This window comes from Bradyrhizobium sp. T-1 (genome assembly GCF_053592855.1).
The window spans coordinates 5,629,608-5,743,078 of record NZ_CM132115.1 but is presented as its reverse complement, the minus strand read 5'-3'; the positions used below and the strand labels follow the sequence as shown (position 1 = coordinate 5,743,078).

The following is a 113,471-nucleotide window of genomic DNA, read 5'->3' as shown; positions in this document are numbered from 1 at the left end:
TCGCCAGCGTCGAGCTCGGGCCCGACGAGCGGCGCGGGATCGCGGAGCTGAACGGTGAGGGCGAGGTCGCAAGTGGCATCGTGCTGCAGCGCTTCGGCGTCAACGCCCTCGACGTCATCGAGAACGTCAAGAAGCGCTTCAAGGAGATCGCGAGTAGCTTGCCGAAGTCGGTCGAGATCGTCCCGGTCTACGATCGTTCCAACCTGATCTATGCGGCGATCGATACGCTCAAGCACACCCTGTTCGAGGAGAGCGTCGTCGTCGCACTCGTCTGCATCGTGTTCCTGCTGCACGTCCGCAGCGCGCTCGTTGCGATCCTGATGCTGCCGGTGGGCGTGCTGATGGCGTTCGGCGCCATGAAGCTGCTCGGGCTCGGTTCCAACATCATGAGCCTCGGCGGCATCGCGATTGCGATCGGCGCCATGGTCGACGCCGCCATCGTCATGATCGAGAACGCCCACAAGCACCTCGAGCGGGCAAAGCCCGATCAGTCGCGCGTCCAGATCCTGGTCGATGCCGCATCCGAGGTTGGCCCTGCGCTGTTCTTCAGCCTGCTGATCATCACGGTGTCGTTCATGCCGATCTTCACGCTGGAATCCCAGGAAGGGAGGCTGTTCAGCCCGCTCGCGTTCACGAAGACTTTTTCGATGGCCGCCGCCGCGCTTCTGTCCGTGACGCTGGTGCCGGCGCTGATGGTGATCTTCGTCCGTGGCAGGATCGTCCCGGAGAGCAAGAACGTCGTCAATCGCGCCCTGATCTGGGTTTACCGTCCCGTGATCAGGGCCGTGCTGCGGGCCAAGACGCTGGTGATCCTGGCCGCGATCGTCATTCTTGCCGTGACGATCTGGCCTGCGCGCCAGCTGGGCACCGAGTTCATGCCGGCTCTGAACGAGGGAACGCTGCTTTACATGCCGACGACGTTGCCTGGGATCTCGGTGACCAAGGCCGCCGAGCTGATGCAGACTCAGGACCGGATCATCAAATCGTTTCCGGAAGTCGCTTCGGTCTATGGCAAGGCGGGCCGAGCTGCTACGGCGACCGACCCGGCGCCGACCGAGATGTTCGAAACGATCGTCAATTTGAAACCGAAGGAGCAATGGCGCCCCGGCGTCACCGTCGACAGCCTGATTGCGGAGATGGACAAGGCGCTCCAGTTCCCGGGCGTCTCGAACGCTTGGACCATGCCGATCAAGGCGCGCATCGACATGCTCTCCACCGGTATCCGCACCCCGGTCGGCGTCAAGGTCATGGGCACGGATCTCGTCGAGATCGACCGGCTGGCGAAGCAGATCGAGCGCGTCATCAAGGCCGTTCCGGGCACCTCGTCGGCCTACGCCGAGCGCGGCATCGGCGGCTACTATCTCGAGATCGTGCCGGATCGCGAGGCGCTCGCCCGCTACGGCATCTTGATCCAGGACGTCCAGGACACCATCGCAGCCGCGCTTGGCGGGCAGACGGTGACGACGACCGTGGAAGGCCGGCAGCGCTTCACCGTGAACATGCGTTATCCGCGCGACCTCAGGGACAATCCCAAGGCCATTGCCAGCGACGTCCTGGTGCCGATGCCGTCGGGCGGGGCCGTGCCGCTCGGCGAAGTGGCGAAGATCGAGCTGGCGCGCGGGCCGACTTCGATCCGGACCGAGAATGGCCAGCTTGCGACCTACATCTACGTCGACATCCGGGATCGCGACATCGGCAGCTACGTCGTCGACGCGCAGCGCGCGGTGACGGAGGGCATCCAGTTCCCGCCCGGATACTACGTGGTCTGGAGCGGCCAGTACGAATATCTGCAGCGCGCTGCCGCCCGCCTGAAGATCGTTGTCCCCGTGACGCTCACGATCATCTTCCTGCTGCTGTACTTGAACTTCCGCGCCATGACCGAGACCCTGATCGTGATGCTGTCGCTGCCGTTCGCGCTGGTTGGCGGCATCTGGATGATGTGGTGGCTCGGCTTCAACCTGTCGGTTGCCGTCGCCGTAGGCTTCATTGCATTAGCCGGCGTCGCCGCCGAGACCGGCGTCGTGATGCTGATCTACCTCGATCATGCGCTGGCAGAGGTGAAAGCCGGACGCCGCGACGAGGGAAGGCCGCTCACACGACGGGATCTTCACGATGCCATCATGGTGGGCGCGGTCGAGCGTGTGCGGCCCAAGATGATGACGGTGGTCGCTATCATGGCCGGTCTCCTGCCGATCATGTGGAGCACGGGGGCAGGATCGGAAATCATGCAGCGGATTGCAGTGCCGATGATCGGCGGCATGATGTCGTCGACATTGCTGACGCTTGTCGTGATCCCCGCCATTTTCGGCCTGGTGAAGGGGTGGGGGCTGCCTGCGGGCGACGAGGAAGCCGGTGAAATAGCGAGCCGCGCTTCGCCGGACATGCCCGAGGCGGCCTGAATGGGCCGGTGATGGAGCTGCAGCGATGAGCGGGCGTCAGGCACTGCTTCAGCCCAAGCAGCCAGTCTTGATGTGTATCAAACAGTCGGGGGGCGAAGCGGCTAGTAGTAGGGTTCCGCCAGCCAGCGTCGGAGCGCGACATGGTAAGATGTGCTGCAAAATATCTGATGATTGCCGGTCTTGCCGCTGGTTTCGCCGCTACGGCCCAGGCTGAAGACCTCGACATCGGCAAGTCGGAATTTCAGTCTTCGTGCGCGAGTTGTCACGGTGCGGATGCGCGGGGCAAAGGGCCGGTCAGCGACCAGCTTAAGAGGCCGCCTGCCGATTTGACGGTGTTGGCCAAGAACAACAACGGCGTGTTTCCCACGAACGCTGTCTATGAAACCATAGAGGGATCGAAAACAATTCCCGCTCACGGCACGCGTGAAATGCCGATTTGGGGAGAGCGATTCAACCCCATTGTCAACTTGCCCCACTATGTAGATCCGTCTTATTGGAAGCTGGCCGGGCCGGAGCAAAGCCCGGAAGTCGTCGTGCGCAAACGCATCCTCGCGGTTATCGATTATCTGAATCGTATTCAGCAAAAGTAGCAACCGACAAGCATTGAGATAACGAGCCTCTTCCCCTGAAGCCTCCTCCGGGGCGAAGGGCAAAGAGTTGCTCGCGCCATGGCCGGCTCAGCCTGCGTGCTGACGCGATCCTGCCTCACCGAAAGCCTCAGCTTGATGGAACAGGCGCTCAGGAGCCGCCCGTTTGCCTGCGTGATGCGCATCACAGTCTGAAAAAACCGTCTGAGATACTCCTGCGACCACTGGATGCGAGGGGATGGCACCCTCCTTCGACAGCGGGAGACACAAATGACTGAGCACAGCAATCGGAAGCGTAAAGAGCTGGACGATCGTGAACTGGACGCCGTCAACGGTGGCTTCATCAATGACGGCGGCTGCATCGGCCCGTGGATTGTGAATGGCAAGATCACGACCCATCAGCCCGCCGGCCCGAATCCCTGGCTGCCCGGTGGCATCTTCCACGGCTGAGCACCACACACCTGAACATTTCTGACTCACACAATCTGAACAGGAGCGACCACCATGCTGAACCCCGAAACTGCAAAACTGGAAATGATCGAACTCACTGATGCGGAGCTCGAAACGATCGTCGGCGGCAACTGGCTCGGCGACGCCTTCCGCGCCATCGGCGGCGCCATCAAGGACGCCGTCACGTGGGTCGGCGGCCTGATCTTTGGCGGCCTGCAGGGCCCGGGCAACCAGCGCGGCCCGTTCGGTCCGGGCTCGGGCCCCGGAACGCCGCCCTTCTGATCTCGTTCTTTCAAACTCGCTCGCGAAATGAGAGGCCGCCTCGATTGGCGGCCTCTTTCATGTTCCGGCCTGACCGCGACCTTCGGAGGCTCTGCGCTTTCTCTTGTTTGCGTTCCGCTCGGCCAGACACGATTTACGGCGTCGGAACGGCCGGTTCGCCAGCGCGTTGCCTCCAATATTGAAGGAGGACATCATGAGTGTTGAAGGCAAGATCAAGGAAGGCGCCGGCTACATCAAAGAAGAGATGAACGAGCACGGCAAGGATCCCGAGAGCCGGCGCAAGGCCCAGGAGGGCCGTGATCTTCGCAACGAGGGTCGTATGGAAGACGGCAAGCCGCCGAAGACCACCAAGCCAGGCACCGGTCACTAATCCGGCCTAACCTGGAAAACCGTCCTTGACCCACGTCGGGGGCGGTTTTGCATGAGGTCTGTCGAAGGCTTATCGGGGCGCAGAGACGTCCGTCGAATGCGCTCGCAAGAAGCCCTTGGCGAGGGCATGGTAGATGCCCTCCGGGCACAGGAGGCGCGACGTTGCTTGCGCGATTAACGCGGAAGCCATCAATGGCACCACCATGGCGTGGTTGTTGGTCATCTCGGTCACGATAACGAAGGCCGTGATGGGAGCCTGCACGACCCCGGCAAAGTAGGAGACCATTCCGAGCAACATGAATGCTCCGAGAGGGGCGCCCGAAAACAGATGTGCGATGTTCGTGCCGATACCGGCACCGACAGCAAGCGAAGGCGCGAAGATCCCGCCCGGAATGCCGCTGATCGCGGAAAGCGCGGTCGCAGCGAGCTTCAGCAAGCCGAAATCCCAAGGAAGCGGGATGTCGCTCTCCAGAGCCGCCTTCACCTGCGCGTACCCGGTGCCGTAGATCATGTCTCCGGAGGCTAAGCCGCAGAGGGCAACGCCGAGGCCGCATGTCGCGGCAAATGGGAGGGGATATTGCTTGGTTGCCGGTCCCAGCCGACCAGGCAGTCCGCGCGCGACCTCGATCAGCAGCCTGCTGAACGCTCCACCGGCCAATCCACCGGCGATACCGCACAACGGTACGGCAAGCCAGTCGGTGCCGCTCCGGAGCATGGTCGAGCTGGTTCCAAAATAATCGTAGTTTCCAACCAGGGCCAACGAGGTCAGGCCTGCCGCTATCACGGCGCCAATGACCAGGCTGCTTGTCCTGGTTTCATAGGCCCTGCTCATCTCCTCGATACCGAACACGATACCTGCCAGCGGCGTGTTGAATGCTGCTGCCACACCGGCTGCTGCCCCTGCCAGGATCAGGCCCGGCTGACGGCGTGGCGACATTCGGCCGAGGGCGAACATGACTGAAGCTCCGACCTGAACGGTCGGGCCCTCGCGGCCAGCCGAAGCACCGCAAAGCAGTCCGAGAAGCGTCAGCAACATCTTGCCGACCGCAATGCGGATCGAGACAAGCTTCTCGCGTGCGGTGTGTTCGGTGAGCTGGCGTGCCGCGATCGCTTGCGGGATGCCGCTTCCTTGCGAATTGGGAAAGAAGCGGTTGGTGAGGTAGACGGACAGCGCAAACCCGGCTGGCGTCGCCACCAGTGCAGCGTACCGCGATTCCGACAGCAGGTGGGCAAACGCGATTTGTGCCCAATCCGCCATCTTGGCCAGAGCCACGGCTGAGGCCCCTACGGCGATGCCGCCGATCAAGAAAATCAGTCGTCTCCGCCAGCGGACCGAAACAACCCGAATGAAGCGACGACGACGATCGGTCAGGAGCTTATTCATGCATCAGCTGAGATTTCGTAGCTCACGACGCAGCGTGAGCGGATCAATTTCTATAAGCTGCCCGGGCGGGTGGCGCCAAGAAAATTGAACCTCGACGGAGACCTTTGTCGTCTCGATCTCCTGGCCATCAGGAAATCTATCCGCGACCTGTCCATTGGGATCAACGCCGCTGCTTCGCCATGGAATTCACAACGTCAGTTGTCCACACCCACGACCCGCAGTATCGAATTGCGGATCCGACCTACCAGCAATCGATAATTTGCCAAGCGCGCCGGCGTGGTTTTGATGGCGGCATGAGCACCAAATCACGCGAGGTCATCTGGAGCGGCCGCATCATGGGGGCGGAGATTTCCGCCAAGCACGCCCGCGAAGAGGCGAAGAAGGCGGTGCGTGAGGCCGATCGGGCCGAGGCCGAAGCCTGGTCGGTACGCATGGAAGGCTACGGCGGTCCCTCGCAGCCGTCGCCGACAATCGCGCAATGTCTCAACGGCGGCCTCTCCTGGCTCGAGGTCGAGTGTATCAGGTGCAAGACACGCGCGAGCCTGCCGCTCGATGCGATCCGTCGCCCGCGCGATACGCCGATCTGGAAGCTGGAAGCGTCGCTGAAGTGCCGGTCATGCCGGAACGGACGGTCCGCGCCGCCGGTTCACATGATCAAGCTGACGGAAACGCGAAGCATCACGCCCTACAAATGGGTGCACCCGACCGAGGAGCGGTAGGTCTAAGGGGTGCCTATCGCGCTTCGATCACCTCTCCATCTTCCTTCACGAACCGGCCGACGGGATTGTCGAGGAGATCGACGACGGCTTCCGAGGGGCGGCACAAGCGCGTGCCCTTTGGCGTCACCACGATCGGACGGTTGATCAGAATCGGATGCGCGAGCATCTGATCGAGCAGCTCGTCATCGGACCATTTGGAATCGGCAAGGCCGAGCTCCTTGTAGGGCGTACCCTTCTCGCGTAGCAACGCGCGGACGGATATTCCCATCGCCGCAATCAGTTGCTTGAGCGTTTCGCGGGACGGCGGAGTCTTCAGGTACTCAATGACGTCGGGCTCGACGCCGCTCTGACGGATCATCGCCAGCGTGTTGCGCGAGGTGCCGCAGTCGGGATTGTGGTAGATCGTGACGCTCATGATCGGGGCTCCGCGACAATAGCCTGGCCGGACTCGTCGGCAAGGTCCTCATTGGCCGGTCTTCAGGGCCGTTGGGAGCTCGGCCGTGCCGCCTTCGTACCAGCCCCGGGTCGCCTTGACGATGCGGACGACGGACAGCATCACCGGCACCTCGACGAGGACACCGACCACAGTCGCCAGCGCGGCACCGGAGTCGAGGCCGAACAGGCTGATGGCGGCGGCGACCGCCAATTCGAAGAAGTTGCTTGCCCCGATAAGGGCGGCGGGGGCGGCGACGCACCAAGCCACGCCAAACCGTCGGCTCAGCCAGTACGCCAGGCCCGCATTGAAATAGACCTGGACGAGAATCGGCACGGCGAGGATGGCGATGACGCCGGGCTGTCGGACGATCTGCTCTCCCTGGAAGCCGAAGAGCAACACCAGGGTTGCAAGCAGAGCAATCAGCGAAAGCGGTTGCAGCACTCGCATGACGCGGCCGAAACCTTCCTTGCCTGTTCGCAAGAGCGCCTTGCGCCACAACTGTGCGACGATCACCGGCACCACGATGTAAAGCAGAACCGAGAGCAACAGGGTGCCCCATGGGACGCTGATCGAGGCAACCCCAAGCAGCAGTCCCACAAGAGGGGCGAACAGGAAAACCATGATCACGTCGTTCAGCGCGACCTGACTCAGGGTATAGTGAGGCTCCCCCTCGCACAGGTTGGACCACACGAACACCATCGCGGTGCAAGGCGCAGCCGCCAAGAGAATCAAGCCGGCAATGTAGGACGGAATCTGGCCAGCGGGTAACCACGGCGCGAACAGGTGACCGATGAAGAACGAGCCCAGCAACGCCATCGAGAATGGCTTTACCGCCCAGTTGATGAAAAGGGTAATGCCGACACCGCGCCAGTGCTGCCGCACCTCGCCCAACGAGCCGAAATCGATCTTCAGCAACATTGGCACAATCATCAGCCAGATCAGCATTGCGACCGGCAAGTTGACCTTGGCGATCTCAGCGGCTGCGACCGCACCGAAGAAACCGGGCATGACGTGCCCCAGGGCCACGCCGACGATGATGCAAAGCGCAACCCAAAGGGTCAGGTACCGTTCGAAGATGCCCATCGCTATGCCACGTCGTTTCTGTTGGACGTTGTCCCTTCGGAGCGGCCGATCTCGCGCAGCCTGGTGCCGAGCGAGAGCCTATCGATGCTTCTCAGCGGGAGATTCACAAAGGTATCGATCCGGTTCTTGAGGTAGCGGAACGCCGTGACGAACGCCGCCTGCCTCTCCAGGTCGCTTCCTTCGGCAGAGGCGGGGTCTTCGATGCCCCAATGTGCGGTCATCGGCTGTCCCGGCCAGATCGGGCAGGCCTCACCGGCCGCATTGTCACAAACGGTGAAGACGAAATCCATCACCGGTGCATCTGGCGCGGCGAACTCCAGCCAGCTCTTCGAGCGCATCCCGTCAGCGGGATAGTCCATGCGTTCCAGCGTGCGCAGAGCCAGTGGATGCACCGCGCCTTTCGGCGTGCTGCCGGCGGAGAAGGACTGGAAGCGGCCGGCACCATCCTTGCGAAGAATGGACTCGGCGAGGATCGAGCGCGCCGAATTGCCGGTGCATAGGAACAGCACGTTGTACATCTGATCAGGCACGGACTTTTCCCTTTCGCTTCGGAGAGCAGCAGGCTTGCAGACTGTCGACGACGGGCTCGCAGACCTCCGGCCGTCCGCCGCAGCAATCGCGCAGCAGGAAAACAGTGACATCGCGGAATTCCGCGAGGCTGGCGCGGTAGACGATTGATCGGCTGTGCCGCTCGGAGGTCACGAGGCGCGCGCGGCTCAGGATAGCCAGATGCGCCGATAGCGTGTTCTGAGGCACCTCCAACAGCCGGGCGAGATCACCGGCCGCGAGACCGTCGGGCTCGTGCCGAACAAGTGTCCGGAATGCTTCCAGACGGGTCGACTGCGACAGGGCGGCGAGCGCGAGGGTGGCTTCTTCGATTTCCATATATCCAGATTTACAGAATTATTGGCGGGGCGTCAATCCGGAAATCCGGAGAGCCGTTTCGCGTCGGAAGGACCTATTCGGCAGGATTGGCCCGAAGCGCCCTGGATCGGTCCGTGCGTCGTAAATTACCGCGTCAAATGAAAATCATGGCGGGCCGGCGCCAGCGGCGGCCATAGAAGTGCGCGGACGATCAGCGGAATACCAATGGCCAAGGGGATGAGCCAGTAAAAGAAGTGAGGCAGGTCTCGCCAAATCGGAAGCTGCTTTCCGTTGTCGACGTAGAAGGCAACCAGCATCAGCAGGTACGACAGGCCCATCCCGGCGATATGGAGCCTGACGCAGTAACGCCAGCGGCGCCGGAGCGCTGTGCGCCCGATCCATGCGCAAGCAAATGACAACGCGCCGAGAGCGAACAAATGATAATTTTCGGCCCAGCGCATCAGCGACAGCAACGTCGCAGACGCGAGGAGCGCCAGCAGGAACCAGAAATAGGTCGTTCCAAATCTCGAATGACGCCCGCGGCGCTTTCGACTCAACATCGCGATTGCGCCAATCGCAACGCACGCAAGGCCCAGGGGGATATGCACCCCGAGGACCACCGCTACAAAGAAGGGATCGGTCGAAGGAATTTCGATGCCCGCCACGATGGTCGTCTCTCCGCCGGTCATGGCGTCGCTCCCATCTCGCGATTCAGCGTCGGCCTAGCTAGCCGGCGAGGGCGATCGGTTGACGGCGAATGCCCCGACGCCGCTGACGGGATCGAAGAAAACCGAAACGGCGTGCTCTCGTCAATATGACGTTTCCGGTCTGGCCGCGTTTGCGCCGAATTGTTAGAATGGCCGTGTTTGGTGATCGCGGAAGCCGTCATGCAAGTGCAGTCCATCATTACCTGCCCAGCCTGCGGTCATGCGGCGGTCGAGACTATGCCGACTGACGCCTGCCAGTTCTTCTACGATTGCAAGGGATGTGGGACCCGGCTCAAGCCCAAGAGCGGCGATTGCTGCGTGTACTGCTCTTATGGATCTGTCCCTTGTCCTCCAATCCAGCAAAACGGAAAGTGCTGCCAAAGTGCCGCCAAGGCAAACTTGGGCTAGCTGGATATTTCGAACATTCTAGAAATAGCGTTGACAAGCCGGTCGGAACGGGCCCATGATGCGCGATCATGAAAATCGACGACGCAGCAGCGCGGCTTGAAGCGTTGGGTAACCGGACCCGGCTCCAGATTTACCGTGCCCTGGTTCGGGCCGGACACTCCGGCATGCCTGTCGGCCGCTTGCAGGACAAGCTGAAGATCCCGGCATCGACGCTGTCTCATCACATCAAGTCTCTGGTCGCGGTCGGGCTCGTCAGCCAGGTCCGCGAATCCACGACCCTCGTTTGTCACGCGAACTTCGACGCGATGCGGGGGCTGGTGGACTTCCTGGCGGCGGAATGCTGCGCGGACGAAGTCGGATGCAGGGGGGCTCAATCGGCGGCCTAATTTTTTTGCCGAATTATTCGATGATTCTAGAATGATGGGAGTAATGGAATGAGCGATGCGAAGTCGGTAGCCATCATCGGGGCAGGGCCTGTCGGCCTTGCAGCAGCTGCGCATGTGCTGGAGCGTGGCATGTCACCCATCGTTTTGGAGTCCGGGCCGGAGGCGGGACATGCGATCCGCCAGTGGCAGCACGTCCAGTTGTTCTCGCCATGGGAATACAATGTCGACAAGGCTGCCGCGCGTCTGCTCGCGCCGACCGGCTGGAATTCGCCGGACCCTCAGGCCTATCCGACCGGCGGTGAATTGCTCGAAGGATATCTCAAGCCGCTCGCGACGCGGACGCCGCTTCGCGAGGTGATCCGCACCGCCTGCCGTGTCTCGGCCATCAGCCGCGTCGGCTTCGACAAGGCGAAGACGCGGGGGCGAGAGAAGGCGCCTTTCGAAATCCGCTATCAGAACGGCAAGGGGCCCGAGGTTCTGCGCGCTGATGCCGTGATCGATACGTCAGGGACATGGTTCTCCCCCAATCCGGCCGGCAGTAACGGCCTGCCGGCAATCGGCGAGGCGGAGTGCGCCGACCGCGTCGCCTATGGCATGCCCGACGTGCGGGGTGCTCATCGTTCCAGATATGCCGGCAAGACCGTTGCTGTGCTCGGCTCCGGCCATTCCGCGGTCGGCACCTTGATCGATCTCGCGCGTCTGGCCGACGAGGTGCCGGGGACGCAGCCGGTCTGGCTTGTGCGCGGCGCTGATCCGGCAAAAGCTTTTGGCGGCGGCCGCAACGATAAGCTTGCGGCACGCGGCGAGCTTGGCAACGCCTTTGCCGCGCTCGTGACCTCCGGAAAAATCAGGGTCGAGACCGAGTTCGGCGTCACGCATCTTTCGGACTCCGAAGGCCGCCTGAAGGTCTCGGCCGGCGGCGGCGCGCGCAGCGTGGTCGTGGACGAGTTGATCGTGTCGACGGGCTTCCGTCCCGACTTTTCGTTTCTGTCCGAGCTGCGCCTGCGGCTCGATCCGGCCATCGAGGCGCCGGTCGCGCTGGCGCCGCTGATCGATCCCAACGAGCACAGCTGCGGCACCGTGCGCCCGCACGGCGCACGTGAGCTCTCCCATGATGAGCCGGGCTTCTATTTGGCCGGCATGAAGTCGTACGGCCGCGCGCCGACCTTCCTGATGATGACGGGCTACGAGCAGGTCCGCTCGATCGCAGCCGACATCGCAGGCGACAAGAAGGCTGCGGCGCGGGTCGAGCTCGTGCTGCCGGAAACCGGCGTCTGCACGCGCGGCGGTCTCGAGTCAGCCGCAGCGGGATGTTGTGGCGGTCAGGCAAAGGAAGACGCATCGGCCTGCTGTGCCGCCGACGAAACGGCGAAGAAGGCTGGCAGCGCGGGGTGTGGTTGTTCGTAAGCCCCGGCCTTTCGCGGAACTCATGCTCAGGAGGTGAAGCTATTCATAGCCTGAACAATCGGTCTCTGATTGCGGTGATGTGCATCGGGCAAGTCGGCAATTTGCTGCCGCATGTGACGTTGTCGGCAAATCTCGCGCAGCACCTGATGCCGGCATGGGGGCTTTCCGCCGCCGAAGGTGGATTGATGGCGAGCGGTTACGCATTCGGCTACATGCTCGCGGTGCCCTTGCTGACGACATTGACCGACCGCATCGATGCGCGGCTTGTGCTGCTCTGGGGCTCGATCGTCAGCGGACTTGCGACCGTGGCCTTTGGCATCTTCGCGCAAGGTTTCTGGTCGGCGACCGCGATCTGGTCCCTTGCAGGCCTCGGATTTGCCGGCGCCTACATGCCGGGATTGAAGGCGCTGACAGACCGGCTCCCGGCCGGCGACACCTCGCGGGCCGTCACGTTGTACACGTCGAGCTTTTCAGTGGGCGTCGGCCTCTCGTTCCTGGTGGCGCAGGTCATCGCCGATCGTTGGGGATGGCGAACTGCTTTCGTTGTGACCGGCTTCGGTCCCATCGCCATGGTCGTCGCGTGCCTCCTGATGCAGGCGCAGCGACCTGCGCCGAAAGCGGGGCGCCTTCTCAATTTCGCTCCGGTCTTCGCCAATCGCGAGGCGCTCGGTTACATCCTCGGCTACGGCGCGCATTGCTTCGAGCTCTATGGTATCCGCACCTGGCTGGTCGGCTTCTGGACGTTCGTCATCGTGCATCAGGGCGCGCCGTCCTGGCTCAGCCCCGTCGTGATGAGCTTCTGCTTCGCGGTGATCTCGATGCCTGCCAGCATCCTCGGCAACGAGGCCGCACTGAAGTTCGGCCGCCATCGCGCCATCACGGTCGTGATGATGGCGTCAGCCTGCGTTGCGATCGTCATAGGCCTCAACGCAACCGCGCCTGCGTGGGCGCTTGCGTTGTTGCTGATGCTCTATGGCCTGACGGTGCCGGCGGATTCCGGCGCGTTGACGGCCGGTATGTCCGCTGCGGCCGTCTCCGAGCATCGTGGCGCGACACTGGCCCTGCATTCCACCGTCGGCTTCGGACTCTCGGCCCTCGGTGCCTGGGGCACCGGCATCGCGCTCGACGCTGCCGGCGGCCCGCAAAGTGCGCGCGGCTGGCTGCTGGTCTTCATCGTTCTTGCGACCGGAATCCTGCTCGGACCATTGGCGCTGCTCTGGGCGCGGATGGCCCATTTGAAAAAGCGACCTTCGTGAGCGCAGTTGCGCACCGGCGTCCGTCTATCGCATCCGGCGGCGTCATCGATCTTTGACGATGTCCTGAAGAGTCACGAAGCTGCGCCGGCGACACGTCGCGCAGGGCTATTCAGCGTCTCGATTTTTGGATGATGGCCGTGCACCTGTTTTGCCCGACGTGTCAAAGGGACGTCGTAGAGCGCGCGATCATTCGCTTTAAGTCGCTCTGGGGCTAGTATAAGATCACGGAACTTGAAACGCGGGTCCGATATCCGGTTTCAGGAGTTACTGGCGGAATCGTAGACCTGACGGCGTCTGTCGATCGGCTCAGTTGGTGACGCACATGACGAAGGCGAGATACTTCGAGATCGGGGTGGACTGCCTCGAAATCGTCGCCGTGCTGCTTGCACTCCTTGTGGCGATATTCGTCTCTGTTTGGATGGGCCTTCTCCTGCTCGGTGTGCTCCTCCTGGGACTGGTCTCGCTGATCTGCAACTATGATGCCTGGGTCGTGCGACGGCTTTCGACGCGAGACGACCCGCTGATATTGCCGCTGTGCAAGACTGGCTTCGTTGGCAGGCACCGGCGAATGCTGAGGCTGCTGCCGTCGGACCCGCGATGCAGGTTCTGCATGGTGCCGTTCGGCGGCGCCGGCAAAATGTTCGGCATTAAACCGTCGGCGGCGAACCCAAACTACTGCCGGAGCTGCTTCGAGGCCATGCCGACAACAACTCATGAGCAGGAGGTTGGAGTGCTTTTCGCGGACCTGCGTGGGTTCACCTCGTGGTCCGAGGCCCACAGCTCGAGTGACGCAGCCGAGCTAGTAAGCCGATTCTATGCGAGTGCTAATCGGGTGCTGACTTCCGATGACGCCTTCGTTGATTTCATCGGGGACCAAGTGATGGCCATCTACCTCGTTGATATGCCCTCGCTCGGCGCGCGAACGGCGGACATCATGCTCGCAGCGACGAGACGGCTGGTCGATGCGGTGCGGCAGGACGCGAAGTCGCTGCCGGTCGGTGCCGGAATGCACCTGGGCAAGGCGCAAGTCGGCTCGCTGGCCACTGGAGGGTCGAAGAATTTTACTGCTATCGGGGACGTCGTGAACACGGCTGCGCGCCTGCAGAGTGCGGCTGGAGCCAACGAGATTTTGGTTTCGGAGACGGTTTACGGCGCGCTTTCCGGGAAGAAGCCGCAGGCGGATCGTACCGCCCTCGATCTGAAGGGAAAAGCCGAGCTACTGACCGCCTTCATCTTGCGCTAGCCATTTGGCACAGGCCTGGCTGGCCTCGCGTGCCTGCGGCAGACCTATAGGTCAGAAGCGCTGATCCAGGATCGTAGCAATGTGTCCGCTTCGCCAGCAATGGCGAACCTCAGCGAGCCGCCGAACAACGTCGGCCGACCGCCAGCAGCAAACGAGTGAGTCGGAAAGACTAATACGTTTATTCAATCACCTTATCCGCTCGGGCAAGCAACGTTGGTGGTATGACGATGTTCAAGGCATTAGCCGTCTTGACATTGATCACCAACTCGAACTTTGCCGGCTGTTGAATCGGAAGCTCGGCAGGTTTGACGCCCTTGATGATCTTATCGACGTACGATGCGCCTCTCTTGAAGAGATCGACGAGGTCGGGGCCGTAGCTCATCAGCGCTCCCATTTCGGCCGCATCACGATAACCAAAAATCGTCGCTAGTTGAGCCTCCCGCGCAGCATCAACGATATTATGCCGATACGTCCAGAGCAGCCCTTCTGGAAAAACAATGAGCCCCTCAACGTTTCCGCGTAGTGAACGGAATACAGTGTCGATCTCTTCCGCTCGGCGCACATCGTAAGCGTTGAGAGTAAGCTTTTGCGATTGTGCTGCTTGTTTCACCGCATCAAGATAGAAACGGCTGCCAGGGTTGCCAGAATTCCAAAGCGCGCCGATTCGAGCGAGTTTAGGCGCTGCTTCGTGCAGAAGCTCGAGCATTTTTGCGTTTGTTTCCGGCGTGACCTCCAAAGAGAAGCCAGTCAAGTTGCCGCCGGGATGTGAGATGCTGGCAGCTAGGCCTCCTCCTACGGGATTGACGACGGCAAGCGCCACGATTGGTATCTGTGTTGTAGCTTTCTTGATGGCAACAGCCGGCGGATGGCCAGCTGTGACAATCACATCCGGTTCACTCTGGGCCAACTCGCGCGCTACGTCGTCGTATTGGCTCTCATGCCCGGCCATCCAGCGGTACTGGATGGAAATGTCTCGCCCCTCACTATAACCCAACTCCTTCAATCCTTGCGTGAAGGACTCAGCAAGAGGGTTCGGACCAGCCGCAACTGAGAAGAAAACAACTCGCGATACTTTTTTTGATCTCTGCGCACTGACTGATCGCGACGCAAGTACCGTGATAATCCCGCTCGCAACGAGGCTTCGTCTATCAATCATGCGACGCTCCTCCTGAAGGTGCGTTAGGGCTTTGTAGCCGCAGGATACACGCGTGTGCCGACCGCGACCCACGAAACAGGGGCGCAGCGAGGAGAAGGTACCCGTGGTGTCTGCTCCGGGTCAAAACGCGAAGAACTGAACTTGAGCAAGCTGGTCCGCGCCTGCCATACTAAGCGGACCTCAATGAACCGCTGCACTACGCGGCTGATAGGCCAGAAGCGATCCGATCGGATATTAGGGCTTAGCCCATTCCGGATCCGTACCGGTAAGGCGGCACCCACGGACCCCCGAACTCGTTCTTCACGCACTTTGCGGACTAGAGTACCGACGCGCGTTGGTTCAGGCCCAGCACATCATCACAACCTCCGTGCGGGCATGAAAAAACCCGCGACGGAATTTTCCGTTGCGGGTGCGGCGAGCTTTTTGATGATGCTATCATGCCGGTGTTTTGCCCGACGTGTCAAATTGTCCGCTTCCGCGTCGCCGATCCACATGATCGAGCTGACCGCGACGCGCAGCACCACGCCGTGCAAATAGGTGCATCCGACCGCACAGCGTTAGCCTAATGATTTCAATGCCCCCGCTACTGTGCATGGGGTTGTTTTTCAGCTTTTGTTTTGAGGGCGTCCCAACGCCGCGCGTCAGCGCCGGCCGCGCGGCGCCTCGGATTTCGCCGGCGCTTCGGTCTGCGGCGCGCAACTCGCGGCTTGCAGCGTGGCCTGGGCCTGCGGCATCAGGCCGGGCTCGGCGGCCAGCGCCTTCATCACGATCAGGCCCGTCGTGCTCGGGGAATCGATGATGAGGCGGTCGGCCGCGGTGATCTCTTCGTCCTCGGGCAGGGCGTTGTGCTGCGCTTCCGTCATCAGGTCGAGCTCGATCACCTTCTTGCCGGCCGAGCGGTCGTTGATGGCGTAATAGGCGATCTCGTTGCGGGTGTAGAACGACACCGACGTATAGGCCTGGCTCACCGGCACCGTGAGCTTGATCGGGCCGCCCGCGAGGTCGTAGCGGCAGATCGCGAGTGCAAAGGCCGGATCCATGAACGGCATCGGCGAGGTCTGCGGATCGGCGAGCGGAAGCTGGGTCACGCCGTTGAGCTTGGTCATCGGCGTCAGCCGTGAATAGGCGTCCTGGGTCGCGATGCGTGGCAGCGCCAGCACGCTGACGAGATGGACCACGAGCCCCAGGACCACACCGGCGACGATGGTGAACAGCAGGCGGATCATGAGCAGCCCGCCGTCGAAATCGTCGGCATCGGCGCATCACGCTGGGTACGCGTCGCCACGCCGACGGGCGTGTCGTAGAGGCGGAACATCAGCGCATAGCGCTCGATGCCGCCGGTCGGCAGCCAGTTGCCGGCACGCGAGCGCGCGGCGATGTGGATCTCGAACGAGCCGTCGGACTGGCGCACGATCTCCTGGCTGGTGAAGCCGTAGCGCTGGAGCGCGTTGGCGACGAGGTGGCCCTTGCGGTCATACAGCGTCAGCGTCCAGAACCGCGCCGGTGGCGTCACGCCGGAGACGACGACGTCGCAGCGGCCGTCGAGCGCCTTCTTCTTGTCATCGCTGGTTGCGGTGAAGGCGACGCCGTCGCCGGTGCCGATCGGCAGCTCGCCGTTGCGCACGATGGTGGCGCGCGAATAGGGATCGACGTCGGCGGTGCCGGTGCGGGGGCGGGCGGTCCAGGCGCCGATGGTCAGCGCACCGATCTCGGTGCCGCGCGTCGTCGTCATCCAGGTGGCGCCGACGCCGACCACGGTCGCGAGCAGGAGGGTCGTCAATGTGATCAGGATCAGCCGCACGGGATCAGATCAGTTCTTGCGCGGAGTGGATGCGTTGGCGTTCTCCTCCGCCGCATAATTCTGCGGGAAGGCGAGCGCGCTCGTCGACGACGCCGGCTTGGCCGGCTGGCTGTCGTTGGCTGTCGATTTGGTCGCGGTCTTCGCTGCGTCGTCGAGCATCTTCTCGACGCGCACCAGGATATCGGCGCCGCGCTTGGTCAGCACCGGCGGCGGACCGGGCTTGGTCTCCAGCACTTTCGGCGCCGCATTGGCTTGCGCATTGGCAATCTGCTGTGGCGGCAGCTTCTGGCCCATGCCGATGCCGGGAATCTCCCGGACCTCGACGCCCTGATGTGCCGCGACCATGATGTCGTGCCAGGTCTGCGCCGGCAGCGAGCCGCCGGTCATGCGGTTGGTCGGCGAATAATCGTCATTGCCGTACCAGACCGCGCAGGTGAAATTGCCGGTGTAGCCCACGAACCAGGCATCGCGATACGCGTTCGTCGTGCCGGTCTTGCCGGCAGTCGGAATGCCGTCGAGCGCTGCACGGCGCGCGGTGCCTTCGCTGACGACGTGGCTCATCATGCCGGCCATGTCGGCGGCGATGTTCGGCGGAATCGCCTGCTTCGGCTTCGGACCGTCGCGGTCCCAGCGCCAGACCAGATCGCCGGCGCCGGTGCGCACTTCCAGCACCGAATGCGGCGTGACGGCCTTGCCCCGGTTCGGGAAGGTCGCATAGGCCACGGCGTGCTCGAGCACGGTGACTTCGTCGGAGCCGATCGGCAGCGACGGCGTGTCCGGCAGCGGCGCCTTGAGGCCGAAGCGGCGCGCGACCTCGACGATCTTGGCGCGGCCGATCTTGGCCGGGTTCGGCGCCTTCGGCTGCTCCTTCTGTCCGATCGCGATCGACAGCTTGACCGGCACGACGTTGATCGAGCGCGTGATCGCCTGCGTCAGCGTCACCGCGCCGGAATAGGAATGACCATAGTTCTGCGGACACCAATTGCCGATGCAGACCGGGCCGTCGACCACGATCGAGTTCGGCGTGAAGCCGTTCAGCAGCGCCGTGGTGTAGACGTAAGGCTTGAACGACGAGCCGGGCTGGCGATAGGCGTCGGTGGCGCGGTTGAACTGGCTTGCGCCGTAATCGCGGCCGCCGACCATGGCACGGATGCCGCCGTCGAGATCGGACACGACGGTCGCGGCTTGCGTGGCGTGATAGTCGCGGCCGAACTGACGCAGCTGGTTCTCGATCGCGTCTTCGGCAGCCTTCTGCACGTTGGTGTCGATGGCGAGGCGAACGACGAAGACGCGCTCGGTGTAGGATTTCGGGAAGGTGTCGACCAGCTTGCGCATCTCGTCGAAGGCGTAGTCGAGATAGTAGTTCGGCGAAGCCTCGTCGCGGCGGTCGACGGCGAAGGCGGGGTTGCGGCGGGCGCCGAACACCTGGCCTTCGGTCATGAAGCCGGCATCGACGAGGTTGTCGAGCACGACATTGGCGCGGGCACGCGCGGCCGGCAGGTTGATGTGGGGAGCGTATTTCGTCGGCGCCTTGAACAGGCCGGCGAGCATTGCGGCCTCGGCGAGCGTCACGTCGCGGGCAGACTTGTTGAAGTAGAAATGCGCGGCGCCGTCGACGCCGAACGTGCCGCCGCCCATATAGGCGCGGTCGAGATAGAGCTTGAGGATCTCGTTCTTGGTCAGGCGCCATTCCAGCCAGACCGCGAGGAACGCCTCGTTGATCTTGCGCTCGATGGTGCGCTCGTTGCTCAGGAACAGGTTCTTGGCGAGCTGCTGGGTGATCGAGGAGCCGCCCTGGCGCACGCCGCCGGCCTGGGCGTTGGTCACGAGCGCGCGCGCGGTACCGGCGATGTCGATGCCGAAATGCTCATAGAAGCGGCGGTCTTCGGTCGCGAGCGTCGCCTTGATCAGCACGTCAGGAAAATCTTCCAGCGGGATCGAGTCGTTGTGCTTGATGCCGCGGCTGCCGATCGGGTTGCCGTAGCGGTCGAGGAACGTCACCGCCAGGTCGGACTTCTTCAGCCAGTCCTCGTCCGCGGTCTCGCGGAAGGCGGGGATGGCGAGGATCAGCATCAGCACCATGCCGCCAAGGCCAAGGGTCGCGGCCTCCGACAGCGGCTCGATGAACACCCAGCGCTTCCACCGCCCGACATAGAAGCGGTCCATGAAGGTCGAGTAGCGCTCGTAAAGCTCGCGGATGCCCTTGGCCGAGGAGAACAGCGAGGAGTCGATGCGCGCATCGAGGTCCAGGAAGAAGTTCCTGATACGACTCTTCCAGTTGGATGGCGTGTTCTGGACCACCTAGAACCCTTGAGGCTCGCTTCGAAAGCGTTCAAGCACCCGGCCGGGGCGGCATCGAGACGTCTTGCGGGATTGTTGCGGCAAACCCAAGGCGCCCGTTTCGCGCACCTTAGGCGGACTTGCTGTTCTTCTAGCCGAGCGGGGCCTATAAACCAATGGTCAGGCTCGCAATTTTGAACAACAGGCCTAATTGAACCCCGGTTCATTACGGGCCTTGCGGGAGCATTGCTTGCAGCTTTGTGGCCGCACCCTCTAGATGGTGCCGGCCGCAGCTCTTTGGAGTCGTATCAAGCGCATGACCGCAGCTCCCAAACGCCCTTCAAGTCAGGATGGATTCTTCTGGAAAACCAAGAAGATGGAGGACATGTCGACGGCCGAATGGGAGAGCCTGTGTGACGGCTGCGGCCGCTGCTGCCTGAACAAGCTCGAAGACGAGGATACCGGCGAGATCTATTTCACCGATGTCAGCTGCAAGATGCTCGATTCCTGCACGGCCGGCTGCAAGGACTACACGAATCGCTTCGACTACGTTCCCGACTGCGTTGTCATGACCCCCGCGAGTGTCCGGGTCCTGAAATGGCTGCCGCCGAGCTGCGGCTACAAGCTGGTCGCGGAAGGGCGCGATCTCTATTGGTGGCACCCGCTGGTCTCCGGTGATCCCAATACGGTGCACGAGGCCGGCGTTTCCGTGCGTGACCGAGTCGCTGGCACGGAGGAGGAGATCCCCGACGACCAGCTCGAGCACTATTTGGTGCAATGGCCGGGGCAGGTGCCGAAGCGGGCGCGCCTGAAGCGACGTCCCAAAGACTGATCTCGGACTGATCTGCCGCCGTTTCAGATCACATATTCGGGATGGCCGCAGTGCGGGATGCACCCATGCGCCGCGGTGCCTGCCTGAGAAGAACTTTGCTGTCTAGATTGGCTTCATAGAACGAATCCTTCGCGGCTTTTGCGCCGCAACACGCTCGATCTGACAGCCCGAGATGAACCAGTTCGCACGGCAGAGCAGCCAATCTGCCGACATCCAAAGATTGCCCGACGATATCGCCGAGGAACTGACCCGTCTTCCGGGCGAGGTCATCAGCGTCAGCGATGCTCCCCCGATCTCGCCGCCTGCGCCGCTATCGTCGGATGAAGTGCGAACCATCGTCATCAGCCTGATGCTGACGATGTTTTTGGCCGCCCTCGACCAGACCATCGTTGCCACGGCGCTGCCGACCATCGGCCGCCAGTTCCAGGACGTTTCGAACCTGTCCTGGGTGATCACCGCCTATCTGCTCGCCTCGACCGCCGTTGCACCGGTGTTCGGGACGCTGAGCGATATCTATGGCCGCAAGGCCATGCTCATCGTTTCGCTCAGCCTGTTCATCGCCGGCTCGATCCTGTGCGCGATCGCGCCGAGCATGCCGATGCTGATTTTGGCGCGCGGCCTGCAGGGACTCGGCGGCGGCGGCATCATGCCGGTGGTGCAGACCGTGATCTCCGACGTGGTCTCCCCACGCGAGCGCGGGCAGTACCAGGCCTATTTCTCCAGCGTCTGGATGGTCGGCGGCATTCTCGGCCCCGTCATCGGCGGCGTGTTCGCCGAGCATCTGCACTGGTCGATGATCTTCTGGATCAACCTGCCGCTCGCCGCCGCCGCGCTCGCGCTGCTGCTGCCGAAGATGAAAAAGATCCCGGTGTTCCACCGCAAGCGCAAGGTCGACTGGCTCGGCGGCGTTTTGCTGATGGCTTCCGCCGTCGTCTTCATGCTGGTGCTGACGTGGGGCGGCACCCGCTATCTCTGGCTTTCGCCGACGGTGCTCTCGATGGTGGGCGGCGCCGTCGCGCTCGCGCTCACCTTCGTCTGGCACGCGCGCCGCGCCGACGAGCCGTTCCTGCCGCTGCCGCTGCTCTCGGGATCGGTCGCACCGTTCGCACTGACGGCCGGCGGCTGCGGGTTAGGAGCCATCACCGGCCTCACGGTCCAGCTCCCGCTCTATTACGAGTCGGTCTATCACCTCAGCGCCAGCGAGGCGGGGCTTGCGCTGATCCCGCTCGCGGCAGTCTCGACCTGTGGTGCGGCGATCGCCGGCCGCACCATGGCGCGCGCCAAGCATTACAAGCGTGTCGCCATCGTCGGCACCTCCTGGGCAGCGATCTGCGCCCTCGGCCTGACCGTCACCACGCTGCCGCTGTGGGGATTGCTGACGCTGATGGCCGCGTTTGCACTCGGCCTCGGCACGACGTTTCCGGTCTGCGTGGTCTCGCTGCAGAATTCGGTCGCCCGCCCGCAGGTCGGCACCATCACCGGCGCGATGAACTTCTTCCGTTCGCTGATGTCCTCGTTCACGGTCGCTGCGTTCGCCGCGATTTTGCTGATCGCGCTCGGCGCCGACATCCCGCTGGCAGGCGAGCATCACGCTGCAGGCAGCATCCCAGCGATCCCCGTTGAAGATATGCGGCACGCCTTCCGCTACGTCTTCGCGGCCGCGACCGTGCTGATGACCACCGCTTCGCTCTGCCTGATCATGATGGAGGAGCGGCCGCTGGCCGGTCCATCGACGCAACCCGTCGAGATGGCGGAGTAGGGAGCGCTAGCCGCTGTTCACGAAGCTGCTCTTGCGCGGCAGTAGGATCGTGAACTCGGTGAACTTGCCCGGCTCCGTCGCGACGTCGATGGTGCCGCCGTGCTGCTTCACCACGATGTCGTGGCTCATTGACAGCCCGAGGCCGGTGCCTTCGCCGGCCGGCTTGGTGGTGAAGAATGGATTGAACATCTTCGCCTTCACCTTGTCGGGAATGCCGGTGCCGTTGTCTCGGATGCGGATCTCGATGCGATCGCCGCGGTCGCGGGTGGTTGCTGTCACCACCGGCTCGTAACCGGCGCCGCCAGTGTCCGCCTTGCGCCTCGTCACCGCGTAAAATCCGTTCGAGACCAGGTTCAGCAGCACCCGCGTGATCTCCTGCGGAAACAATTCGGCTGAGCCTGCTGCCGGATCGAGCTCACGCTTCAGCGTCACGTCGAAATGCGGCTTCTCGGCGCGTGCGCCGTGATAGGCGAGGTTGAGGCTTTCCTCGACCAGCGCGTTGATGTCGCTTAAGCCATACTCGCCGCCGCCTTCACGCGAATGCAGCAGCATGTTCTTGACGATGGAATCGGCGCGCCGGCCGTGCTGCACGACCTTTTGCAGATTGTCCTTCAGCATTCCCGTCAGCGCGTCGACCTCGCTGCGGACATCGTTGCCGAGCGAGACGGGTGCAAGCACCTCGTTCAGTTCGTCCGTCAGCTCGGCGGACAGCGCGGCAAAATTGTTGACGAAGTTGAGCGGGTTCTTGATCTCGTGCGCGATGCCGGCGGTGAGCTGGCCGAGCGAGGCCAGCTTCTCGGTCTGGATCAGCCGGTCCTGCGCCGCGCGCAGGTCGTCGAGCGATTTCGCAAGCTCGATCGTGCGAGCCTGGACTTGGTTGAACAGGCTGACATTCTTGACCGCGATCACCGCCTGGTCGGCGAAGGTCTGCAACAGTCGCACATGATGCTCGGCGAACGCGCCGGTCGTGCGCCGCGTGGCGATGATGACGCCCTTGGCTTCGTCCTCGCTCATCAGCGGCGTGAACAGCATGCTGCGAAAGCCGCGGGCGCGCGCGATGTCGCGTGCGGCCGGCTCGAGCTCGGTATCGGGCAGCTGCGCCGATTCACCATTGGCCGTGAGCTGGTAAGCCGGAAACTGCGCGAACGACACCGGGAACGATGCCCGCAGCACGCGATCGCCCTCCGGGTCACCCGGCGTGAAGGCCGCCAGATGAGCCGCGCCGTCGATATAGCGCAGCACCGCCGTGGAGAAGCCGCCGATCAGCCGGTTGGCGTTGGCGGCGATGGCATCGAACACCGGCTGCACGTCGGAGGGCGAAGCTGCCATCACCCTCAAAATGTCCGCCGTCGCGGTCTGACGTTCCAGCGTCTCGCGCGTCGCGTTGAACAGCCGCGCATTTTCGATCGCAATCACGGCCTGGTCGGCAAAGGTCTGGAGCAGCTGCACCAGGTCGGGCGCGAACGCGCCGGTCTCGGTGCGGGTGACGCTGATCATGCCGACCGCCGTGCCGCGGTTCATCAACGGCATGAACAGCACACTGCGGAAGCCGCGCAGACGCGCCAGATTCCTGTTCAACTCGGGGACGTCCTCAGCTTCAGCGTCGGGAAACTGAATCGTCTCGCCGCCGCGAACGAGCGCAAACGTCGGAAAATCCTCGATCCGCCGCGGAAACGACGCCTTCAGCCCTTCGTCCGCCTCCGGGCTGGTCGGCGTAAACGCCACGAGATGCAATTCGTCGCCGATGAATTGAAGTACGGTGGCGGAAAAGCCGCCGAGCAGGCGCTTTGAGCTGGACGCGATTGCCGCGAAGACGGGCCGGGCGTCGGACGGGGAGGCCGCGATGATCCGCAAAATCTCGGCGGTGGCGTTTTGTCGATCGCGCAGCCTCGTATTCTCGGCTGCGGTCGCCTGCAATTGCCGTTCGATCTCGTTGGAAGGGGTGGTCATTTGCAATCCGGCCTGATGCCGCGACAGGCGCGGCACAGGGCCGGATTATCACATCTCCTGCGGCCGGAGCCAGCGTCCGCAGCCCGGCGGTCGCCTCAAGTACCGGGCCGTGACACCTCGGTCTCCTTGCTGGTGATGAATTCCAGCAGCACGGGCACGCCTTCCTTCGTCTTCTGGATGCCGCGCTTGATCGCGGGGATGATGTCCTCCGGCCGGGTCACCCGCTCGCCATAGCCGCCGAAGGCGCGCGCCATCGCGGCGTAGTCGCCGGAAATGTCGGTCGAGCGATATTTCTCGGTCGAGATCGGCATCACCTTCAACTCGATCGCCATCGAGAAATTGTTGAGCAGGATCGACATGATCGGGATGCGCTCGCGCACCGCGGTCTCGAAATCCATGCCAGTGAAACCGATCGCCGCATCACCCCAGACATTGATGCAGAGCTTGTCGGGCTTCGCGAGCTTGGCGCCCATGGCGAGCCCAAGGCCGTAGCCGAGCTGCGTCGTCTTGCCCCAGCCCAGATAGGAGAGGGGGGCGACCGCTTTCCAGAACGGCGAAAGCTGATCGCGCGGGCTGCCGGCATCATGGGTGATGATGGTGTTGTCGATGTCGACGGTGTGCTGGAGATCCCAGAGCACGCGGTAGGGGCTGAGCGGCGCATCATGGCTGGTGAGCTTCGGCATCCATTTCGCCAGCCACTCCTTGTGCGAGGCCGCAATCTCGGCCGCGACCGCCGAGGCATCGCGATCCGCAGAGACTGTCTTGCCGATCTCCTCCAGCAGTGCGTCGAGCACGAGACCGGCATCGCCGACGAGGCCAACTTTCGCTTCCACATCCTTGTTGAGATGGTTCGGATCAAGTGTGGAGTGGATGATCGTCTTGCCCTTGGGCATTGCGATGCCGAAACTGGTCTCGGTAAAGGAGCAGCCGATCCCGAAGATGACGTCGGCTTCGCCGAGGAATTTCGGCACCGCGCGCGGCACGGCGAGACCACCGGAGCCGAGCGAGAGCGGATGGGTTTCCGGGAATGACGATTTGCCGCCGAGGCTGGTGGTGACGGGAATGGCGAGCCGCTCCGCCAGCCGCTTCAATTGCGGCCACGCCCGCGCGTAATGCACGCCCTGGCCGGCATAGATCACCGGGCGCTTGGCATTGACGAGGAGGCTTGCTGCTTCCCTCACATGCACGGGATCGGCGCCGTAGCGGGTGCGCAGCACCGGCGTGTAGTTCAGCGGCTCCGGGACCTCCTCGTTCCACATGTCGGCGGGGATTTCGACGATCACCGGGCCGCCGCGCCCATTCTTCAATTTGGTAAAGGCGCGTCGAAAGATGTTGGTCACCTCGGCGGCGAGAATGATCGGCTCGGACGATTTCGCAAACGGCTTCATCGCCTCGCTGGAATTGAAGTTCGGCTCGATATGCGCAAGCCTGCGCTGATAACCCATCGGCAGCACCAGCACGGGCACGGATTCGCCAAAGCATTGCGCGACGCCGCCCATCGCGTTCTCCGCGCCGGGCCCATGCTGCATGCAGAACGCGCCGATCGTGCGTCCCGACGTCACGCGCGAGATCGCATCCGCCATGTGCACGCCGACGCGCTCCTGCCGAACCATCACGGGCCGGATCTCGGCCTTCGCCGCGTGCTCGATCAGATGATTGACGGGATAGCCGCAGAGGATCTCGATCCCCTCGCGCCGCATGATTTCCGCAATGGCGGTGCCGAGCTTCATGGCGTCTCTCTCCCTGAGGCAGGCCGGTTGATCCGGCCGATTGGGGAGAGAGGATCAGGAAAAGCAGGGAGCGTAAAGCGCAGGTGGCAAGCGCTGCGGTAGGTCAGCCATGCAGCGAGATGCCAGCCTTCCTATTTGCAGTTCCTGCAAATCGTCAGCTTGCGCTTCAACGCTTCGTCTTCCTGATCAATCGATGACTGTGCGTCGAGGCCATCCGCGTCCCGACTGGAGCCCTTCGCGGCGCGTGACCTGACAGGCGGCGTCACCTGGCTGGGTGCGTCGTTGTCGTCGGTGCCGGCACTGAAGCCGTCGTAATCGGCCGCTGGGTTCGGCAATGCCGCAGGCCCGCCGATGACAGGCGGCGCAGGCTCTCTACCGGACGTCGCTGGCGTGCGGCTATCGTTCGTCACCAAGCCCGGCTGCTTCCTGGGCTTGGCGTTTTTGGCGCCTGCATGCGCCGGCGATGCATTGGGCGGGGTGAGCGAAACGGGCGGCGCGGCCGAGTTCTGCCCTCTGGCGCCGTCCTGGGACCAGGTGCTGACCAAGATGAGGCCAAGAGCCAGGAGCATCGTGCGTCTCATTGGCATCCTTCAAATCGCCTCGGTTCAACCATTGACAGCATGGCTCATCGAGCCGCGCCGGGAAGAATATCAGCACTGACGTGGCCGTCAAAATTGACAGAAATGGGAGTGAGCCGGACGGGATGTCGCTTTGTCGCGTGGAAGGTTTGACCCACGTCAAGCCGACGGCAGGTTGCGGCATGGCATGATGGCGGCGGTGACGAGATGACGCGCTCTCATCGTGCAAGCACTCTTAGGGAACTCGATGAAGTCGTCGGCGATGCAGGGGCTGACCGCATCCGAAGCACAGGTCCGGCTGAAGGCCGAAGGCTTCAACGAGCTGCCCCACACGGGCCGCCGGACGATCGTGCGCCTCGTCATCGAGGTGCTGCGCGAGCCCATGCTGCTGTTGCTGCTAGCCGGCGGCCTGATCTATTTCGTTCTGGGTGATCTCGGCGAGGCGCTGCTTCTGCTGGCGTTCGCAACGATCTCTATCGTCATCACGATCGTGCAGGAAGCGCGCACCGAGCGCGTGCTGGACTCGCTGCGCGATCTGACCAGTCCGCGCGCGCTGGTGATCCGCGGCGGCGAGCGCATCCGCATTCCCGGTCGCGAGGTCGTGCGCGGCGACCTGATCGTACTCTCCGAGGGAGATCGCGTGGCCGCCGACGCCACGGTCCTACGTTCCATCGATCTGCTACTGGACGAGTCGTTGCTGACGGGGGAATCGGTTCCGGTCAGAAAACAGGCCCGGTCGTCGCTCGAAGAATCGATGGCGCCGCATGCCGGCGGCGAGGATCAACCATTCGTGTTCTCCGGCACGTTGGTGGTTCGCGGCAGTGGGCTGGCCGAAGTGACCTCGACCGGCGTCTTGAGCGAGATCGGCAAGATCGGACAGTCGCTGCATTCGCTGCCGACGGAGGCGCCCCGCCTGCAGCAGCAGACGACGCGACTGGTGGCCATATTCGCCGTCGTCAGTGCCTTCGTGATCGCGTTGACAGTTCTCCTGTATGGGCTCTATCGCGGCGGCTGGCTGGAGGGCGTGCTCGCCGGCATCGCGCTCGGCATGTCGATGCTTCCGGAGGAAATTCCGGTCGTTCTGACGGTGTTTCTCGCCATGGGCGCCTGGCGCATCTCACAGGCGCGCGTGTTGACGCGGCGCGCTTCGGCGATCGAATCGCTGGGCGCCGCGACCGTGCTATGCACGGACAAGACCGGCACGCTGACGGAAAACCGCATGACGGTTGCGCGCCTGATGCTGCCCGACGGCGCGCAATATACGCCGGCGGCCGCAGGCCGCGCTGAGCCTGCGTTCAACCCGTTGATCGAAACCGGCGTGCTGGCCTGTGCTCGGGAGCCGTTCGATCCCATGGAGAAGGCGCTGCACTCGCTCGCCTCCGACGCCGGCACGGGCCGGCAGCTCGTGCAGAGCTACGGCTTGCGTCCCGACCTCCTTGCCATGTCGAACGTGTGGCGCGGAAGCGGTGATGATTGCGTCGTGGCGGCGAAGGGTGCGCCTGAAACGATCGCGATGCTTTGCGGAGTGGGTGCGGCAGAGCTGGCTGAACTGCGGGCGCGGGTTGACGTGCTTGCACGCGAAGGGCTCCGTGTGCTCGGTGTGGCGCGAGCGAATTGGGCGGAGACGAATCTTCCCGAGACGCAACGCGGCTTTGCTTTCCGCTTTTGCGGCCTGATCGGCTTTGCCGACCCGCTGCGGCCTCAAGTCAAGGACGCCATTGCCGAATGCCGCTCCGCTGGCATTCACGTGGTCATGATCACGGGCGACTATCCCGCGACCGCATCGGCGATCGCGACGCAGGCCGGCCTCGATCCCGAACGCGTTCTGACAGGGACGGATGTCGAAGGCATGGCCGATGCCGAACTCGCCGGCGCGGCGCGGGGACAAACGGCCTTCGCGCGAATTGCGCCGGCCCAGAAGCTGCGCATCGTCAATGCGCTCAAGGGCGCGGGCGAGATCGTCGCCATGACGGGCGACGGCGTCAACGATTCACCCTCGCTGAAGGCCGCCCATATCGGCATCGCCATGGGCGGTCGCGGCACCGACGTGGCGCGCGAAGCTTCCTCGATCGTTCTGCTCGACGACGATTTCGGCTCGATCGTGAAGGCGATCCGGCTCGGCCGCCGGATCTACGACAATCTGCGCAAGGCGATGAGCTTCATCCTCGCGGTCCACGTTCCGATCGCCGGACTTGCGCTGTTGCCGCTGGTCACGGGGATGCCGCTGCTGTTCGGCCCGGTTCACATCGCGTTTCTCGAGATGATCATCGATCCCGTCTGTTCCCTGGTCTTCGAAGCCGAGACCGAGGAGAGCGACGTGATGCAGCGGCCGCCGCGTTCACCGGACGAGCCGCTGCTGCCGAGGTCCCTGCTGGTCTGGTCCGCGCTGCAGGGCGGCCTGGCGCTGGCCCTGACCGGTGGCGTGATGGTGACGGCGAACCGATACGGCATGCCGGCGAGCGAAGTCCGAGCGTTGACGTTCTTCTCGCTGGTGCTGGTGATCGTGAGCCTGATCTTCGTCAACCGCTCGTTCTCGACCTCGCTGGTCGAAGCCTTTACCCGGCCGAACCGCACGCTCGTCATCATTGTCATGTTCGTGACGTCAGTGCTTGCCCTGAGCCTGGTGTGGCCCGTGGCGGCGGACCTGTTTCGCTTTGGTCCCCTGCATGCGGATGATCTCGCCATCACGGTGGTGGTCGCGCTCGTCTCCCTGGTGTTGCTGGAGCTATCGAAAGTCCCGTTGCGTCGGCGCGTGCCGACTCCAGGGGCGGCTTGAGCCGCGCAACCGGGATGAGACCCGGGGCAATTCTGGGTCGCCAGGTCCGCCGGCGCTCCGCCGGATGTCACGGCACGATCTCTGTATTGCCCGGCAGGCAAAACACGCCAGCGCTGGGCGACCCCTCGGCGTTCGAAATATTCGTACTGACGGAATTTCTGTCTCAGTGCCGAGCTATCCGTCCAACTCGATCTACGCCTTCTCCAGCAACGCCCGTCGCAGCCTTCGGATGATGACCCCGCGGGCGCGGTCGTCGGCGGCGGCGCCAACCGTGTCATTGATGTCGAGGATCAGCTCCGACATCTCATTGTGCCAGTCGAGACGGGTCACGGCCTCGGGCGCGAGACGCCGACGATGATCGACGTCGATCAGACGCGGTTCGGCAGCCGCGAGTTCATAGATGTCGTCGAGCATCGGCTGGTAGACCTTGGCCGCGGGAATGATTCGTTCGGCGACGCGCTCGGCCAGCCCGGAGATGGCGCCTTCCTCGCCGTGGGCCAGGAACAGCCCGCGGGCGATGGGCCGGCGCGCCGCGATCCACCCGGCCATGCCGGCGCCGTCGGCGTGACCGGAATATTCGTCGATCATGCGGATCCGCGCCGCGACCCGGATTTCCTCGCCCTGGATCCGGACGGCCTTGGCACCGTTCTGCAGGAAACGGCCGAGCGTGCCGTTGGCCTGGAAGCCGGCGAGCAGCACGGTCGCACGCTCGTTCCAGAGCCAGCGTTTCAGATGATGGCGGATGCGGCCGGCATCGCACATGCCGCTGGCTGCGATGATGATGTGAAATCCGCTGAGACGCATGGTCGCCTTGCTCTCGTCAGCGGTCTCGGTGAACTTGAGATGCGGCGAGTTGAGCAGGCGTTCGGCGTCGACGGTCGGGTCGAGGCTCGCGGCGTGCCGGCGGAACACTTCGGTGGCGCGGATCGCCAGCGGGGAATCGAGGAAGATCGGCGCGTTCGGGATCTCGCCGCGCTCCATCAGCTCGACGAGATCGACGATCAGCTCCTGCGTGCGTTCGACCGCAAAGGCCGGCAGCAGCAGCGCGCCTCCCGCCGCCGCCGCATCGCGTACCTCGGCTGCGAGGTGCTGCCGGCGGAGAGCCGGCGTCGTCGCGGCGCGCACGCGGTCGCCATAGGTGGATTCGGAGATCACATAGTCGAGGTCGGATGGCGCCTCGGGATCGGGCTGGAGCAGCTTTGCCTCGGGGCCGACGTCGCCGGAGAGCAATACGCGGAGCGGACGGGGCGAACCTTGCTCGGCGATCTCGAGCTCGATCGAGGCAGAACCGAGCAGATGGCCGGCGTTCCAGTAGCGCGCGCGGACGCCCGGGATCACGTCGGTCCAGTGTTCATAATCGACCGCGCGAAACGATTGGAGCGATGCAACCGCGTCGGCCTGCGTGTAGATCGGCTGCACTTCCTTGCGGCCGCGGGCCTTGTTGCGCCGGTTGAGCTGCGCGACCTCGGACTCCTGGATGCTGCCTGCGTCCGGCAGCATGTAGGAGCAGAGGTCGATCGTGCCCCGCGTCGCCAGGACCGGGCCCGCAAATCCTTCGCGGACGAGTTTCGGCAGCAACCCGCTGTGGTCGATATGGGCGTGCGTGAGCAGGACCGCGCGGACGTGAGCGGGGCGGAACGGGAAGGCGCCGTAATTGAGCTCCTTGAGCGTCTTCGGCCCCTGGAACAGGCCGCAATCGACCAGGAAAGCGCCGGCGGCAGTCCGGAACAGATAGCTGGAGCCGGTCACGGTGCGGGCGGCCCCGCAAAAGCGAACGGTGATGCTCATCTTGGTGTCTCCAGCGAATGTGTCGCGCTGCGCTCGGACCACAAGGCAGCCGCGAGCGTCTCTTCGAGCGTGATCGCGTTGGTCGGATGCGGCACGCTGTCGGTCGAACGGATCGAACGAATGCCGGCGTCGATGAATGCGGCAACCATCGCGGCAGGAAACAGCGCGTGCGTCACGATTGCATCGACGGCCGTTGCGCCGATCGCCCGCAATGCCCTCGCCGCAACCATCAGCGTCGTCCCGGAGGATACGATGTCGTCGACCATCAACGCCGGCCGCCCCGAGAGCAGGGCAGGATCGGCAAAATCGATCTCCACGGAGCGATCGCCATGCCGTGTCTTGCGTGCGACGGTGTGCTGCAATCCCAATCGTGCCGCGAGGTCCCTGACCCAGGGCTCGGACTCTGCGTCGGGACCGATCACGACGGTGGCGGGATCGACGCCGCCCGCGGCAAGCGCATCCGCGATCGCCGGCATCGCGGACAGGTTCTCCGCCTCGATACCTGCAAACACGGACTTGATGTCGGGGGTGCGGTGCAAGTGAGCGTCCACCGTGATGACGCGGTCCACCAGCGTCGCAAGCAGGGTGCCCATGGCGCGCTGGCTGATGGCTTCGCCTGGACGAAACGCGATGTCCTGCCGCATGTAGCAGAGATAGGGGGCAACCAGCACCAACCGCCTGGCGCCGCCGCGCCGCAGCGCCTCCGCGGCGAAGAGCAGGGCGATCAGCTTGTCATTGGGTTGATCGAGCGGCGCATAGAGGATGGTGGTGTCGGCCGCCGGCGCGACAGTAACGCGCAGCTCGCCGTCCGGAAAGCGGTGCAGGGCGATCTCGTCACAGGCGAGTTCAAGCCGCGCCGCGAGGCGCTTCGCCGCGCCGGCGCCGGAAGGCAGGGTTTGAAGCGCGATCGTTTTCACGGTTGCGTCCTGTCCTGGAGTGCTTCGTGACCGTTGAGGACGTAACCCGTCGCCTGCTGGGCGGCAGACGCGGCCAGATCATGCTCGGGCCCGTCGAATGCGTAGACCCGGTAGAGCGGCTCGCCCTGGTCGACGCGATCGCCAATCTTCTTGAAAAGGCGGATGCCGGCGCCCTTGTCGAGCGGCGCGCCGGCGGTGCGGGCGAGGCGGTTGAGGCGCAGGCAGTCGATCGCGGACACCACGCCGTCATGTTCCGCCTTGACGTCGAAGCTGCTGGGTCCGAGATCGGTGCTGCATTTCGACGGGCCCTGGGCGTCGATGATCTTCTGCATCTGTTTCAGGGCGGCGCCGCTATCGAGCAGCTCACGCGCGCGCGCGTAGCCGGCTCCGCCGCGCAGCTTCGGATCATATTCCAGCAAATGGGCAGCGAGCCGCAGCGATTTCTCGCGCAGATCGCGCGGCGCATCCGCCTCGTTGCCGAGCACAGCCATCACGTCGTTGGCCTCGAGCACCGGCCCGATGCCGTTGCCGATCGGCTGACGGCCGTCGGTCGTGATCACCTCGACCGTGCGGCCGAACCGGTCGCCGACGAATTCGAACAGCTTTCGCAGCCGCATCGCCTCGATGGCGGTGGTGACTTTCGCGGTCGGTCCAACCGGAATGTCGATCAACAGGTGGGTCGATCCCGCGGCGATCTTCTTGGACATGATGGAGGCGACCATCTGCTCGCGTGTGTCGAGGCTGAGCGGGCGTTCGACCGAGATCAGCACGTCGTCGGCCGGCGACAGGTTCACATGCCCGCCCCAGATCAGGCATCCGTTGCAGGACGAGACGATCGACTTCATCTCCTCGACGCCGACATTCACCCGCGCCAGCACCTCCATCGTGTCGGCCGTTCCGGCCGGCGATGTAATGGCGCGCGACGAGGTCTTCGGGATCGGCAGGCCGTGAGCGGCGACAATCGGCACCACGACCATCGAGGTGCGGTTGCCGGGAATGCCGCCGATGCAGTGCTTGTCGACCACGATCGGGTCCGGCCACACCAGCTGCGTGCCGGCCTGCGCCATGGCGCCCGTGAGCGCCAAGAGCTCATCACTGGTGATGAAGCTCGCCGAGCCGATCAGGAACGCGGCGATCTCCATGTCGGAATAGCGAAAATGCGCGAGGTCGTTGATGATCGCGCCAATCTCCGCCTTATCGAGCGTTCGACCGCGAATCTTGGCGCGGACCGCTTCGAGGCTTTCCGGAGGCGCGGCCGGTGCGACCGTCACCAGCGTACCGACCGGTTTGGCGAAGCGCCGGAACGCAGGCTCGGAGAGGCCGATCTCGTCCTGGGCCGCCAATGCGTCATCATCGGTGATCAGGAGCGTCGCCAGCAGCGTCTTGTCGTCAAGGCGCAGCTCGACGCGACTGAAGCCGCGAAAGATGTCCGCACGCAGCGCCTTCGACCGCCTGGATACGACGACGACGTTCTCGCGGCCCGTATCGAGATGGACGCGGCGTATTTTGAGCTGGGAGCGTGAGAGGTCTGGGTGCATGGACGGACCGCAGAAAGCTGGATCCGTTATGCTTAGCCGCCGCCGTCCGGGCGGGCTTGACTCAGATCATGGTCCGCGGGATCGGCGTCGCAATGCCGTGACGGCGCTACTTCGTGGCCGCGCTGATCGAGTTGAACTTGTTGCTGAGGAGGACGCTGCCGGTGTTGGTCACAACGGTGATGATGGCGAGCGCGATGCCGGCGGCGATCAGGCCATACTCGATCGCGGTGGTGGCACTTTCATCGGCAAGAAAAGACCTGAGCAAAGTCATCGCCAACTCCTGTTCATCCGGTCCAATGTAGGCGCACGGCGTTATCAAACTGGTAAAGTGATCGACGAGGCGCTTGCGCGCATCAAAAAAGGCAGGCTCGGCCGATCCTGCCTGTCGTGTCTTAACGTAACAGCCGTTAAACGAAGGTTTCATTATCCGATTGAAATGAGCGGAAGCAGGCGTACCTCAACTGGTGGTGGTGCGTCCTGGGACACCCTTGCGCGGGCGTCCCAGCATGGCGGCGAGGCGTCCGACCAGATAGCTTACGACATGCCCCTGCGATCGCACCAACGCGTCGGCGATGCGCTCGTCCTCGGTCGCGTCGCTCACGAGGCCGATGTAGTTCTTTCTAGCGTTCTGCTGCGGCACGGTGGTGCGCACCCCGGTTCTTCGGTGGGGCGGACCATGGTGCGCGCAAGGGGAATCAACCGTTAATTTTGGTTACCGTACGAATACCCGGGTGCGGCAGGATGGCATCGTGGTGCCGAAAGTCACCGGGCCGCTTAAGGGATTGTTGAGGCTGTTCGTCAACCGATCGGCAAGCATGCCAAGCGTGGCTCATCGACGCCGGGGCTCCGCGTTCAATGCGCGCAGCATGCCGATGCGGGCGAACGTGAGCCAGCCGCCGCCGGTCTCCGCCGCGTTGATCAGCATCTCGATCGCGGTCTGCCAGCGCGGCTCCTGCTGCTCGGCCTCGGGCAGTTGCATGATGAAGTCGGCGGCTTCTTGCAACGTGCGCAGCTTGGCGCCGCCGCGCAAGCCGATTGGATCGTCGAACGGCGTCGACCAGGGCATGTCAGGCGGCCCGATCGGTGAGGGGAGACGTCACGACGCGATCGGCGATGCGATGCCGTCAGCCGGCCTTCTTCGCTCGCGTTGCCGCACGTACCGGCTTGTCGGCCTTCTTGGGCGCTGCTTCCTTGGCAGCAGCGTCCTTGCCGCCCTTGCCGGAGATCGGCAGCAGCATCTCGCGCTGGCCCTCGGCGCGCTTCTTCGGCTTCTTGGCCTTGACGGTCTCCTTGGCGACCTTCGCCGCGGGCGTGGCGTCCTTCTCGCTCGCAAGGCTCTTCTTCAGCGCGTCCATCAGATTGATGACGTTGCCGCCGCTCTTCGGCGTGGACTTGGCGGCGATCGGCGCGCCCGAGCGCTTCTTGTTGATGAGATCGATCAGCGCGGTCTCGTAGTGATCCTCGAACAGCTCGGGCTCGAATGCACCGGACTTCTTCTCGACGATGTGCTTGGCGAGGTCGAGCATGTCCTTCGTCAGCTTCACGTCCTGGATGTCGTCGAAATATTCGCTTTCGCTGCGCACCTCGTAGGGGTAGCGCAGCAGCGTGCCCATCAGGCCGCTCTCGAGCGGCTCCAGCGCGATGATGTGCTCGCGATTGGTCAGCACCACGCGGCCAATCGCGACCTTGTTCATGCTGCGGATGGTCTCGCGGATGACCGCATAGGCGTCATGGCCGACCTTGCCGTCGGGCACGAGATAATAGGGGCGGATCAGATAGCGGTTGTCGATGTCGGCCTTCGGCACGAACTCGTCGATCTCGATCGTGTGCGTGGAGTCGAGCGCAATGTCGTCGAGCTCGTCCTTGGTGACCTCGATGTAGGTGTCGGTGTCGACCTTGTAGCCCTTGACGATGTCCTCGGAGGTCACCTCGTCACCGGTCTCGGCGTCGACCTTTAGATACTTGATCCGGTGGCCGGTCTTGCGGTTGATCTGGTTGAACGAAACCTTCTCCGTATCCGAAGTGGCCGGATACAGCGCGACCGGGCAGGTCACGAGCGAAAGACGCAGAAAACCCTTCCAATTGGCGCGGGGGGCCATGGGCTACTCCAAACGCAACAGGGACAGACCTATGAGGATACCATCGGGGAACACCGAATCATACACAGGTTGGGTCGGAATCCTGCAATTGCGTTAACCAGTCGCTGACCGTGCGGGGTAGGCCCGATGTGGGGGCAAAAACCGGAACATCAAATCGGATCGGGCGTTGGCCCAGGACACGGGCTGCGAGGAGGTCGCAGCCTTTGGAGGCGACATCTAGAGATTGAGGCCACCATGGCAACCACGCGCGAGGACCATCAGATCGTCGAGACGGCAACCGAGGCGCGCCAGGGCGAGCCTGGGCCGTCGGTGGCAGCTCTCCTCGCCATCTCGACCGGACTTGCGATCCTGATCCTTGCCGTCATCTGGTTCGTGTTCTTCCGGACCTGACGGCCGAATCGACGGGAAGGACGGACCTTCCGACTCGCCGCGGTACGCGGCACGCTGCGCCCGCCATGCCGCCGGTTCCTCCGGGGGTGTGGCGGGTGCAGTCGCGTTGGCTGCGAACACGTCGTATATGACCAAAAAGTAACAAAGGCAGTTCCCCGCGTTCATATTCAGTTCACGCCGGAATTGCTCATCTGGTGCGGTGTTCATGCGGCCTATTTCTGGAGAGAAGCGTGCGCCTGCTCGTTGTTGAGGACGACCCCGATCTCAATCGCCAGCTCACCAAGGCGCTGACGGACGCCGGCTATGTCGTCGACCGCGCCTTCGACGGAGAGGAGGGGCACTATCTCGGCGACAACGAACCATATGACGCCGTGGTGCTCGACATCGGCCTGCCGAAGAAGGACGGCATCTCGGTGCTGGAGGCCTGGCGCCGCAACGGCCGCACCATGCCGGTGCTGATCCTCACTGCGCGCGACCGCTGGAGCGACAAGGTCCAGGGGTTTGACGCGGGTGCCGACGATTACGTCGCAAAGCCGTTCCATCTGGAGGAGGTGCTGGCGCGGATCCGCGCGCTGCTGCGTCGCTCCACCGGCCACGCCCAGAGCGAGCTGAGCTGCGGCCCCGTGACGCTCGACACGCGCACCGGCCGGGTCAGCGTGTCGGGCAATCCCGTGAAGATGACCTCGCACGAATATCGGCTTCTGGCCTACCTCATGCACCATTCCGGGCGCGTCGTGTCGCGCACCGAGCTGGTCGAGCACCTCTACGACCAGGATTTCGACCGCGACTCCAACACGATTGAAGTCTTCGTCGGCCGCATCCGCAAGAAGCTCGACGTCGACATCATCCAGACCGTCCGCGGCCTCGGTTATCTCCTGACCCCGCCGGCCGCCGGCGCCTGAGGGGTTTCTGCAAGGATCCAGGTTCTTGGCTTGACGGGCGGCCCGACACGGGCCTTGGTCCGGTCATGACCGCCGCCGCCATGCCACCACCTCGCGCCCCCGGGATCATTCCGATGCCCGCCAGCTCGCTTGCGAACCGCCTGTTCCTGTCGGCGACCGCCTGGCTCGTTGTCATCCTGGCCATCACCGGCGTGGTGCTGTCGTCGGTTTACAAGAACGCGACCGAGCGCGCCTTCGACCGCCGGCTCAACCTCTATCTCCGCACCCTGATCGCCGAGGTCGCTACCCCCGACGAGCCGCCGGACCGTCAGTTCCAGTCGCTCGGGGAGCCCCTGTTCGAGCTGCCGCTGTCCGGCTGGTACTGGCAGATCACGCGCACCGACACCGAGAAGCCGGAGGTGCGCTCCTCGCGCTCGCTCTGGGACAAGAAGCTGCCGAAGCTGGAGGACCAGGGCGCCGAGCTCACTGCCGCCGGCATCCGGCTGGCTTATGTCGACGGGCCGGAGGGCCAGAACCTGCGCATGGTCGAGCGTCCCGTCGATCTCGGCGCCGACGGCAAGTATCTCGTCAGCGTCGCCGGCGACGACACCGAAATTTTCGATGAGACGCGCAGCTTCGACTACTATCTCGGCGGCACCTTCACCGCGCTCGGCATCGTGCTGCTGCTGACGACCGTGTTCCAGGTCCGCTTCGGCCTCGCGCCGCTCAAGCGCATCTCGGAATCCATCGCTGATATCCGCTCCGGGCGGGCCGAGCGGCTCGAGGGCGAATTCCCGGTCGAGATCGCGCCCTTGGCGCGCGAGACCAACGCGCTGATCGATGCCAATCGCGAGATCGTCGAGCGCGCGCGCACCCATGTCGGCAATCTCGCCCATGCGATCAAGACGCCGCTCTCGGTGATCGTGAATGAGGCGGGTTCGCATGCGGCCGATCCGTTCGCGGCCAAGGTGATGGAGCAGGCGGACGTGATGCGTAACCAGCTCGCCCATCATCTGGAGCGCGCCCGCATCGCGGCCCGGGTCTCGATCGTCGGCACTGTAACGGAGGTTGCGCCGGCCATCGAAGCGTTGCGGAGGACCATGGAAAAGATCCACCGCGGCCGCGGCATCGCCGTCGAAGCCAAGGCCGATCCCTCGGCAAAATTCCGGGGCGAGCGACAGGACCTGGAGGAGATGGTCGGCAATCTCGTCGACAACGCCTGCAAATGGGCGGCCTCGCGGGTCTTCATCGAGGTCGTGGTCGAGGCCCCGCAGCAGGCCGGGGCAGGGCCCAAGCTGCGGCTGATCGTCGATGACGACGGCCGCGGTCTCTCGGAGGCCGAGCGCGCCCAGGTCTCCCGGCGCGGCCAGCGGCTCGACGAATCCAAGCCGGGCTCGGGGCTCGGGCTATCCATCGTGACCGATCTTGCCGCGCTTTATGGCGGCAGCCTCTCGCTCGGCCGCGCGCCGATCGGGGGGCTGCGGGCCGAGCTGGTGCTGCCGGGAATATAATCCTCTGATCCCAAACGATTATTTTGGCTTCCGGACGAAACCGGAGGTTTTCGGAGGGACTTCCTCAACGGCTTCTTAAGGCGCACCCACCTATGATCGGGGAGGACGCATCCCACGTCCGCCATTTTACCGTGCATTACCCGGGCGCATGAGCCAGACATCGATCGAGCGGCTGAGGGAATATCTCGCGCAGCTCCCGCCGCAGGCGCAGGCGCTGCTGATGCGGGAGTTCGAGCGCGCGCTCGAGCGCGGCCAGGACACGGCCGTGGCGACCCTCGTGCTCGAGCAGCTGCGCAAGATCGTCCGCAAGACCGAGTCCGAGGACGCCCCGCCGCCGCGAACCGACGATCTGTCGCGGTTGCTGTTCCAGGTGCTGGAACCGTTCCTGGTCGAGGCCGGCGCCCCAATCCGGGTCGGCCAGATCCGCCGCTCCTCGCTTAATCCGATCTGGCAATGGCTCGGCCGCGATGGTGCCCCGGACAAGGTCGCTGAATTCGAGGCCGCGCTGGCGCGCATGCCGGCTTCCGACAGCGCGGGGCAGGTCGAGGCGCTGGCGCTCAAGCTCCAGGCCGTGGCGGCGGACGCCATCTTCGCGCTGACGGGGCCGGGCGGCGGTGACAAGTCGCGCGCGCTGGCCCGGGTTGGCCCGCCCAATGTGATCGAGGACCTCTATTCGATCGGCGCGGTGCTCTCCGTTCGCGAGGCCCTCGGCACGCTCAATGAAAAGCTGCCGCGTTTCCTGCGCGCGTTCGGCGATCCCCAGATCGCCTCGGTGACCGCTGCGCTCAATATTCCCGTGCTCCAGACCCCGCAGATGCTGCCCTTTGCGTTGTCGGTGGTGATCCAGCGCATGACCGCGCCGTGGCAGATCATTCGCCTCGCGATCAAGATCGCCGCGTCCGATGATGAGATCCGCGTCGCGGCAACGCCTTATGGCGTTGCCGTCACGATCGCCCTGCACGATCTGTCCCGTGTCGCCGCCAATTTGCGCATGGACATCAAGCGCGGCCATTTCGACACCGTTGCCGACAATCTCAAGGCACTCCATGATGGCGTGCGCGGCCTGCGCACGGAACTCGATCTGCGCAACGATTCCGCCTGGGGCAAGCAGCTGACCTCGATCCGGGCCGACATCTCCAACGCGCTGCAATCGGAGATCGACAGCGTTCCCGGCCGCGTCCGCCGCATCCTGCGCCAGCGTCCCGAGAAGGATATTCCGCCCGGAGCGCGGATCGACAGTACCGAGGTCGAGGAAACCGTCGCCCTGATCGACTTCGTCGCGACATGCCGCAACTACGCCAGCGAGCTCGCGATCAACGAGGTGACGCTGCGCACCTATTCCGACCTCCAGCAATATGTCGAACGGTCGACCGAGCAGCTGGTGCAGTCGCTGCGCGCCGCCGATCACAAGGTCCGCACCTACCGGCAGCAGCAGGTGCAGGCTGCGATCCGCTTCTGCCAGGTGCTGTTCGGCGACGATTACGCCTCGCTGATGAGCCGGGCTGCGGAGAACGCGGCGACAGGCGAGCGCAAATCGACGCGTGCGAGCTGATTCAGGCGCATCTTTTCGTTATCACAATTTATAGTTGACCGCGCCGATTGTGGGCCTTACGGTCCCCGCGCAAGCTTTTGGAATTTCTATCTGTGGGCGCATGAAACCCGTTATCAGCTCCATTGAAATTGAAAACCGCATCATTGTTGCCAAATATCAAAGGCTGATGGTCGGTGCGAAGGTGGTGCTGGTTGAGAAGGCAAGCGGTCGACAGCTGCCTGAGACCGTCACCAGGGTTGCATCGCGTGTCCCCGTCGGGGCGTTGCGCATCAGATTGCCGACGTCATCGAGCCGGGAACCTACTTCTTGAGGGCTCTCAACGGGCACGGCGAGGACGCCGCTCAAAGCGTGGACTTCGAGATCGGCTAAGCCGTTGGTTCTTCACCATTTCGGACGGTGCGCGCTCGCGCCGAATTGACAATTGTCAATTGCCGCATCGTCCGGCCGTGGTGTAAAGCCACCTATGGGCGCGGCTCTCGCGCTGCCGGAAGCTTGCCAGATGACGCTATGGTTCGTGTTCGCGCTGATGACGGTCGCGGCGATATTCGCCGTGCTCTGGCCGCTCGGCCGTAACGGGCGCGATCAAAATCAAGGCAGCGAGGTCGTGGTCTACAAGGACCAATTGGCCGAGATCGAGCGTGATCTCGCTGCCGGACTGGTCGCGCGACCTGAAGCCGAGGCGGCGCGCGTCGAGATCAGCCGCAGGCTGCTCGCCGCAGCCGGCAGCGAAGCCGCGCTCATGCCGGCGCCCAGTCTCAAATGGCGCCGTGCGGCGGCGGTGCTGGCGCTGGTCGGCCTGCCTCTGGTCGCGGCTGCGATCTATGTTCCGCTCGGTTCGCCCGCGCTTCGCGACTTTCCGCTGGCGCAGCGGGAGCGCGAGTCGGGGTCCGGCATGGCGCAGTCGCTCGAGAACCTCGTCGCGCAAGTCCAGCAGCATCTGGAGAAAAATCCGACCGACGGCCGCGGCTGGAACGTGCTTGCTCCGGTGCTGGAGCGGCTCGGCCGCTTCGACGAGGCCGTGCGCGCCTACCGCAATTCGATCACCTATAATGGCGAGAGCGCGGAGCGCCGCTCCGATCTCGGCGAAGCGATCGCGGCTGCGGCCGGCGGCGTGGTGACGGCGGAAGCCAAGACCGAGTTCGAGCGTGCCCACGCCCTGAATGCCGACGATCCCAAGGCGAACTACTTCCTCGGGCTCGTCGCCGAGCAGGACGGCCGCAAGGATGACGCGGCCAACATCTGGCGCGCGCTGCTTGCGAAAGCGCCCTCGGATGCTCCGTGGCGGCCGCTGGTGCAGTCCTCACTCGCGCGGGTCGGCGGCGGCAGCTCGATGCCGGCGTTGTCGGACGAGACGATCGCGGCCTCCAAGGATATGAACGACGGCGATCGCAACGCGATGATCCGCAGCATGGTGGAGCGCCTCGCCACGCGCCTCAAGCAGAACGGCGACGACGTCGACGGGTGGCTGCGTCTGGTGCGCGCCTATCTGGTGATGGGCGACCGCGACAAGGCCCGTGGCGCCTCGACCGATGCCCGTCAGGCGGTCGCCAACGATTCCGAGCGGCTACGCCAGCTAAACCAAGGCCTCAAGACTCTCGGGCTCGACGGATGACAGTCGCAGCACGAGACGAGCGGAGAACGGACACGCCATGACGCGCAAGCAGCGACGTATGACCATCATCGGCGGCTCGCTCGCCGTGCTCGCGCTCGCGGCCGCGCTGGTGCTCAATGCCTTGCGCGACTCCATCGTGTTCTTCTCGACCCCGACCATGGTGGCCGAGAAGCACGTTCAGCCCGGCAAGCGCTTTCGCCTCGGTGGCCTGGTTCAGCCGGGCTCGCTCCAGCGCGGCGATAATCTCGCGGTGACGTTCGAGGTTGCCGACGGCAGCGCCAAGCTTCCCGTCGCCTACAAGGGCATTCTGCCGGATCTGTTCCGTGAAGGGCAGGGCGTCGTCGCCGAGGGTGCGCTCGATGCCAATGGCGTGTTCAAGGCCGACACGGTGCTTGCCAAGCACGACGAGACCTACATGCCCAAGGACGTTGCCGATGCCCTGAAGAAGCAGGGGCACTGGAAGGATGACTACGGCGCCCAAGCTTCCGGTGGCGCCAAGCCGGCCGCAACGACGGCGCAGGGTAATTCGCAGGGAGCGGTGCGGTGATCGCAGAAGCCGGACATTATGCGCTGGTGCTGGCGCTCGCGCTGGCGCTGATCCAGTCCTTCGTGCCGATGATCGGCGCACGCTTGCGCGATCCCGCGTTGATGAACGTGGCGCGCTCCACCGCGCTGGCGCAGCTCCTGTTCGTCGGCGCATCGTTCATTGCGCTCGTGACGTTGCACGTAAACTCGGATTTCTCCGTCGCCAATGTCTACGAGAATTCGCACTCCATGAAGCCGCTGATCTACAAGATCACCGGCGTGTGGGGAAACCATGAAGGATCGATGCTGCTGTGGGTGTCGATCCTGGCGCTGTTCGGTGGGCTGGTTGCGGCCTTCGGCAACAATCTGCCGCTGTCGCTGCGTGCTCATGTGCTGAGCGTGCAGGCCTGGATTGCGAGCGCCTTCTATCTCTTCATCCTGATCACCTCGAACCCGTTCCTGCGCATCGTCAATCCGCCGATCGAGGGGCGTGATCTCAATCCCGTGCTTCAGGACATCGGCCTCGCCGTGCACCCGCCGATGCTCTATCTCGGCTATGTCGGCTTCTCCATCTCGTTCTCCTTCGCGATCGCGGCGCTGATCGAGGGGCGGATCGACGCGGCCTGGGCGCGCTGGGTGCGGCCCTGGACGCTGGTCGCCTGGATATTCCTGACGCTCGGCATCGCGATGGGATCCTACTGGGCCTATTACGAGCTCGGCTGGGGCGGCTGGTGGTTTTGGGACCCGGTGGAGAACGCTTCGCTGATGCCGTGGCTCGCCGGCACCGCGCTGTTGCACTCGGCGCTGGTGATGGAGAAACGCAACGCACTGAAGGTCTGGACCATCCTTCTCTCGATCCTGACCTTCTCGCTGTCGCTGCTCGGCACCTTCCTGGTGCGTTCGGGCGTCATCACTTCGGTGCACGCTTTCGCCAATGATCCAACCCGTGGCGTGTTCATCCTCCTGATCCTCTGCCTGTTCATCGGCGGCAGCCTCTCGCTGTTCGCGGGGCGTGCGACCGCGTTGAAGCAGGGCGGGCTGTTCGCGCCGATCTCGCGCGAGGGCGCGCTGGTTCTGAACAATCTGCTGCTGACCGTCGCCTGTGCGGTCGTGCTGTTCGGAACGCTCTATCCGCTCGCGATGGAAGTGCTCGCCGACTTCAAGATGTCGGTCGGCGCTCCCTTCTACAATCTCACCTTCGTCCCGCTGTTCGCGCTGCTGCTGCTCGCGGTGCCGTTCGGGCCCATGCTGGCGTGGAAACGCGGCGACCTGCTCGGTGTCACGCAGCGCCTGCTTGCGGCCGGCGTCGCAGGCCTCGTCGTGATCGCCATCGTCTGGGCCTGGACGCGTGGCGGCAGCGCGCTGGCGCCGTTGGCCATCGGGCTTGGCGTTTTCGTCATTGCCGGCGCTGTGACCGATATCGCCGAACGAACCGGCCTGCTTCGTCTTCCGTTCGCGACCACGCTGCACCGCGCCAGGGGCCTGCCGCGTTCGGCCTGGGGGACGGCGTTCGCCCATGCCGGCCTCGGGGTCGCGCTGATCGGGATCGTCTGCGAGACCACCTGGAACAGCGAATATATCGCGACGATGAAGCCGAACGACGTCGCACAGGTCGCCGGATATGATTTGAAGCTCGACGGTCTGCTCGAGCGCCAGGGGCCGAACTACCGCGAGATGATTGCTCAGTTCAACGTCAGCCGGGGCGGCGACGCGCTCAGCGTCATGACGCCGTCGAAGCGCAGCTTCACCACGCGCGGCTCTTCGACCACCGAGGCCGCGCTGCTGACCCGCGGTGCCAGCCAGCTCTACATCTCGCTTGGCGACGTCACCGCCGAGGGCGCGATTGCCGTGCGCATCTATCACAAGCCGATGGTGCTGATGATCTGGTGGGGCCCGGTACTGATGGCGTTCGGCGGCGTGCTGTCGCTGACCGACCGGCGTCTGCGGGTCGGAGCGCCGAAGCCGGCGCGGGCCAAGCAGCGCCTGCAGCCGGCGGAGTGATCCGATGCGCCGGATGATGGCCGTGATCGTCGCGCTGATGCTGCTGGCTGTGCCTGCAGTGCACGCGGTGCAGCCCGACGAGATCATGTCGGATCCGGCGAAGGAAGCGCGCGCGCGCGAATTGTCGCGTGAGCTGCGCTGCATGGTCTGTCAGAACCAGTCGATCGACGATTCCGACGCGCCGCTCGCGCGTGATCTGCGGCTTCTGGTTCGCGAGCGTATCGCCGCCGGCGACAGCAATTCGCAGGTGCTCGACTTCCTGGTCGCGCGGTATGGCGAGTTCGTGCTTTTGAAGCCGCGCTTCGAGCGGCAGACCTTGCTGTTGTGGCTGCTCGCGCCGCTATTGCTGGCCGGTGGCGGCTTTGCGCTCTGGCGGCAAAATCGTCGGCGCTCCCGAAGTGGTGTAGATGTACCGGTGTCGCCGCTGACGCCGGACGAAGAGGCCCGGCTCGCCGCGTTGATGTCGGATGACGCCAAATCTTCCTGACCACTTCAAGTCTTCCTGGCCGCTTCAAGTCATTCCAGCCTACGTAATGATACGTAAGCTGCCGGCCGCGGCCGTCCATTTCATGCTATGTTGACCTTTGTCTGGAAGCTTGTCGCAAGATTTGATTCCAGCCTCTGAGCCTTTCATGTTCACGAACAGCAATCTGACGATCCGCTTTCTGGTCGGCGCCGTCGTCGCTGCATTATTGTTCCTGCTGGGTATCGGGGGCGGCACCGGTTTCGTTGCCGTGCTCTATCTCAACAACGAGATCACCAGCCTTTCGTCCGACTTCGCCGCGCTGAGCGGTCCCGCGCGCGACCACGCGATGCAGATCTACCAGCAGGCCCAGGCCGCGTTCTCCTATTTCCTGGTGGCCTGCGGCGTGATCGCGATCGTCGCCGTCGCAATCTGTCTCACCACCTGGTTCGCCGTGCGCAACGGCATCCTTCATCCCCTGGCGGCGATTGTGCATGCCATGCGCGAGGTCGCAGACCAGAAGTTCGAGACACCGGTCCCGGGCCTCGGCGGTACCAACGAGATCGGTCTGCTCGCCGGCGCGCTGGAAGTATTCAAGACCAGCGGGATCGAGCGCCGCCGTCTGACCGAGCGGCAGCTGCACGAAGCGCAGCACCAGGCCGAGCGGTCCAAATATCTCGATGCCCGGATCAGGGGGTTCAACGAGCTTGTCGCCAGCGTCGTCGACAGCGTGGCGTCGTCGGCCGTGCATCTGAAGCGCAACGCCGAGACGCTGTCGCAAACCGCCAACGATACCAGCACCAAGGCCAATGCCGTGGCGAGCGCCGCGAGCCAGGCCAGCGCCAGCGTGCAGACGGTCGCCGGCTCGGCTGAGGAGATGACGAATTCGATCGGCACGATCAGCCGCCGCGTCACGGACGCGACCCAGCGTGCCGAGGGTGCGGCGACGCAAGCCGAGAAGAGCCGCGACACCATCCACACGTTGTCGAATGCCGCTGACAAGATCGGCGAGGTCGTGCAGCTCGTGCAGGCGATCGCATCGCAGACCAACCTTCTGGCGCTCAACGCCACCATCGAAGCGGCGCGGGCTGGAGAGGCAGGCAAGGGTTTTGCGGTGGTCGCCTCCGAGGTGAAGAGCCTTGCGCATCAGACCAGCAAAGCGACGGAAGAAATCACCTCGCACGTCGCCAGCATTCAGGGCATCACCGCGGAGACGCGTGGAGCAATCGATGCCATCTCGAAGACGCTGTCGGAGATCTCGTCGATCATGTCGGGCATCGAGGTCGACACCGCTCAGCAGCGTAACGCGACGCAGGACATCAGCCGGAGCGTCCAGGACGCCGCGCGCGGCACGCTCGACGTTTCCAACCACATCGTCCAGATCACCTCGACCTCGGCCGAGACCGGCCGTATGGCGGCTGAAGCCCGGGATTCCGCCGTCGACCTGTCGCAGCAGGCCGAGACCCTGAAGCGCGAAGTCGACGAATTCATCGTCAGCGTCAGGGCAAGCTGAGAGCTTCGAAAGTGCACTTTGAAGCCGGTCGCCGGAACCCTCTTAAGTTCCTGTAAGACCGCGTCTTTTGGCCTGCGATAAACTGCCGCATCGCAGATCCTCCTTCATTACAAAAGTTTAACCCCGCAGCCAGCGCGCGGTAAGGCGGAAGCCCCCATCTTGAGGTCCGTAAGGTGCCGCTATCGGGCGCCAAATGGATTTCAAGGCCCTGGAGACCTCTGCATGACCGATCGTCCCGATCTCACGAACCTGCCGTCCTACCGCCAGCCCCGCCGTTCCCTGTTTTCCGCCCGCAGAATCGCGCTGATGGCCTCGGTCGCCGCCGGTCTCGGCATTGCGGTTCACGGCTTCAGCCCGTCGACGTCGCCTGCTGACCTGTTCTCCAGCCCGGCGCACGCGCAGGTCAACAATGAGGTCAAGAAGGTCGAGCGTCCGATCGGCTTTGCCGACATCGTCGAGCGGGTGAAGCCCTCAGTGATCTCGGTGAAGGTCAACATCAAGGAGAAGACCGCGAGCAACGACGACGGCGATGATTCCGCCTCGCCGTTCCAGCCGGGCTCGCCGATGGAGCGCTTCTTCCGCCGCTTCGGTGGTCCGGACGGCATTCCTGGTCTGAAGGGTGGTGGTCGTGGCCGCGTCGTGCAGGGCCAGGGCTCCGGCTTCTTCATCTCGGCTGACGGCTTTGCCGTGACCAACAACCACGTGGTCGACGGCGCCGACAAGGTCGAGGTCACCACCGACGACGGCAAGACCTACAGCGCCAAGGTGATCGGCACCGACCAGCGCACCGACCTCGCTCTGATCAAGGTCGAGGGCAGCTCGAACTTCCCCTTCGCCAAGCTCGCCGACAGCAAGCCGCGGATCGGCGACTGGGTGCTCGCGGTCGGCAACCCCTTCGGTCTCGGCGGCACCGTGACGGCCGGCATCGTGTCGGCCAGCGGCCGCGACATCGGCAACGGCCCCTATGACGATTTCATCCAGATCGACGCGCCCGTGAACAAGGGCAATTCCGGCGGCCCGGCGTTCGACACCAACGGCGAGGTGATGGGCGTCAACACCGCGATCTACTCGCCCTCCGGCGGCAGCGTCGGCATCGCGTTCTCGATTCCCGCCAACACCGTGAAGAGCGTGGTCGCCCAGCTCAAGGACAAGGGCTCGGTCAGCCGCGGCTGGATCGGCGTGCAGATCCAGCCTGTAACCTCCGACATCGCTGACAGCCTCGGCATGAAGAAGGCCGAAGGTGCGCTGGTGGCGGAGCCGCAGGCGAACGGTCCGGCTGCGAAAGCCGGCATCGAATCCGGCGACGTGATCACCTCGGTCAACGGCGATTCCGTCAAGGACGCGCGCGAGCTCGCCCGCACCATCGGCGGCATGGCCCCCGGCGCCACCGTGAAGCTCAACGTGCTGCACAAGGGGCAGGACAAGGTCGTGAACCTTACCCTGGGTCAGCTGCCGAACACGGTCGAGGCCAAGGCCGACACCGATAACGACAGCGGCAAGGGCGCGAGCAAGGGCACCGATGTGCCGAAGCTCGGCATGACCGTTGCGCCCGCCAACTCCGTGGCCGGCGCCGGCAAGGACGGCGTCGTCGTCACCGAAGTCGATCCGAAGAGCGCCGCGGCAGAGCGCGGTTTCAAGGAAGGCGATGTGATTCTCGAAGTCGGCGGCAAGAGCGTGAGCACCGCCGGCGACGTTCGCGATGCCATCAACACGGCGCGGACCGACAACAAGAACAGCGTTCTGATGCGCGTGAAGAGCGGCGGCCAGTCGCGCTTCGTCGCCGTGCCCATCGCCAAGGGCTGACAAGGCTACAGCCTCAGGCGGCTGACAAGATGAAGGGTGTCGCCGGCATCAGTCGCCCCCGCCGCCGGCACTCTTCCGGGGAGCAGCGCAACGCTCGCTCCCCACGCCTACCTTCCGGTGGAAATACGCCCCCCTCCGTCGGAAGGCCTAGGGCGGTGAGGTCCCCCCAGCTTCACCGCCCGCCTTTTTGCCTACCCGGGTCTCGTTCGCTTGGCTTGCATGCGATTGTCGCTCGCGCCATTGTTTAGAGAAGGTTGACCTCCTTGACCGCCGCTGAACGCACGATGCGCCTCCTCATCATCGAAGACGACCGCGAATCCGCCGACTATCTCGTGAAGGCGTTTCGCGAGGTCGGACACATTGCCGACCACGCCGGTGACGGTGAGGAGGGCCTCGCTATGGCCGAGAACGGCGAATACGACGTGCTGGTGGTCGATCGCATGCTGCCCAAGCGCGACGGGCTGTCGCTGATCGGCGCGCTGCGCGACAAGGGTGACACGACGCCGGTGCTGATTCTCTCCGCGCTCGGCCAGGTCGACGACCGCATCAAGGGTCTGCGTGCCGGCGGCGACGACTATCTGCCCAAACCTTATTCCTTCGCCGAGCTGCTGGCCCGGGTCGAGGTGTTGTCGCGCCGCCGCGGGGGACCTGCCGAGGACACCCTCTATCGCGTCGGCGATCTCGAGCTCGACCGGTTGTCCCATCGCGTGGCCCGCGGCAAGGACGAGCTCACGCTGCAGCCACGCGAATTCCGCCTGCTCGAATATCTCATGAAGCATGCCGGACAGGTGGTGACCCGCACCATGCTGCTCGAGAATGTCTGGGACTATCATTTCGATCCGCAGACCAACGTGATCGACGTGCACATTTCGCGGCTGCGCTCCAAGATCGACAAGGGTTTCGAGCGGCCGCTGCTGCACACGATCCGCGGCGCCGGGTACATGATCCGTGACGGCATTCGCTGATCGCCTATAAATATAGAGATTTTCCGCTAAAATGCTTCAAACAGACTACCGTTTTTCTACCAATCTGAGGAAAGCAAAATGGGCCAGTCATACGATGGGAAAACAATTAATTTGACGGTGGAGCCGCACAACGGCGGCTATGTTTGGGTTCTTGAACTCTCCGGCCAGAGCTCTGACGGGCAAGCAAAGCTCGGATACCGAGCGCAGGGTTCGGCGCACGATTTCGACCAAGAAAAATTCCTTATCCAAGTCCACGACAAGGATCGCGCGGTTTGGACGGCCATGCCATTGGATCATCGCAAGGACATTCGAAAAACGATGTCTCAGCTTGTACAGGCCGCATTACTGTCTTTAAGCGAACTCAAGCACGCGTAACTTCGAATTGAGACACCGCCCGCTCGACAGAGGGGGAAACGCGCCAAAAGAAAACCCCGCCGAAGCGGGGTTTTTGTCTTTACGGCCGAGCTTCTTGCCCTGTGATCGTCGGCAAGGTCTTGAGCCACGCCCTGAGTTCGTTGGGCAAGATGACGGTGCGCGTTCCATGCTTACGTGCGACCAAGTCGCCGCTCGCCGCCGCGCGACGGATTGAGGTCAGGCCGATGCCGGTGAGGGCGCTGGCCTCTTCGGGCGCCAGCGCAAACCGTTCTGTGAGCGGCACGACGCCCTTTTGTCCGAACTCTTTCATGTCAACGGGCTTCCGGCTGTTGCGTGCGCTGCTTGCGCGCGTTGCGCTCGCGCGCCTTACACTCGCGCCATTCCTTCATGCGCTGCTTGACTAGCTCCTGCGCTTCTGGCGTCACGAACCACGCGTCCCATTCCTCCGCATCCTTGAAAGTGATGCGGGGCTCGTCACCGACGTGAATTTCCTTCGGGCCAAGTCCGATCGCTTTCAGGATGCGATAGAAGCTCTCGCTCATGTTGTGATACGTCGGGCAGAACTGCGAGATGGTCATGCTTTTGGGCGGCAGGTTGGCCGCAGCAGCAGCGGCGGCGTTTTGAGCTTTGGTCTTACTGGCCATGGATTGAAATCTCCTCATCGAGCGGTGCTACGCAATTTGTGAAGCTGCATGCGGCGTCGGGAGCAGAGGTTTCTACAAGCGCGTGATCTTTACTAGGGGGGTCTATACCGGCACGTAAGGCTTTGGACTGGAAAATAAGGCGCAATGCTGCGGCGACGTAGCCAAACTATACGTTGCCGAGTGCGATATCGCCACGGTTGTAAAAACACCTTAGATGAATTGCGATCTAAATAGGGTCCGAGCGCAAGCGCGCCCCGCATTGAGCCGAGATCACAGTACCTTTAAGTTGCGTGCGATAATCGCTACTTGAGGTTCGTGTTTGCCTCTAGGCGCCCTCTGAGTGAGGTTTGCGCCTGTAACCCTGCACAAGCTCTGTCCCGACCTCCTGGAAGAAATGGACAAGCTGCGGATCTGCATTGGGAAATTGATTGGCATACATAACGGCCGTAGGGCCGAGCCGCAGGACCATTTCCTCCAGCCACGCGATCAGAAACTGTCCATCGATAAACGGCCCGAGCTCGGCGAATTGGCCTCGGCTCGTCAAGCGGAAGCCGCCGTAATTTGCATGAGACGCCAATTCAGAAAGCTTGTTATATTCCTCCGCCCGCTTCTTCGTTGCGTCGCCATCTCGCGAATCGAGCGCAATCCTGATCTTTACGGGATCGAATTTCTCCCTGCGTTCCTTCCGGTCTGCTTTCTTCCACACGCCTCGCTCGGCCGGTGACGTGCGGAAATAGTCCATCAGATAGCCGACCTCCAGGATGTCACGCGCCTGATGAAATGCCGTCTGGTAGTAGCCGGAGAGGGCAAGCTTGATACCGGATGAGGCCGCATTGAACAGCCGCACACCCAGCATCTGCATTGTATTCTCGTCTTCGGACTGAGATTTGTGGTCGATAGTGTAGACAAAAATCAGCGACATGAGCTTTTCTATCATTTCCAGTCGTCGCGCCATTTCTGGGGCCGCGCGCACCAAGGCCATACTCTCCTCGCGCAACCTTTCCTCGTGGCCGTGCGTCGTCTCAATGTCCTCGAATTGCCCCTTCGTCATCGACTTTCTCCGAAATGGCTGCTTCAAGCTTGCTTTGGCAAGCCGGAGTTTATCAGTAACCCACGCCCACATCATCAGACCACCTCATCCGTTGCCAGCTCCACCAACTCCGGCGGCCAAGCTATTGGGGCTTAGTCTTTGTTGTTGGCCTAGACCGGCGCGAGCGGGAAATGATGCGGCTGACGGGGGGCTCCGTCACGTGCTTTCACTTTTCAGGCGACGCACGATCGAAACCTCCGCCAAGTAACGGAGTTCGACGATGAATTCGCTCTCGTCCGGCGCGCCGCCAGCGTCAGGCACGCTGCACAGGATCGCCTTTGGGTCAGCCATCGTCTCAAAAACCACGCCGTCTCTACCACTCTCTGCGTGCTGGCGAGCAAAGATTTCGGCGATCTCCATGTTCGCGGTCCACGAGGTCACGCCGACACGACGGCGACGCCTTCGATGCGCCGTTCCCCTGTATAAGCGTACAGCAGGCCCGTGGTAAGGCGGCAAGAGAACGCGCGCTGCGGCATACATCGTCACATTATCGCGAACCAAGTTCGGCATGTTTTTGTGCCCGATCCAGACACCCAGGAAAGCCAAGCGCATGTCAGGACTGACCGATGACACTTCGCGCGCGACCTTGCGAATTGTCGTGCGCCAAGCCGTTGGACTGGCGCATTGACTAACCTTTTGGCCGGCCGCGAGTAGGTCGTGCGGGTCACCGCCATTGCAAACGTCGACGAATGCCGCCGCCGCTGCTAATTCCTCATGCCGGTCGGTTGCCAATCTAGATTTCTGCGAATTTTGGGGGATTGTCCACTACCTGTGGTTAGCACGCATGAATTTCTGCGGTAAAATCAGCGAAAATGGGGACCGTTCGGATGCATATAAGTCTCGCAGAAGGGATTTTGATCGTTATTGCGGTCGGTCAACTTTTGTATGCCGCGCTCACTTACCACCAAGATCAAGGTGCATCCAAGATTGAGAGCGGCTCGCGGAAACGACCGCTTCGGTTGATTGCATCAATGATGCTGCTGACATGGGCAGGTGTAGCCCTCGTCTTTTACACTAGGCCATCACTACCCGCTGCGGTTTTGGTCTATTACGGCGTCGCTCCTCCGAAGCAATTTCATGCTGTTGCCCAACTGACAAATTGGGAGGATTACAAGGGCAAGAAGGCTGTTCTGATTACTCGAACCAACTTTGCTGACCGAGATCGCTTGGCCGATGATTGGATAGCAAAGAGCATCCCGTACTCGATAGAGGGGCCAATCGTAACCACCGTCGCGATCACGGAAAACCAAATGCACTTCACCCCAGGAGTTTTGAATTTCATCGAGTACAATTTCGCTGTGCTGCCGCCGGGCATCGATCCCAGCCAGATTAGAACCCTGGGGGACGTTGAAAAATTGGGTGGCAAAATTCTTGCGACCGCGTCCCAAGGCATTCCGATGGATCATCCTGTGCCTACAACTCAACCTAAGTGATCTCTCGTGAGCCGTCGCCGAGCCGACCGGACCATTGCTGCTCGCCGCAGCGAGCACGCAGCGCCGTCCTGCCTGGGGTCTACCATCATGTGTTTATCTTCATTGGTTTCGACAGCCCCATCTGCTCCACCTTCGTTTCGACGATTTCGACCTGCTCCGCTCCACCCTGCTCCCTAACAAGGGGGAGCAGGTGGAGCAGATCAGTCGCACCAACCTTGTTCCACTCTGCTCCACTCAGGTGGAGCAGGTGGAGCAGACCAGTTGCGCCACCTGCTCCACCTGAGTGGAGCAGAGGTGGAGCAGTGGCGCACTGCGCTCAATCATGGTCGCTGGCGACCTCGATGAACTTCTTGACCTTGCGACTGACGTCGGTCTTCTCGACCTCCACCAGCGCGCCGCTCTTGATCCACACCTTGATCAGGCCGGCGACCTTCGCGCGCTCCGACTTCACGACGAGGTTGAGACCGAGCGCCCTGGCGACCGGCAAGCCAACCCAGTCTTTGGCCTGACTGTTGGCGCGCCATTGGCCCGCCTTGATCGCTGCTGCGGCGCGCTCGAAGTCGCCGCCAGTGATGCCGTCGAGCGGGTCGGGCCATTCCCAGGACGTTGCCACGCCGACACTGTCGCCACCAACTGCGCCCATTGGATTGTTGCCAAGGTCGACCGAAGCAAGTTTGATCCAGTCGCGCTTGTCGGCAGGCGGGGCCATGTTCGGCTTGTCGTCGAGCACGGAGAAATACGAACGCCGGTTCTCGACGCCGCAATTCTTGGCCTCCTGTTCGGTCATGCGATTGAGCACGCGGGCGGAGCGGACGGCATCGCCGAAAGCGCCGCCGCCGCGCGCGCTTTGCACGGTGACCTCCTGATCGCCTTTTCGGACGTGATGAATGAGATCGACGGCACAATCCGCGCGGTCGGCGATCCTCGCCCATTCCTTGACTACCATATCGATCGCGCCGTTCAGGTTCTCCGGGACCCTATGGCAGCTCACGAACGGATCGATGATCACAACATCGATGGCCTTCTCCTGGATTTCCTCGACCAGGGCTTCGACGATGGGCCAGCGGATTTCGGCTTCGCCATCTTCCATCTCGGCGATGACCAGCGGCTGATCTCGGCCACAAGTTAGGAAGAGCCGATCGCCGATATCGTCGGGCGTGAGGCCATAGTGCAGAGCCGTCGCCTGGATACGGCGCATGGTTTCTTCGGCCGGGTCCTCCAAATTGAAATACCAAATCCGCAACTGCTCGCTTTGGGTTCCGAGCAGCGGCTTGCCCGAGACCATCGCCAGCATCTCAGCGATGAGAAGCGAGGACTTGCCAAGCGCACCCGGCGCGATCGTGGCACTGACGAATTGCCTGATGAGGTGGCGACCATAGAGCCAATCGCGCATCGGGATGCTCGCCGGGTCGGTCCACAAATAGGGCATGGCCCGCATGTTGACGCCCAGCGACCCCATGCCGTGCCCAGGATCGGTGATCTTGAGCTTCTTGCGCGCAAGCTCGATCAGGTTCTTGAAATCGGGACTTAAGGATTGAGTGCCACAATACAGCCCGATGATGTGATCGGACTTGAATTCGGCGACAAGTTCCTCGATCACCTGCGACATCGAGGAGGCCCATTGCCCTGGAATTTTGCTTTTTTCCAGCAGCGTGCGACGCCGATCGATGACGGCGATCAGTTCTTCATTGCTCGGCGGTTTGATGATTTTCATGGTCATGCCCACTTCTTCAAACGCTCGATGTCGCGATAATTGATGCCGATGTAGGCGCTGACCGGCTGGAAGCCCTCGTCGGCGGGATAGCGCTCATCAAAAATCGGCACAACCGCGATGTTCATCTCGAACGCAGCAACGAGGACGGCGCCACGCGAGATATATCCACTGCGGGGCATCAGCCGCTCAACGTCATGCTTGAGACAGCCAATCGTCAGCCTATTGTCAGGCATCACCTTGGTGGTGTGCCGACACTGCGCAAAGATCGCCTTGACGGCTTCGACTTGGTCGCGCTGGACGGGGTTGCGCGGCTCGAAGTCGGCCGTGAAGCCGGCTGAGCAAATCAAGTATTCGCCAATCTGCGTCGGCCCTTCCACGTATTCAGTAGACACTTCGATATGTGTGGTAGTATCGATGTGCATCTCAGCTATCCTTTCATTTGCCTGCCGCCGGTTTGCCGACCGGACGGCGGGTTTTTTGGTGACCTCACGAGCCTTGTCTGAGCTTCGCCGAGCCTTGCCGAACCTCTCCAGGTCGTACTAACATATTGATATCATTACATAATTAGCCTTGACTTCGTACGGCGGATCGTCTCTCTCTGCAAGAGGCAACCACGTCTCCGCCGAAGCATTTGGGAACTCCGAGCCATGTTCTGCCTCACTCCGATCTCGCCCGCGTCCTTCGATCTGCTGATCGGCAAGAACGTGCATGTGCGCAAAGCCATGAAGAAACGCGGCCAGTTGCAGCCGCTCATCGTGCCGAGCCCGGAGCAGCGCGCCGATGGTTTGTGGCGCGAACAGATTTTCATCGCGGCCGATGCCGTGATCGTCAGCACGATCGATCTGCTCATCGAAGCTGGCGCCGCGCGCTCTGTGATCGATCACGTCATCAGCGATTTGCAGTTGGAGATCATTTCCCGCCTCAACGATCTCGACAACGGTCAGCCGGTGCATCTCGTCCTCGCTCACGATGGCCGGCGTTGGGTCATCATCAGCGCGACCACGGCGGGAGAAGCGCTCAAGGCGGTTGCCGAGCACTTCGCGATCGGTCACGGCCCCGAGCCGGCGAAAGTGGCCGTCTATGGCGTGCCGCTGCATGAAGCGCTGGCCATCGTGCGCGCCCGCGCCGAAGAGCACGGCATCGATTTTCCCGATTTCATCTGGTTGACGCCGGAAGAACTCGACAAGGGCGCCGATCTGTTTGCGGCTGCGATTGCGCCGCGCACGTCGCGGGTCATCGATCAATGGCAGGCGATGCGGATGCGCGAGGCATCGCCGGTTGTGAACGTGCAATGAGCATCATCACCCGCACGCGCGCAGCATTTCGCGCCTTCGCCAGAGCGTTCAGCGGCTTTGACGTGGCCGGCGGCTCCGGCCGCTGGCCGATCTCTTACACTCTCAACGCGCCGATCACACAGCAGCTTGCGGCTTCGCGCTTGGCCTCGCGACGGATCAGTCATCAGGCGGAAAACAACGCCTTGGTGGCTGCGATTGTGCAGAACGGCGTCACTGCCATCGTCGGCGACGGGCCGACCGTGCGCTCCGCGCATCCTGATGCGGCAACTAACGAGCATTTGCAGCGCGCCTGGAATGCCTTCTATGCCGACTGCGCCATCGAAGGAAACATGAGCCTTGGGGGCTATTTGAGCCGCGTGGTGCGCGGCTATTTCGTCGATGGCGAAAGCTTCTCGAAATTGATCGTTGATCCGCAGATGATGACGCTGCGGTTACAACTGTTGACAGCCGAACAGGTCGATAGTTCCAAAACCATGCCGTCACTCGGCATGACCGGCGACATGCCGCTGATCGTTGCCGGCGTTCAGTTCGATGGTGACGGTCGGATCGTGGCCTATTGGGTATTCAAGAGCCCGCCCGATAGTCCGTGGGCCTCAATTGAACCGGCTGCGCCCGTGTCGGCGCTCGACATTTGCCACGTGTTCGAGCCGCGTTTCCCAGGGGGGCCGCGCGGCATGTCGCCGCTGACGCCGGTTGCGCCGCTCGCGTTGTCGCTTGATAGCGCGATCGATGCGGCGATCATGAAGCTCAAGACGACTTGCTTGGTGGGTATGGTCGTGCGCGATCCAAACGGGGAAATGGCATTTGACGAGAATACCGATCCGGCCTCCCTCTATCTTGAGCCGGGCGCGACCTTGCGGCTCCCGGCGGGAGCCGATGTCAGTTTTCCGCCGACAAGCGAGATGAATACCGTCGCCGAAGTTCTGGGTCATATCGAGCGGTTGATTTGCGGCGGGAGTGGCGTGCCGCATTTCCTGGCGGCGGGCGATCTCGCCTCTGTCAATTTCTCCGCCGGCAAGCTCGGAATGGCGAGCTTTCAGCGCCGGGTCAGGGCGATCCAGCAAAATCATTTAGTCGCGCAGCTCTTGAACCCGATTTGGGATCGCATCGTCTTGCTTGAGGTGTTGTCCGGTCGCCTGCGCGCGCCCGATTACGAAACCAATCCCGAACGCTATAGCGCCGCCTTCTTGTTTCCCGGCTGGCCTGCCATCGACGAATTGAAAGCCGCCAAGGCGAACGTGCTCGCGGTTCAAGCCAAGCTGCGATCCCGTCAAGAGATCATCAGCGAAGGTGGGCGCGATCCCGCCGACGTTGACGCCGAAATCGAAGCCGATCCGTTTGCGAAGGACGATTTGTCCGCGAGCGCCGGCAACATTGCCAATCAACCCGATACGGAGACTGCCTGAAATGCGTGCTGCACTGCTCTTGCGCGAGAGCGCCACTCAACTTGAACGCCGCGACGCGATCCCGCGTCCGGCCACGTTCGACGGCGAGGCGATGACCGTCGAAGCCGTCATCGCATCGACCACGCCGGTTCGGCGTCGTGATGCGCGTGGCGACTTCCTAGAAATCCTCGATCCTTCGGGGCTCGACCTCGCCGTCACCCGTGGCGCGTCGGTTCTGGACAGCCATCAACAAGGCGGCATCGAGAATGTCCTGGGCACGATCGACGACGTGCGTATCGAGGGTAACGAAGTCATCGCCCGCATTCGGTTCAGCTCGCGTCCGGAGATTGCTGCGATCGTGCAGGATGTACGTGACGGCATCTTGCGCAGTCTCAGCGTCGGATACGAAGTCGGCGAGTGGAAGGCCGGCAAGGATAGCGCCGGCACCCGCACCATGACAGCCGTGCGCTGGTCTGTGCGCGAGGTGAGCTTCGTGCCGGTGCCTGCCGATCCGACCGCGCGAACCCGTGCAGCAAATGACGATCGCGCGATCCGTGAACTCGGTCGCCGCGCCGGCGTCCCGACCGCGCGCATCGACACTCTCATTGAACTCGGCGCCAGCGTCGACGATGCGCGCCGGGCTTTCCTCAGCCACATGCTCGACCGTTCTGTCACGGTGCAGAGCGGGAGAACTGACATGCATAACGCGACTACCCTCGACAACCCGGAAATCTTCCAGCGCGCGACGGCCGAAGCGCTGTATAATCGCATCGCGCCCGGCTTTGCTCCGATGCCCCAGGCGCGGCAGTACGTCGGCATGAGCTGCGCCGACATCGCCCGCGAATGCTTGCATCGTGCCGGCGTTTCCACGCTCGGCATGGCCGCGCCGAGCCTCATCACACGAGCTTTGCAGACGACTTCGGACTATCCGGCGTTGCTTGCGAACCTCCTGAACAAGAGCTTGCGGGAAGCCTACCAGATCGCGCCGAGCGGCATCCGTCGCGTCGCGCGAGAGACCAGCGCGGTCGACTTCCGTGCGAAGTCGCGTATCCAGCTTGACCATTCCGGTTTCAAGCTGGAACAGGTCAACCAAGGCGGCGAGTTTCCCTTCGGGAGCTTCATCGACACCGCCGAGAGCTATGCGGTCGCGACCTATGGCAAAATCTTCGCGATCTCCCGGCAAGCATTGGTCAATGACGATCTCGGCGGCCTGGGCGATGTTACCCAGCGGCTTGGTCTCGCTGCGGCGGAATTCGAGCGCCAGAAACTGGTCGATTTGATTGTCGCGAATTCTGGCCTTGGCCCGACCATGAGCGATAGCCTGACGCTGTTCCACGCGAGCCATGGCAACGTCGGTACGGGCGGCGTGCCAAGCGAAACGACGCTGTCGGAAGCGCGGCTCTTGATGCGTAGTCAGACTGGACCGGGCGGCGGCATCATCTCCGTCGTGCCGAAATATCTGATCGTGCCGGCTGCATTGGAAACGGCCGGCGAAAAGCTGATTACGTCGGTGCAGGCGACGCAGACTGCGAACGTCAATCCGTTTGCGTTCCTCGATTTGATCGTCGAGCCGCGCCTGACCGATGGCGCACGCTGGTATCTCGCCTGCGATCCCGCGCTGATGGCTTGCATCGAGTTTGCGTATCTGGCTGGTGCTCCTGGCCCGCAGACGGAAACTCGGGCCGGCTTCCACGTCGACGGCGTCGAGAGCAAGGTGCGGTTGGACTATGGGTGCGGCGCTGTCGAATGGCGCGGGCTCGTCACCAACGCCGGGCAGTGATCCATGACCGACATCACGACGCTGCAAGCCCAGCTCGACGCTTTGAAGCGCGCATACCGGAGCGGTACGCGTTCGCTGACCTATGAGGGCCGCAGCATCGTTTACGCTGACGGCGAGGAGATGCGAGCGGCAATCGCGAGCCTGGAAACTGAGCTGGGCTTGTCGCGGCCGGCGATTGGCGTCGTGCGGTCGTCGAAAGGTTACTGAGTAGGGGGCACGCGTTCATTGAGGGCGAGCGGCCCCGTCCAACAACGATAGCTGACCTCCCTGCGTGCTCTTCCGCAGTGACATTCAGAGGGACAAGGTCAGCGAGGGTCGCAACTATCCGGCAATCGCGTCCACCGGTTTCACGAGACGAAGCTGCGGCTTGCGCTGGGGCAATACGTAATCAGCCCAAGCCTGCAAGGCGATCCGGCGCCGTTCGATCATCTCGCTATTCCAATAAGCAAGTTCCGCCTCATCGCCCAGGCGATGGGAGAGACAGAATTCCAAAACCTCACGGCGAAAATTATGCTCGACGTTGTCAGCACCCCAATTGCGGAAGCTGGTGCGGTTGCCGTGCATCGTCCCACGGAAGCCGGCGCGCGCGATGGCGCCGACCAGCGCGTTCGGCCGAAATGGCTGATGCCCCTCCGCGTGATTGGACGGGAATACATACCTGCCGACGCGCGGCATCGTCTTGATGATGTCGATTGCCTGATCCGACAGCGGAACTAGATGGCGCTTCGGCGTGGTTTCGCCCTTGATCTTCATTTTCTCGGCTGGGATCAGCCACGTCTTTTTCTTGAGGTCGATTTCGTCCCACTCCATCAGCCGGATTTCCTGGCTGCGCGCGACGGTGAGAATACCGACCTCGACGCAACGCGCCACAACGCCGGCATCAAAACGCAACTCGACCATGAGAGCCGGCGTCCTGTCATAGGGGACGGAAGCGTGACCGCCTTTGCTCTTCTTGCGGTTCAGCTTGCGAGGGCTGGGCAGGAGATGTTTCAGATTGCCGCGCCACATGGCCGGGTTCTCGCCGACGCGCAGCTTTAGCGCCTTGGCGGCGTCCAGTAATCGTTCAATGCGTTGACGCGTGCGCATGGCCGTGATCGGCTTGGCGCTCCAGATCGGCTTGAGCGCGGCAAGCACATGTTCCGTCGTGATCTCGTGCAGCTTCCGCTTGTGCAGGGTGGGGACGTCGGCGATCGAGCGCGCCCATTGCTTCTCTTCCTCGCTGGACAGGCCCTCGCACCACGTCGGATATTGCTCGTCGGCAAATTCCTTGAAGGTCTTGTCGCCGTTGAGCGCGAGCTGCTTCTTGTGGCGGGGGTCTATGCCGTCTTTCTTGAGCGACAGCCGATAGCTGCGCGCTTGGTCGCGCGCTTCGGTCAGGGTCAGCTCGCCCTCTTTGTCGCCAACCCGCGCGAATTCCATGATAGCGCGTTTACCGTCCGGTGCCGTGAAACGGAACGCCCACGCGCGCTCCCCGGTCTCGCGGACGATCAGATAGAGCCCACCGCCATCGGCATGGGAACCGGCTTTCAGCGATTTAACTTGGTTGGAATTCAGCTTCACTTTAGGCTCTCCGCCTACCGTTTTGCCGTCTCGGACAATCGTGCAAAATGTACGACCGTCACGGATCGTTTGGAAGGGTGAAAGGTGATGATCTACCAATTTTCTACCACTTTTACCCTTCGTGAGGTGGGCTTCCGTGAGGGCTGGTGTGGCTTTGTGTGGTGTAACATATTGAATAAGAAGCGTAATCTTTAATGGGATGATAGGCTATGGTTTCTGATGCGACGCCGGAAGTAGGTACATGATCCGTGACGGCATTCGGTAAACTCGTCCGCACCACGGCGTTCCGGCTGACGCTGGTCTACCTGCTGCTGTTTGCGATTTTCGCAGCATCGCTGCTTGGCTATTTCGCCTGGAACACGCGCCGGCTGATCACCGAAGAGATCACGCAGACGGTGAATGCCGAGACCTCGGAGTTCAACGAGATCTACGGCCGTCGCGGTCTGTTCTTCGTCGCGCGTGCAATCGAGTACCGGTCGTTGCGGCCGGGCGCCAATCTCTACCTCCTGACCTCGCCCACCGGCCAGGCGATCGCCGGCAATGTCGGCTCGTTGGCGCCGGGTGTGATGGCGACCATCGGCTGGTCCGAGACCGCTTACCGGCGGATCGAGGATGCGGATGACCGCGACCATCGCGCGCTCGTGCGCGTCACCGTATTGGAAAATGGCTTCCGCCTTTTGATCGGCCGCGACCTCGCCGAGCGGCGGCGCTTGTTCGGCATCGTCGCCAAGGCCGCGCAATGGTCGATCCTCATCGTCGTTGTGCTCGGACTTGGCGGTGGCGTCTTCGTCGCGCGCAGGGTGCTAAGGCGCATCGATGCGATGTCCGGCACCGCGCATCGCATCATGATCGGCGATCTCAGCGAGCGGCTGCCGGTCGGGCGCAGCGGCGATGAGCTCGACCGTCTCGCCGAGAACCTCAACGCCATGCTGGAGCGGATCGAGGCGCTGATGTCGGGGCTGAAGGAGGTCTCCGACAACATCGCACACGACCTCAAGACGCCGCTGACGCGCCTGCGCAACCGCGCCGAGGAGGCGCTGGCGAAATCGGGCTGCGAGGCCGATTACCGCGCGGCGCTGGAGCGGACCATCGAGGAATCCGACGGGCTGATCCGCACCTTCAACGCGCTGCTGATGATCGCGCGCGCGGAGTCCGGACAGGCGCGCGGCAACATGGATGATTTCGATGCCGCCGAGGTCGCGGGCGGCATCCACGAGCTCTACGAGCCGCTCGCCGAAGATGACGGCATGATCCTGAAGGTCAAGACCGAGGCGACGCCCATTCACGGCAATCGCGAATTGATCAGCCAGGCGCTCGCCAATCTGGTCGAGAATGCGATCAAATACGGCAAGCCGGTCGCACAGACGGGTGGAACCGTGGTCAGCATGGACAGCAGGCAGATCACGATCGAGGCGAAGCGCGGGGGCGATCAGGTGATGCTCAGCGTCACCGATCGCGGTCCCGGCATTCCCGAGGCCGATCGCAAGCATGCCATCGAACGATTCGTACGGTTGGAAGCCAGCCGCACGCTGCCGGGCTCAGGCCTCGGCCTCAGCCTCGCCTCGGCGGTTGCTACATTGCATGGTGGCGAATTGCGGCTGGGCGATGCCCAGCCCGGTCTTGTCGCCACGCTGGTGCTGCCGGCGCGCGCCGGGGCAGGCGACAGGGTTGCTCCGCCAATACCGGATGTGCCACAGAAGGTGGCATGAACCACTCCGCGCCGGGAAACGCGGACAAGCATGGTGAGAGCCTGGCCACGCGCTTCGCGGAGGCTCCCCATATTGCCGCTTCCGCCATCGACGAACGACGTTTTGAAAGCTGGCTGGCCGAGCTCGAGCCGGCACAGTCGGCGCGACTCGAGGCGCTGCTGATCCATCCCTGTGTGCGGGAAATCCTGGCCGGAATCGCGGAATTCTCGCCCTATTTGTTCGAGCTCGTGCGCGCCGATGCGTCGCGCCTGGCCCGGCTGCTCGAATGCGATCCGGATCGGCATCTGACGGCGCTGATCGCGGAGGCGAGGGAGGCGGTTCTCGCGGCCACCGACGAGGCCGAGGTGATGCGTCTGCTTCGGCGCATGAAGGCGGAGACCGCGCTCCTGACCGCGTTGTGCGACATCGGCGGCGTCTGGCCGGTGATGCGGGTGACAGCAGCGCTGACCGATGTCGCAGTGTCCTCGGTGCAGGCGGCGCTCCAGTACCAGCTGCGGCAGGAAGCCGCACGTGGGAAGATCCTGCCACCCAATCCTGAGGCGCCCGAAGAAGGCTGCGGCCTGATTGTGCTCGCAATGGGCAAGATGGGCGCGGGCGAGCTCAATTATTCCAGCGACATCGATCTCATCGTGTTCTTCGATCCCGATGCGACGACACTCGCGCCCGATATCGAACCACAGCCGTTCTTCGTCCGCGTGACGCAGGGCCTGGCGCGTGTCCTCCAGCAGCGTACCTATGACGGCTACGTCTTCCGGGTCGATCTGCGCCTGCGTCCGGATCCGTCCTCGACGCAAGTGGCGATCTCGCGAGATGCCGCGCTGAACTATTATGAGCGGGAAGGGCGCACTTGGGAGCGCGCCGCGATGATCAAGGCGCGCGCCTGCGCCGGCGATGCCAAAGCGGGCGAGGCGCTGCTCGCCGAAATCGCGCCCTTCGTCTGGCGCAAGCATCTCGATTTTGCCGCGCTCGCCGACGTGCACGACATGAAGCGGCAGATGCAGACCTATCGCGGCCAGAGCGAGATCGCGGTCGAGGGCCACAACGTCAAGGTCGGCCGGGGCGGCATCCGCGAAATCGAATTCTTCGCTCAGACCCAGCAGCTGATCGCGGGCGGCCGCCATCCGGAATTGCGGGTACGGCCGACGCTCGCCGCACTCGACATCCTCGCTTCCAGCAACTGGATCACGTCTGCGGCGCGCGACGAACTGACCACGGCGTATGAGTTCCTGCGCCGGGTCGAGCACCGCCTTCAGATGATCGCCGACGAGCAGACCCATGCGCTGCCGGAAGACAAGGAGGCGGTCGAACGCTTCGCCTGGTTCTTCGGCTATGACAGCCGCGAGACGTTTGCGCGCGACCTGCTGCGCCAGCTCGAGATCGTCCAGGGCCATTACGAAAAGCTGTTCGAGGGCGACGATCCGACCGGCACGGCAAGCCTGCCTGCGATCGACTATCGCGCCGGTCCCGACGATCCGCGCCTGCTTCAGCACCTGACGACGCTCGGCTTCAAGAAGCCCGCCGCCGTGGCGCAGACTGTCCGCGACTGGCTGACGGGCGACTACCGCGTGTTCCGCAACGAGCAGACGCGGAACGCCTTCGTCGAGTTCGTGCCGGCCCTGATCGACGGCCTCGCGCGCGCCGAGGAGCCGGATCGCGCGGTCGTGGCGTTCGACCAATTCCTTGGGGCGCTCCAGCGCGGCGGCCGGCTGATCACGCTGCTCGGCCAGAACCGCGATCTCGTTGCGCTCGTTGCGCTCGTGCTTGGCGCGGCGCCCCGGCTTGGCGAGATGCTGGCGCGGCAGCCGCAGCTGATGGATGGTTTGATCGATCCGCGCTTCTTCGGCGCCATGCCCGACAGGCAGGAATTGTCGGCGCGGCTTGCGGTCACGGTGCAGGACGCGGGCTCCTACGAGGAGTTTCTGGACCGCCTGCGCCTGTTCGGGCAGGAGAGCCTGTTCCTGATCGGCACGCGCATCCTCTCGGGCACCGTCTCCGCCCAGCAGGCGAGCACGGCCTTTGCCGACGTCGCCGAAGGCATCGTTCACACCGTTCACGGCCTCGTCGCCGATCGCTTCGTCGCCCAGCACGGCCGGATCAAGGACCAGGAGACCGCGATCATCGCGATGGGCCGGCTCGGCAGCCGTGAGATGACGGCGTCCTCCGATCTCGATCTGATCCTGCTCTACGATTTCGACGGCGACAATCCGGACTCCGACGGTCAGAAATCGCTCCAGGGCGCGCATTACTTCGCCCGCTTCACCCAGCGCCTGATCAGTGCCTTCACGACCCGCACCAATTACGGCGTGCTCTACGAGATCGACATGCGGCTGCGGCCGTCGGGGCGCGCCGGTCCAGTGGCATCGAGCCTCGTCTCCTTCGCGGACTACCAGGCCGTTGAGGCCTGGACCTGGGAGCACATGGCGTTGACCCGTGCGCGCGTGGTGTCGGCATCGCCCGAATTCGCGGCGCGGATCCAACGCGTCATCCGCGAGGTCCTGACCCGCCGCCGCGACACGGCGATCATCGCCAACGACGTCGCCGATATGCGCCGTGCGATCGCGCAGGAGAAGGGCGAGACCGATTACTGGGACCTGAAATACGCCTCCGGCGGCATGGTCGACATCGATTTCATCGCACAATATCTCCAGCTCGTTCATGCCCATGACAAGCCCGATATTCTCGACGTCAGCACGATGCAGGTGCTGGAGAATGCCGCGAGACTCGGCGTGCTTCCGCCGTCACAGGCGGAGATTCTGCGCGCGGCGGCGCGGCTCTATCACGACCTGACGCAAATCCTGCGGCTCTGCGTCAGCGAACGCTTCAAGCCGGAAACGGCGGGCACCGACCTTCAGCGCGTCATGGCGCGCGCCGGCGACGCACCGGATTTCTCGTCGCTGGAGGCGCGGGTGAAGGAGACGCAGGCCGAGGTGAGGAGAGTATTTCAGGGGATCGTAGCCGGGAGCATTTCGTAGGCGACAGCTTGCATGTGCTGGTTATCGCCATGCAACAGCAAATCGACGCGTCCGCTGCTGCGGCGTCTCAGGGGCCGTTTTTTGCTTCGACATTGAGGCTCAAGGGATGGTCGGCGGAGGATGCGCCGATGGATATCTTGTAAATTCCCGGGTCGACGACCCAGGCATTGGCCCGCTCGCTGAAGTTCGAGAACGCGCGCTGGTCGAGGATGAAGGTGACGACCTTGGTTTCTCCTGGCGCGAGGTCGACTTTGTCGAGGGCACGAAGCAGGGCCGTTGGCTCCGCCGAGGCCTCGGGATAGGTGACGTAGAGTTGGGGAACGGTTGCGCCTTTGACCCGGCTCGTATTCGTGACCTTGACGCTGACGGAAACGCCCGGGCTTCCCTTGAAGGTCGCATCCTTCCCGGGAGCGCCAATCCTGAAATCGGCGCGGTCGCCAACGATGTCGCTGAAAGCAAACGTCGAATAGGACAGGCCATAGCCGAAGGGAAACAGTGGTCGCGGGGCATTCGCGCCGTTGAAATAGCGATATCCGCTTTCGAGACCTTCGCGATAGACCGTCACACGATCGACACCGGGAAATTGCGTCCTGTCCGCCGTCGGCAGGTTCTCGTCCCTGACCGGAAAGGTGACCGGCAGCCGGCCGCTCGGATTGACGTCGCCGAACAGGACTGCGGCCAGGGCTGCAGCGCCTCTGGTTCCGCCATACCAGGCTTCCACGACCGCCGGCGCGCGTTCCAGCCAGGGCATGGTGACGGCGCTTCCCGTCGCCAGCACCACGATCGTGCGCCGATTGGCGCGAAGCACGGCTTCGATGAGACGGTCCTGGTCATTCGGAAGGCTGAGAGTTGGGCGGTCAAGCTCCTCCGATTCCAGATCCCTGGCAAAGACGATCGCGACATCTGCTGCCGACGCGGCACGGGCAGCATCGGCGATGTCGGCATCGATCGATTGTGCGGGAGGACGCCAGCCGACTTTGAGATTGCCGGCGCCCGCATAGCGAACCTCGATATCATGCGGCCCGGCGGTCAGGTCGAGGCCTCCCTCAGCGGCGGCCTCTTCCTTGTCCTTGGACAGGACGCGTACCCCGTCAATCGAAAGCGTGACGGTCCCGTCGGCCACCGCATCGAATTGATGGCGGCCGGGCACATCGGCCGCCAGTTTCGCGCGCCAGACTGCCGAGGCCGTCCCTTTCGGGGCTGCCTGTGACGTGGTGACCGTGGATGAAAACTGGCTGCCCTGGCTCACGCACAGACAGCTGTCGATGCGGGACTCGATCGTCTTTCCGTCGCGGTCGTAATAGGTGGCTTGCGCTCCCCTCGTCGCATCGTCCAACGTCCGCAACGCAGCTGAGGGCAGTTGAGGGAAACCTCTCGCGGCCGCAATGCCGTAAATCGGATCGACGCCGGCTTTGAAGACGATCTGCGCATTGGCGATCCGCGTCTTGATGGCATCAAGAAAGCTCGTCTTTCCCGCGGGAGATGAATTCGTCGGCCCGCCATGAATGCGTAGATCCGTGGCAGCCGCGCCGATAATTGCGATCGAGCGCAATGACGGATCCAGCGGCAGGATGCCGTTGTCATTCTTCAGCAAGACGATCGACTGCGCCGCGATGTCCTGCGCCTGTCGCCCGCTTTCGGCGAGGTCGGCTCCGACGCGCTGCGGCGGGTCGTCGAAGATCCCATATCTGATCATCGATGCGATGATCCGCACGACGGCCGCATCGACGTCTCGTTCCGGAAAATCCCCCTTGGTGACCGCAGCGATCAAATCCTTGCCGTAATGCTTCTCGGACCGGAATTCCTGATCGACACCGAGCGACAGTGACCGCAACGAATGTTCGGCGCCGGCATCGGTGCGGACGATCCCGTCAAATCCCAACCGCTTGCGCAGCACATCCTGAAGCAGGTCCGCGTTGTTGCAGGCGGGCACGCTATTGATTTTGGTGTACGCGCACATGACCATCGCGACGTTGGCTTCCTGAACCGCGTCCTGAAACGGGAAGAGGTAAAGCTCCTCGAGAACTTTGCGCGACAGCCGCGCGTCGGTCGTTCTGCGATCCTGCTCGACGGTATTGACTGCGAAGTGCTTGGCGTCCGCCATCACGGCATTTTCCTGGACGCCCAGCACGTATTGCGTACCGATGGCGCTTGTCAGCCACGGATCCTCGCCGAACGTCTCATGGGCGCGGCCGTGCCGCGGGTCTCTCTGAACATCGATGTTGGGACCGTGGATGACGCCGTATCCCAGTGCCCTGGTCTCACGCCCCAATATGCGTCCATAAGATCGCGCGGCATCGCGCGAGAACGTGGCCGCCAGCGCGACGGAAGCGGGCAGTTGCGTGACGTCGTTGCTGCCTTGCCAAATGCCCGCGGGAGAATCGCCCTGGACCATGTCCGGGATTCCGAGGCGCGGGATTCCCTTGACGTAGACCTGCCATTTTTGGCCTCCGACTTCACGCGTCCCGTAGCCGTAGAGCAGCCCGGATTTCTCCTCCAGGGTCATCTGCCTGACCAGCAGTTGCGCGCGCTCGCCGGCGGTCCGGCTGCGATCGAGCCATGGCCGGTCGTCCGCAAGCGCCATGCCACCGGTCCAGTTCAGTCCGAGCGCGAGCCACGTCGCAGCCGTCAGGCGTAGAACGATCGGACGAAGGCGGGTGTTCCCTGACATGAAAATCTCTCCTCCTGGCGGGCACCAAAGGATAGGATTTTCAGCCGAAAGACCATAGCCATGATTGCCCGGCGGGCGCGGCCCGCGACGCGCCGGACCTCTCCTCACCGGAAGGCGCGGGCGACGGAGGCGCAGAACGAGCTGCGACGCCTGCTCAGCGCGCTTCTGGAAGGGACGTCGTCAGCTTGAGCGAGGTGAGAGCCTCGAGCACGTTCGGCTCGAGTCCGGTGCCACCCGCATCGAGATGCGCGAAGATCGCGCGCTTCATCCGCGGATCCCAGAACTTCCTGATATGGTCGGCGATCCCCGGCACGGCCTTGTCGTGGCCCTGGCTGCGGAAGAACGTGCCGATCTGGTTGGCCATGTAAACGAGGCGGTCAGGCGACGACATCGATGATCTCCTGGGCACGAAGAGCCGTGATGCGGCCCTGGTGCGTGAACACTTCAAACCCGTCGCTGCGGGCAATTGCAATCAGCGTGATGCCGGCCGCAGCGGCGGTGCGGACCGCAAGCGCAGTGGGTGCGGAGACCGCGACCAGCACGGGCGCGCCGATGGCGGCCGTCTTCTGTACCATCTCGACCGAGACGCGGCTCGTCAGCAGCACCACGCCGGCGCTTGCGTCCGTGCGGCTGCGCGCCAGCGCGCCGGCGAGCTTGTCGAGGGCATTATGACGGCCGACGTCTTCGCGCAAGGCGGCAGTGCCGCTCGATGGCGACCAGAAGGCCGCGGCGTGGACCGCCCGGGTCTGCATGTTGATCGATTGAAGGGGAGCGATCGCCTGCATCGCCGTCATGATCTGCTGCGGCGTGAAGGCCTGTCCCTGCGGCACGATAGAAGCGGGCCGCACGGCTTCGGCAATGGAATCGACGCCGCAGATGCCGCAGCCGGTGGGGCCTGCAATGTGGCGCCGCCGTTCGCTGATGCGCGCGGCATCCTCTGACGCCAACCATATGCGCAGTTCGATGCCGTCATCGAGGCGGACCACATCGAGCGACTTGATGTCGTCGACGGATGTGATGATGCCTTCGTCCAGGCTGAAGCCGACCGCAAAATCTTCCAGGTTCTGCGGCGTCCCCATCATGACGGCGTAGGTGCCGCCATTGTAGGTCAGCGCCAGCGGTGTCTCCTCGGGGATCAGCCGCGCGCCCTCCGACGCGACACCGTCGCGCCAGATTTCGCGGTCGATCGCCTGGACCGGCACGTGCATGCGGCTACTCCGCGGCCTCGGCTGGCGCGATGCGGCGGGAGTGCCGCGCCTGCTCGTCGTAGCTCTTCTGCCAGTCGGACGGACCGTTCGAGGGCGAGATCTGCACCGCCGTGACCTTGTATTCCGGACAATTGGTCGCCCAGTCCGAATAGTCGGTCGTGATGACGTTGGCCTGCGTGTCCGGATGGTGGAAGGTGGTGTAGACGACGCCCGGCGACACGCGATCGGTGATCTCTGCGCGGAGCGTGGTCTCGCCGGCGCGGCTCGCCAGCCGCACCCAGTCGCCGTCGCGCACGCCGCGCTGCTCGGCGTCATGCGGATGGATCTCCAGCCGGTCCTCGGCATGCCAGACCACGTTCTCGGTGCGTCTTGTCTGCGCGCCGACATTGTACTGGCTGAGGATGCGGCCCGTGGTGAGCAGCAGCGGGAAGCGCGGACCAGTGCGTTCGTCGGTCGCGACATATTCGGTGACGATAAACTTGCCCTTGCCGCGGACGAAGCCGCCGATATGCATCACCGGCGTGCCCTCCGGCGCCCTCTCGTTGCAGGGCCACTGCACCGAGCCGAGCTCGTCCAGCTTGGCGTAGGAGACGCCGGAGAAGGTCGGCGTCAGTGCCGCGATCTCGTCCATGATTTCGGACGGATGGCTGTAGTTCATTTCGAAGCCCATCGCCTTGGCGAGCGCAATCGTGACTTCCCAGTCCGCCATGCCGTTCTTCGGCGACATCACCTTGCGGACGCGCTGGATGCGGCGTTCGGCATTGGTGAAGGTGCCGTCCTTCTCGAGGAAGCTCGAGCCGGGGAGGAAGACGTGGGCGTAGTTCGCGGTCTCGTTCAGGAAGAGGTCGTGGACGATGACGCACTCCATCGCCGACAGTGCCGACACCACATGCTTGGTGTTGGGATCGGACTGCAGGATGTCTTCGCCCTGCACATAGAGCCCCATGAACGTGCCTTCGATCGCGGCGTCGAACATGTTGGGAATGCGCAGACCCGGCTCCGGGTTGAGCTTGACGTTCCACAGCGCCTCGAACTGGTCGCGCACGGCATCGCCCGAGATGTGACGGTAGCCCGGCAGTTCGTGCGGGAACGAGCCCATGTCGCAGGAGCCTTGCACGTTGTTCTGGCCGCGCAGCGGGTTCACGCCGACGCCGGGACGGCCGATATTGCCGGTCGCCATCGCGAGGTTGGCAATCGCGATCACCGTGGTCGAACCCTGGCTGTGCTCGGTGACGCCGAGCCCGTAATAGATCGCGCCGTTACCGCCGGTGGCGTAGATCCGGGCCGCTTCGCGCAACGTCTTCGGATCGACACCGGTGAGGATGGCGGTTGCTTCCGGGCTGTGCTTGGGCTGGGCGACGAATGTCGCCCATTCCTCGAACTCGCTCCAGTCGCAGCGCTCGCGCACGAAGGCTTCGTTGACGAGCCCCTCGGTGACGATGACATGCGCCAGCGCCGTCACGACGGCAACGTTGGTGCCCGGCATCAACGGCAGGTGCAGCGCCTTCACATGCGGCGATTCCACCATCTCGGTGCGACGCGGATCGATCACGATCAGCTTGGCGCCCTGGCGCAGCCGCTTCTTCAGGCGCGATGCGAACACCGGGTGAGCCGAGGCCGGATTGGCGCCGATGATCATGGCGACATCGGTCTCCTCGACCGAGTCGAAATCCTGCGTGCCGGCGGAGGTCCCGAAGGTGACCGAAAGGCCGTAACCGGTCGGGGAGTGGCAGACGCGGGCGCAGGTGTCGACATTGTTGTTGCCGAAGCCGGCGCGGATCAGCTTCTGCACCAGATAAGTTTCTTCATTGGTACAGCGGGACGAGGTGATGCCGCCGATGGCGTCGCGGCCGTATTTCTTCTGGATGCCACGCATCTTGGCCGCGGCGAACGAGAACGCTTCGTCCCAGGACACTTCCTTCCAGGGATCCTCGATCCGTTCACGGATCATCGGATTGAGGATACGCTCCTTGTGGTTGGTATAACCCCAGGCGAAGCGGCCCTTGACGCAGGAATGGCCGCGATTGGCCTTGCCGTCCTTGTAGGGCACCATACGGACGACTTCCTCGCCGCGCATCTCGGCCTTGAAGGTGCAGCCGACGCCGCAATAGGCGCAGGTGGTGACGACGGAGTGCTCGGGCTGGCCGATCTCGATGACGGACTTCTCCGTCAGCGTCGCGGTCGGGCAAGCCTGCACGCAGGCGCCGCAGGATACGCATTCGGAGCCGAGAAAACTCTCGCTCATGCCCGGCGAGACGCGGCTGTCGAAGCCACGGCCGGAGATCGTCAGTGCGAAGGTACCTTGCACCTCCTCGCAGGCGCGGACGCAGCGCGAGCAGACGATGCACTTGGAGGGATCGTAGGTGAAGTAGGGGTTGGACTCGTCCTTCGGCATCCAGGCGGCGTTGATCTCGCCATGGGACTTGCCAGGTGTCTTCGCGAAGACGTGGTTCTCGCCCTCATAGCCGTAGCGCACCTCGCGCAGGCCCACCGCGCCGGCCATGTCCTGCAATTCGCAATCGCCATTGGCGCCGCAGGTGAGGCAGTCGAGCGGGTGGTCGGAGATGTAGAGCTCCATCACGCCCTTGCGCAGCTGTTTCAGCCGCTCGCTCTGGGTGTGGACGACGAGGCCGTTCATGACCGGCGTGGTGCAGGAGGCCGGCGTGCCGGCGCGACCCTCGATCTCGACGACACAGAGGCGGCAGGAGCCGAATGCGTCGACCATGTCGGTCGCGCAAAGCTTTGGGATCTGATGGCCGGCGTCCATCGCGGCCCGCATGATCGAGGTGCCTTCGGGCACTGTAACCTGGTTGCCGTCAATGGTCAGCGTGACCATCGTTTCCGATTTGGAGCGTGGCGTGCCGAAGTCGATTTCTTCGATCAGAGACATTGTCGTTCTCCTATTCCGCGGCCTGAAGCGTGGTCGGGGCCGGGACAAAATCTTCCCGGAAGTGCTTCAATGCGCTGAGCACGGGGTAGGGCGTGAAGCCGCCGAGTGCGCAGAGCGAGCCGAATTTCATGGTGTTGCAGAGGTCTTCGACGAGGGCGAGGTTTTCGCTGACACGCTCGCCGTTGATGATCTTCTCGATGGTCTCGACGCCGCGGGTCGAGCCGATCCGGCAAGGGGTGCACTTGCCGCAGGATTCGACGGCGCAGAACTCCATGGCGAAGCGCGCCTGCTTGCGCATGTCGACGCTGTCGTCGAACACGACGATACCGCCATGTCCGATCAGGCCGTCGCGCGCCGCGAAGGCTTCGTAGTCGAACGGGGTATCGAACAGCGCGCGGGGGAAATAGGCGCCGAGCGGGCCGCCGACCTGCACGGCGCGAACCGGCCGGCCAGTGAACGTGCCGCCGCCGATGTCGTCGACGAGCTCGCCGAGCGTCACGCCGAACGCCGTTTCGAACAGTCCACCCCGGCGGATGTTGCCGGCGAGCTGGATCGGCATGGTGCCGCGCGAGCGGCCCATGCCGAAATCGGCGTAGGCTTTGGCGCCTTCGGCGAGGATGAAGGGGATGGCCGCAAACGACAGCACATTGTTGATGACGGTCGGCTTGCCGAACAGGCCGTGATGCGCCGGCAGCGGCGGCTTGGCGCGCACCAGGCCGCGGCGGCCCTCGAGGCTCTCCAGCAGCGAGGTTTCCTCGCCGCAGACATAAGCGCCGGCGCCGACGCGTACTTCCATATCGAAGCTGGTGGTCGAGCCGCCGATCTTGTCGCCGAGATAGCCGCCGCGCCGCGCCGCGACGATGGCAGCATTCATCGCCTCGACTGCATGCGGATATTCGCTGCGGATGTAGATATAGCCCTTGGTGGCGCCCACGGTGATGCCGGCGGTGGTCATGCCCTCGATGACCAGGAAGGGATCGCCTTCCATGATCATGCGGTCGGCGAAGGTGCCGCTATCGCCTTCGTCGGCATTGCAGACGATGAACTTGCGATCGGCCTTGGCTTGCGCCACCGTCTTCCACTTGATGCCGGTCGGAAAGCCGGCGCCGCCGCGGCCGCGCAGGCCCGATGCGGTGACTTCGCTGAGGATCGCATCCGAGCCGAGCGAGAGCGCGCGCTCCAGGCCCTTGTAGCCGCCATGGGCGCGATAGTCGTCGAGCGAGCGTGGATCGATCACGCCACAGCGGGCGAAGGTGAGGCGGGTCTGGCGCTTCAGCCAGGGCATTTCGTCTGCGATGCCGAGGCGCAGCTTGTGCGGTCCATTGCTTGCCATGGACTCGAACACAGAGGCGACGTCCTCCGGGCTGACCGGGCCATACGCGACCCGACCCTCGGGGGTCGCCACCTCGACCATCGGCTCCAGCCAGCAGAGCCCGCGCGAGCCGGTCCTGACGATCTCGACTGGCAGGCCACGCTTCGTCGCGACCTGCTCGAAGGCGACCGCGATGTCATCGGCGCCGACGGCAACCGCTGCCGCATCACGGGGAACGAAGATCCGCATGTTCATCGCTGCGCCTCCGCAACCAGCGCGTCGATACGCTTTTCGTCGAGTCGGCCGACGAGGCGGCCATCGAGCATCGCGGACGGCGCGGTCGCGCACAGCCCGAGGCAGTAAATCGGCTCCAGCGTGACGCGATCGTCCGCCGTCGTGTTGCCGAGCGAGACGCCAAGCTTCGCCTCGGCGCGCGCCGCCAGTGCATCGCCGCCCGCGGCCTGGCAGGCCTCCGCACGGCACAGCTTCAACACGTGGCGGCCGGCCGGCTCGTGGCGGAAGTCATGGTAGAAGGTGAAGACGCCGTGCACTTCGGCGCGCGACAGATTGAGCGCCTGCGCCACCATGGGAATCGCCGCCTCCGGCACATAGCCAAACGCCTCCTGGAGAGCGTGCAGAATGACCAGCGTCGCGCCTTCCTGGCTGGCATGTTCGGCGATGATTTCAGTGCCGCGCGTGTCGTCCCAAGGCTCGTAACAAGGCTCAAAAGCAGCTGTCATTCTTCATTCTCAAGTTGAGCGTCCCTTCCGCGCAAACTATTTGGAATCATTCGAAGATCAATAAAGCTGTCTCATGCTGCGATTGCGAATTCGGATCGATCTGGAAGCGCGATCGGTCGATACGAAATGGTAATGAAACTTGTATCGAGTGCCGGTTTTTGCGTGTTGGTGCAGCCTCAGCGTGATAGCTTGCATGCCACGACAGAATCCGAGGGGACGGCCGGTTGATCGACAAGCTTGAACTGCTGCTGGCGCTGGCCAAGGAGCGGCATTTTGGACGGGCGGCAGAAGCCTGCGGCGTCACCCAGCCGACCATGTCGACGGGGCTGAAGCAGCTCGAGGAGATTCTGGGTGTGATGCTGGTCCAGCGCGGGTCCCGATTTCAGGGCTTCACCCCCGAGGGCGAGCGGGCGCTGGACTGGGCGCGGCGGATCGTGGGCGATGCCCGCGCGATGCGCGACGAGATCAACGGGCTGAAGCATCAGCTCTCGGGGGAGATCCGCATCGCGGCGATCCCGACCGCGCTCGGCATGGTGGCATCGCTGACCACGCCGTACCGGGCTCGGCATCCCGAGGTGCGTTTCAGCATCCGCTCGACGACCTCGTCGGAGGTGCTGGGGCTGCTCGAAAATCTCGAGGTCGATGCGGGGCTGACCTATATCGAGAACGAGCCGATCGGCAAGGTGCGCACCATTCCGCTCTACAATGAGAGCTATCGCTTGCTCACCGCGCCCGATGGGATGTTCGGGGACCGCGAGACGGTGACCTGGAAGGAGGTCGGGCAGGTGCCGTTATGCCTGCTGACGCCCGATATGCAGAACCGCCGGATCATCGATCGCGCGCTGCGCTCGGTCGGCGCGGAGGCGACGCCGACGCTGACCTCGAACTCGCTGCTGGTGCTGTTCACCCACGTCAAGACGGGGCGATGGGCGAGCGTGATGCCGGCCAAGCTCGCCGAGACGCTCGGCCTGTCCGACAAGGTCCGTACGATCCCGATCACCGACCCCGAGGTCAATTACAGCATTGGCCTCGTGATCCCGCAGCGCGATCCCATGACGCCGCTGATCGCGGCGCTGGTCAATGTCGCGCGTGAAGTGGCGCCGACGCTGCAATCGTAAGGGGCAATGCGGGACGGCCCGAGCAAGCGCCTCGTCCTTCCTAAGCCGCGGCGGAAATCCCGGACGCCGCCTTGATGGCATCGCGCGGCAGCGTCACGCGGACGACGGTGCCGACTTCGAGCCTCGAGCGCAGCCGCATCGAGCCGCCGTGGAGCTGCGCCAGCGAGCGGGCGATCGCCAGCCCGAGCCCGGAGCCGTGATAGGTCTTGGTGAGCTGGCTTTCGACCTGCTCGAACGGACGCCCGAGCCGCGCCAGCGAGTGCGGCGCGATGCCGATGCCGGTGTCGGCGATCATCAGCACGATCCTGTCCTCGAGCTGCCGGCTGCGCACCACGATGCGTCCGCCGTCGGGCGTGAACTTCACCGCGTTGGACAGCAGGTTGACGACGATCTGCTTGGTGGCGCGGCGGTCGGCGACGACAGAGATCGATTTCTCGATGTCGGCATCGAGCGTCAGGTGCTTGTCCTGGGCGCGGCCGGAGACGACGCGCAAGGATTCAGCCAGCGTCCGCGACAGGTCGAGCTCTTCCATGTCGAGCTTCATGCGGCCGGCCTCGATCTTGGACATGTCGAGGATGTCGTTGATGACCTCGAGCAGATAATGGCCGCTGGTCAGGATGTCGTGGCAGTATTCCTGGTACTTCTCGCTGCCCAGCTCGCCGAACATGCCCGAGCCCATGATCTCGGAGAAGCCGATGATCGCGTTGAGCGGCGTGCGCAGCTCGTGGCTCATATTGGCGAGGAATTTCGACTTGGTCTGGTTGGCTTCCTCGGCCCGGGTCTTCTCGCGCTGGTACTTCTCGGCGAGGTCGGCGAGCTCGATGGTCTGGCGTTCCAGCGCCGCCTGCGAGCGCTTGAGGTCGATGACGGTGGCGCGCAGGCGCAGATCGTTGTCGACGAGCTTCTGCTCGTGCTCCTTGATGCGGGTGATGTCGGTGCCGACCGAGACGTAGCCGCCGTCCTTGGTCCGCCGCTCGCTGATGTGCAGCCAGCTGCCGTCGTCGAGCTGCGCTTCGAAGGTGCGCGCGCGCGGGCCCTGGACGCCGGTCTCGTTGTGGCGGGTGCGCACCTCCGGCATGCGGCCGACTTCCAGCACGGTCTCGTAGGAGGTGCCGGGGATCACGGCCGTGTCGGGCAGCTTGTGCAGGCGCTGGAAGTGCGAGTTGCAGAGCACCAGGCGGTCGCTGGCGTCCCACAGCACGAAGGCTTCCGGAATGGTCTCGATCGCGTCGCGTAGGCGAAGGTCGGCTTCCACGGTGCGCTCGGCAAGGCTCTTCTGCTCGGTGATGTCCACCGCAATGCCGATCAGGTGCATGCCGGAATCGCTGGCGCCGCGGGTCCGCTCGCAGCGGACGCGCAGCCAGATCCAGTGGCCGTCCACATGCTGCATGCGGAAGGTCTGGTCGATGTGGTCGATCTTCTCGGAGATGAGCTGATCGGCGATCGCGAACAGGTCGATGTCGTCGGACTTCACCAGCGCGTTGACCTCGCCGAAGGTGAGGAGCTCGTTGCGGCCGTCGAGGCCGAGCATCGAGAACATCGATTGCGACCAGAAGATCCGGCCGCGCGACAGGTCCCAGTCCCACAGGCCGCAGCGGCCGCGGTTGAGCGCGGTGTCGATCCGGCCGCGCACGGCGTCGTTGATGAGGTCGCCTTCGCGGGCGCGGGTCGACTGCCAGTGGAAGGCGAAGCCGAGGATCAGCACGACGAAGCCGGTGGTCGCCGACAGGGTCACCGAGAGCGCCGCGTCCGAACCCCAGATCGGCTCGTTGCGCTCCTGGATCACGGTCACGAGGCCGGGCAGCGACTTGATCGCCCGCGAGGTCGCCAGCGCCGCGTTGCCGTTCGGCAGCGTCATGCTGGAGACATCATTGTCGCGCGGCGGCGCGGCGAGCAGCTGCGCGGTGGTGATCGAGTCGAGCAGGCGATCGTTGCCGGCGGGATCGTTGTCGATCGGAATGCGGGCGAGGATGCGGCGGTCGATGCCGGCCGAGGTGACGACGACATGGCGGCCGGAGACCCTGGCCTTGGACGGGATCATGTCGGGCAGCAGCGTCGGCAGGTTCTCGATGTTCTTCAGCCGCTCCTGCCGAACCGAGGTGACGCGGTCGATGCGCTCGGCGAGCAGTTCGGCGAGCATCGAGATCTCGTTCTGGATCACCAGGCGCTTCTGGCGGGTCTGGTCGACGACCTGGACGAAGGCACCGAGGCAGATCGTGATAAGAAAGGCGATGATGAGCGTCGGCACGGCGCGTCGCAGCGCCGGCTCTGCAATCAAGAGCCGATGATAGGCAGGTTTCGCGATCGATTGCGCCAATCCCTTGATCGAATCGGATTGGACGCACGCGTTCGCGGCGTCTGCGCGCGCCATGCCTTCGGCCCCCTGAAACCTGCTTGCAACTGCGTTCGAAAGCAGCCCCACGTCGCTTTCGAATCACAGCGATTTGAATCCAGTTTGCGCAGGCTGTCGAGAGTCAACGAAACGTTAACGCGAAAAATTTCTTATCCAATGGAGAGTTTGCGCGCAGTGAGCCCGCAAAGTCACGTGCGTGATGAGTCCGAAACGAGAACGTGGGACTCGTGCGTTCAGCGTCACGCGCGCGGCGGCTCGGCGTGACTGATGACGCGCTTCACGCTCGGGAACGCGCGGCGGAGCCGGCGCTCGATCGCGTCGACATGCTCGTGCACCCTGATCACACTCATCGACGGCGTGGCGCGGCAATGGAAGTTGACGATCTCGCCGGCGTCGGTGTTGCGGACGCGCACGTTATGGATGTCGTGGATCTCGCCACCGGCGGCATATTCCGTCAGCGCCGCCGCAATGGCCTGCACCCGCTCCGGTGCCGCATCGACGCCGAACGGCAGTTCCGGTTCCAGCGGCTCGATATGGACGTCGACCTCGACGTCCTCGCCGAACTCTTCCTGGATGTTCCGCTCCAGCGTGTTGGCGACGTCATGGGCCGCCTCGAGCTGCATCTCGGCGTCGACCTCGAGGTCGATGCTGACGATCAGCTTGGCTCCGAGGTCATGCACCGTGACGTGGTGGATGGCGAGGCTCGAATTGCGCGCGATCACCATGATGCGGTCGCGCACGGTCTCATTGTTGCGCGCGACCGGGACCGGGGTGAAGGTGAGGTCAGCATCACCGAACGCCTTGTCGACGGCGGCCTGCGCCTTGCGCTTGATCTCCTCGACGCGGTCGATCGGATAGGTCCGCGGCACCTTTGCGATGGTGTCGATGAAGGTGGTTGCCCCGACCATGCGCACGCGCAGCCGCTCGACGTCGATCACGCCGGGCACGCTGCGGATCGCGGCCGTGGCCTTTTCCTGCGCTCCTTCCGGTGCGCGGTCGACCAGCGTCTGCACCGTCGATCCCGCCATGCGCAGACCGAGCAGGGCGATCATCACGGCGACCGCGGCGGCCGCCGCCGCGTCGCCCCACCAGAAGCCGAGGGCAGCCAGGACTAGGCCGATGATCACGGCAAATGAGCCCATGACGTCGGACGCAAAATGCAGCGCATCGGCTGCGAGCGCCTGGCTCCTTGTCTCGCGTGCAGCCCGATGCAGGGCGCGGGCGCGCCAGAGATTGACGGCGATGTCGGCCACCAGCACGACGAACGGCACGGCTGAGATGGTCGGCGGCGGAGTTCCCTCGCGCAGCCGGCTATAGGACTCGACCAGGATGCCGCCGGCCAGCACGTAGAGCAGCGCGGTGACGCCGAGCGCCGAAATGCTCTCGAGCTTGCCGTGGCCGTAATGATGCTCGTCGTCCGCCGGCTTGTCCGAGACCCGCACCACCGCCCAGGTGATGATGGTCGCCACCAGGTCGATCGAGGAATGGAGCGCCTCGGAGATCAGCGCCAGCGATCCGATCGCGATGCCGACCACGAATTTGGCCGCCGCCATGCCGCCGCTGGCGAGGATCGAGATTGCCGCGACCGAGGTCTTGTCGTGTTGTCCGCTCATGGCGGGGATTTAGCAGGGCGCTCGCGAACATCAAGCGATGATCCACAGAAGTCGTCGCAAGTGAGTTGCAGGAGCGAAGCTGTTGCGAATGCTTCCGAATTGAATGGTAGCTGATGCCGCTCGCTCCGTCATGCCCGGGCAGAAGCGCGAAGCGCGTCTTCGCGCTAGATGTCCCGGGCATCCACGTTCTTTGTGCCAGGCCGCCAAGACGTGGACAGCCGTGGGACAAGCCCGGCCATGACGAGCGGAGAAAGCTGCGCGTTACAGGTCGGGTCCCCTGCCGGCGCTACACCGTCACGACGATCTTCCCCAAATGCTTGTTCGCCTCCATGTGGTCGAACGCCTGGTCGATCTGGTCGAACGGATAGACCTTGTCGATCGGCAATTGCAGCTTGCGCGACTCCACCGCGCCCCAGATGTCCTTCCTGACCTCGTCGAAGATCGTGCGGACCTCGTCGATGGTGCGGGTGCGGAAGGTGACGCCGATGTAGCTGATGCGGCGGGCGGCATGCAGGTCGAAGTTGAAGTCGGCATGGGTGCCGCCGAGCCGGCCGACATTGACGATGCGGCCCAGGATCTTGGCCGCCGCGAGGTTCTGGTTGGCGACCTTGCCCGAGACCTGGTCGACGATGAGGTCGACGCCCTCGCCGCCGGTCGCCTTCAGCACCTCGTCGACCCATGTGGGATCGGAGGAATCGACCGCGAGGTCGGCGCCGTATTCCTTCAGCCGGCCGCGGCGATAGGCATCGGTCGAGGAGCCGATCACCAGTTTTGCGCCCTTGAGTTTGGCAATCTGCATCGCCATCAGGCCGACGCCGGAGCTTGCGCCCTGGATCAGCACGGCCTGCCCCGGCTGCACGCCGCCGACGGTGACGACGGCGTTGTGCATGGTCGCGAGCGCGACGGGGAGCGTGGCGGCCTCCTCGAAGTTCATGTTCGAGGGCGCGCGAAACAGCCGGCCGTGATCGGCGAGCGTATACTCCGCGAAGGCCGCGCCGCCCGATCCCATGATGCGATCGCCGACCTTGACGCCCTTCGCGTCCGGTCCGAGCTCGGCGACTTCGCCGGCCCATTCCATTCCGAGCACGGTGCCGACGCCGCCGGCGGCGCCGTGGGCGTGACCCCTGCGCATGCCGGTATCGGCGCGATTGAGTCCACAGGCGCGGACGCGCACCAGCACCTGAGTGCCCTTCGGCTTTGGTTGAGCGACGTCGGAAATCCGAGCGCCATCAGGACCGTAGACGTAAGCCTTCATGAATTGCTCTCGCTTCTTGAAGTGATTATTCAGCGGCTTGCGCGCTTGGCTGAGCGATCATGCCTTCGAGCCGGCTGCGAATGATGGCTTCCGCCTCACGCACGATCCGCGAGATCAGCTCGCCGCAGCTCGGGATGTCCTGGATCAGGCCCTGCACCTGACCGGCCGACCAGATGCCTTCGTCGGAATTGCCTGTCGCATAGACCATCTTGCCGCGGGCACCCGCAACGAGCTCGCGGATATCCTCGAACTTGGCGCCTTCCTTCTCCATGGCGACGACCTTGGTCGAGATCTCGTTCTTGGCGACGCGCGAGGTGTTGCGCATGGTGCGGAAGATCAGCTCGGTCTCGCGCTCATCATTGGCGACGATCTTCTCCTTGATGAGCTGGTGGATCGGGCTCTCCTTGGTCGCCATGAAGCGGGTGCCCATGTTGATGCCCTCGGCACCCAACGCGAGCGCCGCGACGAGGCCGCGGGCATCGGCAAAGCCGCCGGAGGCGATCATCGGGATCTTGACCTTGTTGGCGGCGGCCGGGATCAGGATCAGGCCGGGGGTGTCGTCCTCGCCGGGGTGGCCTGCGCATTCGAACCCGTCGATCGAAATGGCGTCGACACCCATCCGCTCGGCCGACAGCGCGTGGCGGACGCTGGTGCATTTGTGCACGACCTTGACGCTGTGCTTCCTGAACTCGTCGACATGCTCCTGCGGCTTGTTGCCGGCGGTCTCGACTACGGTGATGCCGGCTTCGATGATGGCGGCGCGGTATTCGGCGTAGGGCGGCGGCTTGATCGCCGGCAGGATGGTCAGGTTGACGCCGAACGGCCTGTCGGTGAGGTCGCGGCAGCGCGCGATCTCCTTGGTCAGGTCCTCCGGCGTCGGCTGCGTCAGCGCCGTGATGAAACCGAGCGCGCCGGCATTGGCGACCGCCGCGACCAACTCGGCCCGTCCGACCCATTGCATGCCGCCCTGGACGATCGGGTGCTGGACGCCGACGAGTTTTGTGAAGCGTGTCTGCAGCATGATGTTTCCCCCTGGGTGGCCCGCAGGCTCTGTTATCGATTGATGGCAGGAGGATGCCGCCCGGGTCAGGAAAAGTCTATTGCGCCGGCCTGCGGTGAGGGCGGGGCGTCATGCGGGGCGCGAGGGTGATTCCGCAGGGCGGATAATTGGGGTGACGCTTGCCACATCCACCGCAGTCGTCCTGGCGAAAGCCAGGACCGATAGCCACAGGGAGATATTGTCTTTGCGCGATGGTGGCCACGGCGCGCCTCGACAACGCCGACCGGGGTAATGGGTCCTGGCTTTCGCCAGGACGACGTTGGAGAGTTTGCCCCGCCGCGCTAGCAATGACGGCTGCGTTGCTACTCCGCCGACAGCCGCACCATCTGGCGGCCGCCGTTGATCTCTTTCAGGCTGTTGACGAAGTTTTCCGGGCGCTGCCAGCGATAGGGGACCTTCAGGCCCATGTACTCGGCGATATCGCCGATGAAGCCGGTGCAGTTGGTGGTCTCGGCGTTCCAGACCGGGGAGCTCGCCTGCAGTTTCTTGATGTAGGCGAAGACGCGCTTGGCGTCGGCTTCGTTCAGATAGACCCGGTAGCTCGCCGTCAGATATTCCGGATCGAGATCGCCGTAGCTGGCGCCGGTCTCGGACGGCACCCAGGTGAGGTGACCGAGCACGTAGCTCAAGGTGTCGCCCTTGGGCGTGAGGCCCGCGACCTCGACGGCGCGCTCGCTGGTCTTGCCGTACCAGACGAAGGCGTGGCCCCAACTCGCCGCGGTCCGCGCGCGGAAGTCGACGTAATAGGGACCCTTCTCCGCGCGCGCGGTGGAGCGCCGCGTGGCTTGCGGTGCGGCGTCGGTCGCAACAAGCGCACTGGCGTCGGCCATGCGCTTGTTCGTTTCGTGTTTCGTTTGTTGGGCCGAGGCCGAGGACATCAAGCATGCGAGCATGGTCGCAAGCGCGAGTCCTGCGAGGATGCAGGATCCCGATCGATTAGGTCTGTTCGTCACGTTGTGCCCCTCGACTGTCGGCCGCTTACGCAAATCCAGCGCGTAGTCTGTCGCGCCTCAGTAGCGCGCGGCGACCGGGCCCGGCGCCTTGCCGATCGGGGCCTTGCCAATCGGGCCCTTGCCAATCGGCATCTTGCCGATCGGGGCCTGCTCGGCCGGATAGACCGGCACGGGCTGGCGGCGCGGCAGATCCGCGGCGTTCGCAACCGTCACCAGAGCAAGCGTCGAACCCAGAACAATTACAAGTTTCTTCACAGTCATACCCCTAAGCAGGTTTGGTCCAAACACGGCTGAGCCGTGCCCCCAGACACGCCTTCCACAAGGGCGGCCGAATGCGACCACAGTGCGGCACCCCCGCGACATGTTGGCGGCATTGATCGGGCGCGCGCAGATGTGATGTGTGTCGGAATGTTTCGGCGTTCCGCACGCTCTTCAGCGGTCGGCGCTGAGCCGAAAATGCATCTCGATCTTTGCCTGTGAGCCTTCGCTCGCAACGCGCCACGGTGAAAAACCGGGCGTGGGATCCGGATCGGAGGGGAGATCAATCGACCAGCGCTGCGTCGGCACACCCGGCAGCGTCAGGCTGACGGCGCGGTGGCGCGTCTTGTACATCAGCGACGCCGTGGAGATGATCGCCTTGCGGTCACCGTCATGCGCACGCCAGTTCGGAGGCAGCATGGCGTTGGCATATCCCGAAGCTTCCTCGACCTCGATATGTACGTCCTCCTCGTTGTCCGGCAGGGTCATGCCGGCGGGCAGGCGAAACTCGACCTGGAGCGTCATGAAGCCGTGACTGAGATCGGGCGAGCGAATGAATTCGTACCATCCCCAATAACCAAGGATGGCCACGACAAGCAGAACGGTGACGGTAAAGGGGAAGGAGAGCTGCGTGGCGTGGGGAGGCGCGGCATCAGCGACTTCCGCGGGCGGCTGTGACGCCGCGTGCCGGACCAGGCCGAAGCGCAGAAACAGCCAGATGCCGGCGATCAGGCCGACCACGCCACCGATCGGGCCGATGTCGAAGAAGGCCCCCATGGCGATGCCGCCATCGCGGTCCGGCCCCGCCAGCATGACCACCAGTGCGGCCAATGCCGACCAGCCGGCAAGAGCGCCGAGCAGACCAGACAAGAAGCCGAGGATGAAGCGCATGGGCGATTGGTCGCGCGCAGGTCGATTTCGGTTCGAACCGGTCTGTATTTCCCGCCGACCCCCTCCGCCGTCATTCCGGGGCGCGCGTAGCGCGATTTCCTAACCCAACTCGCGCTCGTGATTATGGATTCCGGGCTCGGCGCTTTGCGCCGCCCCGGAATGACGGAGAGAGAGAGGAGGGACGGCCCTGCCGCAGGCTACAGCCGAAACTCGTTCGTGAGTTCGCCGATGCCGTCGATCGCAATGGTCACGGTATTCACCGGCTCCTTCATTACGCCGACGCCGACCGAGGTGCCGACGGCGATGAGGTCGCCGGGGAGCAGGGTCATGTCGTGCGAGATCTTGCTGACGAGGGCTTGCGCACTGAAGATCATGTCGGAGATCGGATAGTTCTGCCGCTCGGCGCCGTTGAGGATGGTGCGGACGGTGAGCTTGGCCGGATCGAGGCCGGTCGCGATGACCGGACCGAACGGGCCGTAATCGTCGATGCCCTTGGCGCGGGCCCATTGCGGGAAGGTGGGGTCGCTGGTCAGGATATCGTTGGCGGTGATGTCGTTGACGCAGGTGTAGCCGAAGATGAAGCCGTCGGCCTCATCAGGCGAGACGTGCGCGCAAGTCTTGCCGATGACGATGCCGAGCTCGCCCTCATAGGTGGTCTTGCCGTCGTAATAAGAGGGGCGGCGGATTACGGCCCCCGGCGTCGTGATGGTGGTGGTCGCCTTGAGCAGATAGAGCGGCTCCGGCGGCTCGGGCTGATTGAGTTTCGCCGCGAGCGCGTGAAAATTGTTCCAGAGCGCGACGATCTTGCTGGGCGCGCAGGGCGCCAGAAGCTCGACCTCCGACAACGCCAGAATCTTGCCGGTGGCCGCGTTGCGTCCGAACATCTCGCCTTCATGCACGCTGATGCCTGATGCGATCAGCGTGCCGAAGCCCGTGGTGCCGGCGTGACGGAAGCGGAGCCACTGTTTCATCTCGCCCGCCATCATGCCACCGCCAATGCACGGGGATCGGCCGGCGAGGAGACGCCATCATAGAGCCCGGCGATACGGGCGCGCTGGGTCACCATCGCCAGCACGGAATCGAGCGCAGGCGTCGGGATCCTGGTCAGGCGCCCCATCTCCTGCACCACGGTGACGAGCGGGTCGATCTCCATTGGGCGGCCGCGCTCGAGATCCTGCAGCATCGAGGTCTTGTGTGCGCCGACCTTGCGGGCGCCTTCGATGCGGCGCTCGACGTCGACGCGGAACTTGACGCCGAAGGTCTCGGCGATCGCCTGCGTCTCCACCATGATCGCGCGCGACAGCGCCCGCGTGGACGGATCGGTGCAGATCACGTCGAGGGTTGCGTGGGTGAGGGCGCTGATCGGATTGAAGCAGACATTGCCCCATAGCTTGAGCCAGATCTCGTCGCGGATGCGGTCGAGCACCGGTGCCTTCAGCCCGGCTGCGACGAAGAGATCGGCAAGGCGCTGCACGTCGCTCGTGATCTCACCGGAGGGCTCGCCGAGCGGAAAATTGTTGCCATAGACGTGGCGGATCACGCCGGGCGCCTCGATCTCGGTGGCGGGGTAGACGATGCAGCCGATGGCGCGTTCGGCGCCAAGCTCGCGCCATTGCCGTCCGCCGGGATCGATGCTCTCCAGTGTCGAGTTCTCGTGCTCGCCGCCGTGCTTGTGGAAGTACCAATAGGGGATGCCGTTGACCGCGGTGACGATGCGGGTGTGGGGCCCGAGCAGCGGCTGCATCTTCTCGATCACGCCGGTGATTGAATGCGCCTTCAGCGTGACGATGACGTAGTCCTGCACGCCCAGCTCTGCCGCGTTGTCGGTGCAGCGCGGATGGACGGTGTGCTCCTCCTCGCCGGCCAGCAGCGTGAGGCCGCGCTCGCGCATGGCGGCGAGGTGGGCGCCGCGTGCGACCAGGCTGACGTCAGCGCCTGCGCGCGCCAGCTGCACGCCGAGATATCCGCCGATCGCGCCGGCGCCATAGATGCAGATCTTCATGAAATCCTCGCGGGACTAAGTTGGCAACTGGTTCGATTGATCGGGCCACAGGTTCTCTGCACCTCTCCCGCTTGCGGGAGAGGTCGGCGCGCTCGAAGAGCGCGGCGGGTGAGGGGTTCTATCCTCTTGGGGAGTCTCCCTAGCGGAGACTCCCTCTCCCCAACCCTCTCCCGCAAGCGGGAGAGGGGGCCAGGAAGAGCGTCGCTTTAAGCGGCTGCTTGCGGCGAGCCGTTGAGCGCCTCGTCGACGGCAGCCGCGATGTCGCGCATGCTGATGACGGAGACGAGGCTGTAGTCGTCGATCACGGGCAGGTGCCGGATGTGATTCCGGTTCATCAGATGCCTGACGTGCTCGATCGTGTCTGAGGAGGTGCAGGAGACGAGCTGCTGCACCGAGACGAGTTGCGAGACCTTGACGTTGACGGCGCCCGCACCGTGCTCGGCAACCGCGCGCACCACGTCGCGCTCGGTGAACATGCCGACCGCGGTGTTGCCTTCGGAGCGGACCACGTCCTTCACCACCAGCGCGCTGATGTTGTTGGCCCGCATCAGCTTGGCGGCGATACCCACCGTTTCGTTCATTCGCACCGTGACAACGCGCGGCGTCTTCTTGCGCAGAATGTCTCCGACCAGCATTGCAACCTCCCTGGGTGAATGATGAGGGAAGTGTGGTATACATAATGCCAATCGTCAAGCGTTGGATTTGGCTGATCCGAAAAATCTTGCGGCAGCATTGCTGACGTTTGTCATCGCAAAGCCAAAGCAGAAGACAAAGAAAAAGGGGCGCATCGCTGCGCCCCTCTCGATCGACGTGGAAGGTGTGTGGCGGCTCAAGCCGTCTCGGTCTTTGCACCCGCCGTTGCGGTGTTGGCGCTCTCGGCTTCCTTGCCCAGGATGAAGGAGCGGCGCAGCGGCTTGATTACGAACAGCGCCATCAGCGCGGCCGTCGCGTTCAGCGCCACAGCCACCACGAACACGGCCTTCCAGCCATAGGCGGCCGAGATCACGCTTGCGAGCGGGACGAGCAGGGAGGCGGTGCCCTTCGCGGTGTAGAGCATGCCGTTGTTGGTGGTCGCGAATTTCGAGCCGAAAGTGTCGCCGCAGGTCGCGGGGAACAGCGAGTAGATCTCGCCGAACACGCCGAAATACACCGCAGTGGCCAGCACGAACACGACCGGGACATGGCCATAGGCCGACAGCGTCAGCAGCATCAAAGCGGCGGTGCCGAAGGCGATGAACATGGTGTTCTCGCGGCCGATCGTGTCAGACACGAAGCCGAAGAACGGGCGGCCGAAGCCGTCGAAGATGCGGTCGAGCGAGATTGCGAAGGTCAACGCCGCCATCTGGAAGCCGGCGAGCGAGACCGGCGTGTCGGCGATCTTGAAGTCGTGAGCGATCGGCGCGATCTGCGCTGCGGTCATCAGACCGCCGGAGGCGACCATGACGAAGACGAGATACATCACCCAGAAAATCGGGGCGCGCAGCACTTGCGGCGGAGTGAAGTCGATCTTGGTCTGCGGCAGATTGAGCTGCTTCTTCTTCGGCGGGATCGAGATCCGTGGCGGCTGGATGAAGAAGGCGAGCACGAAGACGATCACGCCCTGGCCGATGCCGAAGGTGAGGAACGCGTGCTGGTAGCCGCTCGAGACGATCATGGCCGCGATCGGTACCACGGTGAGGGCCGCGCCCGCGCCGAAGCCGGCAGCCGTCGCGCCGGCGGCGAGGCCGCGGCGGTCGGGAAACCATTTCAGCGCGTTGCCGACGCAAGTGCCGTATACCGCGCCCGCGCCCATGCCACCGATGACGGCCGCCGTGTAGAGCAGGGGAAGCGAGTCAGCGAAGGAGTTGAGCACCCAGGACAGCGCGATCATCACGCCGCCGAACATGATGACGACGCGTGGGCCGTATTTGTCGACGAACCACGCCTCGACCGGCACCAGCCAGGTCTCGGTGACGACGAAGACGGTGAAAGCGAGCTGGATCGCGGCGCGACCCCAATGATGTGCGTGATCGATCGGATCGACGAACAGCGTCCAGCCGTATTGCAAGTTGGCAATCATCGCCATGCAGACGATGCCCATCGCGAGTTGGAGCCAACGGAAACCTGTGCGAAGCGGCGCGGCCGTGACGGCGCCATCCGTGCTGGAAATCATCAACAACCTCCCAAGCGCCTGTCTGGTCACGACCCGCTCGGCCAATATGACGGAGTGTCGCAAATATTGTGGCTTATCGTCGCAAGCGCGGCAGGCAGCTTGGTATACCATATTCCAGAATGCAAGCCCTATCTTGGGGGAGGGCTCAGGAAATGTGCAGGGTTCCTTCGGGTTTACGGTATCAAGGTATATTCTGGTAAAACGAAAACGCCCGGCCGTGAGGCTGGGCGTCGTCCGCCGGATGGTTTCCAAGCGCGATGTCAGATGGTCGATTGCGCGACCACGACCTTGCGCCAGGGCTTGAGCACCACGAGCGCCAGCAGCGAGGCCAGGATGTTGGCGCCGGCTGCGAGGATGAACACGTTGTCCCAATGGCCGGAGGTCTGCTGCACGTAGTTCGCAAGCGGCACCAGCAGCGCGGCGGTGCCCTTCGCGGTGTAGAGCAAGCCGGCATTTGTGGTCGCGAACTTCGCGCCGAACGTGTCGGTGCAGGTCGAAGGGAACAGCGAGTAGATCTCGCCCCAGGCGAAGAACACGAAGCCGGACAGGATCACGAACCAGATCGGATCATGGCCCCAGAGATAGAGCATCCAGATGCCGACGCCTTCCATGCCGAAGGCGACGAACATCGTGTTCTCGCGGCCGATCATGTCGGAGATCCAGCCGAAGAAGGGACGGGTCAGGCCGTTGAGCACGCGATCGATGGTCGCGGCGAACGTCACCGCAGTCATGGTCATGCCGATCAGCGTGACCGGCACCGCGTCGACCTTCCAGTCGACCGCGATCGGCTTCAGGTTCGCCGTCACCATCAAGCCGCCGGCGCCGACGATCACGAACATGAAGTACATCAACCAGAAGATCGGCTGACGCAGGACTTCCGTCGGCTGGTAGTTGCGCCGCGTCTGCAACAGCGCGGCATTCGCCACCACGTTCGGCACCTGGCCTGCTTTCGGCGCCAGCAGGAAGAAGGCGAGAATGCAGATGATGATGCCTTGTCCGAGGCCGAAATAGAGGAAGGTGGTCTGGAAGCCGCTATCCTTGATCATGGCCTGGATCGGCGCGACGGTGAGCGCAGAGCCCGCACCGAAGCCGGCAGCGGTGATGCCGGCTGCGAGACCGCGCTTGTCGGGAAACCATTTCAGCGCGTTGCCGACGCAGGTGCCGTAGACGCCGCCGGCGCCGATGCCCGCGACGATCATGCCGAGATAGTAGCCGTTGAGCGTGGTCGCCTGCGCGTTGATCGCCCAGCCGATCGCGCAGAGCACGCCGCCGACGAGCACGACGATGCGCGGACCGTATTTATCGACAAACCATCCTTCGACCGGCACGAGCCAGGTCTCGAACAAAACAAAGAGAGTAAAGGCCCACTGGATCGACGCGCGATCCCAGCCGAATTTCTTCTGGATGTCGGGGACGAAGAACGTCCAGCCATATTGGTAATTGGCGATCATCACCATGGCCGCTACGCCGATCGCCAGTTGCGCCCAGCGATACGTGTCGCTGACGCGTGCGGCCGTAGGAGCCGTTGTTGTCTGCACCATGTCCGTCATGAATCCTCCAATAGCGCTTCTGTTTTTTTGAGCGAGCGTTGGCGGCATTGTTGTATTCATTATGCCAAGCTTCAAGCGCGCGTCGGCCCATTGTGCGCTTATGACGCAACCCCGTTTGCGAGACCGCGCGAATGTGCCGATTCCCAAATAGAAATGGCCCCGCAGAGCGGAGCCATTCTTCAAAAGTAGGAGTTCGCTGGTTTTACAACCGGCGCGACAATTCGACGCGCCGCGGTCTCGCGTGGGACCTTAGAGGCCGAAGCGCGGCAGATCGCCGTTGTGGTTGGAGATCTCGGCGCTCGCCATCAGGAAGCGGTCAACGGCGGCCATGAAGCGGGCGAACAGCGAGGCGGAGGGCGCGAACGCAACGGAAGCGGTCTTGGACATTGGAATTCCCTTTCTTGAGACAGACAGTCTTGCTGTCTCACTTCGAGGGTTGTTCTATGTATACCAGATGCCAATGTCCATGCATGCCATTGCATAGCAGCATAGGGATTGCCGCATTGCAGCATAATGCTTCGTTAAAATGGGTCGTTTGGGGCCCAAAACGTGTCATTTCGGGCTCCAGGGACCAGAACACTGGCTCCGGGCCACTACGGAACGGTCCTAACCCGGCTCTTGACCGGCTCTTGGCACCGCAGTGCAAAACGGCTAGTGGTTCGCCCCCTTCTCCAATCATCTGTCAGAGTGGTTCATGTCGAGCGCCTCGCCCGCCGTCTCGATCGGCATCGATTTTGGGACCAGCAACACCGTCGTCGCGCTGGCGGCGGACGACCGCCGGGTCGAAGCCATCCGGTTCGACCATGGCGGCCAGCGCCACAGCGTCTATGTCTCGGCCTTGTGCTTCTGGGAGGACCGGCCGGGCGCCGGCGCCCAGGCTGAAGGCGGCCCGTGGGCGATCGAGCAGTTTCTCGAAGGCCGCCACGTCTACCGCTTTCTGCAGTCGTTCAAGACCTTCGCGGCGAGTTCCAGCTTCAACACCACCCAGGTGTTCCGGCAGCGCTTCAAGTTCGAGGATATTTTGGCGGCGTTCCTGCGGACGCTGGCGCGCCATGGCGGCGAGAAGTTCGGCTTCGAGGCGGCCAACATCACGGTCGGCCGCCCCGTGCGCTTTGCCGGCGGCAATCCCGACGATGATCTCGCCATGCAGCGCTACCGCGCCGCGTTCGAGCGCTTGGGCGCCGGCCATGCCCGCTATGTCTACGAGCCCGTGGGCGCGGCGTTCTCCTTTGCCCGCCGTCTCGAGCGCGATGCCACCGTGCTGGTCGCGGATTTCGGCGGCGGCACCAGCGATTTCTCGGTGATGCGCTTCTCGCGCGCCGGCGGTCATTTGCGCGCCGAGCCGCTTGGTCACGCCGGCATCGGGGTTGCGGGCGACACGTTCGACTATCGCATCGTCGATCATGTCGTCTCGCCACGGCTGGGCAAGGGCTCGAGCTTCCGTTCGTTCGACAAGGTGCTGCCGATCCCGAACAGCCACTACACCAACCTCGCGCGCTGGCATCAGCTCGCGCTGATGAAGAGCAACGGCGATCTGCGCGAGCTCAGGGAGCTTGCGCGCACTGCGCTGAGTCCTGACCTGCTCGAGGATTTCATCACCATCGTCGATCTCGATCTCGGCTTTTCGCTGTATCGCGCGGTGTCGGACGCCAAGGTCGCGCTGTCGGCCAGGGACGAGGTCGACTTCCGCTTCAAGGGCGGCGGCGTTGACATCGGCTCGACCATCACGCGGAAAAACTTCGATGCCTGGATTGCCGACGACATCGCGCGGCTCGGCGCCACGGTCGACAAGGTGCTAGGCGAAGCCCGCATCACCGCGCGCGAGGTCGAGAAGGTGTTCTTGACCGGCGGCACCTCGTTCGTGCCCGCGGTGCGGAAACTGTTCGCCGACCGGTTCGGCAACGAGCGGCTGATGTCGGGCGACCAGTTCGAGTCGATCGCCTATGGCCTGGCGTTGATCGGGCACAGCGCCGAGCCGGATCGCTGGACAGCGGACGGCGGACTGAAGAAGGCGGGCGCATAGCCCGCGTTCGCGACGCCCGGCAAGTTCGAAGCAGCGCTATGCAGCGCCGATCGAGAGCGGGCGCTGCAGATGACGCGTCATCAGCGCAGCCGCCTCCGCGTACCGGCCCGTCTCCAGAACGTCCAATAGCCGCAGATGCTCCGCAATGTGGCGGCGCATGCCGTTCCGATCGGCGAAGCTGCGATAAGCGAACAGGCGCCGGATCGAATTCACGCGCCGCAGCGATTCCACGAAAAAGGGGTTGCCGGCGCCGCGTGCGATCTCCTCGTGAAACTCGCAGCCGAACTGATAGACCTCGCCGATCGTCATCTTCTCGAGCTCACCGGCAAGAATCCGCTCCTGGCGCTGGCGCAGGCGATCGATCACGTCGGACGCCAATTGATAACCGGGCTGCAGGATCGCGGCCGGCTCGATCACGGCGCGGAAGGCTGCGACCTGGGCCTGTGCTTCAGGGCTCAAGACCGTCTCGCTGAAGCGCCAGCCATAGCCGGGCAGGCGGGCGATCCAGCCTTCGACCGCGATGCGATCGAGCAGACGCTGCAATTCGGTGCGGCTGAGCGCGTAGCGACGCATCAACTCGGCCTCGGTGACGTCGGTGGGCAGGCGGCGGGCGAGCAAATCGGCTGCGACAGCGGCGTAGGATTTTTCCGCGCGGTTGACCGCTGCAATCGCGGATCGCGCGGCGTCGGTGCCGGGGCTTCTGGTCAACACAAAGCCGCGATTCGGCTCGCCGCGGGCAAATCCCGCGGCCTCGAGCGCCTTTAGGCCCTGACGGATCGGGGCGCGGGATACGTCGAGCGCATCGGCGAGCTTCTGCTCGATCAGCCGATCGCCAGCCTTCATGCCGTCCCGTCTCGCGAGCGCCAGGATCAGGCCCGCCAGATGCTCGCCGCGATCCGGTCCATTGCCGGCCGGACGGTTTCGAAAGGATTCGGAAGCGGACATGGCGGCGACCTGAAATTTCCAGCTTGACAGATCGTATCGCAGATTGTTCTTTTAGGCAACAATATACAATCTTGGGAGGGAAGCCGGATGGCCCGTGCGCCCGATGTTCACATCTGCGAAGTCGCCGCGCGCGACGGTTTGCAAAATCTGGACGTCTTCGTTCCGACCGCGGCGAAGTGCGAGCTCATCGATGCGATTGCCGTCGCCGGCGTCAGCGAGATCGATGCAGGCTCCTTTGTGCCGCCGAAGGTGGTGCCGCAATTTGCCGACGTGGATACGGTGATGGCGCACGCGTTGCAGCACGCGCACACCGCAACGATCGGTGCGCTGGTGCCGAATTTCAAAGGCGCCGAGCGGGCGATGGCCGCCGGCGTCGGCGCGATCTACTTCGTGATCTCCGCCAGCGAGAGCCACAATCTTGCCAATGTGCGGCGCACGATCGAGGAGCAGCTGGATGGCTTTCGGGCCGTGCGCGCTGCGCTGGATGCGCTTCCGGCAAGCCGGCGGCCGAAGTTGATGGGAGCCATCGCAACGGCGTTCGGCTGCTCCATTGAGGGCGAGATCAAGCAAGCCGCAGTCGGCCGGTTGGCACGGGGGTTCGCTGAAGCGGGCGCCGACGAGATCGGCCTCGCCGACACCGTCGGCTACGGGACGCCGGACTTGATCAAAGACATCGTTCGCGTTGCGCGGGACGAAGTCGGTCCGCAGATGCCGCTCAGGCTGCATCTCCACGACACGCTCGGCATGGGTCTCGCCAATGCCGTCGCAGGCCTCGATGCCGGCATTCGCCGGTTCGATGCCGCCGTATCGGGCCTCGGTGGATGTCCGTTTGCGCCGGGGGCGCGTGGCAATGTCGTCACCGAGGACCTCGTCTTCATGCTCGAGCGCATGGGGCTTTCCACCGGCATCGATCTCGACCGGCTGATGCAGACCCGCGACATTCTCGCCCGTCACATCGCGCCACGGCACCTGACCGGACATCTGCATGAGGCGGGCATCCCGAAGGCCTTGCGGAGTGCCGCATGAGCGCCGTGCCTGCCGATGCACCACTTCGTCCGCTCGAAGGCGTGCGCGTCGTCGAGTTCAGCCAGATGGTCATGGGCCCGAGCTGCGGGCTGATCCTTGCCGATCTCGGCGCCGACGTGATCAAGGTCGAACCACCGAAGGGCGATCGCACGCGCTCGTTCAAGGGTCCGGCCTCGGGCTTCTTCAACACCTATTGCCGCAACAAGCGCAGCATCGCGCTCGACACTTCGACGTCGCGGGGCCAGCAAGTTGCGCGGCGGCTGATCGAGGGTTGTGATGTCTTCATCGAGAACTTCCGGCCCGGCCTCTTGAAACGTATCGGGCTCGACTACGAGTCCGTTGCGAGCTTCGCGCCGCGGGTGATCTACTGCTCGCTCAAGGGGTATCTGCCCGGTCCCTACGAGAACCGCCTTGCGCTGGACGAGGTGGTCCAGATGATGGGCGGGCTGGCCTATATGACCGGTCTGCCTGACCGGCCGATGCGCGCGGGCGCGTCCGTCAATGACATCATGGGCGGCATGTTTGGCGCGATCGCGATCCAGGCCGCTCTTACCGAGCGGCAACGCACCGGCCGCGGCCGCTACATCCAGAGCGCCTTGTACGAGAACAACGTGTTCCTGATGGCGCAGGCCATGATGTACGAAACCGTCACGGGCGAACCGTCGACGCCATACTCCGTCAAGCAGAGCCCGTGGCCCGTCTATGACCTGTTCGACACGCGCGACGGCTCGAAGCTGTTCGTCACCATCGTCGGCGAGGAGCAATGGGCAGCCTTCTGCCGCGCGTTCGATCGCGAGGCCTGGTTGAACGATCCGCGCTTCGTCACCAGCCAGGACCGGGTCGATCACCGGGATTGGCTGATTCCCGAGATCGCCAAGATATTTGCGCAGTGGGACAAGTCCGCTCTCGCGCAAAAGCTCGATCAGCTCGATCTGCCCTATGCGCCGGTGAACAAGCCCGGCGACCTCTTCGACGATCCTCATCTCAACGCATCCGGTGGATTGATCGACATCGCGCTGCCGGATGGTGGTCGCGCCAGAACGCCGCTGCTGCCGGTGTCGATGGACGGGCAGCGGCTGCCGAACCGCTACGATCCGCCAAGAGTGGGCGAGCATACCAACGACGTGCTGACGGAAATCGGCTGCTCGCCGCAGGAGATCGCAGAGCTGACGGCGAGCGGAATTGTCACGGCTAAGCCTGCAGCTGCCTGACAACGGCAGCAATCAAAAACAATAGTCGCGAGGAGGAATGCATGAGGATCACGCGTCGCGAAGCGCTCATCGCCGGCTCGGCCTTCGCCGCCACGGCCTTTCCCCGCATAGCGAGCGCGGAAGGGAAGCCGGCGACGCTCGCCTTCGGGCCGATCTCGCCGGTCTACGCGATCGGCATGATCGCCGAGTTGAAGGGCTACTTCAGGGATGAGGGGCTCGACCCCAAGCTCGTGACCGGCAATTCCGGCACGTTCGGACGCCAGACGCTTGCCGCAGAGCAGGCGATGTTCGCGCATGGTGACGCCAGCCATCCGCTCCAGCTGTCCGCGCGAGGCAAGCCCTGCAAGATATTGTTGGCGACCGAAATGGTGTGCTCCTACGCCAACATCGTCGTCCGCAAGGATCTCTACGACAGCGGCATCAATTCCGTCGAGAAACTGGCGGCCTACAAGCGTGAAAACGGCGCCAAGCCGATCGTTGCCGCGACCGCCATCGGATCGGGCACCTGGGTCTACGGCACCTATGTGTTCGAGGCGCGCGGGCTCGGTGACAAGGTGAACTGGGTGGCCGGCGGCGGCCCCAACACCATGTTCCCGTCGCTGGAGACCAGGCAGTTCGATGCCATCATGGCGCCTCCCAGCTGGATCGTCGAAGTCGAGAAGAAGGGGTTCGGCAAGCTGATCTACGACACTGCGAAGCCCGGAGAGTTCGCGAAGGATTTCGGCGGCACGGTGCCTGTGCTGGTGATCTATGCGCTCAGCGACACGGTCACGCAGGACAAGGCGATGGTGCAGGGCTTCGTCAACGCCATCTACCGGGCCATGAAATGGGTGAAAACCTCGCCGCTTGCGGAGGTGCAGGCGCTGGTGGCGCCCAAATATTTCGCTGGCGTGGATACGGACGCGGTCACGGCCGAGCTTGGATTCGACACGTCAACCTGGGCCTATGACGGGACCATCGACAAGGCCTCGTTCGAGCGCGGCGCAAAACCCTGGTACCGCAAGGGGACCGATATCCCGGAGACCAAATACGAGGACGTCGTCGACATGAGCTTCCTCGATGCCGCAAAGGCGAAGTTCAAGTGATGTTATCCTCTGGCCCCGGCCTTGCCCTTGCTGCGCAAGCGGAGAGCCCGGTCGTTCCGGGCCGGCGCATCGCCGTGCAAGGCCTGATGAAGAGCTTCAGCTCCGGCAGCGGACAATTCACTGCGGTGGACAACGTGTCCTTTGATGTCCGCCAGGGTGAGTTCGTCGCGCTTCTTGGACCTTCCGGCTGCGGCAAGAGCACAATTCTGAACATGGTCGCAGGCCTGCTGCCGCGCTCTGGCGGAGACATCCTGATCGATGACGACCACGTCGAGCCGGGCCGGGTGAACCGGAAGGTCGGCTACGTCTTCCAGCGCGATACGCTGTTTCCCTGGCGTACGGTCGAACAGAACATCGGCTATGGCCTCGAGATCGCAGGCGTCGCGAAGGCGGAGCGTGCCGACCGTGTCGCCAAGGCGGTCGACCGGGCCGGATTGACCGGATTTGCCCGGACATTTCCGCGCATGTTGTCCGGCGGCATGCGCCAGCGCGTCGCCCTGATGCGGACGCTGATCCTGGAGCCGGAAATCCTGCTGATGGACGAGCCGTTCGGCGCGCTCGACACGCATACCAAGCTCGAGATGCACAAGACGCTGCTCGAGATCTGGGAACGCGAGCGGCAGACCGTCCTCTTCGTCACCCACGATCTGGGCGAGGCGCTGACGCTTGCTAGCCGGATCATCCTATTGTCGGCGCGGCCCGGACGGTTGAAAGAGGATTTCGACGTCTCTTTCCCGCGTCCACGCGACCCGGTTGGCCTGCGCGAGACCGCCGAGTTCGGCCGCCTCTATTCCCATATCTGGCATTCGCTTGGCGAAGAGTTTCGCCGAACCAAGGCGGACTGATCATGGCCCATCGCCGCTCTGTCATCCTGTTCTGGCAGCTCGCGATCCTCGCTTTGACGCTCGTTGTCTGGCAGTGGGGGTTCGAGTGGAGCAAGACGCTGCTGCCCAAGGCCTATGTTCCGAAGATCCTTGATCCGTATTTCGTGGCGAAGCCGTCGCTGATCTGGAACAGCTTCCTGCGCCTCGGCTGTTTCAGCGATGCCGGCGGCTTTCTCGCCTGTGTCCGAAACAACGACAACAACCTTTGGATCGCGACCCTCGTCACGCTGAAGAACACGTGGTGGGGATTCCTGTTTGGCAGTGCCAGCGGCATTGCAGCCGGCCTCGTTCTCGGGCGCTCTGATTTTCTCGCACGCGTGTTCGGTCCCTATGTCGTGGCGCTCAACTCGATTCCGCGCATCGCCCTGGTGCCGCTCGTCATCCTGATCTTCGGGCTCGGCGATCTGTCCAAGATCGCGACCGCGTGGCTCGTGGTGTTCTTCGTGGTCTTCTTCAATACCTTCGAGGGCACCCGCGCCGTCGACCGCGATCAGATCGCTGCGGCCCGCCTGATGGGGGCGAGCGAATTCGCCGTTCTGCGAACCGTCGTGGTTCCGTCCGCCCTGGCATGGGTGTTCGCATCCCTGCTGCCGGCCGTATCGTTTGCGCTGGTTGGCGTCATCGTCGGCGAATTCATCGGTGCAGAGCGAGGTCTCGGCAAGCTCATCATCGAGGCGGAGGCGCGGGCCAACGCCAGTGAGATGATGGTGGCGATCTTCATCATGATGATCGTCGGCATCCTGCTGGCCATGCTGGTGCAGGCGCTGCAATCATACCTGCTGCGCTGGCAGCCGCAGTTCGAGGGGACGGGATAGGGCGACGCGCCGGCAGGGTGGGCACCTGCGCTTTGCCCACCCTGTGATGCTGACGTCCTTGCTATTGATTGATCTCGGGCTCGACGAGCTTCGCCAGGTTTCGCAGCGATTCCTGCCAGCCGAGATAGCAGGCTTCCGGCGGGATCGCGTCGGGAATGCCGGCCTGGGTGATCTCGAGCTCGGTGCCGACCATGACCTTCTTCAAGGTGACCGTCACCTGGATTTCCCCGGGCAGGTTCGGATCGTCGAACCTGTCGGTGTAGCGGAGCCGTTCGCCGGGAACGAGCTCGAGATATTCGCCGCCAAACGAATGGCCGTTGCCCGTGGTGAAATTCCGGAACGACATCTTGAACGTACCACCGACCTTGGGCTCGAAATGCTGCACGGTGCAGGTGAAGCCGTTCGGCGGAAGCCATTTCGCCAGCGCATCCGCCTCGAGGAACGCGCGATAGATTTTCTGCGGGGTGGTCGTGAGAACGCGATGCAGGCGTACGGTGCTGGGCATGGTGGTCCTTTCTTCATCGATTGCTGGGCGCGACGGCGACGTCTATGCCCCAATCATGGCCCAAGGACGAAGCCCGCCGCGCCGATCCGACATGAGGGGCCAGATTTTTCTTCGCCCGAGCCGCCCGTTGATGGCACTGCAAAACGGGACAGCTCAAACAATAGATCTACTCTCAGAGTTACACTTCGAAACACTCAGGCCGGATTTTAGCCCCTAGTCTCAGCGATGAGATCGTCGCGGGCCTCGTCGCGCGACGCGGCGACCGCACGACGAGCCTATCGCACGGGGGAATTTGCGACATGAAGCAAACGACGCTGGGTTACCGGGCCTTGCGCCGGGTCCGCAGCCTGCCGGCCGAGACCGCTTCGCGGCTGCTCGGGATGCCAGCTATCAGCCGACGATTGAACAAGGCTTACGAAAAGGCGCGGGCGTCGCATCGGCCGCGCCTGCCGAGACTCTCCCCGCGCGACGTGGAGATCGTCGCCGGGCTGGAGAAGAACGGCGTCCACATCACCTCGCTTGCGGAGTTGGATCTGCCCGGCACGGAAAGACTTTGGATGTCGGCGACCGATATCGCGAATGCCTATTCCGCTCGTGCCAAAGCGGGTGAGTTCGCCGGCCAATATACGGTGCAGGTCGGCGCTGAGGATATGATGCGCCATCCGCATATCGTCCATTGGCCCCTCAACGACCGCATCCTCGACATCGTCGAGACTTATCTCGGTCTGCCCGCGGCCTGCGACACCCTGAATTTCTTCTATACGTTGGCCGATGGCCGGCAGGTCGCCGCGCGCCGATGGCATCGCGACGTCGAGGACCGGCGGATGGTCAAGGTGATCGTCTATCTGCATGATGTCGACGAAGAGGGCGGCCCGCTTGAAATCCTGCATCGCGCCTTTCCCGGCAGCGACCGGCTCGACGGCGCCAATTTCCCGGTCCTGACCCAGGAAATGCTGGAGCAGCGGCTGGGCGGGACGCTTTGGGACGGCGATGTGACGACCTGCACCGGCAAGGCCGGCACCGTAATCTTCGCGGATGTCGCAAGCCGCTACCATCGCGGGCGTCCGGCGATCGCGCGCGATCGCTGTGCGCTGTTCTACAATTTCTTCTCGCGCTCGCCGCTTCGGCCGTTCTTCTGCGAGCGGCATGTGTTCTCACGGGCGCAGCTTGCCGAGCTTGCCGCCGGTCGGAGCGCACGGGCGCGCGATTGCATGCTGTGGCACGCAAACGTGCCTTTGCTCGCCCGGATGGTGCCATGCGCGCGGGTCTAGAAGGATCGAAGCCATAATTCCGCTATCGTTCTCCGCTCAACTTCCGCGCGAAATCAGGGGGGCTTCCGTTGCGTAAGGCAGTCTGGGCTTTCGCCGTCGCACTCTGCTGTCTTGGCGCGCCGGCCAAGGCTGCGGGCATTCAGCTTCTCCAGTCCGATCCCGCGCTGTCGGGCGCGATCTGGTATCCCTGCGCGGCAGAGCCGACGCATGTGGCGCTTGGAAGTCTTTCGGTTGGCGCCGAGTTCGATCTGAATGGTGTCAAGGATTGCCCCGTTAGCGGCGCAAAGCTGCCGCTCGTGATCTTCTCGCATGGCCGGGGCGGGTGGTTTGGTGCGAACCATGACACCGAGGAGGCGCTGGCCGATGCCGGCTTCATCGTTGCCGCAATCAATCACCCCGGTGACACCACAAACGACTCGTCGCGGCGCGATACGCTTCCGGTGTGGGGATCGCGCCCCGCGGACATGGTGCGTCTGCTCGACTTCATGCTGAAGGATTGGAAGGACAGGGCGGTGATCGATCCGGCCAAGGTCGGCTTCTTCGGCTTCTCGCTTGGCGGTTATACCGGACTGGCGCTGATGGGACTCAAGCCGGATTTCACCTGGCTTGCCGAAAACTGCAAGGAGGCGACAGGTGTATGCGCGCAGCTCCACAACGGAGAAAGGCTACCTGACCCGCCGCAGGATGCTCGGATCCGCACGGCGCTGATCGTCGATCCTGCACCGGCGGTTCTGACCCGGAAGAACCTCGCCGCAATCAAAATCCCTTTCCAGTTCTGGCGGTCGCAGTTCGGCGGCCCTGGCGTGGGCGACGGTTCGCCCGTGGCGCGCGTCGCGGGGTGGCTGCAGGGCAAGCCCGAGATGCACGTCGTTCCGGCCGGCCACTTCGCCTTCCTCGCACCTTGTACGCCGGAGCAGGCTGCGGCCGTGCCGCGCATCTGCACCGATGTGCCGGCGGAGTTCGACAGGGCAGGCTTTCACCGCGACTTCAACGCGGCGGTGGTGAAGTATTTTCATGAACAGCTTGCTGGTGGAGATCAGTGAGCATCGCGTTCGTGAGGAGGTGAGCATGGCGCGACTTGGCTGCGTGATCAGCCTGCTTCTGCTTCTTGTGTCTTCAGCCGCGGCCGATCCCGCCCTGCCGGGCCTCGTTCGGCAGGATCGAATGGTGCCGGTCACGCTCGCCGACGGTCGCCAGGTCAGGCTCGAGTCCATGATCCTCCGCCCGGACCGGCCCGGGCGCTTTCCATTGGTTCTTCTGGTCCACGGTACGAATCCCGCCGCCGGACAAGCGTTTCGCGTCGCGGCGGAGCGACAATCACCGGCCGATCTTCTCAATTCTGCCGTCGCATTTGCACAGCGTGGTTACGCCGTCGCATCGATCATGCGCCGGGGCTTTGGTCATTCAGATGGACCATTTGCCGAGACGCTGTCCGGGCCTTGCGACGATCGCGACTATCTCGCCGTCGCACGGATTGCGGCTGAGGACATCAACGGCGCACTTGCCACGCTCCGCGGCGAGCCCTGGGTCGATCCCGATCGGATCCTGCTGATGGGGCATTCCACCGGCGGCTTTGCCGTCACGGCCGTGGCGGCGGACAATCCTGCCGGCGTCGTCGGCGTTCTCAACTTCGAGGCGGCTCACGGTTCTGTCCCGGGCCGCACCTGCAGCCCCGATCATCTCGTGGCGGACGCCGCCATCTTTGGCCGCACGGCGCGGATTCCGGCGCTCTGGGTTTACGCGGAGAACGATCGCAGTGCCCCGCCGGCATTGGGCCGTCGCATGTTCGATGCTTACGTCGCCTCCGGCGCGCCGGCGCAGTTTCAGATCTTGCCGCCCTTTGGCGTCGATGGGCATGCCATGGTGCCGATGGCGCCCGCCGAGGTCTGGTGGCCGGCCGTCGAGAGTTTCCTGAACCGATTGCGCCTGCCGACGTCAGTGCTGGTCGGATTACCTCCGCCTGCACCCATTCCGCCGCCGGCGCCGCTCAACGCAGCGTGCGCGGGCTACTTCGATGCCTATGTGAAGGCCTGGACCGACGCCAAGGCCTATGCCTGGAATCGCGACGGCCATTGCAGCTCAGTCACCGCGGCCCAGCGAACGGCCGACGATGCGAAGAGCGAAGCGATGCGCCAATGCGTGGCCGCCTGGAAGGAATGCTCGCTCTATGCGGTTGGGCAGGCGCTGGCGCCCGGCTAGATCTCTCGCGCAACCAAGGTGCGTACTCGTAAAACCTGCCGCTAGGAATACGCGCACCTGATGTCTGCTTCTCTCCCAACAGCGGCAAAATAGCGGACATTCGACCGCTTCGCCTTGGGGCCCAAAGCCGACTAAGCGTTCATCGCGAGCGACGGTGCGCCAACCAATGGTCAATCTGCCAGCCCTTGTAGCCAAGCAATTCGCAAGAGCGCCGTTCGTGATCTTCGGACCATGCTTCGAGTTCGTTTAGGAGCGCAATCATGGCATCTATCCGCCACCCGTGGCCCGGTAAGGCGTAGAATAGCCTCCGGTATTTGAGGTGCGGCAGGCCAGGGCAGGGTTCGACTACCTCGCGCCTTATCAGGCGCCCCAGATCAACATGCCTATCGAACATGCGCCAATACCGTAAACAGACGTCTGGCTCACGACTGATGCTGTCCAAAAAATACGCGAGGGGCTTTGCACCCCTCAGCATCAGGCCGAGTTCTCTGTTGGTGTGGACCAAATAGGGCAGTTGATGAAGCCATTCGGAGGGCATGTCGCCATCTTGATCGCACAACGTTAATTTCCGCTACGGGTCATAAGCTGAAATCGGTCCGGCTGCCGTCAGACGTCAGCAACGGGCCAAAACCAGACGTCGATACGCTCGGTATCCCCGATGATGCGGCAAGCTCGGGCCGTCGGCGAGCATCAACCAGAGGGGGCATTGTCATCGGTAGGAACTCGGTACACCCCGTTGCGAAGAAATCTCGCCCGACGTCTGTATTCGTCGAAGGTTGCATTGAGTGGCAGCCCTTTCCGCCACAAAAGAACGGCTGAAATGAATATCGAAAAATAGGTCGCTTCCAGTAGCGTCAGGGTAATATCGCAAGTGGATTTCCCTTGGAAAAGCAGGGCCGGAACGAGGCCAAGATGAACTACAAAAACAGCGTACAGAAGAAGCGGCAAACGACCCATCCAGCGGCTCCATCTTGATGGTTGCGCGACGAATGTAGCTCAATCTTGAGCCGAGTGTCCATCCTCCGGCTTGCGACGCTCGTTCTCAGCCCGCAGTCAGCCTTGGGTCAATCGTGTCGTCTCTGTAGTCGGTCAGCTACGTCCGGTCTAACCTCGACTTCGGACATGTCGCAGCACTGCGCCAACTGACGCGATGGGCCATGCGGCGACATCGACGACTTAGTCTGATATGCTTTGCTTTCAGATTGTGGCATTGCATTTCGAGCAAGAGAAGAATGTCAATACTTTGGAAGCTGTATCTCGGCTTGATGGGCCTTTCCATCGTGGGCAGCGTTGGCATTACACTCGTTAGCGGACCACATCCAGTTTATCCTGTGGCGGACTACCTCATTCAGGCACTGAGCCTTCTTCAACTCGTCGGTTTGTACGGCTACGCCTTCAAGCGTCCAATACTGTCTGAGCGGTTCTGGCGATTAGTTTACCCGGTATTTGTGCTTAATCTAATCGCAACGCTCGTGATTGGCGCGGTAAGATTTGCGGCGGATCGCGGCCACGTCGGAGTTCCTGGGGTTGCTGCGGCTGCACTTTTCACTTCCCCTTTTGGAATAGCATTTTTTCTGCCACTCCTCCTCGCTGATCGCCGGTACGCATTTCGCTCTACGTCAACGATTTGGAAATCGTCAGCGTATGATTCCCTTGTCGCCTAAGGGTCACTTGCGGACGTTGGCCGAGCACCGCAGGAGGTCCGCCAAGGGCCAGAAGCGGACGCGACCAGCCGCAGCGCCCAACCAACGGCCACGCGCCTCACGCTCTGGCCAAGAATGATCGGCACTCATCGGCTATTTTCTCGCCTTGAAGCATAACGGCCCGAGCAATCAACATGAGCTGTCCCTTTTCGACGGGGCTGTCCGACCAATACGCCTGGTCGATACGCAATAACGCCGACAGTAGATCGCCTGGATAGAAGTCCACTTCCAGCAGCGGCTCGTTCGAAATCAGTTTAAGTGCTATCGGAACCAGCCTTTTCAAGCCGATATTTTGGCTAATCAGCAGGCGCAAATCGCTCACGGTGAACTCGCTCAACGGTGTACGACGCAAACGTAGACACCTCGCCACCATTCCTGTCGGAGCCGCCTCTGGACTTCCCCAATCCTGCCCATCAATTTGCTCAAGCGTTCGAGGGTCATCAAGCATCGGCGTCTCCACGATTCCAATGATCGTAGATTAGCTCTGCAGCGATGTGCAGTCATGCCTCGGAAAGCGGCGACTTCCGCTATGGGCCACAAGCAGAACTCGGCAGCCAGCATGACCCAGGTCGGTTTGCCCTCGGCAAGCCGACATTACTGCGAACTGAGCGCAGGTCAGCAGCGGGCCAAAACCAGACCTAGGCTGTTGAAACACAGTCTCGCGAGGCAAGCTGCAGCGTCGCGGACAGCGCTAGATGTCAGTGCCAATTGATCCGCAAGGTTGGAAGGTTTGGAGCGAGCGCCCGCGCAAGCACCCTTCATGTTTCTGGGCATAAGCAAGCACGCCCATGATAATCAAAGCTATTACGACAAATCCGGCTATGAGATTCTGCACCATGGCTGCCACTCCACGGGGTTAGTTCGCTACGAAGTAAGCGACCGCGCGGCCAAAGATAAAGTCAGTCCTGAATTAAGAGCACGACAGCTTGGCTCCGGCTAGAGCAAACTTCCGGTCACAAGCAAAACTCGGCACCAGCATGACCAAGGTCGGTTTGCCTCGGCAAGCAGACATTACTGCGAACTGGGCGCAGGTCAGCAACGAGCCAGCAACGGACATTGGCCGCGACATAAGCCAACAATAGACATCGCAGGCGAGACACGGCTACAGTTGCTCGAAAGGCATCGCGGGTTTTGAGTACGGTCTACTTTCGAGGAGGACAACATGGGGCGTCTCCTTGCCTTGGTTCTTGCTGCCTATTGCTATCTGCAGCCTTCGTTGGTGCTCGCGGACGATGCAGCGAGGCAACTCACGGGTAGCTGGAAACTGACAGCTTGGACCATTCAGATTACCGGTGGCGAGCTCACGGAACCGATGGGCCACGATCCGAAAGGGCGGGCAGTGTTTACGCCAGACGGGCACGTGGCGTTCATCATTACCGCGGCAAATCGCAAGCCGGCAGCCAACGATGCGGAGTCGGCAGCCCTGCTCAAGAGCCTTCTCGCCTACACCGGGAAGTTCAAAATCGAGGGCGACAAGTTTACGACCAAGGTCGATATTTCGTGGAATGAGCTTCTAACGGGCCAAGACCAAGTAAGATTCTTCAAACTCGAAGGGGACAAGCTGAGCATCAGAACGGCCGAACAATTCAGCGCCGTCTATCCGGGCAAGAAAGTCGTTGGAACCCTAGACTGGGAACGTGAGCGCTAAGGCGGAGAAGATCCCAAAGTTGCGAGTCTGCTTTGGCTGTAAGGCGACATAGCGTGTTCCGAATGCTTGGCGCGTCCGAACTCGCCCCAAGAAGCCAAACACGCTCAATCGAGGCTTCCGAGAAACGCGCTGATCGCTCGGCCTCAAGCACCAACCAATCTCCAAAGGAGCATCAAATGTTCCATTGAAGCCGGGCGCAATTAAATCCGGCCAAGCCTTGCTAATGCCCATGGTGAGGTATAGCTTGAACTTGTTCGTTCAGCCGCTGTGCCTTGTTGAATGCGCCCGCGGGCTCCTTTTCCAGAGACATCGACGAATTGAATTGATTCTGCGTGAGCATGCGCGGAACGCGCGCGTGTGCGCTTTGGAGAAGAGAAATGACGACAGGTACTGTGAAGTGGTTCAACGGCCAGAAGGGCTTTGGATTCATTCAGCCCGACGATGGCGGCAACGATGTGTTCGTTCACATCAGTGCAGTCGAGCGGGCGGGTCTTGCGGGTCTCGCCGAGGGCCAAAAGGTCAACTTCGAGGCCAAGACCGACAAGATGCGGGGCAAGGTCAGCGCTGAGAATCTCTCGCTGGCTTAAGTCCTCTAGTGCCGTTTCACGGATGTACTGAAACGGCCATGCGACCCGCTCGATCGTAAGGATTGAGCGGGTTTTGTCTGTTGTCGATAGGGTGATGAGATGAGCGCCAGAAAATCGGCCGAACCGTCACCCGAAGGTATCGCGCGCTTAAACCGCAAACGCCTGGCCGCTGAAGAAGGCGCGCGCGCGATGGCCGATGCCGAACGGCAGGCCGTCGATGTTCGCAAGAACATGGCGCGGCTTCGCGAGTTGCGTGAAACCCGGGAAGCCGCCGATACCATCGTTCAAGCATTGCCGACACCGAGCATCACCAGGCGCAAGAAGAAGCCGCCGCAATAGCTGCCTCAACATCGCTGACGAATGACGAGAAAGGGCCGGTCACATGCCAGGGAGTGCGGATCGTGCCTAGAGTCAAACCGGACGGCGGCGGTACCATCACTTTCTTCCTCGCGCTCGGCGCGGGTCGACAAATGTGCCGGCTAGCGACCACCTTCGAAACGCAGAAGCAGGCCTTCAGCTATCTTCAGAAATACCGGACGGAGTTCGAGCGCATCGCGCGAGCACGGATGGATTCGGGGCAACTCGAAGACGGCGTCGTCGTTTTGTCGATGCTTTAGAGCGGGCCGTCCTATTCCTTGCGGCCTTTCGACTGGGCCTCGCGGGCCAATCGCTCCGCTTTCAGTCGCTCGCGGTTCTCGTGCAGAGAGTGCTGGGCCTTCGCATAGTCGCTCATCGGCTTCTGCGTTTTGGCAGGCTTGAACGCCTTGTCGGCTTCGCGCCTGGCGCGATCAGAGGATTGATCTCTCAACATGTCGATCTCGATTTGGTTGAACGTACGTGGTCCGCAAAGACGCCGACGTCCGGTCCGCGTCTGCGGGCTGGTGAAACAGCGCGTTTTCCTGGGAGTGGAGAAGTCGGGTCTAGATGAACAACTGACGGACGCCGCGTCGGTTCCTCGAAAGACTGTCCGACGTAAATAAAAAAGGGGCTGGCGGGTCGCCCTTCGACCAGACGCCGGCGCGCGGCTGTGGCGAGCGCCGGCGTCGAGAGGCCCTTCGATGGGCTGACGTTCGCTTCTCGAATAATGACATCCTACCCCTGTTTTGCCCGACGGGTCAAGAAAAATTCGTAAAATGCGAAATTTCTCGTGCGACCGAGGAGATGGCTACTGTGCATGGGGTTGTTTTTGAGTTTTTGGTTTGGGTGCGTATCCGTACAGCCTTTCCGACGCAAAAAGGGCCGCCTCGATGGGCGGCCCTTTTGTCTCACGCGTTGTGGTGTCGCTTACTCGGCGGCCTGCTTCTGCGGCGGGTCGAGCGCGCCGGACTTGTGGATGTCGGCGACCTGGTGGTCGCTGAAGCCGAGCACCGCGCGCAGGATCTCGTCGGTGTGCTCGCCGAGCAGCGGAGAGCGGGTCACCTCGGCCGGGCTATCCGACAGCTTGATCGGGTTGCCGACCGAGATGTACTTGCCGCGGGTCGGGTGATCGACCTCGACCACGGTGCCGGTCGCGCGCAGCGACTGGTCTTCCGCGATCTCCTTCATCGACAGGATCGGGCCGCAGGGGATGTCGTCCTTGTTGAGGATCTCCATCGCCTCGAACTTGCTCTTCGTCATCGTCCACTGCTCGATGCGGGCGAAGATCTCGTTCAGGCGCGGCAGGCGGGCCGCCGGCTTGGCGTAGTTCGGATCGGTCTTCCAGGTCGGCTCGCCGATCACGTCGCAGATCTTCTCCCAGACCGGGGCCTGGGTGATGAAGTAGATGTAGGCGTTGGGATCGGTCTCCCAGCCCTTGCACTTCAGGATGCGGCCGGGCTGGCCACCGCCGGAATCGTTGCCCGCGCGCGGCACGGCATCGCCGAACGGAATGCCTTCGCCGAACTGGCTGTATTCCTTCATCGGACCGTGGGCGAGGCGCTGCTGGTCGCGCAGCTTGACGCGGCAGAGGTTGAGCACGCCGTCCTGCATCGCAGCCGTGACGCGCTGGCCCTTGCCCGAATGGGTGCGCTGATAGAGCGCGGTGACGATGCCGAGCGCGAGGTGCAGGCCGGTGCCGGAATCGCCGATCTGCGCGCCGGTGACGAGCGGAAGACCATCGCGGAAGCCGGTGGTGGAGGCGGCGCCGCCGGTGCACTGCGCAACGTTCTCATAGACCTTGCAGTCTTCGTACGGTCCGGGGCCAAAGCCCTTGATCGAGGCGACGATCATCTTCGGGTTGATCGCCTGGATCTTCTCCCAGGGGAAGCCCATGCGGTCGAGCACGCCGGGGCCGAAGTTCTCGACCAGCACGTCGCACTTCTTGATCAGCTCGGTGAGGACTTCCTTGCCCTTGGGGTTCTTGGTGTCCAGCGTGATCGAGCGCTTGTTGTGGTTGAGCATGGTGAAATACAGGCTGTCCACGTTCGGGATGTCCTGCAACTGGCCGCGGGTGATGTCACCCACGCCCGGGCGTTCCACCTTGATCACGTCGGCGCCGAACCATGCGAGCAGCTGCGTGCAGGTCGGTCCGGACTGGACGTGGGTGAAGTCGAGAATGCGAACGCCCTCGAGCGCTTTGGTCATTGTATTGCTCCGTACTCTGTCTGCCCCTGCGAACCACAGGGAATAAAGGGTTGAAGGGGGACTTACTTCTTCTTCTGCAGAACGCTCTGCGGATTGAGGTTGCCGATACGGCCGCTCTCGGAACCTGCAGCCGGATCGATCACCGCGTTGATGAGCGTCGGCTTGCGCGAAGCCATCGCCTCGACGACGGCGCGCTTCAGTTCATCCGGCGAGGTCGCGTTCACGCCGACGCCGCCAAAGGCCTCCATCATCTTGTCGTAGCGCGCGCCCTTGACGAACACGGTGGTCGCGGGATCATCGTTGGCGCCGTTGACGTCGGTGCCGCGATAGATGCCGTCATTGTTGAAGATGACGACGCAGATCGGAAGGTTGTAGCGGCAGATGGTCTCGACCTCCATGCCGGAGAAGCCGAAAGCCGAGTCGCCTTCGACCGCAAGCACGGGGTGGCCGGTCTCGAGCGCAGCGGCGATCGCCTGGCCCATGCCGATACCCATCACGCCCCAGGTGCCGACGTCGAGACGCTTGCGCGGGCGGTACATGTCGATGACGCCGCGGGCGAGGTCGAGCGTGTTGGCGCCTTCGTTGACGAGGATCGCCTCGGGGTGATCCTTGATCACGTTCTTCAAGACGCCGAGCGCGCCGTGATAATCCATCGGCGATTTGTTGTTCATGAGCTTCGGTGCCATCTTGGCGACGTTCTCGTCGCGCTTGGTCACGATGGCCTTGGTCCATTCGGCGGGCGGGGCAGTCCAGCCCGCTCCCATCGCCTGGTTGAAGGCGGAGACGACCGAGCCGATGTCGCCAACGACGGGCGCGACGATCTCGACGTTGGAGTCCATTTCCTTCGGCTCGATGTCGACCTGGATGAACTTCTTGGGCGCTTCGCCCCAGCTCTTGCCCTTGCCGTGCGACAGCAGCCAGTTCAGCCGGGCGCCGATCAGCATGACGACGTCGGAATCCTTTAGCACCGTCGAACGCGCTGCACCTGCGCATTGCGGATGGGAGTCGGGAAGGAGGCCCTTGGCCATGCTCATGGGGAGGAACGGCACGCCGCTCTTCTCGACGAAGCTTTTGATCTCTTCATCGGCCTGCGCGTAGGCCGCGCCCTTGCCGAGGATGATGAGCGGGCGCTTCGCGCTCTTCAGCACGTCGAGCGCGCGCTTGACCGAAGCGGGCGAGGGGATCTGCGCAGGCGCTGCATCGATCACCTTGACCAGCGACTTCTGGCCGGCGTCGGCGTTCATCACCTGGCCGAACAGCTTTGCCGGCAGGTCGAGATAGACGCCGCCCGGACGGCCGGAGACCGCGGCGCGGATGGCGCGGGCGAAACCGATGCCGATGTCCTGGGCGTGCAGCACGCGATAGGCCGCCTTGCACAGCGGCTTTGCGATCGCGAGCTGATCCATTTCCTCGTAGTCGCCCTGCTGGAGGTCGACGATCTCGCGCTCGGAGGAGCCCGAGATCAGGATCATCGGGTAGCAGTTGGTGGTGGCGTGCGCGAGCGCGGTGAGACCGTTGAGGAAGCCGGGCGCGGAGACCGTGAGGCAGACGCCGGGCTTCTTGGTGAGATAGCCGGCGATGCCCGCGGCGTAGCCGGCGTTCTGCTCGTGGCGGAAGGAGATCACGCGAATGCCGGCGGCCTGCGCCATGCGGCCCAAATCCGTGATCGGGATGCCCGGCACATTATAGATGGTGTTGATGCCGTTCAGCTTGAGCGCGTCGATGACGAGATGGAAGCCATCCGTCAGTTCCTGCTCGGTGCCCGGTGCTTCGGACTTGGTCGCGGTGTTCAGCATGGGCCTTGTCTCCCTGGTCTCAATACTGGGGCGAATTTTTCGCCCTTCTGGTGAAGGTTGCTAGGTGAACAGTTCCTGACCGTGCGCTTCGACGTAAGCGGCAAGGCCAAGGGTGTGGTCGCGGGCGCGCTTCTCGGCGAGCTCGGTGTCGCGCGCTTCCAGCGCTTCGATCATGGCGAGATGCTCGGGCAGGGACGTCGCGGTGCGGTCCTTGCGGCCGATCGTCAGTTGCCGGTAGCCGCGCACATGCAGCAGCAGATCGTTGGTGAGATCGACCAGAACCGGAGATTCCGACAGCGAGATCAGCGCCTGGTGGAAGGCGATGTTGGCCTTCGAATATTCCTCGACGTGATCCTCGGGCAGCCGGTCCTTGCCGAAGTCCTTGAAATAGTCGCGTAGCGCCGAAATGTCCTTCTTGCGCGCAGTGGTGGTGATGAGGCGCGCGGCCATGCTCTCCAGCGCGGCCCAGGCGCGGATCATGTCGACGATCTCGCTCTTGGTCCGGCGCACCACCATGATGCCGCGGCGCGGAACAGTCTTCACGAAGCCGTCCTGCTCGAGCATCGCGATGGCTTCGCGGATCGGCGTGCGGCTGACACCCAGGCGTTCGGACAGCGCGCGCTCGTCCAGCATCACCGGCTCGGGTGTCGAGTAGATGTCCATCTTGAGGATGGCTTCCTTCAAGGCGTCATACGCCTTGTTCTTGAAGCTGCTCTCCGGGGCAATACGAACGATTGCGATGTCTGCCTCGGCCATGTTCGGCAACGCCTTGGTTGGTTTCCGCAGTGACACGACGATTCTCCTCTGATGGGAGTCGTCTTTTACAGGAATATTTACTGGAAAGTTTTTGGCATACCAAATGCCAGAATGTCAAGCTGGCTATTTTTTGCGGCGTTCCGAGCGGTGGTTCGACTTGACAAGTTGGCTTCTGGCATACCAAATGCCATCGCCAGCCATTTCTGATCCAAGCTGGCGGAGTAATCAAGGCCTTTCGCCGCTCCGTTCCGCCAGATGGAACAGAGCGCGGCGATGGCAAGTGTCACGGCAGCCGCATCACGCGCGCTTTGCAAAGCAAGAACTGAAGGTCAAGGGAGAAGCTATATGTCCAATTCCAAAGACGTCGTCCGCAAGGTCCTTGACCAGGTCAAGGCGGACAACCGCACCAGCCTGACCGCCCCCGAAGGTAAGGTGGTCTGCGACGCCTACGGCATTCCGGTGCCGAAGGAGGGCGTGGCGAAGTCGGCGGGCGAGGCCGGCAAGATGGCCTCCGCGATGGGATTCCCGGTTGTGATGAAGATCGTCTCGCCGGACATTCTCCACAAGACCGAGGCCGGCGGCGTCATCGTCGGCGTCAAGACGGCGCAGGACGCCGAAAAGGCCTACGAGACCATTCTCGGCAACGCCAAGAAGTACAAGGCCGATGCCAAGATCGAGGGCATCCAGGTGCAGCAGATGCTGGCCGGCGGCACCGAAGTCATCGTAGGCTCGATCACAGACGGCTCGTTCGGCAAACTGGTCGCCTTCGGCCTCGGCGGCGTGCTGGTCGAAGTGCTGAAGGACATCACCTTCCGCCTCGCACCCGCGACGAAGGAGGACGCGCTCTCCATGCTCGACGGCATCCAGGCGCATGAGATTCTGAAGGGCGTGCGTGGCGGCGAGCCGGTGAACCGCACGGCGCTCGCCGACGTCATCGTCAAGGTCTCGCAGCTCGTCACCGACTTCCCTGAGATCGTCGAGCTCGACCTCAACCCTGTCTTCGCCACCGCAAAGGATGCGATTGCCGCCGACGTGCGCATCGTTGTCGACTTCGCCTACAAGCCGAAGCCCAAGCCGCGCCCGACCGAAGAGATCGTTGCGGCCATGAGCCGCATCATGCAGCCGAAGGCGGTCGCAGTGGTCGGCGCCTCCGCGGAGGACGGCAAGATCGGCAATTCCGTGATGAAGAACCTCATCAACGGCGGCTACAAGGGCGAGATCTATCCGATCCACCCCAAGGCGGCCGAGATTCTCGGCTACAAGGCCTACAAGAGCGTCAAGGACGTTCCGGGCGTCATCGACACCGCCGTATTCGCGATCCCCGCGAAGTTCGTCGCCGCGGCGCTCACCGAATGCGGTGAGAAGAAGATCCCCGGCGCGGTGCTGATCCCGTCGGGCTTTGCTGAAGCCGGCGCGCCGGAGCTGCAGGCCGAGATCGTCGAGGTCGGCAAGAAGTACGACATCCGCCTGATGGGACCGAACATCTACGGCTTCTATTATACGCCGGCCAATCTCTGCGCGACCTTCTGCACGGCTTACGACGTCAAGGGCCACGCGGCGCTGTCGTCGCAGTCGGGCGGCATCGGCATGGCCATCATCGGCTTCTCGCGCTCGGCGAAAATGGGCGTGTCGGCCATCGTCGGCCTCGGCAACAAGTCCGACATCGACGAGGACGATCTGCTCGCCTTCTTCGAGCAAGATCCGAACACCAACCTGATCGCGCAGCACTGCGAGGACCTCAAGGACGGCCGCGCCTTTGCGGAAGCCGCCAAGCGCGTCTCCAAGAAGAAGCCGGTCGTCGTGCTCAAGGCCGGCCGCACCTCGGCCGGCGCCAAGGCGGCCTCGTCACACACCGGCGCGCTCGCCGGCAACGACAAGATCTACGAGGATGTGCTGGCGCAGTCGGGTGTGATTCGCGCCCGCAGCCTGCGGCAGCTGCTCGAATTCGCCCGTGGCGTGCCAGTGCTGCCGACGCCGAAGGGTGAGAACGTGCTGATCATCACCGGTGCGGGCGGCTCGGGCGTGCTGCTGTCGGACTCCTGCGTCGACAACGGCCTGTCGCTGATGTCGATGCCGCCGGATCTCGACGCGGCCTTCCGCAAGTTCATCCCGCCGTTCGGTGCAGCCGGAAATCCTGTGGATATCACCGGTGGCGAGCCCCCGATCACCTACGTCAACACGGTGAAGCTCGGCCTCTCGGACGAGCGCATCCACTCGCTGATCCTCGGCTATTGGCACACCATCGTCACGCCGCCGATGGTGTTCGCTCGCAACATGGTCGAGGTGAAGAAGGAGATGGAGGCCAAGGGCTTCGTCAAGCCGATCGTGGCCTCGCTCGCCGGCGACGTCGAGGTCGAGGAAGCCGCCGAATATCTCTACCAGAACGGCATCCCGGCCTACGCTTATTCGACCGAGCTTCCGGTCGAGGTGCTCGGTGCCAAGTACAAGTGGGCCCGCGGCGCGGGTCTGCTCTAAGAGTGTGTGTTCGCCTCTCCCCGCTTGCGGGGAGAGGCCGAATTCGATCGCAGATCGAATTCGGGTGCGGGGCAGCTTCCGCAAGTCCGACTGTAATAGTTCTGCCGGAGGCTCTCCCCACCCTGACCCTCATAGAGCGAGCGAAGCTCGTCTCGGCCCCGCAAGCGGGGAGAGGGAATAGGAACGAATGCAGGTCGCGATGGGCAAGAACGTGATCAGGCGCAAATCGCTCGAACCACGATCGGCATCGGAGGCCGACCGCGACGGCGGCGTGCAGTCGGTCGACCGCGCGCTGTCGATCCTCGAGACGCTGGCCGAGGACGACGAAGGCTATCGCCTCAGCGACCTCGCCGTCCGCACCGGCCTCTCAGCCTCGACCGTGCACCGCCTGCTGGCGACGCTGGAAAGCCGCCGCTTCGTGCAGTTCGACCGTGCCGAATCCAAATGGCATGTTGGCGTGCGCAGCTTTACCGTGGGCGCGAGCTTTGCGCGGCGGCGCAATTTTACCGCACAGGCGATTCCCTATTTGCGCAAGCTGCGCGATCTCACCCGCGAGACGGCCAATCTCGCGGTCGTCGACGACGAGTTCATTATTGTGCTGACCCGCATGGAGAGCCGCGAGATCATGCGCTCGCTGACCAAGGTCGGCGGCCGCGTCGCGATGGTGACCTCAGGCGTCGGCAAGGCCGTGCTTGCGACCTATTCCGACGAGGATGTCGGCGCCGTCATCCGCCATCACGGCATGCCCAGGTTGACGGAAAAATCCATCGTGCGGCCGGGCGACCTGTTCAAGGAGCTGGCGGAGGTCCGCAAGCAGGGCTTTGCGATCGACGACGAGGAGGCGCAGATGGGCCTGCGCTGCGTGGCCGCGGTGGTCTACAACGCGCTCGCCGAGCCGCTCGCCGCGATTTCCGTATCCGGCATGACCAGCCGCATCACAGATGAGCGATTGCCGGAGGTCGGCCGCATTGTGCGGGAGGTGGCCGCGGAACTCACGGCCGCGCTCGGCGGTGTGACGCCGGCAGTGAAACAGGATTGAGCCAGAAGACGGAACTCGTGCAGATCTGCAAGATCGGGAACGGTGGGCGGTATGGCGCCTAAGGTCTAAGCAGGCGTGCCGCTATATTTGAGCTTGCCCGCTTTGGCGTAGAGCGTAACCATCGTTGGGTCGTAACGCCACGCGAGGGTTCTGATGACCAAGCTCACCCGTTTTGCCGTCGCGCCACTCCACGCAATCACGCGCCGTCTTGCCGATGTCACCTCGGCACGCGTTGCGCCCGACCTCGTCATATCAGGCGCGCGGGTGCTCTCGACCTATTCAGAGCGGATCCATCCGGGACGGGAAGTCTGGATCACGGGCGGCCGCATCGCCGCGGTGAAGCCGGCTGGCGCGGCGAAAAAGGCGTGGCGCGACGCGCCTGTGTACGACGCCGCCGGCGGCATCGTCGCGCCGGGACTGGTCGATCCGCACATCCACATCGAATCCTCGATGGTGACGGCCTGCGCCTATGCCGAGGCCGCGCTGCTCAATGGCACCACCACGATCTTCTGCGACAGCCACGAGATCGGCAATGTCATGGACGTCGCCGGTGTCGAG

106 protein-coding genes and 1 pseudogene (2 of these 107 cut by a window edge) are annotated in these 113,471 nt (G+C 63.4%); 51 read left to right on the top strand and 56 right to left on the bottom strand.

Annotation, left to right across the window (positions count from 1 at the left end; genetic code table 11):
- From ACWAT4_RS27690 to ACWAT4_RS27670, 5 genes are all read left to right on the top strand, one after another.
- Nucleotides 1–2,399, top strand: partial view of an efflux RND transporter permease subunit gene (locus tag ACWAT4_RS27690; protein ID WP_449728576.1) — the 3' portion only. The gene continues 775 nt to the left of window position 1, outside the view; only the last 2,399 of its 3,174 coding nucleotides appear in the window; its start codon lies beyond the left edge, outside the window; its stop codon occupies nt 2,397–2,399.
- A gap of 167 nt (nt 2,400–2,566) precedes the next feature.
- Nucleotides 2,567–2,989, top strand: a complete 423-nt coding sequence (locus tag ACWAT4_RS27685) for a c-type cytochrome (RefSeq protein ID WP_249148794.1) — start codon at nt 2,567–2,569, stop codon at nt 2,987–2,989.
- A 267-nt stretch (nt 2,990–3,256) separates the two neighbouring features.
- On the top strand, nt 3,257–3,436 hold the full coding sequence (locus tag ACWAT4_RS27680; protein WP_212300381.1) for a hypothetical protein: 180 nt from the start codon (nt 3,257–3,259) through the stop codon (nt 3,434–3,436).
- A gap of 54 nt (nt 3,437–3,490) precedes the next feature.
- Nucleotides 3,491–3,718, top strand: coding sequence for a hypothetical protein (locus tag ACWAT4_RS27675; protein ID WP_212300382.1), 228 nt, complete (start codon nt 3,491–3,493; stop codon nt 3,716–3,718).
- A gap of 193 nt (nt 3,719–3,911) precedes the next feature.
- On the top strand, nt 3,912–4,088 hold the full coding sequence (locus ACWAT4_RS27670; RefSeq protein ID WP_212426813.1) for a hypothetical protein: 177 nt from the start codon (nt 3,912–3,914) through the stop codon (nt 4,086–4,088).
- A gap of 69 nt (nt 4,089–4,157) precedes the next feature.
- On the opposite strand, the gene ACWAT4_RS27665 is transcribed toward ACWAT4_RS27670, so the two are convergent.
- A complete protein-coding gene (locus tag ACWAT4_RS27665) occupies nt 4,158–5,471 on the bottom strand; it encodes a chloride channel protein (RefSeq protein ID WP_212300384.1) in 1,314 nt (437 codons plus the stop codon).
- A 293-nt stretch (nt 5,472–5,764) separates the two neighbouring features.
- Here ACWAT4_RS27665 and ACWAT4_RS27660 point away from each other — a divergent pair, with 293 nt between their 5' ends.
- Nucleotides 5,765–6,190: a hypothetical protein gene (locus ACWAT4_RS27660; protein WP_212300385.1), complete on the top strand. Its 426-nt coding sequence runs from the start codon at nt 5,765–5,767 to the stop codon at nt 6,188–6,190.
- Between the two features lie 13 nt (nt 6,191–6,203).
- Here ACWAT4_RS27660 and arsC read toward each other — a convergent pair whose 3' ends face one another.
- The 5 genes from arsC to ACWAT4_RS27635 form a co-directional block, all read right to left on the bottom strand.
- On the bottom strand, nt 6,204–6,605 hold the full coding sequence (arsC, locus tag ACWAT4_RS27655) for an arsenate reductase (glutaredoxin) (protein WP_212300386.1): 402 nt from the start codon (nt 6,603–6,605) through the stop codon (nt 6,204–6,206).
- Between the two features lie 48 nt (nt 6,606–6,653).
- Nucleotides 6,654–7,709, bottom strand: a complete 1,056-nt coding sequence (gene arsB, locus ACWAT4_RS27650) for an ACR3 family arsenite efflux transporter (RefSeq protein ID WP_212300387.1) — start codon at nt 7,707–7,709, stop codon at nt 6,654–6,656.
- A 2-nt stretch (nt 7,710–7,711) separates the two neighbouring features.
- Nucleotides 7,712–8,239 carry an arsenate reductase ArsC gene (locus ACWAT4_RS27645; protein ID WP_212444147.1) on the bottom strand — a complete coding sequence of 176 codons (528 nt, stop codon included), beginning with the start codon at nt 8,237–8,239 and terminating at the stop codon, nt 7,712–7,714.
- Entirely contained in the window at nt 8,232–8,594 is a 363-nt protein-coding gene (locus ACWAT4_RS27640; RefSeq protein WP_212426818.1) for an ArsR/SmtB family transcription factor, read from the bottom strand. Before ACWAT4_RS27640 ends, ACWAT4_RS27645 begins: the two co-directional genes overlap by 8 nt.
- Nucleotides 8,595–8,719: 125 nt before the next feature.
- Nucleotides 8,720–9,262, bottom strand: coding sequence for a hypothetical protein (locus ACWAT4_RS27635; protein ID WP_449728575.1), 543 nt, complete (start codon nt 9,260–9,262; stop codon nt 8,720–8,722).
- Nucleotides 9,263–9,460: 198 nt separating this feature from the next.
- Here ACWAT4_RS27635 and ACWAT4_RS27630 point away from each other — a divergent pair, with 198 nt between their 5' ends.
- From ACWAT4_RS27630 to ACWAT4_RS27610, 5 genes are all read left to right on the top strand, one after another.
- Nucleotides 9,461–9,688, top strand: a complete 228-nt coding sequence (locus tag ACWAT4_RS27630; protein WP_249148792.1) for a GDCCVxC domain-containing (seleno)protein — start codon at nt 9,461–9,463, stop codon at nt 9,686–9,688.
- A gap of 68 nt (nt 9,689–9,756) precedes the next feature.
- Nucleotides 9,757–10,074: an ArsR/SmtB family transcription factor gene (locus ACWAT4_RS27625; protein ID WP_212426820.1), complete on the top strand. Its 318-nt coding sequence runs from the start codon at nt 9,757–9,759 to the stop codon at nt 10,072–10,074.
- 48 nt (nt 10,075–10,122) lie between these two features.
- Nucleotides 10,123–11,481, top strand: coding sequence for an NAD(P)-binding domain-containing protein (locus tag ACWAT4_RS27620; RefSeq protein WP_449728574.1), 1,359 nt, complete (start codon nt 10,123–10,125; stop codon nt 11,479–11,481).
- A 77-nt stretch (nt 11,482–11,558) separates the two neighbouring features.
- Nucleotides 11,559–12,737: an MFS transporter gene (locus ACWAT4_RS27615; RefSeq protein WP_449728573.1), complete on the top strand. Its 1,179-nt coding sequence runs from the start codon at nt 11,559–11,561 to the stop codon at nt 12,735–12,737.
- A 322-nt stretch (nt 12,738–13,059) separates the two neighbouring features.
- Nucleotides 13,060–13,980 carry an adenylate/guanylate cyclase domain-containing protein gene (locus ACWAT4_RS27610; protein WP_449728572.1) on the top strand — a complete coding sequence of 307 codons (921 nt, stop codon included), beginning with the start codon at nt 13,060–13,062 and terminating at the stop codon, nt 13,978–13,980.
- A gap of 178 nt (nt 13,981–14,158) precedes the next feature.
- Here ACWAT4_RS27610 and ACWAT4_RS27605 read toward each other — a convergent pair whose 3' ends face one another.
- The 5 genes from ACWAT4_RS27605 to ACWAT4_RS27585 form a co-directional block, all read right to left on the bottom strand.
- Nucleotides 14,159–15,136, bottom strand: a complete 978-nt coding sequence (locus tag ACWAT4_RS27605; RefSeq protein ID WP_212426824.1) for an ABC transporter substrate-binding protein — start codon at nt 15,134–15,136, stop codon at nt 14,159–14,161.
- Nucleotides 15,137–15,492: 356 nt separating this feature from the next.
- Nucleotides 15,493–15,669 (bottom strand): hypothetical protein, encoded by a 177-nt coding sequence (locus ACWAT4_RS27600; protein WP_212426825.1) that lies wholly within the window; start codon nt 15,667–15,669, stop codon nt 15,493–15,495.
- A gap of 108 nt (nt 15,670–15,777) precedes the next feature.
- Nucleotides 15,778–16,362, bottom strand: coding sequence for a DUF1254 domain-containing protein (locus ACWAT4_RS27595; RefSeq protein ID WP_212300401.1), 585 nt, complete (start codon nt 16,360–16,362; stop codon nt 15,778–15,780).
- Entirely contained in the window at nt 16,359–16,937 is a 579-nt protein-coding gene (locus ACWAT4_RS27590; RefSeq protein WP_212300402.1) for a DUF1214 domain-containing protein, read from the bottom strand. Before ACWAT4_RS27590 ends, ACWAT4_RS27595 begins: the two co-directional genes overlap by 4 nt.
- A gap of 9 nt (nt 16,938–16,946) precedes the next feature.
- On the bottom strand, nt 16,947–19,238 hold the full coding sequence (locus ACWAT4_RS27585; protein WP_449728571.1) for a transglycosylase domain-containing protein: 2,292 nt from the start codon (nt 19,236–19,238) through the stop codon (nt 16,947–16,949).
- A 295-nt stretch (nt 19,239–19,533) separates the two neighbouring features.
- Between ACWAT4_RS27585 and ACWAT4_RS27580 the strand changes: the two genes are divergently transcribed.
- Both ACWAT4_RS27580 and ACWAT4_RS27575 read left to right on the top strand, forming a co-directional pair.
- A complete protein-coding gene (locus ACWAT4_RS27580) occupies nt 19,534–20,049 on the top strand; it encodes a YcgN family cysteine cluster protein (RefSeq protein ID WP_212300404.1) in 516 nt (171 codons plus the stop codon).
- A 172-nt stretch (nt 20,050–20,221) separates the two neighbouring features.
- Nucleotides 20,222–21,808, top strand: a complete 1,587-nt coding sequence (locus tag ACWAT4_RS27575; RefSeq protein WP_449728570.1) for an MDR family MFS transporter — start codon at nt 20,222–20,224, stop codon at nt 21,806–21,808.
- 6 nt (nt 21,809–21,814) lie between these two features.
- Here ACWAT4_RS27575 and ACWAT4_RS27570 read toward each other — a convergent pair whose 3' ends face one another.
- The 3 genes from ACWAT4_RS27570 to ACWAT4_RS27560 all read right to left on the bottom strand — a co-directional run bounded on the left by ACWAT4_RS27570 (nt 21,815) and on the right by ACWAT4_RS27560 (nt 26,057).
- Nucleotides 21,815–23,758, bottom strand: a complete 1,944-nt coding sequence (locus ACWAT4_RS27570; protein ID WP_449728569.1) for a GAF domain-containing protein — start codon at nt 23,756–23,758, stop codon at nt 21,815–21,817.
- Nucleotides 23,759–23,853: 95 nt separating this feature from the next.
- The gene (locus ACWAT4_RS27565; RefSeq protein ID WP_212300407.1) at nt 23,854–25,488 is read right to left on the bottom strand and encodes a thiamine pyrophosphate-requiring protein; all 1,635 of its coding nucleotides are present in this window, start codon (nt 25,486–25,488) and stop codon (nt 23,854–23,856) included.
- A 131-nt stretch (nt 25,489–25,619) separates the two neighbouring features.
- The gene (locus ACWAT4_RS27560; RefSeq protein ID WP_449728568.1) at nt 25,620–26,057 is read right to left on the bottom strand and encodes a hypothetical protein; all 438 of its coding nucleotides are present in this window, start codon (nt 26,055–26,057) and stop codon (nt 25,620–25,622) included.
- Between the two features lie 256 nt (nt 26,058–26,313).
- On the opposite strand from ACWAT4_RS27560, the gene ACWAT4_RS27555 reads away from it, so the two are divergent.
- Nucleotides 26,314–28,842, top strand: coding sequence for a cation-translocating P-type ATPase (locus ACWAT4_RS27555; protein WP_449728567.1), 2,529 nt, complete (start codon nt 26,314–26,316; stop codon nt 28,840–28,842).
- A 192-nt stretch (nt 28,843–29,034) separates the two neighbouring features.
- On the opposite strand, the gene ACWAT4_RS27550 is transcribed toward ACWAT4_RS27555, so the two are convergent.
- The 7 genes from ACWAT4_RS27550 to ku all read right to left on the bottom strand — a co-directional run bounded on the left by ACWAT4_RS27550 (nt 29,035) and on the right by ku (nt 35,184).
- Nucleotides 29,035–30,630, bottom strand: a complete 1,596-nt coding sequence (locus ACWAT4_RS27550; RefSeq protein WP_449728566.1) for an MBL fold metallo-hydrolase — start codon at nt 30,628–30,630, stop codon at nt 29,035–29,037.
- The gene (locus ACWAT4_RS27545; protein ID WP_212444128.1) at nt 30,627–31,547 is read right to left on the bottom strand and encodes a ribose-phosphate pyrophosphokinase; all 921 of its coding nucleotides are present in this window, start codon (nt 31,545–31,547) and stop codon (nt 30,627–30,629) included. The genes ACWAT4_RS27550 and ACWAT4_RS27545 overlap by 4 nt, the downstream gene beginning before the upstream one ends.
- Nucleotides 31,544–33,085 carry a thymidine phosphorylase family protein gene (locus ACWAT4_RS27540; RefSeq protein ID WP_212300414.1) on the bottom strand — a complete coding sequence of 514 codons (1,542 nt, stop codon included), beginning with the start codon at nt 33,083–33,085 and terminating at the stop codon, nt 31,544–31,546. Before ACWAT4_RS27540 ends, ACWAT4_RS27545 begins: the two co-directional genes overlap by 4 nt.
- Before the next feature lie 106 nt (nt 33,086–33,191).
- Nucleotides 33,192–33,356: a Flp family type IVb pilin gene (locus ACWAT4_RS27535; RefSeq protein WP_212300713.1), complete on the bottom strand. Its 165-nt coding sequence runs from the start codon at nt 33,354–33,356 to the stop codon at nt 33,192–33,194.
- Between the two features lie 186 nt (nt 33,357–33,542).
- The gene (locus ACWAT4_RS27530; protein ID WP_449728565.1) at nt 33,543–33,737 is read right to left on the bottom strand and encodes a hypothetical protein; all 195 of its coding nucleotides are present in this window, start codon (nt 33,735–33,737) and stop codon (nt 33,543–33,545) included.
- A gap of 177 nt (nt 33,738–33,914) precedes the next feature.
- Nucleotides 33,915–34,151 (bottom strand): hypothetical protein, encoded by a 237-nt coding sequence (locus tag ACWAT4_RS27525; RefSeq protein ID WP_212300416.1) that lies wholly within the window; start codon nt 34,149–34,151, stop codon nt 33,915–33,917.
- Nucleotides 34,152–34,209: 58 nt separating this feature from the next.
- On the bottom strand, nt 34,210–35,184 hold the full coding sequence (gene ku / locus ACWAT4_RS27520) for a non-homologous end joining protein Ku (RefSeq protein ID WP_449728564.1): 975 nt from the start codon (nt 35,182–35,184) through the stop codon (nt 34,210–34,212).
- 234 nt (nt 35,185–35,418) lie between these two features.
- Between ku and ACWAT4_RS27515 the strand changes: the two genes are divergently transcribed.
- From ACWAT4_RS27515 to ACWAT4_RS27455, 13 genes and pseudogenes are all read left to right on the top strand, one after another.
- Nucleotides 35,419–35,574, top strand: a complete 156-nt coding sequence (locus ACWAT4_RS27515) for a hypothetical protein (protein WP_194463199.1) — start codon at nt 35,419–35,421, stop codon at nt 35,572–35,574.
- A gap of 230 nt (nt 35,575–35,804) precedes the next feature.
- Nucleotides 35,805–36,476: a response regulator transcription factor gene (locus ACWAT4_RS27510; protein WP_212300418.1), complete on the top strand. Its 672-nt coding sequence runs from the start codon at nt 35,805–35,807 to the stop codon at nt 36,474–36,476.
- Nucleotides 36,477–36,589: 113 nt separating this feature from the next.
- The gene (locus ACWAT4_RS27505; RefSeq protein WP_212300419.1) at nt 36,590–37,966 is read left to right on the top strand and encodes a sensor histidine kinase; all 1,377 of its coding nucleotides are present in this window, start codon (nt 36,590–36,592) and stop codon (nt 37,964–37,966) included.
- Nucleotides 37,967–38,114: 148 nt separating this feature from the next.
- On the top strand, nt 38,115–39,518 hold the full coding sequence (locus ACWAT4_RS27500; RefSeq protein ID WP_212300420.1) for a hypothetical protein: 1,404 nt from the start codon (nt 38,115–38,117) through the stop codon (nt 39,516–39,518).
- A 100-nt stretch (nt 39,519–39,618) separates the two neighbouring features.
- Nucleotides 39,619–39,887, top strand: a pseudogene (locus ACWAT4_RS27495) (hypothetical protein).
- Nucleotides 39,888–40,017: 130 nt separating this feature from the next.
- On the top strand, nt 40,018–41,130 hold the full coding sequence (ccmI, locus tag ACWAT4_RS27490) for a c-type cytochrome biogenesis protein CcmI (RefSeq protein WP_449728563.1): 1,113 nt from the start codon (nt 40,018–40,020) through the stop codon (nt 41,128–41,130).
- A 37-nt stretch (nt 41,131–41,167) separates the two neighbouring features.
- Nucleotides 41,168–41,677, top strand: a complete 510-nt coding sequence (ccmE, locus tag ACWAT4_RS27485; RefSeq protein WP_212300423.1) for a cytochrome c maturation protein CcmE — start codon at nt 41,168–41,170, stop codon at nt 41,675–41,677.
- Entirely contained in the window at nt 41,674–43,656 is a 1,983-nt protein-coding gene (locus tag ACWAT4_RS27480) for a heme lyase CcmF/NrfE family subunit (RefSeq protein ID WP_449728562.1), read from the top strand. The genes ccmE and ACWAT4_RS27480 overlap by 4 nt, the downstream gene beginning before the upstream one ends.
- Nucleotides 43,657–43,660: 4 nt before the next feature.
- Nucleotides 43,661–44,143, top strand: a complete 483-nt coding sequence (locus ACWAT4_RS27475; protein WP_449728561.1) for a cytochrome c-type biogenesis protein — start codon at nt 43,661–43,663, stop codon at nt 44,141–44,143.
- Between the two features lie 145 nt (nt 44,144–44,288).
- A complete protein-coding gene (locus ACWAT4_RS27470; protein ID WP_449728560.1) occupies nt 44,289–45,632 on the top strand; it encodes a methyl-accepting chemotaxis protein in 1,344 nt (447 codons plus the stop codon).
- A 222-nt stretch (nt 45,633–45,854) separates the two neighbouring features.
- Nucleotides 45,855–47,435 (top strand): Do family serine endopeptidase, encoded by a 1,581-nt coding sequence (locus ACWAT4_RS27465; RefSeq protein WP_212444123.1) that lies wholly within the window; start codon nt 45,855–45,857, stop codon nt 47,433–47,435.
- Between the two features lie 284 nt (nt 47,436–47,719).
- Nucleotides 47,720–48,400: a response regulator transcription factor gene (locus ACWAT4_RS27460; protein ID WP_212300428.1), complete on the top strand. Its 681-nt coding sequence runs from the start codon at nt 47,720–47,722 to the stop codon at nt 48,398–48,400.
- A 78-nt stretch (nt 48,401–48,478) separates the two neighbouring features.
- Nucleotides 48,479–48,775: a hypothetical protein gene (locus tag ACWAT4_RS27455; RefSeq protein ID WP_449728559.1), complete on the top strand. Its 297-nt coding sequence runs from the start codon at nt 48,479–48,481 to the stop codon at nt 48,773–48,775.
- Nucleotides 48,776–48,854: 79 nt separating this feature from the next.
- Here the strand turns inward: ACWAT4_RS27455 and ACWAT4_RS27450 are convergent, their stop codons facing one another.
- The 4 genes from ACWAT4_RS27450 to ACWAT4_RS27435 form a co-directional block, all read right to left on the bottom strand.
- Nucleotides 48,855–49,085: a helix-turn-helix domain-containing protein gene (locus ACWAT4_RS27450; RefSeq protein ID WP_449728558.1), complete on the bottom strand. Its 231-nt coding sequence runs from the start codon at nt 49,083–49,085 to the stop codon at nt 48,855–48,857.
- 1 nt (nt 49,086) lies between these two features.
- A complete protein-coding gene (locus ACWAT4_RS27445) occupies nt 49,087–49,419 on the bottom strand; it encodes a hypothetical protein (protein ID WP_449728557.1) in 333 nt (110 codons plus the stop codon).
- A 325-nt stretch (nt 49,420–49,744) separates the two neighbouring features.
- Complete coding sequence (locus tag ACWAT4_RS27440; protein WP_449728556.1) at nt 49,745–50,470, bottom strand: hypothetical protein; 726 nt, start codon at nt 50,468–50,470, stop codon at nt 49,745–49,747.
- A 195-nt stretch (nt 50,471–50,665) separates the two neighbouring features.
- Complete coding sequence (locus tag ACWAT4_RS27435) at nt 50,666–51,241, bottom strand: hypothetical protein (protein ID WP_449728555.1); 576 nt, start codon at nt 51,239–51,241, stop codon at nt 50,666–50,668.
- Between the two features lie 95 nt (nt 51,242–51,336).
- Between ACWAT4_RS27435 and ACWAT4_RS27430 the strand changes: the two genes are divergently transcribed.
- Nucleotides 51,337–51,942, top strand: coding sequence for a hypothetical protein (locus ACWAT4_RS27430; protein ID WP_449728554.1), 606 nt, complete (start codon nt 51,337–51,339; stop codon nt 51,940–51,942).
- A gap of 316 nt (nt 51,943–52,258) precedes the next feature.
- Here ACWAT4_RS27430 and ACWAT4_RS27425 read toward each other — a convergent pair whose 3' ends face one another.
- Nucleotides 52,259–53,662 (bottom strand): AAA family ATPase, encoded by a 1,404-nt coding sequence (locus ACWAT4_RS27425; RefSeq protein ID WP_449728553.1) that lies wholly within the window; start codon nt 53,660–53,662, stop codon nt 52,259–52,261.
- Complete coding sequence (locus tag ACWAT4_RS27420) at nt 53,659–54,078, bottom strand: hypothetical protein (protein ID WP_449728552.1); 420 nt, start codon at nt 54,076–54,078, stop codon at nt 53,659–53,661. The genes ACWAT4_RS27425 and ACWAT4_RS27420 overlap by 4 nt, the downstream gene beginning before the upstream one ends.
- A 225-nt stretch (nt 54,079–54,303) precedes the next feature.
- Here ACWAT4_RS27420 and ACWAT4_RS27415 point away from each other — a divergent pair, with 225 nt between their 5' ends.
- From ACWAT4_RS27415 to ACWAT4_RS27400, 4 genes are read left to right on the top strand one after another with little or no spacing between them, the layout of a single operon-like run.
- Complete coding sequence (locus ACWAT4_RS27415; protein WP_449728551.1) at nt 54,304–54,951, top strand: hypothetical protein; 648 nt, start codon at nt 54,304–54,306, stop codon at nt 54,949–54,951.
- Nucleotides 54,948–56,357: a phage portal protein gene (locus ACWAT4_RS27410; RefSeq protein WP_449728550.1), complete on the top strand. Its 1,410-nt coding sequence runs from the start codon at nt 54,948–54,950 to the stop codon at nt 56,355–56,357. The genes ACWAT4_RS27415 and ACWAT4_RS27410 overlap by 4 nt, the downstream gene beginning before the upstream one ends.
- 1 nt (nt 56,358) lies before the next feature.
- Nucleotides 56,359–58,116 carry a phage major capsid protein gene (locus ACWAT4_RS27405; protein WP_449728549.1) on the top strand — a complete coding sequence of 586 codons (1,758 nt, stop codon included), beginning with the start codon at nt 56,359–56,361 and terminating at the stop codon, nt 58,114–58,116.
- Between the two features lie 3 nt (nt 58,117–58,119).
- A complete protein-coding gene (locus ACWAT4_RS27400) occupies nt 58,120–58,323 on the top strand; it encodes a phage head-tail joining protein (RefSeq protein ID WP_449728548.1) in 204 nt (67 codons plus the stop codon).
- A gap of 114 nt (nt 58,324–58,437) precedes the next feature.
- Here the strand turns inward: ACWAT4_RS27400 and ACWAT4_RS27395 are convergent, their stop codons facing one another.
- Nucleotides 58,438–59,676, bottom strand: coding sequence for a tyrosine-type recombinase/integrase (locus tag ACWAT4_RS27395; protein ID WP_449728547.1), 1,239 nt, complete (start codon nt 59,674–59,676; stop codon nt 58,438–58,440).
- A 248-nt stretch (nt 59,677–59,924) separates the two neighbouring features.
- Between ACWAT4_RS27395 and ACWAT4_RS27390 the strand changes: the two genes are divergently transcribed.
- On the top strand, nt 59,925–61,385 hold the full coding sequence (locus ACWAT4_RS27390) for a sensor histidine kinase (protein WP_212444122.1): 1,461 nt from the start codon (nt 59,925–59,927) through the stop codon (nt 61,383–61,385).
- Nucleotides 61,382–64,357 (top strand): bifunctional [glutamine synthetase] adenylyltransferase/[glutamine synthetase]-adenylyl-L-tyrosine phosphorylase, encoded by a 2,976-nt coding sequence (locus tag ACWAT4_RS27385; RefSeq protein ID WP_449728546.1) that lies wholly within the window; start codon nt 61,382–61,384, stop codon nt 64,355–64,357. Before ACWAT4_RS27390 ends, ACWAT4_RS27385 begins: the two co-directional genes overlap by 4 nt.
- Before the next feature lie 67 nt (nt 64,358–64,424).
- Here the strand turns inward: ACWAT4_RS27385 and ACWAT4_RS27380 are convergent, their stop codons facing one another.
- The 6 genes from ACWAT4_RS27380 to ACWAT4_RS27355 form a co-directional block, all read right to left on the bottom strand.
- Nucleotides 64,425–67,028, bottom strand: coding sequence for a beta-glucosidase (locus ACWAT4_RS27380; protein WP_449728545.1), 2,604 nt, complete (start codon nt 67,026–67,028; stop codon nt 64,425–64,427).
- A gap of 154 nt (nt 67,029–67,182) precedes the next feature.
- Nucleotides 67,183–67,419 carry a formate dehydrogenase subunit delta gene (locus tag ACWAT4_RS27375; RefSeq protein WP_212300432.1) on the bottom strand — a complete coding sequence of 79 codons (237 nt, stop codon included), beginning with the start codon at nt 67,417–67,419 and terminating at the stop codon, nt 67,183–67,185.
- Nucleotides 67,406–68,236, bottom strand: coding sequence for a formate dehydrogenase accessory sulfurtransferase FdhD (fdhD, locus tag ACWAT4_RS27370; RefSeq protein WP_212300433.1), 831 nt, complete (start codon nt 68,234–68,236; stop codon nt 67,406–67,408). Before fdhD ends, ACWAT4_RS27375 begins: the two co-directional genes overlap by 14 nt.
- A gap of 4 nt (nt 68,237–68,240) precedes the next feature.
- On the bottom strand, nt 68,241–71,126 hold the full coding sequence (fdhF, locus tag ACWAT4_RS27365) for a formate dehydrogenase subunit alpha (protein WP_449728544.1): 2,886 nt from the start codon (nt 71,124–71,126) through the stop codon (nt 68,241–68,243).
- Nucleotides 71,127–71,136: 10 nt separating this feature from the next.
- Nucleotides 71,137–72,693 (bottom strand): formate dehydrogenase beta subunit, encoded by a 1,557-nt coding sequence (locus tag ACWAT4_RS27360; protein ID WP_212300435.1) that lies wholly within the window; start codon nt 72,691–72,693, stop codon nt 71,137–71,139.
- Nucleotides 72,690–73,178, bottom strand: a complete 489-nt coding sequence (locus ACWAT4_RS27355) for a formate dehydrogenase subunit gamma (protein ID WP_449728543.1) — start codon at nt 73,176–73,178, stop codon at nt 72,690–72,692. The genes ACWAT4_RS27360 and ACWAT4_RS27355 overlap by 4 nt, the downstream gene beginning before the upstream one ends.
- Nucleotides 73,179–73,402: 224 nt before the next feature.
- Between ACWAT4_RS27355 and ACWAT4_RS27350 the strand changes: the two genes are divergently transcribed.
- Nucleotides 73,403–74,296, top strand: a complete 894-nt coding sequence (locus ACWAT4_RS27350; protein WP_212300437.1) for a LysR family transcriptional regulator — start codon at nt 73,403–73,405, stop codon at nt 74,294–74,296.
- 40 nt (nt 74,297–74,336) lie between these two features.
- On the opposite strand, the gene ACWAT4_RS27345 is transcribed toward ACWAT4_RS27350, so the two are convergent.
- The 13 genes from ACWAT4_RS27345 to ACWAT4_RS27285 form a co-directional block, all read right to left on the bottom strand.
- Nucleotides 74,337–76,667 carry a PAS domain-containing sensor histidine kinase gene (locus ACWAT4_RS27345; RefSeq protein ID WP_449728542.1) on the bottom strand — a complete coding sequence of 777 codons (2,331 nt, stop codon included), beginning with the start codon at nt 76,665–76,667 and terminating at the stop codon, nt 74,337–74,339.
- Between the two features lie 221 nt (nt 76,668–76,888).
- Entirely contained in the window at nt 76,889–78,262 is a 1,374-nt protein-coding gene (locus ACWAT4_RS27340; RefSeq protein WP_449728541.1) for a cation-efflux pump, read from the bottom strand.
- 286 nt (nt 78,263–78,548) lie between these two features.
- A complete protein-coding gene (locus tag ACWAT4_RS27335) occupies nt 78,549–79,517 on the bottom strand; it encodes a zinc-binding dehydrogenase (RefSeq protein WP_449728540.1) in 969 nt (322 codons plus the stop codon).
- Between the two features lie 25 nt (nt 79,518–79,542).
- Nucleotides 79,543–80,538: an NAD(P)H-dependent flavin oxidoreductase gene (locus tag ACWAT4_RS27330; protein ID WP_449728539.1), complete on the bottom strand. Its 996-nt coding sequence runs from the start codon at nt 80,536–80,538 to the stop codon at nt 79,543–79,545.
- A gap of 341 nt (nt 80,539–80,879) precedes the next feature.
- Nucleotides 80,880–81,530 carry a hypothetical protein gene (locus tag ACWAT4_RS27325; protein WP_212300442.1) on the bottom strand — a complete coding sequence of 217 codons (651 nt, stop codon included), beginning with the start codon at nt 81,528–81,530 and terminating at the stop codon, nt 80,880–80,882.
- 57 nt (nt 81,531–81,587) lie between these two features.
- Nucleotides 81,588–81,791 carry a hypothetical protein gene (locus tag ACWAT4_RS27320; protein ID WP_212300443.1) on the bottom strand — a complete coding sequence of 68 codons (204 nt, stop codon included), beginning with the start codon at nt 81,789–81,791 and terminating at the stop codon, nt 81,588–81,590.
- A gap of 171 nt (nt 81,792–81,962) precedes the next feature.
- On the bottom strand, nt 81,963–82,679 hold the full coding sequence (locus ACWAT4_RS27315; protein WP_212300444.1) for a hypothetical protein: 717 nt from the start codon (nt 82,677–82,679) through the stop codon (nt 81,963–81,965).
- 197 nt (nt 82,680–82,876) lie between these two features.
- A complete protein-coding gene (locus ACWAT4_RS27310; protein ID WP_449728538.1) occupies nt 82,877–83,665 on the bottom strand; it encodes a fumarylacetoacetate hydrolase family protein in 789 nt (262 codons plus the stop codon).
- Nucleotides 83,662–84,681, bottom strand: coding sequence for a 2-dehydropantoate 2-reductase (locus ACWAT4_RS27305; protein ID WP_212300446.1), 1,020 nt, complete (start codon nt 84,679–84,681; stop codon nt 83,662–83,664). Before ACWAT4_RS27305 ends, ACWAT4_RS27310 begins: the two co-directional genes overlap by 4 nt.
- Before the next feature lie 206 nt (nt 84,682–84,887).
- Nucleotides 84,888–85,316 (bottom strand): CBS domain-containing protein, encoded by a 429-nt coding sequence (locus ACWAT4_RS27300; RefSeq protein WP_212300447.1) that lies wholly within the window; start codon nt 85,314–85,316, stop codon nt 84,888–84,890.
- Nucleotides 85,317–85,510: 194 nt separating this feature from the next.
- Complete coding sequence (gene oxlT / locus ACWAT4_RS27295; RefSeq protein ID WP_212300448.1) at nt 85,511–86,833, bottom strand: oxalate/formate MFS antiporter; 1,323 nt, start codon at nt 86,831–86,833, stop codon at nt 85,511–85,513.
- 260 nt (nt 86,834–87,093) lie between these two features.
- Nucleotides 87,094–88,383: an oxalate/formate MFS antiporter gene (oxlT, locus tag ACWAT4_RS27290; RefSeq protein ID WP_212300449.1), complete on the bottom strand. Its 1,290-nt coding sequence runs from the start codon at nt 88,381–88,383 to the stop codon at nt 87,094–87,096.
- 249 nt (nt 88,384–88,632) lie between these two features.
- On the bottom strand, nt 88,633–88,770 hold the full coding sequence (locus ACWAT4_RS27285) for a hypothetical protein (RefSeq protein ID WP_198029410.1): 138 nt from the start codon (nt 88,768–88,770) through the stop codon (nt 88,633–88,635).
- A 307-nt stretch (nt 88,771–89,077) separates the two neighbouring features.
- Between ACWAT4_RS27285 and ACWAT4_RS27280 the strand changes: the two genes are divergently transcribed.
- Nucleotides 89,078–90,406, top strand: coding sequence for an Hsp70 family protein (locus tag ACWAT4_RS27280; RefSeq protein ID WP_212300450.1), 1,329 nt, complete (start codon nt 89,078–89,080; stop codon nt 90,404–90,406).
- A 36-nt stretch (nt 90,407–90,442) separates the two neighbouring features.
- Here the strand turns inward: ACWAT4_RS27280 and ACWAT4_RS27275 are convergent, their stop codons facing one another.
- Entirely contained in the window at nt 90,443–91,351 is a 909-nt protein-coding gene (locus ACWAT4_RS27275) for a GntR family transcriptional regulator (RefSeq protein ID WP_212300451.1), read from the bottom strand.
- Nucleotides 91,352–91,438: 87 nt separating this feature from the next.
- Between ACWAT4_RS27275 and ACWAT4_RS27270 the strand changes: the two genes are divergently transcribed.
- Genes ACWAT4_RS27270 through ACWAT4_RS27250 form a run of 5 tightly spaced genes read left to right on the top strand, consistent with a single transcriptional unit; the run spans nt 91,439 to nt 96,372 of the window.
- Complete coding sequence (locus ACWAT4_RS27270) at nt 91,439–92,377, top strand: hydroxymethylglutaryl-CoA lyase (RefSeq protein WP_449728537.1); 939 nt, start codon at nt 91,439–91,441, stop codon at nt 92,375–92,377.
- Nucleotides 92,374–93,588, top strand: coding sequence for a CaiB/BaiF CoA transferase family protein (locus ACWAT4_RS27265; protein WP_212426854.1), 1,215 nt, complete (start codon nt 92,374–92,376; stop codon nt 93,586–93,588). Before ACWAT4_RS27270 ends, ACWAT4_RS27265 begins: the two co-directional genes overlap by 4 nt.
- A gap of 41 nt (nt 93,589–93,629) precedes the next feature.
- Entirely contained in the window at nt 93,630–94,673 is a 1,044-nt protein-coding gene (locus tag ACWAT4_RS27260; protein ID WP_449728536.1) for an ABC transporter substrate-binding protein, read from the top strand.
- A complete protein-coding gene (locus ACWAT4_RS27255; RefSeq protein ID WP_449731272.1) occupies nt 94,673–95,518 on the top strand; it encodes an ABC transporter ATP-binding protein in 846 nt (281 codons plus the stop codon). The genes ACWAT4_RS27260 and ACWAT4_RS27255 overlap by 1 nt, the downstream gene beginning before the upstream one ends.
- Nucleotides 95,519–95,520: 2 nt before the next feature.
- The gene (locus ACWAT4_RS27250; protein ID WP_449728535.1) at nt 95,521–96,372 is read left to right on the top strand and encodes an ABC transporter permease; all 852 of its coding nucleotides are present in this window, start codon (nt 95,521–95,523) and stop codon (nt 96,370–96,372) included.
- Between the two features lie 61 nt (nt 96,373–96,433).
- On the opposite strand, the gene ACWAT4_RS27245 is transcribed toward ACWAT4_RS27250, so the two are convergent.
- Nucleotides 96,434–96,877 carry an SRPBCC family protein gene (locus ACWAT4_RS27245; protein WP_212300456.1) on the bottom strand — a complete coding sequence of 148 codons (444 nt, stop codon included), beginning with the start codon at nt 96,875–96,877 and terminating at the stop codon, nt 96,434–96,436.
- 299 nt (nt 96,878–97,176) lie between these two features.
- Between ACWAT4_RS27245 and ACWAT4_RS27240 the strand changes: the two genes are divergently transcribed.
- The 3 genes from ACWAT4_RS27240 to ACWAT4_RS27230 all read left to right on the top strand — a co-directional run bounded on the left by ACWAT4_RS27240 (nt 97,177) and on the right by ACWAT4_RS27230 (nt 100,347).
- Nucleotides 97,177–98,148 carry a phytanoyl-CoA dioxygenase family protein gene (locus ACWAT4_RS27240; protein WP_212444104.1) on the top strand — a complete coding sequence of 324 codons (972 nt, stop codon included), beginning with the start codon at nt 97,177–97,179 and terminating at the stop codon, nt 98,146–98,148.
- Between the two features lie 68 nt (nt 98,149–98,216).
- Complete coding sequence (locus ACWAT4_RS27235; RefSeq protein WP_449728534.1) at nt 98,217–99,191, top strand: alpha/beta hydrolase family protein; 975 nt, start codon at nt 98,217–98,219, stop codon at nt 99,189–99,191.
- Nucleotides 99,163–100,347: an alpha/beta hydrolase family protein gene (locus ACWAT4_RS27230; RefSeq protein ID WP_449728533.1), complete on the top strand. Its 1,185-nt coding sequence runs from the start codon at nt 99,163–99,165 to the stop codon at nt 100,345–100,347. The genes ACWAT4_RS27235 and ACWAT4_RS27230 overlap by 29 nt, the downstream gene beginning before the upstream one ends.
- Nucleotides 100,348–101,037: 690 nt before the next feature.
- Here the strand turns inward: ACWAT4_RS27230 and ACWAT4_RS27225 are convergent.
- Nucleotides 101,038–101,304, bottom strand: coding sequence for a hypothetical protein (locus ACWAT4_RS27225; protein WP_449728532.1), 267 nt, complete (start codon nt 101,302–101,304; stop codon nt 101,038–101,040).
- An 804-nt stretch (nt 101,305–102,108) separates the two neighbouring features.
- Complete coding sequence (locus ACWAT4_RS27220) at nt 102,109–102,498, bottom strand: contact-dependent growth inhibition system immunity protein (RefSeq protein WP_449728531.1); 390 nt, start codon at nt 102,496–102,498, stop codon at nt 102,109–102,111.
- A 714-nt stretch (nt 102,499–103,212) separates the two neighbouring features.
- Between ACWAT4_RS27220 and ACWAT4_RS27215 the strand changes: the two genes are divergently transcribed.
- The 4 genes from ACWAT4_RS27215 (at nt 103,213) to ACWAT4_RS27200 (ending at nt 104,902) form a co-directional block, all read left to right on the top strand.
- Complete coding sequence (locus ACWAT4_RS27215; protein WP_449728530.1) at nt 103,213–103,698, top strand: lipocalin-like domain-containing protein; 486 nt, start codon at nt 103,213–103,215, stop codon at nt 103,696–103,698.
- A 377-nt stretch (nt 103,699–104,075) separates the two neighbouring features.
- Nucleotides 104,076–104,285, top strand: coding sequence for a cold-shock protein (locus tag ACWAT4_RS27210; protein WP_026201564.1), 210 nt, complete (start codon nt 104,076–104,078; stop codon nt 104,283–104,285).
- Nucleotides 104,286–104,384: 99 nt separating this feature from the next.
- A complete protein-coding gene (locus ACWAT4_RS27205) occupies nt 104,385–104,624 on the top strand; it encodes a transcriptional regulator (protein WP_449728529.1) in 240 nt (79 codons plus the stop codon).
- Nucleotides 104,625–104,677: 53 nt separating this feature from the next.
- Nucleotides 104,678–104,902, top strand: a complete 225-nt coding sequence (locus ACWAT4_RS27200; protein ID WP_212300462.1) for a hypothetical protein — start codon at nt 104,678–104,680, stop codon at nt 104,900–104,902.
- Nucleotides 104,903–104,913: 11 nt separating this feature from the next.
- On the opposite strand, the gene ACWAT4_RS27195 is transcribed toward ACWAT4_RS27200, so the two are convergent.
- The 5 genes from ACWAT4_RS27195 to ACWAT4_RS27175 all read right to left on the bottom strand — a co-directional run bounded on the left by ACWAT4_RS27195 (nt 104,914) and on the right by ACWAT4_RS27175 (nt 109,686).
- Nucleotides 104,914–105,096, bottom strand: a complete 183-nt coding sequence (locus ACWAT4_RS27195; protein ID WP_212300463.1) for a hypothetical protein — start codon at nt 105,094–105,096, stop codon at nt 104,914–104,916.
- A gap of 473 nt (nt 105,097–105,569) precedes the next feature.
- The gene (gene frc / locus ACWAT4_RS27190) at nt 105,570–106,847 is read right to left on the bottom strand and encodes a formyl-CoA transferase (protein ID WP_212300464.1); all 1,278 of its coding nucleotides are present in this window, start codon (nt 106,845–106,847) and stop codon (nt 105,570–105,572) included.
- Nucleotides 106,848–106,909: 62 nt separating this feature from the next.
- Nucleotides 106,910–108,643 (bottom strand): oxalyl-CoA decarboxylase, encoded by a 1,734-nt coding sequence (oxc, locus tag ACWAT4_RS27185; protein WP_449728528.1) that lies wholly within the window; start codon nt 108,641–108,643, stop codon nt 106,910–106,912.
- Between the two features lie 60 nt (nt 108,644–108,703).
- Nucleotides 108,704–109,399, bottom strand: coding sequence for a GntR family transcriptional regulator (locus ACWAT4_RS27180; protein WP_212300717.1), 696 nt, complete (start codon nt 109,397–109,399; stop codon nt 108,704–108,706).
- A gap of 77 nt (nt 109,400–109,476) precedes the next feature.
- The gene (locus tag ACWAT4_RS27175) at nt 109,477–109,686 is read right to left on the bottom strand and encodes a hypothetical protein (protein WP_449728527.1); all 210 of its coding nucleotides are present in this window, start codon (nt 109,684–109,686) and stop codon (nt 109,477–109,479) included.
- A 58-nt stretch (nt 109,687–109,744) separates the two neighbouring features.
- Between ACWAT4_RS27175 and ACWAT4_RS27170 the strand changes: the two genes are divergently transcribed.
- The 3 genes from ACWAT4_RS27170 to ACWAT4_RS27160 all read left to right on the top strand — a co-directional run.
- Nucleotides 109,745–111,874, top strand: a complete 2,130-nt coding sequence (locus ACWAT4_RS27170; protein ID WP_212426859.1) for an acetate--CoA ligase family protein — start codon at nt 109,745–109,747, stop codon at nt 111,872–111,874.
- 199 nt (nt 111,875–112,073) lie between these two features.
- Entirely contained in the window at nt 112,074–112,913 is an 840-nt protein-coding gene (locus ACWAT4_RS27165; protein ID WP_449731271.1) for an IclR family transcriptional regulator, read from the top strand.
- 153 nt (nt 112,914–113,066) lie between these two features.
- Nucleotides 113,067–113,471: the beginning of an adenine deaminase gene (locus ACWAT4_RS27160; RefSeq protein WP_449728525.1), read on the top strand. It continues 1,398 nt past the right edge of the window; 405 of the gene's 1,803 nt are visible here — the first part of the coding sequence; the start codon lies at nt 113,067–113,069; the stop codon falls past the right edge of the window.

Coding starts and splice junctions, on each gene's coding strand:
- ACWAT4_RS27685 (WP_249148794.1), top strand. CDS start 2,567: ATGATTGCCGGTCTTGCCGCTGGTTTCGCCGCTACGGCCCAGGCTGAA.
- ACWAT4_RS27680 (WP_212300381.1), top strand. CDS start 3,257: ATGACTGAGCACAGCAATCGGAAGCGTAAAGAGCTGGACGATCGTGAA.
- ACWAT4_RS27675 (WP_212300382.1), top strand. CDS start 3,491: ATGCTGAACCCCGAAACTGCAAAACTGGAAATGATCGAACTCACTGAT.
- ACWAT4_RS27670 (WP_212426813.1), top strand. CDS start 3,912: ATGAGTGTTGAAGGCAAGATCAAGGAAGGCGCCGGCTACATCAAAGAA.
- ACWAT4_RS27665 (WP_212300384.1), bottom strand. CDS start 5,471: ATGAATAAGCTCCTGACCGATCGTCGTCGTCGCTTCATTCGGGTTGTT.
- ACWAT4_RS27660 (WP_212300385.1), top strand. CDS start 5,765: ATGAGCACCAAATCACGCGAGGTCATCTGGAGCGGCCGCATCATGGGG.
- arsC (WP_212300386.1), bottom strand. CDS start 6,605: ATGAGCGTCACGATCTACCACAATCCCGACTGCGGCACCTCGCGCAAC.
- arsB (WP_212300387.1), bottom strand. CDS start 7,709: ATGGGCATCTTCGAACGGTACCTGACCCTTTGGGTTGCGCTTTGCATC.
- ACWAT4_RS27640 (WP_212426818.1), bottom strand. CDS start 8,594: ATGGAAATCGAAGAAGCCACCCTCGCGCTCGCCGCCCTGTCGCAGTCG.
- ACWAT4_RS27635 (WP_449728575.1), bottom strand. CDS start 9,262: ATGACCGGCGGAGAGACGACCATCGTGGCGGGCATCGAAATTCCTTCG.
- ACWAT4_RS27630 (WP_249148792.1), top strand. CDS start 9,461: ATGCAAGTGCAGTCCATCATTACCTGCCCAGCCTGCGGTCATGCGGCG.
- ACWAT4_RS27625 (WP_212426820.1), top strand. CDS start 9,757: ATGAAAATCGACGACGCAGCAGCGCGGCTTGAAGCGTTGGGTAACCGG.
- ACWAT4_RS27620 (WP_449728574.1), top strand. CDS start 10,123: ATGAGCGATGCGAAGTCGGTAGCCATCATCGGGGCAGGGCCTGTCGGC.
- ACWAT4_RS27615 (WP_449728573.1), top strand. CDS start 11,559: ATGTGCATCGGGCAAGTCGGCAATTTGCTGCCGCATGTGACGTTGTCG.
- ACWAT4_RS27610 (WP_449728572.1), top strand. CDS start 13,060: ATGACGAAGGCGAGATACTTCGAGATCGGGGTGGACTGCCTCGAAATC.
- ACWAT4_RS27605 (WP_212426824.1), bottom strand. CDS start 15,136: ATGATTGATAGACGAAGCCTCGTTGCGAGCGGGATTATCACGGTACTT.
- ACWAT4_RS27595 (WP_212300401.1), bottom strand. CDS start 16,362: ATGATCCGCCTGCTGTTCACCATCGTCGCCGGTGTGGTCCTGGGGCTC.
- ACWAT4_RS27580 (WP_212300404.1), top strand. CDS start 19,534: ATGACCGCAGCTCCCAAACGCCCTTCAAGTCAGGATGGATTCTTCTGG.
- ACWAT4_RS27575 (WP_449728570.1), top strand. CDS start 20,222: ATGAACCAGTTCGCACGGCAGAGCAGCCAATCTGCCGACATCCAAAGA.
- ACWAT4_RS27570 (WP_449728569.1), bottom strand. CDS start 23,758: ATGACCACCCCTTCCAACGAGATCGAACGGCAATTGCAGGCGACCGCA.
- ACWAT4_RS27565 (WP_212300407.1), bottom strand. CDS start 25,488: ATGAAGCTCGGCACCGCCATTGCGGAAATCATGCGGCGCGAGGGGATC.
- ACWAT4_RS27560 (WP_449728568.1), bottom strand. CDS start 26,057: ATGCTCCTGGCTCTTGGCCTCATCTTGGTCAGCACCTGGTCCCAGGAC.
- ACWAT4_RS27555 (WP_449728567.1), top strand. CDS start 26,314: ATGAAGTCGTCGGCGATGCAGGGGCTGACCGCATCCGAAGCACAGGTC.
- ACWAT4_RS27550 (WP_449728566.1), bottom strand. CDS start 30,630: ATGAGCATCACCGTTCGCTTTTGCGGGGCCGCCCGCACCGTGACCGGC.
- ACWAT4_RS27540 (WP_212300414.1), bottom strand. CDS start 33,085: ATGCACCCAGACCTCTCACGCTCCCAGCTCAAAATACGCCGCGTCCAT.
- ACWAT4_RS27535 (WP_212300713.1), bottom strand. CDS start 33,356: ATGACTTTGCTCAGGTCTTTTCTTGCCGATGAAAGTGCCACCACCGCG.
- ACWAT4_RS27525 (WP_212300416.1), bottom strand. CDS start 34,151: ATGCCCTGGTCGACGCCGTTCGACGATCCAATCGGCTTGCGCGGCGGC.
- ku (WP_449728564.1), bottom strand. CDS start 35,184: ATGGCCCCCCGCGCCAATTGGAAGGGTTTTCTGCGTCTTTCGCTCGTG.
- ACWAT4_RS27515 (WP_194463199.1), top strand. CDS start 35,419: ATGGCAACCACGCGCGAGGACCATCAGATCGTCGAGACGGCAACCGAG.
- ACWAT4_RS27505 (WP_212300419.1), top strand. CDS start 36,590: ATGCCCGCCAGCTCGCTTGCGAACCGCCTGTTCCTGTCGGCGACCGCC.
- ACWAT4_RS27500 (WP_212300420.1), top strand. CDS start 38,115: ATGAGCCAGACATCGATCGAGCGGCTGAGGGAATATCTCGCGCAGCTC.
- ccmI (WP_449728563.1), top strand. CDS start 40,018: ATGACGCTATGGTTCGTGTTCGCGCTGATGACGGTCGCGGCGATATTC.
- ccmE (WP_212300423.1), top strand. CDS start 41,168: ATGACGCGCAAGCAGCGACGTATGACCATCATCGGCGGCTCGCTCGCC.
- ACWAT4_RS27475 (WP_449728561.1), top strand. CDS start 43,661: ATGCGCCGGATGATGGCCGTGATCGTCGCGCTGATGCTGCTGGCTGTG.
- ACWAT4_RS27470 (WP_449728560.1), top strand. CDS start 44,289: ATGTTCACGAACAGCAATCTGACGATCCGCTTTCTGGTCGGCGCCGTC.
- ACWAT4_RS27465 (WP_212444123.1), top strand. CDS start 45,855: ATGACCGATCGTCCCGATCTCACGAACCTGCCGTCCTACCGCCAGCCC.
- ACWAT4_RS27460 (WP_212300428.1), top strand. CDS start 47,720: ATGCGCCTCCTCATCATCGAAGACGACCGCGAATCCGCCGACTATCTC.
- ACWAT4_RS27455 (WP_449728559.1), top strand. CDS start 48,479: ATGGGCCAGTCATACGATGGGAAAACAATTAATTTGACGGTGGAGCCG.
- ACWAT4_RS27450 (WP_449728558.1), bottom strand. CDS start 49,085: ATGAAAGAGTTCGGACAAAAGGGCGTCGTGCCGCTCACAGAACGGTTT.
- ACWAT4_RS27445 (WP_449728557.1), bottom strand. CDS start 49,419: ATGGCCAGTAAGACCAAAGCTCAAAACGCCGCCGCTGCTGCTGCGGCC.
- ACWAT4_RS27440 (WP_449728556.1), bottom strand. CDS start 50,470: ATGACGAAGGGGCAATTCGAGGACATTGAGACGACGCACGGCCACGAG.
- ACWAT4_RS27430 (WP_449728554.1), top strand. CDS start 51,337: ATGCATATAAGTCTCGCAGAAGGGATTTTGATCGTTATTGCGGTCGGT.
- ACWAT4_RS27425 (WP_449728553.1), bottom strand. CDS start 53,662: ATGACCATGAAAATCATCAAACCGCCGAGCAATGAAGAACTGATCGCC.
- ACWAT4_RS27420 (WP_449728552.1), bottom strand. CDS start 54,078: ATGCACATCGATACTACCACACATATCGAAGTGTCTACTGAATACGTG.
- ACWAT4_RS27415 (WP_449728551.1), top strand. CDS start 54,304: ATGTTCTGCCTCACTCCGATCTCGCCCGCGTCCTTCGATCTGCTGATC.
- ACWAT4_RS27410 (WP_449728550.1), top strand. CDS start 54,948: ATGAGCATCATCACCCGCACGCGCGCAGCATTTCGCGCCTTCGCCAGA.
- ACWAT4_RS27405 (WP_449728549.1), top strand. CDS start 56,359: ATGCGTGCTGCACTGCTCTTGCGCGAGAGCGCCACTCAACTTGAACGC.
- ACWAT4_RS27400 (WP_449728548.1), top strand. CDS start 58,120: ATGACCGACATCACGACGCTGCAAGCCCAGCTCGACGCTTTGAAGCGC.
- ACWAT4_RS27385 (WP_449728546.1), top strand. CDS start 61,382: ATGAACCACTCCGCGCCGGGAAACGCGGACAAGCATGGTGAGAGCCTG.
- ACWAT4_RS27380 (WP_449728545.1), bottom strand. CDS start 67,028: ATGTCAGGGAACACCCGCCTTCGTCCGATCGTTCTACGCCTGACGGCT.
- ACWAT4_RS27375 (WP_212300432.1), bottom strand. CDS start 67,419: ATGTCGTCGCCTGACCGCCTCGTTTACATGGCCAACCAGATCGGCACG.
- fdhD (WP_212300433.1), bottom strand. CDS start 68,236: ATGCACGTGCCGGTCCAGGCGATCGACCGCGAAATCTGGCGCGACGGT.
- fdhF (WP_449728544.1), bottom strand. CDS start 71,126: ATGTCTCTGATCGAAGAAATCGACTTCGGCACGCCACGCTCCAAATCG.
- ACWAT4_RS27360 (WP_212300435.1), bottom strand. CDS start 72,693: ATGAACATGCGGATCTTCGTTCCCCGTGATGCGGCAGCGGTTGCCGTC.
- ACWAT4_RS27355 (WP_449728543.1), bottom strand. CDS start 73,178: ATGACAGCTGCTTTTGAGCCTTGTTACGAGCCTTGGGACGACACGCGC.
- ACWAT4_RS27345 (WP_449728542.1), bottom strand. CDS start 76,667: ATGGCGCGCGCAGACGCCGCGAACGCGTGCGTCCAATCCGATTCGATC.
- ACWAT4_RS27340 (WP_449728541.1), bottom strand. CDS start 78,262: ATGAGCGGACAACACGACAAGACCTCGGTCGCGGCAATCTCGATCCTC.
- ACWAT4_RS27335 (WP_449728540.1), bottom strand. CDS start 79,517: ATGAAGGCTTACGTCTACGGTCCTGATGGCGCTCGGATTTCCGACGTC.
- ACWAT4_RS27330 (WP_449728539.1), bottom strand. CDS start 80,538: ATGCTGCAGACACGCTTCACAAAACTCGTCGGCGTCCAGCACCCGATC.
- ACWAT4_RS27320 (WP_212300443.1), bottom strand. CDS start 81,791: ATGACTGTGAAGAAACTTGTAATTGTTCTGGGTTCGACGCTTGCTCTG.
- ACWAT4_RS27315 (WP_212300444.1), bottom strand. CDS start 82,679: ATGCGCTTCATCCTCGGCTTCTTGTCTGGTCTGCTCGGCGCTCTTGCC.
- ACWAT4_RS27310 (WP_449728538.1), bottom strand. CDS start 83,665: ATGATGGCGGGCGAGATGAAACAGTGGCTCCGCTTCCGTCACGCCGGC.
- ACWAT4_RS27305 (WP_212300446.1), bottom strand. CDS start 84,681: ATGAAGATCTGCATCTATGGCGCCGGCGCGATCGGCGGATATCTCGGC.
- ACWAT4_RS27300 (WP_212300447.1), bottom strand. CDS start 85,316: ATGCTGGTCGGAGACATTCTGCGCAAGAAGACGCCGCGCGTTGTCACG.
- oxlT (WP_212300448.1), bottom strand. CDS start 86,833: ATGATTTCCAGCACGGATGGCGCCGTCACGGCCGCGCCGCTTCGCACA.
- oxlT (WP_212300449.1), bottom strand. CDS start 88,383: ATGACGGACATGGTGCAGACAACAACGGCTCCTACGGCCGCACGCGTC.
- ACWAT4_RS27285 (WP_198029410.1), bottom strand. CDS start 88,770: ATGTCCAAGACCGCTTCCGTTGCGTTCGCGCCCTCCGCCTCGCTGTTC.
- ACWAT4_RS27280 (WP_212300450.1), top strand. CDS start 89,078: ATGTCGAGCGCCTCGCCCGCCGTCTCGATCGGCATCGATTTTGGGACC.
- ACWAT4_RS27275 (WP_212300451.1), bottom strand. CDS start 91,351: ATGTCCGCTTCCGAATCCTTTCGAAACCGTCCGGCCGGCAATGGACCG.
- ACWAT4_RS27270 (WP_449728537.1), top strand. CDS start 91,439: ATGGCCCGTGCGCCCGATGTTCACATCTGCGAAGTCGCCGCGCGCGAC.
- ACWAT4_RS27265 (WP_212426854.1), top strand. CDS start 92,374: ATGAGCGCCGTGCCTGCCGATGCACCACTTCGTCCGCTCGAAGGCGTG.
- ACWAT4_RS27260 (WP_449728536.1), top strand. CDS start 93,630: ATGAGGATCACGCGTCGCGAAGCGCTCATCGCCGGCTCGGCCTTCGCC.
- ACWAT4_RS27255 (WP_449731272.1), top strand. CDS start 94,673: ATGTTATCCTCTGGCCCCGGCCTTGCCCTTGCTGCGCAAGCGGAGAGC.
- ACWAT4_RS27250 (WP_449728535.1), top strand. CDS start 95,521: ATGGCCCATCGCCGCTCTGTCATCCTGTTCTGGCAGCTCGCGATCCTC.
- ACWAT4_RS27245 (WP_212300456.1), bottom strand. CDS start 96,877: ATGCCCAGCACCGTACGCCTGCATCGCGTTCTCACGACCACCCCGCAG.
- ACWAT4_RS27240 (WP_212444104.1), top strand. CDS start 97,177: ATGAAGCAAACGACGCTGGGTTACCGGGCCTTGCGCCGGGTCCGCAGC.
- ACWAT4_RS27230 (WP_449728533.1), top strand. CDS start 99,163: ATGAACAGCTTGCTGGTGGAGATCAGTGAGCATCGCGTTCGTGAGGAG.
- ACWAT4_RS27225 (WP_449728532.1), bottom strand. CDS start 101,304: ATGGGTCGTTTGCCGCTTCTTCTGTACGCTGTTTTTGTAGTTCATCTT.
- ACWAT4_RS27220 (WP_449728531.1), bottom strand. CDS start 102,498: ATGCTTGATGACCCTCGAACGCTTGAGCAAATTGATGGGCAGGATTGG.
- ACWAT4_RS27215 (WP_449728530.1), top strand. CDS start 103,213: ATGGGGCGTCTCCTTGCCTTGGTTCTTGCTGCCTATTGCTATCTGCAG.
- ACWAT4_RS27210 (WP_026201564.1), top strand. CDS start 104,076: ATGACGACAGGTACTGTGAAGTGGTTCAACGGCCAGAAGGGCTTTGGA.
- ACWAT4_RS27205 (WP_449728529.1), top strand. CDS start 104,385: ATGAGCGCCAGAAAATCGGCCGAACCGTCACCCGAAGGTATCGCGCGC.
- ACWAT4_RS27195 (WP_212300463.1), bottom strand. CDS start 105,096: ATGTTGAGAGATCAATCCTCTGATCGCGCCAGGCGCGAAGCCGACAAG.
- frc (WP_212300464.1), bottom strand. CDS start 106,847: ATGACCAAAGCGCTCGAGGGCGTTCGCATTCTCGACTTCACCCACGTC.
- oxc (WP_449728528.1), bottom strand. CDS start 108,643: ATGCTGAACACCGCGACCAAGTCCGAAGCACCGGGCACCGAGCAGGAA.
- ACWAT4_RS27180 (WP_212300717.1), bottom strand. CDS start 109,399: ATGGCCGAGGCAGACATCGCAATCGTTCGTATTGCCCCGGAGAGCAGC.
- ACWAT4_RS27170 (WP_212426859.1), top strand. CDS start 109,745: ATGTCCAATTCCAAAGACGTCGTCCGCAAGGTCCTTGACCAGGTCAAG.
- ACWAT4_RS27165 (WP_449731271.1), top strand. CDS start 112,074: ATGGGCAAGAACGTGATCAGGCGCAAATCGCTCGAACCACGATCGGCA.